General features: G+C 57.9%; 100 protein-coding genes (1 of these 100 running past the window's edge). 45 read left to right on the forward strand and 55 right to left on the reverse strand.

The features are described 5' to 3' along the window. The first annotated feature begins 536 nt into the window (after positions 1 to 536). The 3 genes from ACNKU7_RS14540 (at position 537) to ACNKU7_RS14550 (ending at position 1,928) form a co-directional block, all read left to right on the forward strand. Entirely contained in the window at positions 537 to 998 is a 462-nt protein-coding gene (locus ACNKU7_RS14540) for a hypothetical protein (protein ID WP_418297721.1), read from the forward strand. Positions 999 to 1,036: 38 nt separating this feature from the next. Then, a complete protein-coding gene (locus ACNKU7_RS14545; protein ID WP_418297722.1) occupies positions 1,037 to 1,579 on the forward strand; it encodes a DUF2846 domain-containing protein in 543 nt (180 codons plus the stop codon). Positions 1,580 to 1,658: 79 nt separating this feature from the next. Next, a complete protein-coding gene (locus tag ACNKU7_RS14550; RefSeq protein ID WP_418297723.1) occupies positions 1,659 to 1,928 on the forward strand; it encodes a hypothetical protein in 270 nt (89 codons plus the stop codon). A 157-nt stretch (positions 1,929 to 2,085) separates the two neighbouring features. Here the strand turns inward: ACNKU7_RS14550 and ACNKU7_RS14555 are convergent, their stop codons facing one another. From ACNKU7_RS14555 to ACNKU7_RS14565, 3 genes are read right to left on the reverse strand one after another with little or no spacing between them, the layout of a single operon-like run. Next, positions 2,086 to 2,529, reverse strand: coding sequence for a hypothetical protein (locus ACNKU7_RS14555; protein ID WP_418297724.1), 444 nt, complete (start codon positions 2,527 to 2,529; stop codon positions 2,086 to 2,088). Continuing rightward, on the reverse strand, positions 2,526 to 2,906 hold the full coding sequence (locus tag ACNKU7_RS14560; protein WP_418297725.1) for a T6SS effector amidase Tae4 family protein: 381 nt from the start codon (positions 2,904 to 2,906) through the stop codon (positions 2,526 to 2,528). Before ACNKU7_RS14560 ends, ACNKU7_RS14555 begins: the two co-directional genes overlap by 4 nt. Continuing rightward, entirely contained in the window at positions 2,818 to 3,501 is a 684-nt protein-coding gene (locus tag ACNKU7_RS14565) for a winged helix-turn-helix transcriptional regulator (RefSeq protein WP_418297726.1), read from the reverse strand. Before ACNKU7_RS14565 ends, ACNKU7_RS14560 begins: the two co-directional genes overlap by 89 nt. A 182-nt stretch (positions 3,502 to 3,683) precedes the next feature. Between ACNKU7_RS14565 and ACNKU7_RS14570 the strand changes: the two genes are divergently transcribed. The 7 genes from ACNKU7_RS14570 (at position 3,684) to trxC (ending at position 8,752) form a co-directional block, all read left to right on the forward strand. Further along, positions 3,684 to 3,908 (forward strand): tautomerase family protein, encoded by a 225-nt coding sequence (locus ACNKU7_RS14570; RefSeq protein ID WP_226661170.1) that lies wholly within the window; start codon positions 3,684 to 3,686, stop codon positions 3,906 to 3,908. A gap of 284 nt (positions 3,909 to 4,192) precedes the next feature. After that, the gene (locus ACNKU7_RS14575) at positions 4,193 to 6,235 is read left to right on the forward strand and encodes an extracellular catalytic domain type 1 short-chain-length polyhydroxyalkanoate depolymerase (RefSeq protein ID WP_418297727.1); all 2,043 of its coding nucleotides are present in this window, start codon (positions 4,193 to 4,195) and stop codon (positions 6,233 to 6,235) included. A gap of 164 nt (positions 6,236 to 6,399) precedes the next feature. Continuing rightward, positions 6,400 to 6,600, forward strand: coding sequence for a hypothetical protein (locus ACNKU7_RS14580; protein WP_418297728.1), 201 nt, complete (start codon positions 6,400 to 6,402; stop codon positions 6,598 to 6,600). Positions 6,601 to 6,684: 84 nt separating this feature from the next. Continuing rightward, positions 6,685 to 7,269, forward strand: a complete 585-nt coding sequence (locus tag ACNKU7_RS14585; protein ID WP_418297729.1) for a DJ-1/PfpI family protein — start codon at positions 6,685 to 6,687, stop codon at positions 7,267 to 7,269. A gap of 130 nt (positions 7,270 to 7,399) precedes the next feature. Next, complete coding sequence (locus ACNKU7_RS14590; protein ID WP_418297730.1) at positions 7,400 to 7,735, forward strand: hypothetical protein; 336 nt, start codon at positions 7,400 to 7,402, stop codon at positions 7,733 to 7,735. Between the two features lie 171 nt (positions 7,736 to 7,906). After that, the gene (locus tag ACNKU7_RS14595) at positions 7,907 to 8,254 is read left to right on the forward strand and encodes a GFA family protein (RefSeq protein ID WP_418297731.1); all 348 of its coding nucleotides are present in this window, start codon (positions 7,907 to 7,909) and stop codon (positions 8,252 to 8,254) included. A gap of 42 nt (positions 8,255 to 8,296) precedes the next feature. Continuing rightward, on the forward strand, positions 8,297 to 8,752 hold the full coding sequence (gene trxC, locus ACNKU7_RS14600; RefSeq protein ID WP_418297732.1) for a thioredoxin TrxC: 456 nt from the start codon (positions 8,297 to 8,299) through the stop codon (positions 8,750 to 8,752). A 286-nt stretch (positions 8,753 to 9,038) separates the two neighbouring features. Here the strand turns inward: trxC and ACNKU7_RS14605 are convergent, their stop codons facing one another. The 3 genes from ACNKU7_RS14605 to ACNKU7_RS14615 are packed head-to-tail and all read right to left on the reverse strand — an operon-like array spanning position 9,039 to position 11,235. Then, positions 9,039 to 9,548 carry a nuclear transport factor 2 family protein gene (locus tag ACNKU7_RS14605; RefSeq protein ID WP_418297733.1) on the reverse strand — a complete coding sequence of 170 codons (510 nt, stop codon included), beginning with the start codon at positions 9,546 to 9,548 and terminating at the stop codon, positions 9,039 to 9,041. Positions 9,549 to 9,603: 55 nt separating this feature from the next. Beyond that, complete coding sequence (gene tmpT / locus ACNKU7_RS14610) at positions 9,604 to 10,260, reverse strand: thiopurine S-methyltransferase (protein WP_418297734.1); 657 nt, start codon at positions 10,258 to 10,260, stop codon at positions 9,604 to 9,606. A 21-nt stretch (positions 10,261 to 10,281) separates the two neighbouring features. Beyond that, positions 10,282 to 11,235: a hypothetical protein gene (locus tag ACNKU7_RS14615; protein WP_418297735.1), complete on the reverse strand. Its 954-nt coding sequence runs from the start codon at positions 11,233 to 11,235 to the stop codon at positions 10,282 to 10,284. A 94-nt stretch (positions 11,236 to 11,329) separates the two neighbouring features. Between ACNKU7_RS14615 and hrpB the strand changes: the two genes are divergently transcribed. Both hrpB and ACNKU7_RS14625 read left to right on the forward strand, forming a co-directional pair. Beyond that, positions 11,330 to 13,867, forward strand: a complete 2,538-nt coding sequence (hrpB, locus tag ACNKU7_RS14620) for an ATP-dependent helicase HrpB (RefSeq protein ID WP_418297736.1) — start codon at positions 11,330 to 11,332, stop codon at positions 13,865 to 13,867. A gap of 307 nt (positions 13,868 to 14,174) precedes the next feature. After that, positions 14,175 to 15,695 carry a family 16 glycosylhydrolase gene (locus ACNKU7_RS14625; RefSeq protein ID WP_418297737.1) on the forward strand — a complete coding sequence of 507 codons (1,521 nt, stop codon included), beginning with the start codon at positions 14,175 to 14,177 and terminating at the stop codon, positions 15,693 to 15,695. A gap of 95 nt (positions 15,696 to 15,790) precedes the next feature. Here ACNKU7_RS14625 and ACNKU7_RS14630 read toward each other — a convergent pair whose 3' ends face one another. Then, positions 15,791 to 16,279, reverse strand: coding sequence for a TIGR00645 family protein (locus ACNKU7_RS14630; RefSeq protein ID WP_418297738.1), 489 nt, complete (start codon positions 16,277 to 16,279; stop codon positions 15,791 to 15,793). 314 nt (positions 16,280 to 16,593) lie between these two features. Continuing rightward, a complete protein-coding gene (nfuA, locus tag ACNKU7_RS14635) occupies positions 16,594 to 17,196 on the reverse strand; it encodes a Fe-S biogenesis protein NfuA (protein ID WP_418297739.1) in 603 nt (200 codons plus the stop codon). 301 nt (positions 17,197 to 17,497) lie between these two features. Here nfuA and metH point away from each other — a divergent pair, with 301 nt between their 5' ends. Together metH and ACNKU7_RS14645 are read left to right on the forward strand one after the other, a co-directional pair. Further along, positions 17,498 to 21,205: a methionine synthase gene (gene metH / locus ACNKU7_RS14640; protein ID WP_418297740.1), complete on the forward strand. Its 3,708-nt coding sequence runs from the start codon at positions 17,498 to 17,500 to the stop codon at positions 21,203 to 21,205. A gap of 45 nt (positions 21,206 to 21,250) precedes the next feature. After that, complete coding sequence (locus ACNKU7_RS14645; protein ID WP_418297741.1) at positions 21,251 to 21,460, forward strand: DUF2970 domain-containing protein; 210 nt, start codon at positions 21,251 to 21,253, stop codon at positions 21,458 to 21,460. Between the two features lie 88 nt (positions 21,461 to 21,548). Here the strand turns inward: ACNKU7_RS14645 and ACNKU7_RS14650 are convergent, their stop codons facing one another. After that, a complete protein-coding gene (locus tag ACNKU7_RS14650) occupies positions 21,549 to 21,680 on the reverse strand; it encodes a hypothetical protein (RefSeq protein WP_418297742.1) in 132 nt (43 codons plus the stop codon). Positions 21,681 to 21,972: 292 nt separating this feature from the next. Here ACNKU7_RS14650 and ACNKU7_RS14655 point away from each other — a divergent pair, with 292 nt between their 5' ends. Further along, positions 21,973 to 23,637, forward strand: a complete 1,665-nt coding sequence (locus ACNKU7_RS14655; protein WP_418297743.1) for a nitrite/sulfite reductase — start codon at positions 21,973 to 21,975, stop codon at positions 23,635 to 23,637. Next, on the forward strand, positions 23,621 to 24,175 hold the full coding sequence (locus ACNKU7_RS14660; RefSeq protein WP_418297744.1) for a DUF934 domain-containing protein: 555 nt from the start codon (positions 23,621 to 23,623) through the stop codon (positions 24,173 to 24,175). The genes ACNKU7_RS14655 and ACNKU7_RS14660 overlap by 17 nt, the downstream gene beginning before the upstream one ends. 40 nt (positions 24,176 to 24,215) lie before the next feature. Here ACNKU7_RS14660 and ACNKU7_RS14665 read toward each other — a convergent pair whose 3' ends face one another. The 5 genes from ACNKU7_RS14665 to ACNKU7_RS14685 all read right to left on the reverse strand — a co-directional run bounded on the left by ACNKU7_RS14665 (position 24,216) and on the right by ACNKU7_RS14685 (position 29,258). Further along, positions 24,216 to 25,256: an ArsA family ATPase gene (locus tag ACNKU7_RS14665; protein WP_418297745.1), complete on the reverse strand. Its 1,041-nt coding sequence runs from the start codon at positions 25,254 to 25,256 to the stop codon at positions 24,216 to 24,218. Positions 25,257 to 25,267: 11 nt separating this feature from the next. Then, positions 25,268 to 25,561, reverse strand: a complete 294-nt coding sequence (locus ACNKU7_RS14670) for a cory-CC-star protein (RefSeq protein ID WP_418297746.1) — start codon at positions 25,559 to 25,561, stop codon at positions 25,268 to 25,270. Further along, positions 25,561 to 27,237 (reverse strand): carbon starvation CstA family protein, encoded by a 1,677-nt coding sequence (locus ACNKU7_RS14675; RefSeq protein ID WP_418297747.1) that lies wholly within the window; start codon positions 27,235 to 27,237, stop codon positions 25,561 to 25,563. Before ACNKU7_RS14675 ends, ACNKU7_RS14670 begins: the two co-directional genes overlap by 1 nt. 73 nt (positions 27,238 to 27,310) lie before the next feature. Continuing rightward, the gene (locus ACNKU7_RS14680; protein WP_418297748.1) at positions 27,311 to 27,997 is read right to left on the reverse strand and encodes an MliC family protein; all 687 of its coding nucleotides are present in this window, start codon (positions 27,995 to 27,997) and stop codon (positions 27,311 to 27,313) included. Positions 27,998 to 28,034: 37 nt separating this feature from the next. Further along, a complete protein-coding gene (locus ACNKU7_RS14685) occupies positions 28,035 to 29,258 on the reverse strand; it encodes a CaiB/BaiF CoA transferase family protein (RefSeq protein WP_418297749.1) in 1,224 nt (407 codons plus the stop codon). A gap of 136 nt (positions 29,259 to 29,394) precedes the next feature. On the opposite strand from ACNKU7_RS14685, the gene ACNKU7_RS14690 reads away from it, so the two are divergent. Continuing rightward, positions 29,395 to 29,727: an Mpo1-like protein gene (locus ACNKU7_RS14690; RefSeq protein WP_418297750.1), complete on the forward strand. Its 333-nt coding sequence runs from the start codon at positions 29,395 to 29,397 to the stop codon at positions 29,725 to 29,727. Positions 29,728 to 29,762: 35 nt separating this feature from the next. Here the strand turns inward: ACNKU7_RS14690 and ACNKU7_RS14695 are convergent, their stop codons facing one another. Next, on the reverse strand, positions 29,763 to 31,136 hold the full coding sequence (locus ACNKU7_RS14695; protein ID WP_418297751.1) for a TyrR/PhhR family helix-turn-helix DNA-binding protein: 1,374 nt from the start codon (positions 31,134 to 31,136) through the stop codon (positions 29,763 to 29,765). A gap of 196 nt (positions 31,137 to 31,332) precedes the next feature. Here ACNKU7_RS14695 and phhA point away from each other — a divergent pair, with 196 nt between their 5' ends. From phhA to ACNKU7_RS14715, 4 genes are all read left to right on the forward strand, one after another. Continuing rightward, the gene (phhA, locus tag ACNKU7_RS14700; RefSeq protein WP_418297752.1) at positions 31,333 to 32,187 is read left to right on the forward strand and encodes a phenylalanine 4-monooxygenase; all 855 of its coding nucleotides are present in this window, start codon (positions 31,333 to 31,335) and stop codon (positions 32,185 to 32,187) included. 388 nt (positions 32,188 to 32,575) lie between these two features. Continuing rightward, positions 32,576 to 33,046, forward strand: a complete 471-nt coding sequence (locus tag ACNKU7_RS14705) for an Lrp/AsnC family transcriptional regulator (RefSeq protein WP_418297753.1) — start codon at positions 32,576 to 32,578, stop codon at positions 33,044 to 33,046. Between the two features lie 78 nt (positions 33,047 to 33,124). Continuing rightward, positions 33,125 to 34,801 carry an aminotransferase class V-fold PLP-dependent enzyme gene (locus ACNKU7_RS14710; protein ID WP_418297754.1) on the forward strand — a complete coding sequence of 559 codons (1,677 nt, stop codon included), beginning with the start codon at positions 33,125 to 33,127 and terminating at the stop codon, positions 34,799 to 34,801. A gap of 103 nt (positions 34,802 to 34,904) precedes the next feature. Continuing rightward, a complete protein-coding gene (locus ACNKU7_RS14715) occupies positions 34,905 to 36,074 on the forward strand; it encodes a cation:proton antiporter domain-containing protein (protein WP_418297755.1) in 1,170 nt (389 codons plus the stop codon). Positions 36,075 to 36,292: 218 nt separating this feature from the next. Here ACNKU7_RS14715 and ACNKU7_RS14720 read toward each other — a convergent pair whose 3' ends face one another. The 3 genes from ACNKU7_RS14720 to ACNKU7_RS14730 are packed head-to-tail and all read right to left on the reverse strand — an operon-like array spanning position 36,293 to position 42,304. Continuing rightward, positions 36,293 to 39,448 (reverse strand): efflux RND transporter permease subunit, encoded by a 3,156-nt coding sequence (locus ACNKU7_RS14720; RefSeq protein ID WP_418297756.1) that lies wholly within the window; start codon positions 39,446 to 39,448, stop codon positions 36,293 to 36,295. Beyond that, positions 39,445 to 40,794, reverse strand: a complete 1,350-nt coding sequence (locus ACNKU7_RS14725) for an efflux RND transporter periplasmic adaptor subunit (RefSeq protein WP_418297757.1) — start codon at positions 40,792 to 40,794, stop codon at positions 39,445 to 39,447. The genes ACNKU7_RS14720 and ACNKU7_RS14725 overlap by 4 nt, the downstream gene beginning before the upstream one ends. Further along, positions 40,787 to 42,304 carry an efflux transporter outer membrane subunit gene (locus tag ACNKU7_RS14730; RefSeq protein WP_418297758.1) on the reverse strand — a complete coding sequence of 506 codons (1,518 nt, stop codon included), beginning with the start codon at positions 42,302 to 42,304 and terminating at the stop codon, positions 40,787 to 40,789. The genes ACNKU7_RS14725 and ACNKU7_RS14730 overlap by 8 nt, the downstream gene beginning before the upstream one ends. A 356-nt stretch (positions 42,305 to 42,660) precedes the next feature. Here ACNKU7_RS14730 and ACNKU7_RS14735 point away from each other — a divergent pair, with 356 nt between their 5' ends. From ACNKU7_RS14735 to ACNKU7_RS14750, 4 genes are all read left to right on the forward strand, one after another. After that, positions 42,661 to 43,845 (forward strand): acyl-CoA dehydrogenase, encoded by a 1,185-nt coding sequence (locus tag ACNKU7_RS14735; RefSeq protein WP_418297759.1) that lies wholly within the window; start codon positions 42,661 to 42,663, stop codon positions 43,843 to 43,845. Positions 43,846 to 44,093: 248 nt separating this feature from the next. Next, complete coding sequence (locus ACNKU7_RS14740) at positions 44,094 to 44,711, forward strand: trimeric intracellular cation channel family protein (RefSeq protein ID WP_418297760.1); 618 nt, start codon at positions 44,094 to 44,096, stop codon at positions 44,709 to 44,711. Positions 44,712 to 44,779: 68 nt separating this feature from the next. Then, on the forward strand, positions 44,780 to 46,459 hold the full coding sequence (locus ACNKU7_RS14745) for an alpha/beta fold hydrolase (RefSeq protein WP_418297761.1): 1,680 nt from the start codon (positions 44,780 to 44,782) through the stop codon (positions 46,457 to 46,459). 154 nt (positions 46,460 to 46,613) lie between these two features. Beyond that, a complete protein-coding gene (locus ACNKU7_RS14750; RefSeq protein ID WP_418297762.1) occupies positions 46,614 to 47,459 on the forward strand; it encodes a sulfurtransferase in 846 nt (281 codons plus the stop codon). 26 nt (positions 47,460 to 47,485) lie between these two features. Here ACNKU7_RS14750 and msrA read toward each other — a convergent pair whose 3' ends face one another. Then, the gene (gene msrA, locus ACNKU7_RS14755; RefSeq protein WP_418297763.1) at positions 47,486 to 48,115 is read right to left on the reverse strand and encodes a peptide-methionine (S)-S-oxide reductase MsrA; all 630 of its coding nucleotides are present in this window, start codon (positions 48,113 to 48,115) and stop codon (positions 47,486 to 47,488) included. Positions 48,116 to 48,153: 38 nt separating this feature from the next. Then, positions 48,154 to 48,744, reverse strand: coding sequence for a class I SAM-dependent methyltransferase (locus ACNKU7_RS14760; protein ID WP_418297764.1), 591 nt, complete (start codon positions 48,742 to 48,744; stop codon positions 48,154 to 48,156). 226 nt (positions 48,745 to 48,970) lie between these two features. Between ACNKU7_RS14760 and ACNKU7_RS14765 the strand changes: the two genes are divergently transcribed. After that, entirely contained in the window at positions 48,971 to 50,236 is a 1,266-nt protein-coding gene (locus tag ACNKU7_RS14765; protein WP_418297765.1) for a porin, read from the forward strand. 42 nt (positions 50,237 to 50,278) lie between these two features. After that, positions 50,279 to 50,806: a J domain-containing protein gene (locus ACNKU7_RS14770; protein WP_418297766.1), complete on the forward strand. Its 528-nt coding sequence runs from the start codon at positions 50,279 to 50,281 to the stop codon at positions 50,804 to 50,806. 10 nt (positions 50,807 to 50,816) lie between these two features. Here ACNKU7_RS14770 and ACNKU7_RS14775 read toward each other — a convergent pair whose 3' ends face one another. Genes ACNKU7_RS14775 through ACNKU7_RS14785 form a run of 3 tightly spaced genes read right to left on the reverse strand, consistent with a single transcriptional unit; the run spans position 50,817 to position 52,591 of the window. Continuing rightward, complete coding sequence (locus tag ACNKU7_RS14775) at positions 50,817 to 51,590, reverse strand: methyltransferase (protein WP_418297767.1); 774 nt, start codon at positions 51,588 to 51,590, stop codon at positions 50,817 to 50,819. After that, the gene (locus ACNKU7_RS14780; protein WP_418297768.1) at positions 51,587 to 51,886 is read right to left on the reverse strand and encodes a nucleotide pyrophosphohydrolase; all 300 of its coding nucleotides are present in this window, start codon (positions 51,884 to 51,886) and stop codon (positions 51,587 to 51,589) included. Before ACNKU7_RS14780 ends, ACNKU7_RS14775 begins: the two co-directional genes overlap by 4 nt. Next, positions 51,887 to 52,591 (reverse strand): DUF599 domain-containing protein, encoded by a 705-nt coding sequence (locus tag ACNKU7_RS14785; RefSeq protein ID WP_418297844.1) that lies wholly within the window; start codon positions 52,589 to 52,591, stop codon positions 51,887 to 51,889. A gap of 288 nt (positions 52,592 to 52,879) precedes the next feature. Here ACNKU7_RS14785 and ACNKU7_RS14790 point away from each other — a divergent pair, with 288 nt between their 5' ends. The 4 genes from ACNKU7_RS14790 (at position 52,880) to ACNKU7_RS14805 (ending at position 59,207) form a co-directional block, all read left to right on the forward strand. Further along, positions 52,880 to 55,801 (forward strand): insulinase family protein, encoded by a 2,922-nt coding sequence (locus ACNKU7_RS14790; protein ID WP_418297769.1) that lies wholly within the window; start codon positions 52,880 to 52,882, stop codon positions 55,799 to 55,801. 9 nt (positions 55,802 to 55,810) lie between these two features. After that, positions 55,811 to 56,551, forward strand: coding sequence for a carboxy-S-adenosyl-L-methionine synthase CmoA (gene cmoA, locus ACNKU7_RS14795; protein WP_418297770.1), 741 nt, complete (start codon positions 55,811 to 55,813; stop codon positions 56,549 to 56,551). Between the two features lie 14 nt (positions 56,552 to 56,565). Continuing rightward, positions 56,566 to 57,543, forward strand: coding sequence for a tRNA 5-methoxyuridine(34)/uridine 5-oxyacetic acid(34) synthase CmoB (cmoB, locus tag ACNKU7_RS14800; protein ID WP_418297771.1), 978 nt, complete (start codon positions 56,566 to 56,568; stop codon positions 57,541 to 57,543). 278 nt (positions 57,544 to 57,821) lie between these two features. Further along, positions 57,822 to 59,207, forward strand: coding sequence for an L-serine ammonia-lyase (locus tag ACNKU7_RS14805; RefSeq protein WP_418297772.1), 1,386 nt, complete (start codon positions 57,822 to 57,824; stop codon positions 59,205 to 59,207). 17 nt (positions 59,208 to 59,224) lie between these two features. Here ACNKU7_RS14805 and ACNKU7_RS14810 read toward each other — a convergent pair whose 3' ends face one another. The 8 genes from ACNKU7_RS14810 to ACNKU7_RS14845 all read right to left on the reverse strand — a co-directional run bounded on the left by ACNKU7_RS14810 (position 59,225) and on the right by ACNKU7_RS14845 (position 65,662). Next, a complete protein-coding gene (locus ACNKU7_RS14810) occupies positions 59,225 to 60,022 on the reverse strand; it encodes a class I SAM-dependent methyltransferase (RefSeq protein ID WP_418297773.1) in 798 nt (265 codons plus the stop codon). Between the two features lie 29 nt (positions 60,023 to 60,051). Then, on the reverse strand, positions 60,052 to 60,420 hold the full coding sequence (locus tag ACNKU7_RS14815) for a SpoIIAA family protein (protein ID WP_418297774.1): 369 nt from the start codon (positions 60,418 to 60,420) through the stop codon (positions 60,052 to 60,054). Positions 60,421 to 60,518: 98 nt separating this feature from the next. Then, a complete protein-coding gene (locus ACNKU7_RS14820; RefSeq protein WP_418297775.1) occupies positions 60,519 to 60,932 on the reverse strand; it encodes a hypothetical protein in 414 nt (137 codons plus the stop codon). A gap of 334 nt (positions 60,933 to 61,266) precedes the next feature. Next, positions 61,267 to 61,782 (reverse strand): hypothetical protein, encoded by a 516-nt coding sequence (locus ACNKU7_RS14825; protein ID WP_418297776.1) that lies wholly within the window; start codon positions 61,780 to 61,782, stop codon positions 61,267 to 61,269. 118 nt (positions 61,783 to 61,900) lie between these two features. After that, a complete protein-coding gene (locus ACNKU7_RS14830; RefSeq protein WP_418297777.1) occupies positions 61,901 to 62,551 on the reverse strand; it encodes a YiaD family glycine zipper/OmpA-like lipoprotein in 651 nt (216 codons plus the stop codon). Between the two features lie 799 nt (positions 62,552 to 63,350). Then, on the reverse strand, positions 63,351 to 63,578 hold the full coding sequence (locus ACNKU7_RS14835; protein ID WP_418297778.1) for a SlyX family protein: 228 nt from the start codon (positions 63,576 to 63,578) through the stop codon (positions 63,351 to 63,353). Positions 63,579 to 63,594: 16 nt separating this feature from the next. After that, the gene (locus tag ACNKU7_RS14840; protein ID WP_418297779.1) at positions 63,595 to 64,740 is read right to left on the reverse strand and encodes a serine hydrolase domain-containing protein; all 1,146 of its coding nucleotides are present in this window, start codon (positions 64,738 to 64,740) and stop codon (positions 63,595 to 63,597) included. Between the two features lie 88 nt (positions 64,741 to 64,828). Further along, positions 64,829 to 65,662 carry an ion transporter gene (locus tag ACNKU7_RS14845; RefSeq protein WP_418297780.1) on the reverse strand — a complete coding sequence of 278 codons (834 nt, stop codon included), beginning with the start codon at positions 65,660 to 65,662 and terminating at the stop codon, positions 64,829 to 64,831. A 229-nt stretch (positions 65,663 to 65,891) separates the two neighbouring features. Between ACNKU7_RS14845 and yciH the strand changes: the two genes are divergently transcribed. Beyond that, complete coding sequence (yciH, locus tag ACNKU7_RS14850) at positions 65,892 to 66,215, forward strand: stress response translation initiation inhibitor YciH (RefSeq protein WP_418297781.1); 324 nt, start codon at positions 65,892 to 65,894, stop codon at positions 66,213 to 66,215. 32 nt (positions 66,216 to 66,247) lie between these two features. Here yciH and ACNKU7_RS14855 read toward each other — a convergent pair whose 3' ends face one another. Then, positions 66,248 to 68,848, reverse strand: coding sequence for a hypothetical protein (locus ACNKU7_RS14855; protein ID WP_418297782.1), 2,601 nt, complete (start codon positions 68,846 to 68,848; stop codon positions 66,248 to 66,250). 188 nt (positions 68,849 to 69,036) lie between these two features. Beyond that, positions 69,037 to 69,651, reverse strand: coding sequence for a TetR/AcrR family transcriptional regulator (locus ACNKU7_RS14860; protein WP_418297783.1), 615 nt, complete (start codon positions 69,649 to 69,651; stop codon positions 69,037 to 69,039). A 385-nt stretch (positions 69,652 to 70,036) separates the two neighbouring features. On the opposite strand from ACNKU7_RS14860, the gene ACNKU7_RS14865 reads away from it, so the two are divergent. Genes ACNKU7_RS14865 through ACNKU7_RS14875 form a run of 3 tightly spaced genes read left to right on the forward strand, consistent with a single transcriptional unit; the run spans position 70,037 to position 74,976 of the window. Beyond that, the gene (locus ACNKU7_RS14865) at positions 70,037 to 71,656 is read left to right on the forward strand and encodes an acyl-CoA carboxylase subunit beta (RefSeq protein WP_418297784.1); all 1,620 of its coding nucleotides are present in this window, start codon (positions 70,037 to 70,039) and stop codon (positions 71,654 to 71,656) included. 33 nt (positions 71,657 to 71,689) lie between these two features. Next, positions 71,690 to 72,850: an acyl-CoA dehydrogenase family protein gene (locus tag ACNKU7_RS14870; protein ID WP_418297785.1), complete on the forward strand. Its 1,161-nt coding sequence runs from the start codon at positions 71,690 to 71,692 to the stop codon at positions 72,848 to 72,850. A gap of 47 nt (positions 72,851 to 72,897) precedes the next feature. Next, complete coding sequence (locus tag ACNKU7_RS14875; RefSeq protein ID WP_418297786.1) at positions 72,898 to 74,976, forward strand: ATP-binding protein; 2,079 nt, start codon at positions 72,898 to 72,900, stop codon at positions 74,974 to 74,976. 5 nt (positions 74,977 to 74,981) lie between these two features. Here ACNKU7_RS14875 and ACNKU7_RS14880 read toward each other — a convergent pair whose 3' ends face one another. Together ACNKU7_RS14880 and ACNKU7_RS14885 are read right to left on the reverse strand one after the other, a co-directional pair. Next, complete coding sequence (locus ACNKU7_RS14880; RefSeq protein ID WP_418297787.1) at positions 74,982 to 76,505, reverse strand: alanine/glycine:cation symporter family protein; 1,524 nt, start codon at positions 76,503 to 76,505, stop codon at positions 74,982 to 74,984. Positions 76,506 to 76,658: 153 nt separating this feature from the next. Next, positions 76,659 to 77,537: a beta-keto acid cleavage family enzyme gene (locus tag ACNKU7_RS14885; protein WP_418297788.1), complete on the reverse strand. Its 879-nt coding sequence runs from the start codon at positions 77,535 to 77,537 to the stop codon at positions 76,659 to 76,661. Between the two features lie 236 nt (positions 77,538 to 77,773). On the opposite strand from ACNKU7_RS14885, the gene ACNKU7_RS14890 reads away from it, so the two are divergent. After that, on the forward strand, positions 77,774 to 79,738 hold the full coding sequence (locus tag ACNKU7_RS14890) for a S9 family peptidase (RefSeq protein ID WP_418297789.1): 1,965 nt from the start codon (positions 77,774 to 77,776) through the stop codon (positions 79,736 to 79,738). After that, complete coding sequence (gene greB / locus ACNKU7_RS14895; protein ID WP_418297790.1) at positions 79,738 to 80,250, forward strand: transcription elongation factor GreB; 513 nt, start codon at positions 79,738 to 79,740, stop codon at positions 80,248 to 80,250. The genes ACNKU7_RS14890 and greB overlap by 1 nt, the downstream gene beginning before the upstream one ends. A 21-nt stretch (positions 80,251 to 80,271) precedes the next feature. Here greB and ACNKU7_RS14900 read toward each other — a convergent pair whose 3' ends face one another. The 3 genes from ACNKU7_RS14900 to ACNKU7_RS14910 all read right to left on the reverse strand — a co-directional run bounded on the left by ACNKU7_RS14900 (position 80,272) and on the right by ACNKU7_RS14910 (position 82,974). After that, positions 80,272 to 81,429: an acyl-CoA dehydrogenase family protein gene (locus tag ACNKU7_RS14900; protein ID WP_418297791.1), complete on the reverse strand. Its 1,158-nt coding sequence runs from the start codon at positions 81,427 to 81,429 to the stop codon at positions 80,272 to 80,274. Between the two features lie 47 nt (positions 81,430 to 81,476). Then, on the reverse strand, positions 81,477 to 82,394 hold the full coding sequence (locus ACNKU7_RS14905; protein WP_418297792.1) for a DMT family transporter: 918 nt from the start codon (positions 82,392 to 82,394) through the stop codon (positions 81,477 to 81,479). Between the two features lie 76 nt (positions 82,395 to 82,470). Continuing rightward, positions 82,471 to 82,974, reverse strand: coding sequence for an Lrp/AsnC ligand binding domain-containing protein (locus ACNKU7_RS14910; RefSeq protein WP_418297793.1), 504 nt, complete (start codon positions 82,972 to 82,974; stop codon positions 82,471 to 82,473). Between the two features lie 148 nt (positions 82,975 to 83,122). Between ACNKU7_RS14910 and putA the strand changes: the two genes are divergently transcribed. Beyond that, the gene (gene putA / locus ACNKU7_RS14915; RefSeq protein WP_418297794.1) at positions 83,123 to 86,269 is read left to right on the forward strand and encodes a bifunctional proline dehydrogenase/L-glutamate gamma-semialdehyde dehydrogenase PutA; all 3,147 of its coding nucleotides are present in this window, start codon (positions 83,123 to 83,125) and stop codon (positions 86,267 to 86,269) included. A gap of 141 nt (positions 86,270 to 86,410) precedes the next feature. Here putA and ACNKU7_RS14920 read toward each other — a convergent pair whose 3' ends face one another. Further along, complete coding sequence (locus ACNKU7_RS14920) at positions 86,411 to 87,289, reverse strand: hypothetical protein (protein WP_418297795.1); 879 nt, start codon at positions 87,287 to 87,289, stop codon at positions 86,411 to 86,413. Positions 87,290 to 88,557: 1,268 nt separating this feature from the next. On the opposite strand from ACNKU7_RS14920, the gene ACNKU7_RS14925 reads away from it, so the two are divergent. Beyond that, on the forward strand, positions 88,558 to 91,395 hold the full coding sequence (locus tag ACNKU7_RS14925; RefSeq protein WP_418297796.1) for a cytochrome c peroxidase: 2,838 nt from the start codon (positions 88,558 to 88,560) through the stop codon (positions 91,393 to 91,395). A 146-nt stretch (positions 91,396 to 91,541) separates the two neighbouring features. Here the strand turns inward: ACNKU7_RS14925 and ACNKU7_RS14930 are convergent, their stop codons facing one another. From ACNKU7_RS14930 to ACNKU7_RS14965, 8 genes are all read right to left on the reverse strand, one after another. Further along, on the reverse strand, positions 91,542 to 91,937 hold the full coding sequence (locus tag ACNKU7_RS14930; protein WP_418297797.1) for a glycine zipper family protein: 396 nt from the start codon (positions 91,935 to 91,937) through the stop codon (positions 91,542 to 91,544). 202 nt (positions 91,938 to 92,139) lie between these two features. Further along, positions 92,140 to 92,820, reverse strand: a complete 681-nt coding sequence (locus ACNKU7_RS14935; protein ID WP_418297798.1) for a hypothetical protein — start codon at positions 92,818 to 92,820, stop codon at positions 92,140 to 92,142. Positions 92,821 to 92,834: 14 nt separating this feature from the next. Beyond that, positions 92,835 to 93,344 carry a DUF2878 domain-containing protein gene (locus tag ACNKU7_RS14940; RefSeq protein WP_418297799.1) on the reverse strand — a complete coding sequence of 170 codons (510 nt, stop codon included), beginning with the start codon at positions 93,342 to 93,344 and terminating at the stop codon, positions 92,835 to 92,837. 12 nt (positions 93,345 to 93,356) lie between these two features. Further along, on the reverse strand, positions 93,357 to 94,622 hold the full coding sequence (locus ACNKU7_RS14945) for a class I SAM-dependent methyltransferase (protein WP_418297800.1): 1,266 nt from the start codon (positions 94,620 to 94,622) through the stop codon (positions 93,357 to 93,359). After that, positions 94,619 to 95,452 (reverse strand): DUF1365 domain-containing protein, encoded by an 834-nt coding sequence (locus ACNKU7_RS14950; RefSeq protein ID WP_418297801.1) that lies wholly within the window; start codon positions 95,450 to 95,452, stop codon positions 94,619 to 94,621. Before ACNKU7_RS14950 ends, ACNKU7_RS14945 begins: the two co-directional genes overlap by 4 nt. Further along, positions 95,404 to 96,714 carry an NAD(P)/FAD-dependent oxidoreductase gene (locus tag ACNKU7_RS14955; protein ID WP_418297802.1) on the reverse strand — a complete coding sequence of 437 codons (1,311 nt, stop codon included), beginning with the start codon at positions 96,712 to 96,714 and terminating at the stop codon, positions 95,404 to 95,406. The genes ACNKU7_RS14950 and ACNKU7_RS14955 overlap by 49 nt, the downstream gene beginning before the upstream one ends. Further along, complete coding sequence (locus tag ACNKU7_RS14960) at positions 96,714 to 97,502, reverse strand: SDR family NAD(P)-dependent oxidoreductase (RefSeq protein WP_418297803.1); 789 nt, start codon at positions 97,500 to 97,502, stop codon at positions 96,714 to 96,716. Before ACNKU7_RS14960 ends, ACNKU7_RS14955 begins: the two co-directional genes overlap by 1 nt. A gap of 3 nt (positions 97,503 to 97,505) precedes the next feature. Continuing rightward, positions 97,506 to 97,940, reverse strand: coding sequence for a nuclear transport factor 2 family protein (locus ACNKU7_RS14965; RefSeq protein ID WP_418297804.1), 435 nt, complete (start codon positions 97,938 to 97,940; stop codon positions 97,506 to 97,508). Between the two features lie 231 nt (positions 97,941 to 98,171). Here ACNKU7_RS14965 and ACNKU7_RS14970 point away from each other — a divergent pair, with 231 nt between their 5' ends. Both ACNKU7_RS14970 and ACNKU7_RS14975 read left to right on the forward strand, forming a co-directional pair. After that, on the forward strand, positions 98,172 to 98,753 hold the full coding sequence (locus tag ACNKU7_RS14970; protein ID WP_418297805.1) for a sigma-70 family RNA polymerase sigma factor: 582 nt from the start codon (positions 98,172 to 98,174) through the stop codon (positions 98,751 to 98,753). An 11-nt stretch (positions 98,754 to 98,764) separates the two neighbouring features. Further along, positions 98,765 to 99,466 carry a ChrR family anti-sigma-E factor gene (locus tag ACNKU7_RS14975; protein ID WP_418297806.1) on the forward strand — a complete coding sequence of 234 codons (702 nt, stop codon included), beginning with the start codon at positions 98,765 to 98,767 and terminating at the stop codon, positions 99,464 to 99,466. 89 nt (positions 99,467 to 99,555) lie between these two features. Here the strand turns inward: ACNKU7_RS14975 and ACNKU7_RS14980 are convergent, their stop codons facing one another. Next, positions 99,556 to 103,065: an indolepyruvate ferredoxin oxidoreductase family protein gene (locus ACNKU7_RS14980; protein WP_418297807.1), complete on the reverse strand. Its 3,510-nt coding sequence runs from the start codon at positions 103,063 to 103,065 to the stop codon at positions 99,556 to 99,558. 462 nt (positions 103,066 to 103,527) lie between these two features. Here ACNKU7_RS14980 and ACNKU7_RS14985 point away from each other — a divergent pair, with 462 nt between their 5' ends. Next, a complete protein-coding gene (locus ACNKU7_RS14985) occupies positions 103,528 to 104,010 on the forward strand; it encodes an Lrp/AsnC family transcriptional regulator (RefSeq protein ID WP_010130896.1) in 483 nt (160 codons plus the stop codon). Between the two features lies 1 nt (position 104,011). Here ACNKU7_RS14985 and ACNKU7_RS14990 read toward each other — a convergent pair whose 3' ends face one another. After that, positions 104,012 to 104,218, reverse strand: coding sequence for a DUF2905 domain-containing protein (locus ACNKU7_RS14990; RefSeq protein ID WP_418297808.1), 207 nt, complete (start codon positions 104,216 to 104,218; stop codon positions 104,012 to 104,014). Between the two features lie 172 nt (positions 104,219 to 104,390). Here ACNKU7_RS14990 and ACNKU7_RS14995 point away from each other — a divergent pair, with 172 nt between their 5' ends. Beyond that, positions 104,391 to 106,043: an amidohydrolase gene (locus ACNKU7_RS14995; protein ID WP_418297809.1), complete on the forward strand. Its 1,653-nt coding sequence runs from the start codon at positions 104,391 to 104,393 to the stop codon at positions 106,041 to 106,043. 111 nt (positions 106,044 to 106,154) lie between these two features. On the opposite strand, the gene ACNKU7_RS15000 is transcribed toward ACNKU7_RS14995, so the two are convergent. The 5 genes from ACNKU7_RS15000 to ACNKU7_RS15020 form a co-directional block, all read right to left on the reverse strand. Next, positions 106,155 to 108,383, reverse strand: a complete 2,229-nt coding sequence (locus ACNKU7_RS15000; RefSeq protein ID WP_418297810.1) for a M3 family metallopeptidase — start codon at positions 108,381 to 108,383, stop codon at positions 106,155 to 106,157. 367 nt (positions 108,384 to 108,750) lie between these two features. Further along, the gene (locus ACNKU7_RS15005) at positions 108,751 to 109,452 is read right to left on the reverse strand and encodes a glutathione S-transferase family protein (protein ID WP_418297811.1); all 702 of its coding nucleotides are present in this window, start codon (positions 109,450 to 109,452) and stop codon (positions 108,751 to 108,753) included. 144 nt (positions 109,453 to 109,596) lie between these two features. After that, positions 109,597 to 111,000 carry a class II 3-deoxy-7-phosphoheptulonate synthase gene (locus ACNKU7_RS15010; protein ID WP_418297812.1) on the reverse strand — a complete coding sequence of 468 codons (1,404 nt, stop codon included), beginning with the start codon at positions 110,998 to 111,000 and terminating at the stop codon, positions 109,597 to 109,599. A 164-nt stretch (positions 111,001 to 111,164) separates the two neighbouring features. Beyond that, positions 111,165 to 112,358 (reverse strand): amino acid aminotransferase, encoded by a 1,194-nt coding sequence (locus ACNKU7_RS15015; protein WP_418297813.1) that lies wholly within the window; start codon positions 112,356 to 112,358, stop codon positions 111,165 to 111,167. A gap of 79 nt (positions 112,359 to 112,437) precedes the next feature. Then, positions 112,438 to 112,962 (reverse strand): MarR family winged helix-turn-helix transcriptional regulator, encoded by a 525-nt coding sequence (locus tag ACNKU7_RS15020; RefSeq protein WP_418297814.1) that lies wholly within the window; start codon positions 112,960 to 112,962, stop codon positions 112,438 to 112,440. 394 nt (positions 112,963 to 113,356) lie between these two features. On the opposite strand from ACNKU7_RS15020, the gene maiA reads away from it, so the two are divergent. Both maiA and ACNKU7_RS15030 read left to right on the forward strand, forming a co-directional pair. Then, entirely contained in the window at positions 113,357 to 113,995 is a 639-nt protein-coding gene (maiA, locus tag ACNKU7_RS15025) for a maleylacetoacetate isomerase (RefSeq protein WP_418297815.1), read from the forward strand. A gap of 66 nt (positions 113,996 to 114,061) precedes the next feature. Then, positions 114,062 to 115,165 carry an NADH:flavin oxidoreductase/NADH oxidase gene (locus ACNKU7_RS15030; RefSeq protein ID WP_418297816.1) on the forward strand — a complete coding sequence of 368 codons (1,104 nt, stop codon included), beginning with the start codon at positions 114,062 to 114,064 and terminating at the stop codon, positions 115,163 to 115,165. A gap of 3 nt (positions 115,166 to 115,168) precedes the next feature. Here the strand turns inward: ACNKU7_RS15030 and ACNKU7_RS15035 are convergent, their stop codons facing one another. Continuing rightward, positions 115,169 to 115,343, reverse strand: the end of a protein-coding gene (locus tag ACNKU7_RS15035; protein WP_418297817.1) for a mechanosensitive ion channel family protein. 830 nt of this gene lie beyond the right edge of the window; the window shows 175 of its 1,005 coding nt (coding positions 831–1,005); its start codon lies beyond the right edge, outside the window; its stop codon occupies positions 115,169 to 115,171.

Genomic DNA, 115,343 nt, shown 5'->3' on the forward strand with positions numbered 1-115,343 from the left:
CTGGGTTACACAAGTCCAGCAGAGTATGAGCGCAAATGCGCATAGTTATAGTGTCTACTTTTTGTGGGTAAGACCAGAGTCTCAATAGGCAAAAGTGCATTGATAAAGAAAATAATATGTATGCTCTTGCTCGGAGTGCAGATGTTGGCCTGTTCATCTCCCCCAAAAGAGCATTGGCTGTCTGCTAAAGAATTTAGAGCATCATTCGAGCGAGATTGCTTAATCATTAATGGTATAGAGGAATTGCACGGTTCTACATGGTATACCGTTAATGGAGTTCAAGAGGGCAAGCACACCAATGAGTCATTTTCATTAGAGGAAATGTCAGAATGGTTGAGGTCATGTGGTAGAGATCCAGCGGGTGTATCCAAAATCCGGGAGTAAAACTCATAACAAAGCCGAGCAGGTTGCTCCGGGTCTTCGGCCCTCCGCGGGACAGCTTACCTTGTGCACATTTGCGCAGGTCGCTGCGCGCCCATTTTTGCGCAAAACGCGCACAAGGTAAGCTGCCCCTGCCGGCGGCGTTATGTGAATCTATGAATATCGAGAGTACCGTCAAGGCAACACTGATTGCGCCATGGGCATCATTGCTCGTGGTTGTGTTTGCTTTTGGCAGTTACCTGCTAGAAATGGAGCCTGACCATTTCCAACAAATGTTATCGCAAATTCCCGGGCTACTATTCGTTCTTGCAATGTTTGTCTTTGGCTTTGTGGGTACTTCGTATTTATTAGTGTTGGTTTGCGGCGTTCCAGTTCATCTAGTCCTGAGAAAACTCAATATCACACATTGGTCAGTTTACATTTTGCTCGGTGTAAGTATCGGCTTGCTGTACCAATACATTCAATTAATAGGTAGCTCTATGCCAAGCCAGCTCCGAGAAACAGGCTATTTCTCGTATGCTATATCCTCGTTACTCGTGGCAACGGTATTTTGGTATATCGCAGTAAAATCACATAACAAGCAAAGGCAGCATCGCCCTGCGGGCTGGACGCGCTAGCGCGCGCCGCTGCTTTGGGCGTTAGATTTGGAGAAGCCATGAGAACAATAATATTATTTGTGTGTTTAATCTTGGTATCCTGCGCAAGCCCTACTGTAATAAAGGGTGCGATGTATTCTGGGCAAGAAGAGGTTCCCAGAGAAAAAGCTATTGTTTACCTGTTTAGGCCAGCTGCATTTGTAGGTAGTGCCCGAGAATACAATATGTTCATAGATGGAGAGGTAGCAGCTGTTCTAGCCAATGGTACTTACACCACGGTTGAGCTCTCTCCAGGAGAGCATTCTTTTGGTGTTCAAATTGTTAAGAATTGGATGGGCGGAGGTCCGTATTTGGAGACAACTTATAATATCGAACCCGGAAAAGAGTATTTTCTCGGCTATTTCAAATCACTTCCTCTTGGTGGTTCGAAGCAATCAGACTATTTTCTCCATAAAAAGCAGAGTGAGGTATTTAGCGGTCTCCATGAAGGTGGATTATTAGATGCGGATCATTTAATTGGTTTCGTGCATAAACAGCATGCACTCATGGAGCTTCAAAAGTTGCGTTTGGCTGTTGGTTTTCAACTCACGAAAAAAATCTAACAAGCAGCGGCAGAGCGACAGCCAACGCTGGGCGTTAAGTGTCCGAGCTACCTAAAGAATTCAAGAGGGAACTAGAAGTATGCCGAAAAAGACAGTAATTGGAGAGTTGGAAGGCGAGCGCCTAATCGTAGAAAATACGTGGTTTAGCGGTATTCGATTGTTTCACGGGGAAAAAATGATTGGTGTAAATAACCAAATATTCTCTGTGAGCAAAGACAGTCCGTTAATACGGAAAGAAATTGTTGTTGGTGGTGTCAGCCGGCTAGTAGAGGTATTCGCTGTTGCTTTGCTCACGGTCAAGATTCAGCTGAAAGTTGACGGCCAGCACCTCGCGGGGCATCGGCTATAAAACACTTAACAATCATGGGCAGTGAAGCTCCGGCCCTTCGGACCTCCGCGGGACGTCTTAGCATATGCGCGTTTTGCTCGGTCGCTTCGCGCACAATGCAAACTGATCCTTGCAAGTGCTGCTACTCGCAAGCCCATCGAGCGTTCTCAGAGGACATTTAATCGTACTCCCCAGCGGGCATAGATTTTAATATCTCCAATCCGCCGGGGATATAGTGAAACACATCTCGATAGGCGATTTCATCGCCACCGCTAGTAGCGCATACTTCAACATCACGTATATGGTCTGGTACAACCATTTCATCCCCGAGCACAAACCACTGAGACTGGTAAGAGCATTCCGACGTAGAGCCTTCGGGTTTCCCCATAATTATGAAAACCGTGGCCCTCGCCTGGTGGTATGTATGTGATCGGATTTTTCCATTCTTGTCCTTGACAAAAATGCACGGTGGCTCCAGGTTTGTCGATACCCTTTCATCCGCATACTGTACGACGCATACGTTGCTCGAATTATCGATGCTTAAATCGTCATCGGTAGTTGTACCGCAGGCCGCAAAAGGTAACGCTGCGGCCAGTGAAATCAGCGTCAGAACCTTATTCATTTCGCCTCCCAAAACCACAATTGGTTGCCCCTATCTAGGTAACTGACGGAGCCTGCCTTTAACCTTTTGCCATCCCACAGATCTATATGATCAGTCGATCCCCAGCCGTTGTTTATGTAAACCACACCTTTCTTACCTTTGATCACATATCTTTCGGCAATATCACTGTTTTGAAAAATATTCGGATGCCCAAAAATCGCTTTGTTCGCCTTCATCCAGGTTGCTAATTCGTGGGCTGCGGGAATAGCGAGATATTTTGTCGGTATACTGGTCAGTAATGCTTCGAATCTAAATCTGCCTCGCCGAAGGAATCCCCGCAAAAATACTATCCGAAATCCAGCTCTGGATATTGCGCGTAAGCGCTGACGGCCCCACAAGTTTCATGCGGTTATCCGCTATGGCATCACGATAGCTTTCATCACCCATCCAGCAGTTCACCATGGTGCGCAGGTCTGTGGTGATGTATACATCGACGTCCTGCCCGGGGTCTTCGAGGCAGATATCCACGTTGCAGCCTTTGACCATCAGCCACCAGCTGTGCAGCTTGTCCAGATCGGTGAAGCGGAACTGGATGACGGACTGATCGCCCGGCAGCATATCGGTTTTGAGGCTGCGCTGGAGGTAGAGCATCAGCAGTTCCACATCGAGGTCGCTGTCGCGGATGTCACCACGGGCCCAGCGCATGCCCCACTCACCCACCAACTGCAGCACCGGCAGTGTTTCCTTGCCGGCCTGAGTGAGGAAGTATTCATTGCCCCGCTGCCCGGGAATCTTCTTGCGCAGGATCAGCTCGGCGTCGTACAGCTCTTTGAGACGTTTGGTGAGGATGGTGGGAGAGATGAGAGGCAGGCCGCGCTGCAATTCGCTGAACCGCGTGCCGCCCATATGCAGCTCGCGCAGGATCAGCATTGTCCAGCGCTCGCCGAGCAGATCCATTGCTTTGGCTATGGGGCAGAATTGACCGTATTCCATGGTGTGCTCCGCTATTTGACGCCTTCCTGGCTGTAGTTTTTGATTTGTAGTTGGTTACTACAGAAAACGTAGTGAATTGCTACATTCCGCGAAGCATCCTAATCAAGCCGGCCTCAGTAATCTACTCCCATCAGAGCACAGTGTTCTGGTTACTTATCAAACACGGACTTAGGAGAATTATCATGCCATTGATTACTGTAAACCTGATCGAAAACGTATTCAGCCAGGAAGAGAAAGCCGAGATCATCACCCGCCTCACCGATACCATGGTCGCCATTGAAGGTGAACACATGCGCTCGGTCACCTGGGTAAAAATCGAAGAGGTACCGGAAGGCCAGTGGGGAATCGGCGGCACCGCACTGACGGCCCCCATGGTGCACAAGCTGCAACGGGAGGGCGCGCTGTAACCCACTCCCGACAGAGGAAGGCCGGTACCCGCCGGCTTTCCTGACTTTGTTCCAACCTCACCCCACCTGCTCGCTCGTGCCCCGATCCATCGCGAGATAAGCCAAACGCCAAACTGCGAACCATCCGGCACTTTAGGCGTCACTCTACAACCTTGGTCTAGTGGCCTCCGCCCTGCCCGCCAATAAGCTTGAAAGGCAAACGTCGTCGGCGCAGCTTGCTTAAGCCCCCGCGCTTATATCGTTTGTGCAGTGCAAACATAATTCAAATAATGAAGGTACTAGCGATGAACGATATCAGAACACCCAGCAAGGGTGTCGTTACCCTGTTTCTGTATTTTCTATCCGGGCTCTTTGCCACAGCTGCCAGCGCGGGCAGCTGGCAGCAGAGCCAGTCCATCGGCGGGTTCAGTGCGGTGCATGTGTATACGCCGGATTCGGTATCACCCATCGGCAACGGCAAGGCGCTGCTGATCGTGCTGCACGGGTGCTCGCAGCCAATCAACAATTACCTCACGGCAAACCTGGAAGATGCCGCCGAGCAGTACGGCATGGTGGTGGCGGTGCCGGATGCCATGAACAAGGCCGGGTTCAGCTGCTGGTCTTACTGGCAAGGCACCAAGTCGCGCACGGCAGGCGACTACAAAAACCTGATCACGCTGGCCAATACCATGAGCGGTGATACCAGCCGCAATATCGACCCGGACCAGGTGTATATCGCCGGCCTGTCTTCCGGTGCCGCCTTTGCCAACACCACCGCCTGCCTCGCACCGGACGTGTTTGCGGGCATGGGCGTGGCCGCCGGCCCGAGTATCGGCACCAGCTCCAACGGTGCCCTCGGCCCCTGTGAAGCGGCGGACGTGACCACACGCTGCAATACCTATGCGGGCAGCTACTCAAGCAGCTTCGCCACCCAGATCGCATCCATCGCCCAGGGCGATGCCGATACCACGGTGAACCAGTGCTACAACCAGCAGAACGCCGATGGCATGGCCGGGGTGTACGGCGTGGCCAAACTGAGCGGCACCAACACCATCAGCGAAGGCAGCGCCCGCACTGCGGAGGAAACTCTGTGGGACGACGGCCGGGTTTCCATGCTAAGGCTGAACGATGTCGGCCATGCCTGGTCCGGTGGTGAAGGCGCCTCCGGCGGTTACATCTCCGCCGCCAGCATCAATTATGCCTCCTACCTCGGCCAGTACTTCGCGGCCAACAACAAGCGCGTCGACCGCAATGTCGGGCCGGAGATCAGCAACCTTGCCGCCAGCGAAAGCAGCAGTCTGCTGACGATCAGTGGCAACACAGTGGATGCTGAAGGCAGCGTGGCGAACGTCACCCTCACCATCAGCAATATTGATGGCGGCACGCCGGTGGTGACGGAAACCCTGAGTGTGCAGTCAGTGGATGCCGCCGGATTCTTCAGCGTGACCAGCTCGACCCTGGCCGATGGCCTGTACGAAATCACTGCAGTTGCCACTGATAATGAAGGCGCAGAAGGCGATGCCGCCAGCATCACCACCCGCGTCGGCCCGGAGCCGCCGGCAACAGCACCGGTGCTGAGTGATACCGCGGCCAACGTCAGCGGCCAGTGCGCGACGGTTACCGGCACTGTGGTGGATGCCAACCAGAACCTGGATTCTGTGATAGTGGCGTTTGCCAGCGGCAATGTGACCGCGAGCGTTAACGGCAGCAACTATTCCGCGCAGGGCTGCAACCTGCCGGGTGGCGAAAACACGGCAACGGTTACCGCCACCGACACCACCTCACTCTCCAGCCAGACCAGTGTCACCTTCACCATCGATGCAGGCCAGACCGGCGACTACAACTTCCATATCAGCGCCGGCCATATCACCTGGGGCGTGGGCTATTCGGCCTGTTACCTGGCTTTCGGCACCAGCCCGTTCACCATGCGTGAGTATCCGTCCGGCAGCGACTGCCAGTGGGTTGCCGACGGCAACAGCAGCTGCGCCGGCCCGGTACAGGCCTGCGCCTCTGGCAGCGGCAGTGGCGGCGAGCCGATTACCGACACCGATGGCGACGGTATTGATGACGCACTGGACAACTGCCCGAACACCGCCAATGCCAGCCAGGCAGACAACGATGGCGATGGCATTGGCAACGCCTGTGACAGCACGCCTGATGGCGACCTGACCTGCACCGAGTACACAGCCAATAACTATAACCACGTGCAGGCCGGCCGTGCGACCACCAACGGCAGCTACACCTATGCGGTCGGCTCCGGTGACAACCTCGGTTTGTACAATGTGTTTGTGACCACCACATTGGCCGAAACAGCCGCTGGTTACTATGTGAAGGGAAGCTGTCCCTGAACCGACTCCAGCTGTCTTTTGTTAAGAGTGCAGTAAATCCGAATCGGTCGTAGACTGTCCGCCACCCTGCCCTCGCTCACGCGAGGGTACGGGCGGCAAACACCAGGTGCGAAACGCCTCCACGGCTAATTTCGCACCATCACTGTTTCGGACAAGGACACTCGATGCTCAAATTCCTTCTCTGGCTAATACTGTTCGTCCTGTGCTGGCCACTTGCGCTGCTGGCACTTCTGCTGTGGCCATTCATCTGGCTCCTGTCGCTGCCGTTTCGCCTGATCGGCATCACCTTCGAGGCTCTGTTTGCATTCCTGCGAGCGGTGCTCATGTTGCCGGCACGTGTGCTGGGTCACAAACCAACAGCCTGAATCCGCCAGCATGGCGTTTCTGACCCAACCGGCCGGCACGTGGCCCGTTGAGCCAAGTAGCGCGGAAATCTGAGGACTAGCAGAATGAATGTAGGTATTTATATATATGAAAATGCCGAGGTGCTGGATTTTTCTGGCCCTTTTGAGGTGTTTTCAACCGCTAACCGCCTTGCCAGTGCGGAAGAGCAATTCGATGTGTTCCTTGTGGCCGAACATAGTACGCCGGTCGCTGCCAGAGGCGGCTTTAGTGTTAACCCCCACTACGATTTCAGTAGTCACCCAAAAATCGACGTATTGATTGTGGTGGGTGGCGTCCACACCGGCGAGCTCGCTAAACCCGAAGTAATCGATTGGGTGGCCGCCACATCGGAAAAGGCCGACATGGTAGCGTCCGTGTGCACCGGCGCATTCATTCTGGCCAAAGCGGGGCTGCTATCGGGCCTCAAGGTAACCACCCACTGGGAAGACATCCCTGATCTCGCACGTGCCCACCCGGATCTTACAGTCATGGAATCCGTGCGCTGGGTGGATGAAGGAAAACTCATAACGTCGGGCGGTATTTCCGCCGGCATTGATATGAGCCTGCATTTAGTTTCCAGGTTAGCCGGGTCAGAACTGGCCAATAAAACAGCCCGGCAAATGGAATTTGCCTGGCGAAAAAATTCGTAGCAGCCCCAGACAATCTGGTGCTTCAACCAGTAGATCTCGGCTCTTTGTCGAGCATAAACTAACTTGCTCGAAAATGGCTGGACATGGGATCAGCCAGCAAAACCCGTGGCACGCATTAATGAGGGAATAGATGAAACCAAAACTTGGACTAGCCTTGCTGGTATCCACACTACTATCCGCCTGCAGCGAGCCACTGCCACCGGAGAAGCTGCATTACTCTGGCATGTGGCGTGGCGGGCAGATGGAACTGTACATCTCGCTTGAAGGCAGTGTGAATTACAGTATCAGCAAAGGTAATAGCTCCCGATCCATTAATGGCCCGATCAAGGAATTTCAGGGCGATGACTTTATCGTCGGTATTGGCCCAATAAGCTCTACCTTCGACGTGAGCGAACCGCCACAACAGATTGACGGTGAATGGCAGATGGTGGTGGATAACGTGCGTCTCACCCGGATTTCAGACTGAAACCATTTGGCATGCGGCCGGTACAAAAGCCAAGTAGCGGTACAGAGAAGTTATGGTATCGAAGAAGAAATGACAGATTTTTTACGCGAAATTTTCCACGGGCGAACTCTGTTATTTACATGGCCCATGCGGTGGGCACCTATGCAATCCTTCAACCCAAATGACGCACAAATGAAAACTTTCGGCCGTTGCCACTGCGGTAACATCAGCATTGAAGTAGCAGAGTTGCCGACTGAGGTGACCAGCTGCAATTGCTCCCTGTGCCGGAGGTATGCCGGGCTTTGGGCCTATTACGCTCCCGGCGAGGTCAACATTCACTATAAGGATACGGAAAAGAGCGTTTACATCTGGGGCGACCGGGATATAGAGCACCATCGCTGCCATCACTGCGGCTGCGTGACCCACTACATCACCACGGAGAAGTGTCCGGTTAAGCGTGTTGCCGTCAATGCCCGGATGGCGGATCCCGAATTACTGGCAACGTTAAAAGTCCGACAGGTGGATGGTGCTTCGTTCTAGGCTGGTACACAATCTTACCCTGCCCGCTTTAGGAGACTCCCGATGGCTGATGCACAACTGACCCAGATCCTGTGCCCATCCTGCACCACGCCAAACCGCGTGCCGCGGCAGAGGCTGGGCGATGGCCCCCTTTGCGGCAAGTGCCGCGTGCCGTTGATCAGCGGCCAGCCGATCAACGCTACCGACGCCAATTTCCGCCGCTTTATCGACAAGAGCGACCTGCCCGTGGTGGTGGACTTCTGGGCCAGCTGGTGCGGGCCCTGCCAGCAGTTTGCCCCGGTGTTCAGCCAGGTGGCTGGTGAGATACCCACCCAGGCCGTTTTCCTCAAACTGGATACAGAGGCAAACCAGCAAACCGCGGCGGCCTTCCAGATACGCTCCATTCCCACGTTGATGGTATTTCACCGTGGCCGCGAGGTAGCGCGCTTGTCTGGCGCCCTGCCCAAGCCGCAGTTTGTGCAATGGGTAAACCAGCAGCTGGCCAGCATTCCACACTAGGCAGCAACACCAGTCCGGGGAGGACTGGTGCTCCGGCCGCCTACCAGTTCTCGGACAAGACAGAAGATAGCGGTAATGGGGAATACCAGCATATCCACCTGGATTCCGATTTCCCGGTGGAGCTGTCGGTATATCCTTGGCGGGAACTGCGCGTCGTCGGGCGTTCAAGTACCGATTTGAAGCCCATTCGGCGCCTGTCGGCCAACAAAGTACGCCAGTTGATCACCGAGGAACACTGGTCACTGTTCATAAAGTCAGGTGAAAGTCGGCCCGCAAATCCCTGGCCTTATTCGGCCCGGGAATCCTTGATCATTTTGGTAATCGACCTGGCCAACGCATTCGGCACCGGGAAATGCAGGTTGTACTGGGCGATCTTCCACTGCCCGCCTTCCCTGACCAGCACGCCGGTGCCACGGCATTCGCCATACGCTTCGTTATCCAGCAGCTCATCGAACCAGGCGACATCACCGTGCACCACGATCGTTCGATTCCGGGGCACATAGGTCCAGCCTTTGCCCTGGCTGAAATAAGGCCTGGTGAACGCCTTGAACGCATCGACGTCCCAGCGCTCTGTCGCATCGGTACCGAGAAAAACGCCATCTTTACTGAAGCGCTTAAAGTAATCCTCAAAATCGGCATTGGCGGCAGCCTGGTGAAACCCATCCAGTTGCGCGGCAATCGCCGACTGTTGCTTTTGCTCACCGGCATCGGCTGCAGCCAATGCCGGACCAGTCAGCAGCAAACCTGCCATGAACAGAACAAGCCCCATTACCCGGGATTTTGCATCGCCTTTCATAGATTCCCCTTTTGATGTGCAACAGTTGTGAAACTCGCCGAGCTACGGATCTTGTTCAGCCGTTACCCTCGCCGGTGCCCGGCTGCAGATGCCAGACTTTTTCCAGCGCCGCGACCTTGCCTTTCAGCCCCCCTGCCACATCGACCGCATCCACCAGTTGCAATACGTAACCGGCGCCATACAGCCGCTGCACTTCCTCGTCATCGACACAGAACGGCGGCCCCGGCAGCTGGCTCTGGTCGTAGTCGAAGGAGATGAGCAACTGCGGCGTAGTGCCTGTCAGCTCCTGCAAATGCACGGCATACTGCTGCCGCATGGGCTGCGGCAGGGCGACGAGTGCGGCGCGATCATAAATAGCGTCAACAGGACCCAGTGTCTCGTGGCGCAACTGGAAGATATCGCCAACGAAGATATCCAGCCCCTCGCTACGGTAATGCTTCAGGGCCCCCTCTTCGGTAACTTCTGGTGTGAGCGCCAATTCTTCGAAAAGCTGCTGCACCGCCATTTCGCTTAATTCGGCTCCGGCAACACGGTAGCCCTGGGCCAGCAACCAGTGAATGTCCAGGGTTTTGCCACACAGTGGCAGAAACAGACGCGCACCCGGCGGCAGTTCCAGCAGCGGGAAATGCTCAACCAACAGCGGATGCGCCTCCGGGTTGTGAAAGCCGATTTCGTTTTTCTGCCACTTTTGCAGCCAGAAGGATTTTTCCATGGGTGTTCAATTCCTACTCATTTAAATCTGCACATGCCCCGTGGCAACTTCCCGCGACGAACCCGACACTTCGCGATTGCCAGCCTGGGAATCCGGAAGCGTTACCGACCAGAGTCTTGGCGGAAGACTGCGCCGGGGCGACCTCGGTCTGCTGGGATCCGCAGTCACCAGCAAAGCGCCATCCCGCCATTCCACGTCGACAATGGTTCCTGCCTTAAGCGACAGGCGAAGCAGGTTTATGCCGTCAGGGTTGCGGGGTGTATAGGCCCGCAGCACCGAGTATCTCGGTGCGCTGCTCAGACCGCCAAATCCGTAACTGAGATGATCGACATATATGGCCACCAGAACGCCATCAAATCCAGCTGGCGTGAAGGTTTTTGGCGGCCTGTCGTGGGTAAAGTACAGATTTTTTTCCAGCAGCGTGTAGCGGTAGTCTCTGTGCGACACCTGCCATAGTGCGGTGTTGCCGTAAGGTCGCTCGACGCGGTCACCGGCAATCAGAAACCACTCCGAGTTTATCCCGCCCACATGACGGAACCCGGTAAAGGGGCCGCTGGAAAAATCGGCAAGCTCCTGCCCGGGCTTGTAACCATCGCGTACGAATATCCGGCCATCGTACAGGATCTTGTCCACCTCGGCGCCAGCCCCTGCCAGAACCTGCACCGGGCGGCGGGGATCATGATCAAACACCCGCTCACCCTGCTGCAGCTGCCCCTCAGGGGTGAGCAGCCATTCCTCAGCGTCGGGGACACTCCCCGCGCCCGGGTTGTGCTCCCGCTCAAGGGGCGGCCGTTGATGGGGTATCTCAGTGACCGCCACGCCGGGCAGTAGCGGGCGCATGGCTTTGTCCCTCAGCGCCGTCAGCTCGGTAATCTGCGGGTCAAAAATCATCCGCAGAAAAACAAACACAAAAAATAGAAACATGGCCGCGCCACAGATACCGAAGCCGATACCAATCCATTTCAATATTTCCATAAACATCCTTTTACCTTGACGACGCAGCGCACTATCGGGGTACTGCGGTGACGCCATCCTACCCCAGGAAGTCGATATCGCTATAATCGCCGCCATGTCAGAGTTACCCATATACGAAGTGCTGCCAGCCCTGCTGGACACCCTCAACACTCACAGCAACGCGGTTCTGCAGGCCCCTCCCGGCGCCGGCAAGACCACGGCTGTGCCTCTCGCCCTGCTCAACGCGCCCTGGCTGGACGGCCGCAAGATCATCATGCTGGAGCCAAGGCGCCTGGCGGCCCGCTCTGCAGCGGCGCGCATGGCCGATTTGCTCGGGGAGCCAGTCGGCAAAACCGTGGGCTATCAGATCCGCGCGGAACGCAAATCCAGTGGCGACACCCGCATTCTGGTCGTAACTGAAGGCATCCTGACCCGGCTGCTACAGTCGGATCCAGAGCTTACCGACACTGCGCTGGTGATTTTTGACGAGTTCCACGAGCGCAATTTGCAGGGTGACCTTGCGCTGGCGCTGTGCCTGCAGTCACAGGAAATTTTGCGGGACGACCTGAAGCTACTGGTCATGTCGGCAACACTGGATGCCGAGGCCGTTGCCAACCTGCTCGATGATGCGCCGGTAATTACCAGCGAGGGCCGCGCCTATCCGGTGCATGTGGAATACCTGCCCCACCAGCAGGTACCCGACGATACCCGCCAGCTGCCCGCCCTGATGAGCCGCAAAATCTGCGAGCTGATCGATCAGCAGGATGGCAGCCTGCTGGCGTTTCTCCCCGGCGTGGGCGAAATCCGCCAGGTGGAGAGTGACCTGCGCGAATCCCTGGGTGGCCGCGCAGATATCCTGATCGCCCCACTCTACGGCGACCTGAAGAAAGAACAGCAGGATGCGGCCATTGCCCCCTGCCCCCAGGGCCGGAGAAAAATCGTCCTCGCCACCAATGTGGCAGAAACCTCCCTCACCATTGAGGGCATTCGCCTGGTGGTGGATTCCGGGTTGATGCGGGAATCCCGCTTTGATCCCAACACCGGCATGAACCGGCTGGTGACGACACAGATTTCCCAGGCGTCCGCCACCCAGCGTGCCGGCCGCGCCGGCCGCTTGAGCGCCGGTCACTGCCTGCGGTTATGGAGTGAATCCACCCAGCGCGGCATGGCGAAGAAAAACACCGCAGAAATTCTGCTGAGCGACCTGGCGCCGGTGATGCTGGAACTGGCGCAGTGGGGCGTCAGCGATGTGCGCGAGTTGCGCTGGCTGGATCTGCCACCCCCGGGGCCAACGGCGCAGGCCCAAGAGTTACTGATCGAATTGGGCGCGCTTGACCGGCAACTCCGGATTACCGGGCACGGCGCGCGGATGCTCAGCCTCGGCACGCATCCACGCCTGGCGCACATGATGCTGAAGAGCGTCGAGTTCGGCCTGCAAGAACCGGCAGCCCTGCTCGCCGCGCTGTTGTCCGAGCGCGATATCTTCCGCGGAGAACAGCGCTGGGATCGTGACATACACAAGCGCATGGAAGTGTTACAGGGTACAGCCAGGAACAGCCGCGCTGACCACGGTGCGATCCAGCGGGTTCGCCAGCAGGCAAAGATCTGGCGCGCACAGCTGACCGGCAGCCGGGACAATTCCATCGAGGCACCGGATCAGTTCGACAGCACCGGGGTATTACTCGGGCTCGCCTATCCAGACCGAATCGCCCAGAGCCGCCGCGACCGCGAGCGCCGCTTCCTGTTGTCGAACGGGCGCGGCGCCCACTTTTCGCACGACGATGAGCTGGCTCTGCAGGACTACATCGTGATTGCCGACCTCGACGGACAGGGCCGCGATGCCCGCATCCAGCTCGGGGCCCGTATCAGCCGCGATGCGGTGTGCCGCTATTTTGACGACCTTATCGAAACGTCGGAGTCCGTGCGCTGGGACAGCAACGCCGGGCGCGCAGTGGCCAGCGTGCAAACGACCCTTGGAAAACTGGTGCTGGAAGAAAAGCCGGCTAAGGATATATCCCCCGAGCTGATCAGCCGTGCCCTGCTGGACGCCATCCGCCAACTGGGACTGCGCTCCCTGCCCTGGACCCGGGAGGCCGGAAGCCTGCTCGAGCGCGTGCAGTTTTTAAACAGCCAGCAAGAAGCCCACCCTGATTTGCTGGAAACCCTGGCGCTGCCAGACTGGAGCGAGCATACGCTGCTGTCGTCACTGGACGCATGGCTGCTGCCGCACCTGGGTGGTTTCAGCAAACTGGATCAGCTCAAGCAACTGGACCTGAATACGATCCTTCTATCTCAGCTGGAGTGGCCCACCCAGCAGCGATTGGATGAGCTCGCACCCAGCCATATCCAGGTACCGAGCGGCTCTCGCATAGCCATCCAATACGCAGAAACCCCGCCGGTACTAGCGGTGCGCCTGCAGGAAATGTTCGGACTGGCGGAAACCCCGTCCATCCTGAATGGCCGCTACCCGCTGATGATCCACCTCCTCTCCCCGGCCCAGCGTCCGGTGCAGGTCACGCGGGATCTCGCCAGTTTCTGGAAAAACACCTATCAGGAAGTAAAAAAAGAATTGCGCATCAAATACCAGAAGCATTTCTGGCCGGACGATCCAACCACCGCACAGGCGACAAGTAAAACCAAGAAGCGCATGTAACCGGATCAAAAAATGGTACGAAGAAACCAAATTGCTCTGATAACAAACAAACTGGTTTCTTGGTACCAGATTCACATTTCTCGCTGATAAATCCCTGTATCGAACCCCCTTTGCTGTGCGCACGACAGCGATGTCATCAATCTAATTAATAGCGCGCCAATCTTGCCTTTTTCCCCGTGCCACTTTGATTTCTGCCCAGATCTGGGACGCCGACTCACCCTTTTCTCTGGATATTCCGGGAACCGGATTGCGTTCACTGAGAAACAGCACCGGATCGCCCTCACAATAAATAAAATGAGAATTCGGCATGAAAAAACGAAATTGGATACGACAACACCAATGGATCTACCCGCTAGTGACGGGTCTTTGCGCGATTGCACTGTGTGGATCAGCCTGGGCCACCGTATTTCAGGCAGAGGACTACAACGCTTTTTACGACTCAACACCCGGCAATACCGGCGGCGCCTACCGTGCGGACGACGTAGACATTGAGGCCACCAGTGACAGCGGCGGCGGTCACAATGTGGGCTGGGTAGTCGCCGGCGAATGGCTGGCGTACAACAACCTTGTCATCCCATCCAGTGGTCAGTATATGGTGCGCTTCCGCGTTGCCAGTGCCACCGGAGGCACGCTTTCCAATGACCTGAACGGCGGTTCGATCGTGCTTGGCAGCCTGAATGTGCCGAATACTGGCGGCTGGCAAAACTGGCAGACCATTTCCCATCAGGTTCATATCGATGCCGGAACCTACAGCCTTGGGGTGTATGCAACAACCGGGGACTGGAATTTGAACTGGATCGAAGTCGTTCCGGTCAATTCAGGCGGAGGGGTTGCCACCATCTATCAACACTGCAACTTTGGCGGCTGGGCCACAGGCCTCGAGGTCGGCAGCTACAACCTTGCCAGCCTCCAGGCCCGCGGCTTTGTCAATGATGATGCCTCCTCCATCCGCGTATCTCCCGGCTATCAGGCCACGCTCTACCAGAATGACAGTTTCTCCGGTGCTTCGGTAACGGTAACCGCCGATGATGGCTGCCTGAACAACGAAGGCTTCAATGACAATATCAGCTCAATACAAGTCAGCGCTGCCGCGAACAACGGTTTAGTGTGGAGCGACGAATTCGACACGATCAATACCGCTAACTGGACTTTCGAAACCGGTGGCGGCGGCTGGGGTAATAGCGAGCTGCAGTACTATACCGCCGGCAACAATGCCTCTATTCAGTACGATGGCCAGGCGGGCAGCAATGTGCTGGTGATCGAGGCGCGCAGAGAAGGCGGCTACAACTGCTGGTACGGCGCCTGCCAGTACACCTCAACCCGGATGATCAGTGCCGGCAAAAGGGAATTTCAATACGGAAAGATTGAAGCCCGAATCAAGCTGCCCCAGACCCAGGGCATCTGGCCTGCCTTCTGGATGCTGGGCGGCAATATCCGCACGGGAACGCCCTGGCCCAACTCCGGTGAAATCGACATCATGGAACACGTCGGGTTTGAACCGACACTCACACATGGTGCACTGCACGGACCCGGCTACTCGGGAAATACCCCGATCATGGGCACTTATAATGTTGGACAGAGTGTCGATGCCGGCTATCACGTGTACAGCGTGGAATGGAACAGTGCCGGGATCAGCTGGTATGTAGATGGCAATAATTTTTACAACGCATCGCGTGCACAGGTAGAACAGTACGGCTCTTGGGCATTTGATCACCCATTTTTTATTCTGCTGAATGTGGCAGTAGGCGGAAGCTGGCCAGGTAGTCCGGATGGCAGCAGTACCTTTCCGCAGCGCATGTACGTTGACTATGTGCGCGTCTACCAATAATCCCAGGGAGCAAAAAAAATCGCGGCCATGCCGCGATTTTTTTTAAACACCCCTGTGGCTCTTCATCGCCACAGGGTATCGGGGTTTAACTGGGCTCAGTGTTTGGTGAGCTTATCCAGATAGCCCATCAGGAATGCTGACAGCACGAAAGTCAAATGGATGACCACGTACCACAAGAGCTTGGACTCATCCGTTTTTTCCACCGCCATAAAGACCTTCAGCAGGTGGATAGAGGAAATGGCGACGATGCTGGCAGCAATTTTTGCTTTCAGCGACGAGGAGTCCATTTTACCCAACCAGTTCAGCTTCTCGTCGTCATCATCGATGTCCAACTGGGACACAAAATTTTCATACCCGCTCATCATTACCATGACCAACAGCCCGCCCACCATGGCGATGTCAATCAGGCTCAGCACCACCAACACCATATCGGCTTCTTTGATGGTAAAAATGTGCGCAAGCAGGTGAAAGGTTTCCTTAAAAAACATTATGCCCAGTGCCACCACAGCCAGGCTCAGCCCAAGATAAATGGGGGCCAGCAACCAGCGTGAGCGGTACATGGTTTGTTCAATCAGCTTTTCCAAGATTACCTCATAGATGTTTTGACATTCGCGTCAATCAACGCGCAAGCACTACCCAGCCAATATGCCGGCTGAATTCCATTACCCAACGCATATCGGCCACCCATGCCGATGGCACGGCAATGGCAAGATGACCGCAATGGGGCCGTCAGTTTATCCGAAGCAGTGAATTACTACACTTCCTCGTGACTTCCTCGTGAGGATCAACTGCACTGCCGGCCTGAGCTGCGTTGACAGCAATCACCTGTAGACAGTGGGATCGCACAGCAACGAAATCAGCAGCAAAAAAAATCGCGGCTGGGCCGCGATTTTGTGACTCAGTAATACGCCTGAGATTTGTCCGTATGGTCGGTGATGTCTTTCACCCCGGCCAGCTCAGGTACTTTTTCCTTCAGGGTTTTCTCGACGCCCTCTTTCAGGGTCATATCCACCATGCCGCAGCCCTGGCAACCGCCGCCGAACTTCAATACCGCGTACATGTCTTCGGTCACTTCCACCAGGCTGACCTGGCCACCGTGGGCAGCGAGGCCCGGGTTTACATCGCTGTAGAGCACGTAGTTGATGCGGTCTTCGATGGGGCTGTCGTCGGTGACCTTGGGCATGCGCGAGTTGGGGGCACGGATAGTGAGCTGCCCACCCATCTTGTCTGCGGAGTAATCCACCCGCGCCTCATCCAGGTAGGGCACGCTGCGGCCTTCGAAGTAGGCCTTGAGGTCACCCAGCTGCATTTCGAGGTCGCCCTCTTTCTCTTCGCCGGGGCGGCAATAGGCGATGCAGGTTTCCGCATTGGGAGTACCCGGGTTGGATACGAACATGCGGATGGCAATGCCTTCACAGTCCTGCTTGGCCAGCAGGTCGCGCAGGTACTCCTGGGCGGACTCTGTGATCGTGACATTCAATTCTGACGGTTGGTCTGACATAGATCTTCTCAAATAACCGAGTTACTTGGTCGGGTATTTTACGCTGAGTTCCCCGTAAATTAAACCGACCCTCGCCCCACCCGCCCGCTATCGACCACAAATAGCCCCCCGCAGCCGCCGCCAGACGCAGATATGACTGGGCATTCAGCCAATTGTGCACCGGTGCTAGAACCACAGGTTAGGAGCTTATAGACAGATGGTCTGACCCTCCGCACCACCGCCTGCTCCTGAACCCGGCCACAGGCGCGAATTGTGCTAAGATTGCCGCCGTTTTTATCCCCCCGGTTTAAGGAATATGACCATGTCGGAATCCCGGTCCCAGCAGTCCCGTGACCAGCGCCTGAAACAGCTCTACGCCGCCCTCGGCGAGCGCATCCTGATTCTCGACGGCGCCATGGGAACCATGATCCAGCGCGAAAAGCTGCAGGAAGCCGATTACCGGGGCCAGCGTTTTGCCGACTATCCGTCCGACATCAAGGGCAACAACGACCTGCTGGTACTCACGCAGCCGGACCTGATCGAGCGTATTCACAAGGATTACCTCGAGGCCGGCGCCGACATCATTGAGACCAACACCTTCAATGCCACCCGCCTGTCCCAGTCGGACTACGACATGGAAGAGCTGGTGCCGGAACTGAACCTGGTTGCCGCGCAGGTGGCCCGCCGCGCTGCGGATGCCCTTTCCACCCCGGAAAAGCCCCGCTTCGTTGCCGGGGTACTGGGCCCGACCTCCCGTACCGCGAGTATTTCACCAGACGTGAACGACCCCGGCGCGCGCAATGTGACCTTCGAGCAGCTGGTGGAAAACTACATCGAATCCACCCATGCGCTGATCGAGGGCGGCTCCGATATCATCCTGATCGAGACCATCTTCGACACCCTGAATGCCAAGGCAGCCATTTACGCCGTGCAGGAAGTGTTCGAACAGCTTGGTTTTGAGCTGCCGATCATGATTTCCGGCACCATCACCGACGCGTCTGGCCGCACCCTGTCTGGCCAGACCACCGAGGCATTCTATTACTCTGTTGCCCACGCCAAACCGCTGTCTGTTGGCCTGAACTGTGCCCTTGGGGCCACTGAACTGCGCCCCTATGTCGAGGCGCTGTCCGGCGTGTGCGCCGAACATGTATCCGCACACCCCAATGCGGGCCTGCCGAACGAGTTCGGCGAATACGACGAGACGCCGGAAGAAACCGCGGCCATCGTGGCGGAATTTGCCCAGAGTGGCTTTATCAATATTCTCGGTGGCTGCTGCGGTACCACCCCGGAACATATCCGTGCGATTGCCGATGCGGTAGCCGACATCCCACCGCGCAAGCGGCCGGCAATCAAGCCTGCCCTGCGCCTGTCCGGTCTCGAGCCCTACATCGCCGACGAGAACGCCCTGTTTGTGAACGTGGGCGAGCGCTGCAACGTTACCGGCTCCGCGCGCTTCAAGCGCCTGGTCATGGACGAGGATTACGATACCGCCCTGCAGGTCGCCGCCGCCCAGGTGGAAGACGGGGCCCAGGTGATCGACTTCAATATGGACGAGGCCATGCTGGATTCCGTCGCCGCCATGCGCCGCTTCCTCAACCTCTGCGCCACTGAGCCCGACATCGCCAAGGTGCCGTTTATGGTGGACTCCTCCAAGTGGGAGGTCATCGAGGCGGGCCTGCAGTGCATTCAGGGCAAGCCCATCGTCAACTCCATCAGCCTGAAGGAAGGCGAGGAAGAGTTTGTCGAGAAAGCCCGCCTGTGCCTGCGCTACGGCGCCGCCGTGGTAGTAATGGCCTTTGACGAAACCGGCCAGGCGGATACCTTCGAGCGCAAGATCGAAATCTGTAAGCGCAGTTACGACATCCTCGTGGACAAGGTGGGTTTCAACCCTTCCGATATCATTTTCGACCCGAACATTTTCGCGGTGGCCACTGGTATCGAGGAGCACAACAACTACGCGGTGGACTTTATCGAAGCCACCCGCTGGATCCGCCAGAACCTGCCGGGGGCGAATGTTTCCGGTGGTGTTTCCAACGTGTCTTTCTCCTTCCGTGGCAACAATCCGGTGCGCGAGGCGATCCACTCTGTGTTCCTGTACCACGCCATCAAGGCGGGCATGAACATGGGCATCGTCAATGCCGGCATGCTGGAGGTTTACGACGAGCTGCCCGCAGAGCTGCGGGAGAAAGTCGAAGACGTGATCCTGAACCGCAATGACAACGCCACCGAGGCGCTGCTCGACATCGCGGAAAAATACCGCGGCGACGGTGCCACGGCCGAACGCAAGGAAGATCTCGCGTGGCGCCAGTGGCCGGTGAAAAAACGCCTGGAGCACGCACTGGTCAAAGGCATCAACAATTTTATTGAAGAAGATACCGAAGAGGCGCGAGCCGCTTCCAAACGCCCCCTAGACGTCATCGAAGGCCCGCTGATGGACGGCATGAACGTCGTCGGTGACCTGTTTGGCGAAGGCAAGATGTTCCTGCCGCAGGTGGTGAAATCCGCCCGTGTAATGAAACAGGCCGTGGCCTATCTGCAGCCCTACATCGAAGCGGAAAAGACCGCTGACAGCAAACCCAACGGCCGCATCCTGATGGCAACGGTCAAAGGCGACGTGCACGATATCGGCAAGAATATCGTGGGCGTGGTACTGGCGTGTAACAACTTTGAGGTGATCGACCTCGGCGTAATGGTGCCGGCGGAAACCATCCTGCAGACCGCGAAAGAAAAGAACTGCGACATCATCGGCCTGTCCGGCCTTATCACCCCATCCCTGGATGAAATGGTGCACGTGGCCGCGGAGATGGAGCGCCAGGGCTTTGATATTCCACTGCTGATTGGTGGTGCCACCACCTCCAAGGCGCACACCGCAGTGAAAATCGACCCGCAGTACCAACGCAACCAGGTGGTCTACGTCGCCGATGCATCCCGTGCAGTGGGCGTGGCCAGCAACCTGCTGTCCGATGAGCTGCGCCCCGGCTTCGTCAAAGGCGTTCAGGAAGAGTACATAAAAGTGCGCGAGCGCACCGCAAACCGCAAGCGCAACGACACCCGCCTCAGCTATGCGGACGCCCTCAAGGCCGGTCCGCAGTTCGACTGGAGCGCTTTTGAACCGAAGGTACCGAACAATCCGGGCGTCACAGTCCTCGATGATTTCCCGCTGGAAAAACTGGTAGATACCATCGACTGGACGCCCTTCTTCATTTCCTGGGATCTCGCCGGCAAGTACCCGGCCATTCTCAATGATGAGGTGGTGGGCGAAGCGGCCACGGATCTGTTCAAGAATGCCCAGCAGATGCTCGCAGACCTGATCGATAACAAGCGCCTGAAGGCCAGCGCGGTGTTTGGCCTGTGGCCGGCAAACTCCGATGGCGACGATGTCATTGTCTACAGTGACGAAAGCCGCACCAAGGAAGTGGCGCGCCTGCACCAGATGCGCCAGCAGATCCAGAAGCGCGGCGGCGATGGATACTGCCGCTCGCTGGCCGACTTCGTCGCGCCGGCAGGCTCCGGCGTAGCGGATTACGTGGGCGGCTTTGCGGTAACCACCGGTATCGGCGCCGACCAGCTGGCCGCTGAATACGAGGCCAAACACGACGACTACAACTCGATCATGGTGAAAGCCTTGGCAGATCGCCTGGCGGAATCCTTTGCCGAATACCTGCACCGGGAAGTGCGCAGGCAGTACTGGGGCTACCAGCCGGAAGAGACCCTGAGCAACGACGAGCTGATCAGGGAGGCCTACTCAGGCATCCGCCCTGCTCCCGGTTACCCGGCCTGCCCCGACCACACGGAAAAGGCCACCCTGTTCAAACTGCTGAACGCGGAACAGAATACAGGGATCAAACTGACCGAAAGCTTCGCCATGATGCCGGCAGCCTCCGTCAGTGGCTGGTACTTTGCGCACCCGGAATCCAAGTATTTCAATGTGGGCAAGATTGGCCGCGACCAGCTGCAAAGCCTGGCCGAGCGCAAAGGCACCACCGAGCAGGAACTGGAGCGCTGGCTGCGTCCGAACCTGGAGGATTAACCTTCACGGTGCTGCCGGCGAAGTTTTCAAAACAGAGGCGCGTTCATGGACGATAAAAAGCAGAAGCCATCCTTCGGCCAGGTAGTGCTCAGCACCCTGGCCGCTGCCATCGGTGTGCAGTCGGATAAAAATCGCGAGAGGGATTTCAAGAGTGGCAGCATCAAGACCTACATTGCTGCCGGCCTGCTGTTTACGGCGCTGTTCGTCCTGACACTGGTGATCGTGGTCAAAACCGTGTTGAGCAATATGGGCTGAACAGATCCGTCAGCCAGACACAGCGATGCACCCGAAGCCCTGGCCTCGGGTGCCTTTACTTCCGCAGGCTGTATAAACGACCGCGGCGTTACTGGGAGGCCACCCAGAACACACAGGTCGCCACGAAAATAGCCACCAGTGCCACTGCCGCGAGGGCATCCACGGCGTTGTCGCTATCGTCTGATACAACTACTACATCTTTTGCAACTCGATCGCTCATCGCAATACTCCGTTACTGAAAACTCATTATTGTTATTAAGGTAGCAGTGCCGCCTCACGGCGCTCGCTCAAGTAGAGCAAATCCCTGCCGGGGGCGCAATAGCGCACTTATTAACCGGCACCATCGCGCCACCATCGCTTATAACCACTAGTTACTAAGATAGCGAAAAAAATTGTTATTTTTCGTATAAGGCGACTGGTATGTTATGCGCCAACTTAGGGTACTGGCATGCTCCAGAATTCCCTCTGGGCGTTGTGAGAGCAGCGCGAAAAAGCAATGGAATCAAGCTCTTATGTATCGATACGACGAACAGGACCACAAGCTGATCCGGGAACGGGTGGCCCAGTTTCGCGGCCAGACCGAGCGCTATCTCGCCGGTGAGCTGAGCGAAGAAGAATTTTTGCCGCTGCGACTGCAGAACGGCCTGTATGTGCAGCGTTTGGCACCCATGCTGCGTATCGCCGTACCCTACGGCCTGATGAACAGCACCCAGGTTCGACGGCTTGCGGAGATCACCCGCAAGTACGACAAGGGATATGCGCATTTCACCACACGCCAGAATGTGCAGCTGAACTGGCCGAACCTGGAAGATGTGCCGGACATCCTCGCCGAGCTGGCCGAAGTGGAAATGCACGCGGTTCAGACCAGCGGTAACTGTATCCGCAATACCACCACGGATCAGTTTGCCGGCGTGGCCGGAGATGAACTCGTCGACCCGCGTCCATATTGCGAGCTGATCCGCCAGTGGTCCACGTTCCACCCGGAATTCGCATTCCTGCCGCGCAAGTTCAAGATTGCCGTTTGCGGTACAGAAACCGATCGAGCCGCGATTCGCGCTCACGATATCGGCGTGCAGATTGTTAAAAGCGACCAGGGCGAAGTTGGCTTCCAGATCTTTGTCGGCGGCGGTCTGGGCCGTACCCCGATCATCGGTGTCGCCATCCGCGACTTCCTGCCGGAGACTCACCTGCTCTCCTACCTGGAGGCGATCGTTCGCGTGTATAACCAGCTTGGCCGCCGCGACAACAAGTTCAAGGCGCGCATCAAGATCCTGGTAAAGGCACTCGGCCCGGAAGAGTTCGCACGGCGCGTGGAAGCCGAATGGGAACAAATCAAGGACGGCGCCGAACAGCTGACCCCGGAAGCCATTGCCTGGGCCAAGCGCTTCTTCCCTGAGCCCGCATACAAAACATTCAATGCCGGCCACACAGAAGCCGTACTGCGCGATCAGGCCGGCACCGAGAAAGCCTTCGCACGCTGGCTGGAACGAAACACTTTCCCGCATCGTGTGCCCGGCTATCAGGCGGTAACCCTGAGTACCAAACCGACCGGTATCCCGCCTGGCGATGTCACCGACCGCCAGCTGGAAGCCATTGCCGATCTGGCCGACAAATACAGCTTTGGCGAAGTGCGGGTTACCCACGAGCAGAACGTGGTGCTGGCCGATGTTGAACAGGAGAAGCTGTTCGATCTCTGGCAGGAAGCACGCAAGTCCGGGTTTGCCACACCCAACATCGGCACCCTGACCGATATGATCTGCTGCCCCGGTGGTGACTACTGCTCTCTGGCCAATGCCAAATCCATCCCGGTGGCAGAGGCGATCCAGCGCAAGTTCGACGATCTGGATTACCTGTACGATCTCGGCGACCTCGACCTCAATATTTCCGGTTGCATGAATGCCTGTGGCCACCACCATATCGGCCATATCGGCATTCTCGGCGTGGACAAGAAAGGCGAAGAGTTTTACCAGATCCAGCTGGGTGGCAGCTCCAACCAGAATGCCAGCCTCGGCAAGGTGCTGGGCCCGAGCTTCTCGCGGGAAGAAATGCCGGCGACCATTGGCAAGATCCTCGATGTGTTTGTAGAAAACCGCCAGCCGGACGAACTGTTTATCGACACCTACAACCGTATCGGGCTAGAGCCATTCAAGGAGCGTGTGTATGCCAAAGCCAGCTAAGAAGCCTGTAGGTGCCCAGCCTGAGAATCCCGCGCGGCTGATCATTGACGGGACTGTTACCGCTAACGACTGGCGCCTCCTGCCCCTTGGTGGCGAAGAGGAGATCACGGCCGAAAGCCTCGCTCCGGGAAAGGTGATTTTGCCGCTGAGCCTGTGGCTTGAGCTGCGCGACCAGCTTCAGGGACGCAAAGACGAAATCGGTGTTTGGCTCGACAGTGACGAAACTGCCGAGCTGATCGGCGAACGTGCCGCGGAACTGCCACTGATCGCCGCGCACTTCCCTGCGTTCACAGATGGCCGGGCATTCACCGCCGGCCGCCTGTTGCGCCAGCGCTACGGCTTTACTGGAGAGCTGCGCGCGGTGGGCAATTTCATGCGCGACCAGCTGACGTACCTCACCCGCTGCGGCTTCAATGCCTTTGCCTACCAGGGTGCGCAGCCACTGGAGAGCCTGCTGGAAAGCCTTCAGGATTTCAGTGACAGCTATCAGGCCGCAGTCGACCAGCCACTGCCCATTTTCCGTCGCCGCGCGCTGTAGCCATCACCGCTGAGTGCCTGTTTCAAAAGCGGCTTCGCTGCTAATGCCCCACCGGCAGTTCCGCTGCCGGTGGGGCGGCCGCTAACCTGTCTGCGATACGCTCCAGCCCTTCAAGCCCCTCCATCCCCTCCCCCAGCAACGGCAAATGCCGCTGCGGAAGGCCGGAAAAAAGATCGGCTATTTTCTCCATGCACTGTTTTTGCTGCCGGTAGATACCACGCAGGAACGTAATGTCTGCTGCTTCTGGCGGCATCAGGCGGTTTACCACCAGCCCGCTGACAGGCACACGCTCGCTTTGCAGCTGTTTTACTGCCCGGGCCGTTTCCAGCAGTGGTAGCGATTCCGCGGTCATCACAAACAAAAAACCACTGTGCGTTTTATCCAGCAGAAGTTCTGCTGCCTTGCGATACCGCTGCTCGCGCTCCTTGAGTGGCGCCAATAACTGCTGCTCGCGCTCGCTGCCCCCTCCCGTGGTAACGCCCGGATCTTCACTCTTAATGGGGTTCGAGCCAGAATTTTTGCCCAGGTGGGCAAACAGGCTTCGCAGCCGCCCGCCTTTTTCCCGACGCGCCAGCAGCCCGCGACTCCAGGCCGCCATGGTCTGCGGCAGGTGCAACAATCGCAGGGTATGCCCGGTGGGCGCGGTATCGAAGACGACCAGGTCGTACGCCTGCTCATTTACGATGATCTTGGTGATGCGTTCAAGCAGCGCCGCCTCTTCCGCGCCGGGCGAGTGGCGAACCAGTTTGAGCTGCCGCTCAAGCGCCGGCCGCTGGTTCAGCGGCGCAAATGAGAGCATCTGCTGCCGCACGGACTCCAGGTACTGATCCAGTTCGCATTCAGGATCCACTTCCAGTGCCGAGAGGCAGTCGGTTAGCGGCGTAACCCTGTCGCCGATCGGACGCCGGAAAATATCACTGAGGTTGTGTGCGGGATCGGTGGAAACCAGCAGCGTGCGCCGGCCATTGCGCGCGGCCAGCAGGGCCAGAGCCGCACTGACCGTGGTTTTGCCCACGCCGCCCTTGCCTCCCACCATCAACAGCGGTCGCTGGATCAGCGCCTGGGTGTTCAGCAATTGCATGGAAGACGCCTTCAGCAACAGGGGAAATCATCGAGAGGCGACCGCTCCATCCCCATCCGTTTATGCCAGGCGTGAAAACGTTCCAGCATCAGGGGCTGCAACTCCAGGGTGTAAAAGCTCGCCGGGTTTGGAATTCCGAGGCTCTCCCCAAACACCAGCAGCATGAAAAAATCCTCTTCATCCCGCACGCTGCGGCCAACGGCACGGAGATAAGGCCCCTGATAATAGCCTTCCAGTTGCCGCCCAATACGCTGAAACACCAGTTTCAGGTTTCGCGGCAACGAAGGTTTTTCCTCCGGCTCCATTACGCATCCTCCTTAGCGCGCTCCCGCTCCGACGCACGCAGAGCGGAAACACATTCCAGGGTGACCAGAATCGCGGCAACCAGTACCACCACATCCAACCCCAGCAGGAACCAGTCCTTTTTCTGGAAGAAACTGTTGAGCTGAATCAGCAGCGCTGCCAGGGTCATAAGCAGCAGAAAAACCAGCGGCAAAAGCGTGACCCACACCGGTCGCTCCAGGCGTACCAACATCACGGTAACGATCAGCAGCGTCAGCCCGGCCAGTAATTGATTGGTGGTGCCAAACAAAGGCCAGATCAACAGCCCGCCCGAGCCGTCCGCACCGCCGGCGCCAAATGCCAGCAATATGCAGCAGCCAACCGCCATCAGCGTCGCCGGCAGCGGCCGGCCCAGCCAGCGAATGCGATAGATCTCGCCAAATTCCTGAAAGATATAGCGCTGCAGGCGCAAGCCGGTATCCATGGTGGTGCCGGCAAACAGCGCAGCCATTACCGTAAGCATGGTGCCGGCGACGGCGGGGTTGATACCGATACCGTCACTCAGGATTACCGCTCCACCATCGACAAAAGCCTGCACCCCGCCACTCCCGAACCCGCTGTACACCGCCCGCCATTCACTCAGAGATGCAAAACCCGCCGTCGCGGCAATGATTGCCGCCAGCGCCAGCAGACCCTCCCCGGTTGCCCCAAAGTAACCCACAAAGCGCGCATCGGTTTCACGATTCAGCTGCTTTGACGTGGTTCCGGAAGCAACGAGCCCGTGGAAGCCGGAGATGGCACCGCAGGCAATTGTGACAAATAGCAGCGGGATCAGTGGCGGCGCTCCCTCTGGCACCTGGTGATTGATCATTGGCGCCACGATTTTCGGACTGCCCAGCAAAACTGCGCCGTATAACAGAATCAAACCGACGAATAGCTGCAGGCCATTGATGTAGTCCCGCGGTTGCAGCAGTACCCATACCGGTAACAGGGAAGCAATTGCAGCATAGGCAAACAGGATCAGGATCCAGGCGGCATTGGCCGGCAGGCCGGCGACCGTCTCCGGCAACGCAATGGGCACTGCCGGGCCGATATAGATCAGCAGATACAGCGCAATGACACCCAACAGGGATACCAGCGCGAGGTTGAGCTTAAATCGGTAAATCATCTGCCCGATGACCAGCGCGACCGCAATCGCACCCCAGATGGGCACGACGGATCCCGGATTGTTGATCAACAGCCGTGCGATAACCACGCCGAACACGGCGTTGACCATGAGCAGCACCAGGAAAATCACGATCATGAAAATACTGCGTGCGCGCTTGCCAACTACATAACCGGTCAGTGAACCGACCGATAGCGCCCGGTTGCGCACACTGGCCCAGATCGCGCCGCTGTCGTGAACGCCGGCAAAAAAGATGGTGCCCAGCACGACCCACAGAAAAGCTGGCAGCCAACCCCATATCACCGCTATTGCGGGACCTACGATCGGTGCGGCCCCGGCAACGGAAGTGAAATGATGCCCCCAGAGAACGAATTTGTTCGTTGGCACATAGTCAATGCCATCTTCAAATTCATGGGCGGGAGTGACGAAGTCGGGATCAAAGCGGAAGATCCGCTCGGCAATATAGCGGGAATAAAAGAAGTAGCCGGCCGCCATCCCCCCCAGGCCGAGCAACATCAGCAGTATCGCACTCATGTCAACGATCCGTGTCGAGAGTTTTTTATGGATACTAGTTTAAATACGCGCAATTGCACGGATTACAGGGGAACTACTCCAATTTACAGCGCATTTCTGGCGCGTCGTGCCCCCATATAATGGCGACTTCCCCATGATGCTCCCACAGGCTCTCGTTCCGCCCCTGGTAGCGCGCGCCGCTGCCACTGGGCTCGAGATACATCAGGGACTCCTCGCCATCAAAGCGCACCAGCGCGGTTCTCGGTTCCGTATCGTAAAAAACGGCGAGTACCTCGCCTTCGGTACAGCGGTACACCACCGGCCCCTTACTCGCGACCAATTCATACCGCGCCTGTAGCTCCGCCATACGCCGCCGGTAAAGGTCGCTGACGCAAGCGCTTCTGTCATCGGACTTCCAGCAATCGTTGCGCCCTTTGATCCACCCCACCTGGCTCGCCTTGAGCAACTTGTCCTGCTGCCCTTTCGACGATTTCTGTGCGGCTGCGTAAACCTCAGCCATTTGGCGATCCAGTGCGGCGAGATCGCTGCTCTGGCAGATCAATTCTTCAATCGAGCTGTCTGCGCGCGAGCAGTCAAATGCCGGCGTAGCGGCCGCCGGGCCTTCAACCTTGCCCGCAACCTGGTTCCCGGACACTGTACCACTGCCAGTTGCAGGTTCCGGCACGGGAGCCTGAGCGCGTTCACCCGCATTGCCATTGGCCCCGCCACAACTGGCAAGGAACGAACCGCCCATGAGCAAAGCGATCAGATGTCGGTGCATGGAAACCTCACCATAGAAGCATGTTGGAGAAGGAGCGTTACACGATACCGTCCAGCTTGAGCGCACCAACTTCTTCTGCGGACTTGCCAAGCCAATCCGTGAGGACCGACTCAGTATGCTGGCCCAGCACTGGTGGTGCCTGGGTGTATTCCAGCGGCGTCCCGGAAAAGCAGGCCGGGTTGCGCACTGTGCGAACAAGGCCTGCACTGGGGTGAGCCTGCTCCACGACCATTCCGCGCGCCTGTACCTGGGGATCGGCAAACACCTGGGCCAGGTCGTTGATCGGGCCACAGGGCACATGCGCCTCACTGAGCTGCTCCAACCACCAGGCCGCGGGTCTTTGGCGGGTAGCCTGCTCGACCAGCGGCACCAGCTGCTGCCGGGCCTGGACCCGACCGGTATTGGTTGCGTAGGCCGGGTTACTGGCGACTTCCGTCAGCCCGGCAATTGCGCAGAACTTCTGGAACTGGGCATCGTTCCCCACCGCCAGCATAAAGTAGCCATCCGCCGCGGGAACGGCCTGGTAAGGAACAATATTCGGGTGCGCAGTGCCCTGGCGCTGCGGCACATTGCCAGACGTAAGGTAATTCTGGGCCTGGTTTGCCAACCACGCCACCTGGGTGTCCAGTAACGCCAGGTCAATGTGCTGGCCTTCACCGGTGCGGTCGCGATGGATTACCGCGGCAAGCATGGCAGATACGGCATACATCCCCGTCATCAGGTCGGCGACCGCAACCCCGACCTTCTGCGGACCTGCACCCGGCTCGCCTTCGGGCACGCCGGTCAGGCTCATGAGACCTCCCATTCCCTGAATCATCGCATCGTAGCCCGCGCGGTTTGCGTAGGGCCCGCTCTGGCCAAAACCGGTAATGGAGCAATAAATCAGCTTGGGGTTCACCTGCTTGAGCGACGGATAATCCAGCCCGTATTTTTTCAGGCCACCGACTTTATAGTTTTCCAGTACCACATCGCACTTGGCCGCCAGCTCGCGGATCAACTGTTGGCCTTCGGGGCGGGTAATATCGACGGTGATGGATTTTTTGCCGCGATTGGCGCAGAGGTAATACGCCGCATCCCGGGTATCTTCACCCTGCGCATCTTTCAGATAGGGAGGCCCCCAGTGCCGGGTATCGTCCCCTTTTCCCGGGCGCTCTACCTTGATGACTTCCGCACCGAAGTCCGCAAATACCTGCCCCGCCCAGGGGCCGGCGAGAATTCGACTGAGATCGAGTACTTTGAGATGGGTCAGTGGACCGGCCATGAATCCTGCCTGAAATTATCTGTTAAATCGTTGTGCGGCAGAGTATCAGAAGACCGACTTCTTGGTCTAAACATAGAACGCACGTACACTCTGAAGCCCGCTCGACGCATACAATAATCAACACAGGATAGCGATGATGGACAACCAAAGCCCGGCGTCACAACCCCAACCGAAATTTCAGTCGTTCGCCGAGTTTTATCCTTACTACCTGCAGGAGCACAGCAACCTCACCTGCCGCAGGCTGCATTTTGTGGGCACCGCACTGGTGATAACGCTGCTGATTACCGCCCTGATTTCCGGAAATCTGATGCTCTTGTGGACGCTTCCGGTGGCTGGTTATGGCTTTGCCTGGGTGGGCCATTTTTTCTTTGAACACAATCGCCCCGCCACATTCAAAAATCCTTTCTACTCGCTGTGGGGTGATTTCGTGATGTTCAAGGACATCCTGACGGGTAATATCGCGCGCTGAGCACCAGCTCATCCCGATCCCGGGTCACAACCCACTCAGGGCGTGTCGTCACCGCCGAGCCCGTGTTTGCGTAACTTGTTGGCCACAGCGGTATGGGACAGCCCCAACCTGCGCGCCAGTACCCGCGTTGAAGGGTTGTCCCGGGAAAACTCGAGCAGTAGCGCCCGCTCCGCTTTATCCATCATCTGCCGGTAGTCCAGTCCCCGTCCCCAATCGGCCCAGGGAATCATTTCCACGGGCTTGAGCAGTGGCAGGTGCTCGAGATCAATAACCCCAGCACCACAGGCTTCCGCCCGCGCCCAAGAGGCCGCGAGCACATCCACCAGCCCCTGCAGATTCGACGGCCAGTCCATGCCTGTTAACGCCGTCACTGCAGCATCACTCAATGCCAGCCCGTGCCCCTTTTCCGCGCCGATCGCCGCGCAAAACTGTGGCAGCGCCGGTCGCATCGTTCGCAACGGCGGCAACTGAATGGCCTGCAGCGAGAAATACTGCCGCAATCCGGGCAGCACCTGCTCCATGCCATTGGCGGTGGCGATTACCCGTTGACGGAGCGCGCCACTGAGCAGGCTCGACATCAGCCGGCGCTGCTCGGCATCGCTCAACAAATGCAGATCATCGATCACCAGAACGCCCGGAATATCCGCTGCCGGCAGGCCATCAGGGCCGCCGGACACACCGCCCTGCCACCAGGTAATGCAGCCGCTGTCGGCGAGGGGGGACAGGTAATAGGCCGCCGCGGCAAAGGTGCTCTTGCCGCTGCCGCGCTCCCCCACAATCAGCAAAGGCTCGCTGTGCGGTGCCAGCCGCTGCAGATCCAGGCAGGCACTTCTGCGACGGTCGAAATCCCACAGCACTTGGGGATCGGGCAAATCCGGCGTAGTGCTTTCCCGGGCAACCCGCTGCAGGGTAAGCACGGCCCCCGCCAGGGATTCGACGCTGCCCGGCATTTCCGCCAGGGACATCGGCGACCAGTCGAGCCGGTAATCCCGGCCACGCACCGTCACCGGCAAGCCGAATCGGGGCACGGTAAAACCGCGCAATAACTCCGCCAGCTGCAACCGCGGCAGGAAGCGCTGCAATTGCATTCCGGACACCTGCTCGAGACTGACCCCGAAAGCCTTCGCCGCAGCCCGGTTGGCCGCAATAATCCGGCCCTCGGTGTCCACGGAAAGCACCGGATCCGCAATATGCGCCAACAGGGTATTGAGTTCGAACTGGCGGCGCTCGGAGGGTATCAATTCGATACGGCGAACCTTATCCACCCCCGGTACCTTGTACAGAGCCTTCTCGATCCCCTGAAACTGGCCCACCAGTAACGCCGGCGCTACCAGAAAGACCTTATCGCCGCTGTCACCGCCCAGCTCCCCGGATGTCACGTTAATTCGATATTCACCGAATATTGCCATTATTTCCTGAAGGATACCGACTCGGTTGCGGCAAGTTATCTCTATCCGCATCGCCCACCTGTAAACTTTTATTTACAAAAAGTGTAGCCGGAGGCCGGCACTGCGCTCAAGAGGTGAACAACCGGGACTGCCAATCGAGGCGGAGGCTGTCTAAGAATAGAGAGAAGATAACAACAACAAACCGGCCCGCTGCCCCATGAGCAAAACATGCATCCTGTGGCGGCCGTGGCCTGACAGCGAGGTAACCATGAAAGACGGTGGCAAGAAACCCAGCAAGTACGTGGCCCGGGAGCCCGATGCCAGTGGTTTTATCGAATATTCGGCGCTGGAACACCAGACGTGGCAGCGGCTTATCGAGCGCCAGCTGCAGGTGATCCCCGGACGCGCCTGCGACGAATACCTGCACGGCCTGGCATTACTCGACCTCCCCCGCGACCGCATCCCGCAACTGGAAGAAATCAGCAGCGTGCTGCGCCGCGAAACCGGTTGGGAAGTGGCACGGGTACCCGCGCTGATCGGCTTTGAAACCTTCTTCCGCCTGCTGTCCGAGCGCAAATTCCCGGTGGCGACGTTTATTCGCACTCCGGAGGAGTTCGACTATCTGCAGGAACCGGATATTTTCCACGAAATTTTCGGCCATTGTGCAATGCTGACCAATCCAGCGTTCGCAAACTTTACCCAGAAATACGGTGAACTCGGCCTCAACGCCTCACCTAAAGAGCGCGCTTACCTGGCGCGGCTTTACTGGTTCACCGTGGAGTTTGGCCTCCTCAACACCGCAGACGGCCTGCGGATCTATGGCGGCGGCATTCTGTCCTCCCCGAAAGAAACCCTGTACGCATTGAGCAACGAACCGGTACGCGCACCCTTCGACGTACTCGATACACTGCGCACGCCATACCGGATCGACATTGTGCAGCCGATTTACTACGTGCTGAATGATCTGCAGGAACTCCAGCAACTGACGGAAATCGACCTGATGGCTCGCGTGCGCGATGCCATGGAAGCTGGACTGTTCGAACCCCTTTTCCCCCCCAAGGAAGCCGCCTGATCTTAACCCCGGGTATCCCGCGGCAGCACCAGCTTGCCGCGGGCCGGGACTCCCCTTTCCACACAACAAAGGCCCTACCGCAGTATTTCAGCCCGCCACTTCGCCTTACCTCTCATTTATCCCTCAGCAGCAAACGTCCGGCCAACAGGCAATTTGCCCCTTTCTCCTGCCGGAGAAAATTCCACTACTGAGCACGGCGAACGGAGATTATCGTTACAACCATGAGAAGGCAGGCAGCCAAAGGGTTCTGACACTCAACGGCAATCCCGACGCCAATGTCGGATCTGCCAGCCGGCGGAAAAATCGCAGGGGTATTTTGTTGCCATTGGAGGCTTCCCAGGCACAACTCAGGGTACAAAACCTGACATTTTGGGAGATCTGTAGAACTATGTCCTCACTCGACGCAATTGATCGACAACTTCTTGCCATCCTCCAATCCGATGTTAGTCTCTCCATCGAAGAGCTGGCCGAGCGGGTGGGACTGACAAAGACTCCCTGCTGGCGCCGGATTCAGAAATTGGAGAAAAGCGGCATCATCCGTCGCAAGGTCGCACTGCTGGATGCGGAAGTACTTGGCTTGCCAGTTTCGGTGTTTGTCCAGGTAAAAACCAACCAGCACAGCGCGGAATGGGCAGACTCCTTTTCCGCGGCCATGGCCGGCCTGCCTGAGGTAGTCGACTGCTACCGCATGGCTGGCGACTACGACTACATACTGCGGGTAGTGGTCAGTGATGTGGCGGCCTATGACCAGTTCTACAAGAAGCTGATCCTCCACGCGGGGATTTCGGATGTCGCTTCCAATTTCGCGATGGAGCAGATCAAAAGCACCACGGAACTGCCCATACCGCCGGGAGATTAGTCCCCGCCAGCTCAATTACTGATACCAGCGACTCTCCGGGTGAAGCCCGGAGAGCCAGCGCCAGTACTTGAGGACACTATGACAACAACAGCACAACAACCTCTATCCACCGCGCCGGCCGCCGACTGCGAAAAAACAGAAGCACTTCTCGCCCGCATCCGCCAAAACGTGATCGGCGAGCGCATGCCACTGGACACACCGTTTGGCGTTCGCCCCCTGGTTTACGCAGACTACACAGCATCCGGGCGCGGCCTCACCTTCATCGAAGATGCCATCCGCAACCAGGTGCTTCCCTGGTATGCAAATACCCATACGGAAACCTCCGCCACCGGCCGCCAGACTACGGCGTTTCGCGAGCAGGCGCGGGCCGCCATTCGCCGCTCGGTCAATGCCGGCGATGAGCACGCGGTAATTTTTTGTGGTGCCGGTGCCACGGCAGCGATCAATCGCCTCCTCGACAGCCTGGGGCTGCGCACTGACTGCTATAACCGCTTCGGCGCTGAAGCGTCGAAAATCCCCGAAGCTCAGCGCCCGGTGGTTTTCATCGGCCCGTTTGAGCACCACTCCAACGACCTCCCCTGGCGGGAGTCGATCGCCGATGTAATCACCATCCCCCAGGATGGCGAGGGCGGGGTCAATCTGGATGCCCTGCAGGAAGCGCTCAATGAATACCGGGATCGCCCGCTGAAAATCGGCAGCTTTTCTGCGGCATCCAACGTCACCGGCATTCGAACCGATGTCGACGCGGTCACCCGTCTGCTGCACAAGAATGGTGCCCTCTCTTTCTGGGATTACGCGGCGGCTGCACCCTACGTGGATATCAATGTTCAGGGCAGCGAACCCGATGCCGCCAAAGATGCGGTATTTATTTCACCGCATAAATTTGTCGGCGGTCCGGGCACACCTGGGCTGCTGATTGTGCGCAAGTCGCTGCTGCCCCGCGAGCAGCCCGCGGTACCCGGTGGCGGCACGGTTTCCTGGGTAGGCCCGGAGCGCCACACTTACTTGCCGGCCGGCGAGCGCCGCGAGGAAGCCGGCACTCCGGCAATCGTGGAGTCTGTGCGTGCGGGCATGGTATTTGCCTTGAAAGATGCTGTTGGTGCAGAGGAGATCGAAGCGCGCGAAGATGCCTGGCTGGCACGCGCCTTTTCCCGCTGGGCCAACAACCCGAATATCGACATCCTGGGCGGCACCGAACCGCACCGCGTCAGCATTGTCTCGCTGCATATCCTGCACCAGGGCAAACCGCTGCATTACGGCTTTGTGGTTGCGCTGCTCAATGATTTGTTCGGTATTCAGGTGCGCGGCGGCTGCTCCTGCGCCGGGCCCTATGGCCACAAACTGCTGCACCTCACCGACGAGCAGAGTACTGCACTGGAAAACCTGGTCAGTGCAGGTGAAAGCATCCTTAAGCCGGGCTGGGTGCGACTGAATTTCAACTACTTCCTCGACGAGGAAACCGTTGATTACCTGATTGGCGCCATCGAGCTTATCGCTGAGGCGGGCCACCGGATTCTGCCCTACTACCAGTACGACCCGGATCACGGCGTCTGGCGCTTCCAGGGGCAAGCAGGCGAACCGGTTTTGAGTCTCGACCTTGAAGTGGAAACCGCGACAGCGCCGGAAAAACTGGATGTGCCACTTGCGGAATTCCTGAACCAGGCCCGGGCACTGCTGCAAGATCCGCCCGGGAAAAAATGTTCCCAGCCCATCCTCTCCCCGGAAGGCGAAAACTTGCGCTGGTTTAACCTGTAAACCGCACAAAGGCACTGCGCGGGGGTGGCAAACAACGGTGAACTGAGTCAATAATGGCTCACGAACACACCGGTAATGATTTCCCTGCTAACAAGGATGTGCAGTGCCTGAAGCTTCCCTGTTCCAGTCGTTTTTTCTTATCTTCAGCGGCGCGGCGATCGTTGCATCGCTGGCCCTCTGGGGCCGCCAGCCATTGCTGGTCGCCTATATCGCCCTCGGCATTCTCCTTGGCCCGTCGGGCTTTGCGATCATCGACAATGTGCAACTGATGGCGGAGATGTCGAATATCGGCATCATTTTCCTGCTGTTTCTCCTCGGCCTCGACATGCAGCCAAAGGCGCTCATTTCCGTCATGCGCAAGGCGACCTTTGTCGGGCTTATCAGCTGTGGGCTTTTCCTTGGGCTGGGCTACGCCATCGGCTACCTGTTTGGGTTTACCAGCACCGAGTGCTGGGTCATCGGCATGGCGATGATGTTTTCCAGCACCATCATCGGTATCAAGCTGCTGCCGACCACGGTACTGCATCACAAGCACCTCGGCGAAATGATGGTGGGCCTGCTGCTGTTCCAGGACTTCGTGGCCATTACCTGCCTGATGATTCTATTGAGTGGCAGCACCGGCAGTGTGGATTTTGCGCGGCTCGGTATTTCCTTTGCCGCACTGCCGTTTCTGATCGGCATCGCGTGGGGGGCAGTCAAATATGTGCTGCAACCACTGCTCGCGAAATTTGATCGCTTCCATGAATACGTTTTTCTGCTGGCCCTGGGCTGGTGCATGGGGCTGGCCGAACTGGCGGAAATCATGGGGCTGTCGCGGGAGATCGGCGCCTTCATCGCCGGCATCACGCTGGCCACCAGTCCGATATCCCAATACATCGCAATCAGCCTGAAGCCACTGCGGGATTTCTTCCTGATCCTGTTTTTCTTCAGCCTGGGAGCGCAGTTCCACCTGGATATGCTGCCGCAAATTGCCCTGCCCGCCGTAGTGGCCGCCATTGCGGTACTGGTCTTCAAGCCGGTGGTGTTCCGCTATCTGCTAGGGCAACAGAGTGAGCGCACGATCCTGGCCTGGGATATCGGCTTTCGCCTCGGGCAAATCAGTGAATTCTCGCTGTTGATTGCCTATCTGGCGGTAAGCCAGCAACTGATCGGCAGCGCCGCCTCACACCTGATTCAGGCCACGGCGATCCTGACCTTCCTGGTGTCGTCGTACATCGTGGTACTCAACTTCCCCAACCCGATTGCGATCAAGGATCATTTGCGGCGGGATTGATACTTTGCGCCGAGCCACGGGGTAATTGGATCTCCCCCTTAGGATTTTGGCAGCAAGGCACGGGACATCGAATCGAAGAGGAATCGCTGCGGCAGGCATTTCGGACCTGTCGGAAACAGGGAAGTTTCCGACAGAGCGTACAGGGATGTATTCACAGCGATTCCGAAATGCCTGCCGCAGAGCTTCATCGCCAACCAGCCTGATTACAGTTCGAGGTCTCAGACTTTCACCTCCCCAGTGGTTTTCCTTTTCAGCAAGCCAAACAGTTCGGGAATATCCCGCGAAAACATCAAATACAGGCAAGGTACCAGCAGCAGCGAAATGGTAGTCGCCGCCAGAATTCCATAACCGAGGGAAACCGCCATCGGGATCATGAATTTGGCCTGCACCGAGGTTTCGAAAATCATCGGCATAAGACCACAAAATGTCGTCACTGTGGTCAGGATGATCGGCCGGAAACGCCGCGCCGCCGCGCGTTTGATCGCTTCGGTAATCGGCACGCCATCCGCGCGCAGGCGGTTGCCATATTCGATCATGACCAGGGTATCGTTGATCACCACACCCGCTAGCGCCACCATTCCCAACAGACTGACCATGCTCAGCCCGTAGCCCATAATCAGGTGGCCAAGTATGGCCCCGATCACGCCAAACGGAATCGCCACCATCACCGTGAGCGGCTGGATATAACTTTTCAGGGGAATGGCCAACAGAAGATAGAGTGCCGCCAGGGTCAGTGAGAAAGTAAGCCCCAGTGATGACAGGCCCTCGCGCTCCTCCGCCTGCCGTCCCTCATAGGAAATCGACAAACCCGGGTACTGCGCACGCAGCTGCGGCATAACACTCTGGTCCAGTTCATTGATTACGAGCGTCGCCTGATCCGCTGGCTCTACATTGGCCGTTACGGTCATCACCCGCCGCCCCTCGCGGCGATTGATCGTTGCATAGGCACGGCCCTGCTCCACCTCAACCAAATCCGGGAGTGGCAGCCACAATCCGTTGCCGGCGCGAATCATGATGCTGTTTACATCCTCCAGCGTCACCCGCTCTTCTTCCGGCAGCCGCACCATCACTTTGACCTGGTCGCGGCCGCGTTGCTGGCGCATGGCCTCCGCGCCGTACAGTGATGCGCGCAGCTGCCGCCCGATATCTTCCGCGCTGAGCCCCAGGCTTTTCGCGGTATCGGTCAGGGTCAGATCCAGCTGTCGCTTGCCGAGGGAAACCCCGGCATCGATATCGCCCACCGCAGGGAATGCCTCGAGCGCCGTGGCCAGCTGCAGGGCGGCCTCTTCCAGCAAATCCGTATCCGTGTGCCGCAACTCGACTGTCAGAGCCGGCCCCGCCCCGGGGCCGCCGCGGTCACTGGCAAAGCTGGAACTGAGCGCGCCCGGCACTGGCCCCACGGCCTGGCGCCAGCGCCGCACGAATTCGCCGGTAGTCACTTCGCGCTGATTTCCCGGTGTCAGGTACACATCAACCTGTACATGATCGTCGCGAATCAAACCGCGCATCCCCATAAAGACGCCGTCGCGGCCAGTCTCTTCCAGGATCCGGTCCGCCGCCCCCATGATCTGGCTGCGCGCGCGATCCAGCTGCTCCTCGGACGTGCCCGGCGGAAATGTAACCTGAACCCGACCGGAGTCGCGCTCCACCTTTGGCATCAGGGTAAACCCCATGCGCCCGCTACCGGCGTAACCGACCATGACAATGAGAATGGCCAGAGAAACCGCGATGGTGATATAGCGGTGGCGCACGCAACTATCCAGCATTGGCTTGAATCGTTTTTCGACAAAACGATCAAGGCCGCGTGCAATCATTTTCTGCCGTGCGGCAAAACGGCGGGCGCTGCGGCTTTTGTAACCCCGCTTTGAATACGCCAGGTGCGCCGGCAGAATAAACAGCGCCTCCACCCAGGAGATAGCGAATACGGCACCGACCACGAAAGGAATCACACCGAAGATTTTGCCCATAAATCCGGGCAATTCCGTAAGCGGAATAAAAGCCACAATGTTCGTCAGTATCGCGAACGTCAGCGGCACAGCCACCTGGCGGGCACCGGCAACCGCGGCTTCGAAGTTGCTGTAGCCCTGCTGGCGCCATTCGTGAATATTTTCGCCGGCAATAATTGCATCATCCACCACGATACCCAGCGCAATGATGAACGCGAACATACTCACCATGTTGATGGAAACATCTATCCCCGGCAGGAACAGCAGTGCACCGAGGAAACTGGTTGGAATACCCAGTGTTACCCAGAAGGCCAGGCGCAATTCCAGGAAGGCCCCGAGCACCACGAAAACCAGCAACAAGCCGAGGAATCCGTTTTTCAGCAGGAGCGCGAGGCGCTCCTTGAATATCTCGGAGTCGTCATCCCGCACACTCACGCGAATTCCCGGCGGTAGCGTATCGCGCACTTCTGCCAGTACTTCGTGGGTCGCATCGCTCACACTCATCGGCGTCTGATCACCGATCCGGAATACATCGATGCCCGCGGCCGGCTCGCCGTTGTAAACCATGTTGCGCGGCTCATCCACCAGCGCGTCGGTGATCGTGGCGATATCCTTGAGCCGCACTGTCCCGCCACCGGGGCTCTGCACAACCGCGATATCGCCAAACTGCCGCGCCCAATCGCGACGCTCGGTCACCCGCACCAGAATTTCACCGGCCCTGGACTTCACCCCGCCCGCCGGCACATCGACCGCCGCGTTACGCACCAGCTGGGCAACTTCGGGCAAGGTCAGGTTGTATCGGCGCAAGTCCTCACGCCGCAACTCTATCGCCACTTCAAAGTCGCGCACACCATATGCTTCGAGCTGGGTGATATCCGGGTGCGATTCAAGCTTGTCATACACATACATGACATACGCCCGCAGCGTGCGGTCATCCACGTTGCCGTGCACGACCAGATCCAGCACGTCACGCTTGTGCTCGGCCAGGCTAACCCGGGGACGTTCAATGTCCGACGGAAAGGTGGTTACACGATCGATCGCCGCCTGCACGTTCTGGTAAACCTGGTTCGGATCAGCATCTTCCTCCAGTTCCAGAGTCAGGCTTGCATTGCCCTCGCCTGCGCTACCACGCAGTTCTTTGATGCCTGCCAGTCCCTGCACCGCCTGCTCGGCGGCCACCAGCACCCCGCGTTCCACTTCCTCCGGGCTTGCACCCGGGTAGGAAATATTCACGGTTACCATATCCAGGCTGAACTCGGGAAAAACCTCTTTTTTGATGCTGAGGGCAAACACCAGGCCGCCGAAAATAAACACCAGCATCAACAGGTTGGCGGTTACATGGTTGTGGGCCATCCAAGCGATGGCGCCGTGGCTCGTATCTACCGGACGACGCTTGCGACTCTTGTCGTGATGTTCCGAGGCACTCATCCGCGCTCTCCATCCATCTGTGGCGGATCCGGAAGCTCGGGCGGCTCCTCGCCTTTCGGCTTGCCGCGTTTTTTCCCTGGCATTTCCGGAGCGCCCGCGTCCTGACTGCCCTCGCCCTGCGGTCGCGCTTGCAGGGCTTCCGTTCCTGTGGGTTTTCCGCGACTCGGCGTTTCCCCTGCAAGGCCACGCTCACGGTGCGTCGCCTGCGCCTGTGCTGCAGTACGCACCGCCATGCCTTCAGTAACATTGGCCAAGCGTGTGACAACAAGCGATTCCCCGCCCCGCAGCCCGCGGTCGAGTACCGCATGGGACTCGGTCAGGTGCGCCACCTTGACTGGCTGAATATGGATTTTGCCGTCCTGCACGACCCACACCACGTCGCCATCCTGCAGTGCGGCCAGCGGTATGCGCACTTGCTCGCCGGCGGCGCGGCCGGTGATTTCCACACGCGCCAGATCATTGAGCAACAATTTGGGTTGCGCCGGGTTTGCAACCCCGAGCGGATCATCCAGTTCAACCAGTACCCGCGCCAGGCGACCCTGCTCCTCGAGTACCGGAATGACGCGGACAAAACGTCCCTGCCGGTATTGATTATCCGGCCACTGACTGCCGTGGATACGCACCTCGGCATTCGGGGAGTCCAGCTGCATCAGCTGGGCCGCGGGCACCTCCACTTCCACCTGGAAGCGATCGGCACCCGCGAGGGTATACAAAACGGTGCCCGGCCCGACGCGGTCGCCCACATCGACGCTGCGACTAACCATCAGGGCATTAAAGGGCGCTGCCAGCCTGGTCAGGCGCAAATCCCGCTGTGCCAGGTTGACCTGCGCCTCGGCCGCGTCCATCCGCGCTTTTGCCGCAGCCAACTGCGGTTCACGCAGCACCAATGCGCGGTCGGCCTCCGGTATCGACGCCCCCAGCAGTGCAAACTCTTCTTTGGCGACCTGGCGTTGCCCCTGCTCCTGCTGCAACTCCGCGCGACGCTCGGCAAGCGTGCTGCGGGCGGTTTGCAGCGCCAGCTGGTAGGGCTCCTGCTCAATTTTCAGCAGTGGTTCGCCTTTCTTGAGCGTGGAACCTGGCCCGAGGTCATAGTCCAGCCACTCCACGCGTCCCTCAACCTGAGGCTGCAGTTCGACCAGCTCCCGCGCCGTCACCTTGCCGAGTGCCTTGACCGTAAGCGGGAAGCGGCCGTACTCCGCCTCTCCCACCTCAACCGTCACCGCTGGCGCCCTGCGCTCACCGCGGCTCATGGTCGGTTTCTCCCGCAGCAGCCAATTCGACAGCAGCAGCGCCAGCACAATCAGCACTACCGGAATGACAATGCTCCAGTTGAGCTTGTTAAACATCAGGATCCTCCGACCGGTACACGTCCAGCTCTTCCGCCGGCGGCTGTGGCAGATCTCCTGCCTGTAACCCGCCAGATAGCGCGCGATAGAGCGTTACCCGGTTTTCCAGTAATTCGCGGCGCGCGGTCAGCAGCTGCCGCTCAAGCGATTGTTGATTGTTGGTTGCAGAAAGCACGTTGAGAAAGTCCACCGCACCAAGGCTATAGGCGCGCCGCTGGCGAACCGTAATCAGGTCGGCGAGCTGTACCCGCTCCTCCAGATGCGATATCCGCACTGCAATCGCATCCTCATTGACCAGCGCCTGCTCAACCTCAGACAGCGCACGGGTTACCGTATTGCGAAACGCAGCCCAGCGCTCCTGTTCTACGGCCTGTTGCTGCCGTTTGGCGGCCGAGAGTGCGCCGCCATCAAAAATCACACCCTCGAGCGCGGCACTCAAGTTCAGCAGCCAGTCTTCGGCGATGTCGGAGATCGATTTGCCCCCGCCACTGAAGAACAGGCTCAGGGAAAGACTCGGCAGGCGCTCCGCCCAGGCCTGACGGGCGAGATAGTGACCCTGCAAGAGGTCGCGCTCGGCCCGTTTGACATCCGGACGGCGCAACAGGAGCTTCGCGGGAATACCCGTCTCGGGAAGGGCCGGCAACGCCGGCAGCCGGTCGTACTGCAGAGCCGCCGCCGGCAGGTTTTGCGGTGCGACACCGAGCAAGGCAGCGAGCTGAACGCGCAACACTTCGAGGTTGGCGCGACTCTGATCCAGCTCCTGTATCGACTGTTGAACAAGCTGGCGCTGCTGCAACACGTCCGCCGCGGCACTTACCCCGCTGCCAAAACGCAGCTCCAGTGCCCGCAGGGTTTTGCGGTTGTTTTCCAGCTGCTGCTCCAGCAGGCGAATTTGCCCCCACTGCTCCTCGAGCTGCATCCAGGTCGCGGATACCTCTGCGGCCAGGGTCAGCGCCGCCGTATTCAGGTTTTCCTCCTGTGCCAGGCGAGCGGCCTCCGCGGCCCTGGCACCACTGCGCACCCGCCCCCAGAGGTCAACTTCGTAGGCTGCCGCCAGCGTGCCACTCCAGCTGTTGCCCTCGTTCTCCCCACCGGAAAAATCGAAACCATTGCTGGAAGCCCTGCGCTGCTCGGTATTTTCAAGACTGCCACTCAGCCGCGGCCAGAAGCCGCTACGCGCCTGGTCAGCGGCCGCCGCTGCCTGCTGCAGCCGCCAGTAGGTTGCCTGCAGATCCGGGCTCGAATGCAACGCCAGCTCAACCAGTTCGGCGAGCTGCGGATCCCCAAAGCTGCGCCACCAGCGCTGGCTAACCGGCGCAGATCCACTGCTACTGAACGACGCGGGCAACCCGAGGGCCTGCTCGGGCAATTTGGGGGGTAAAGGCTGGACGGCGCAGGCGGTGAGAAGCAGGAAACAGGCGGCGGACGTCGCCCGGCGCAACGCACAGCCAGTCACCGCGCGCACCGGAGTGCACGCGGCATTGTCAGGAATTGGTTGCGAAAAACCCATATCTCGCCAGCTGTTATGCAATGTTTCTTCATTATCGGAAGATAAAAATGACCAGCAAGACGTTTTACGTTTGTTTACCCGCCGCTTCACCTGCAGTTCCACTCATCGCCCGGGGCGCTCAACTCGCCGCACTCCTTCACCCCGTGAAATAGCACACAATAAAAAGTGATCACAAACGTGCCCCTGGCGGAATTGTTCGCTATGATGGCTGACCTGGTGACGCAGCCGAACATGCCGCAGTCACCCGTCGGCACCTCGCCGCCGCGACCAACCGTGGAGCGGTAAAGCTAACCTGTTGAGGTGCCCGGCCGCATGGCCTGCATTCATTACCTTGAGACACTGCACGGACCTGAATCATGAGTAAAAACCAGCCTTTGGCACACTGGGACGACATTCTGCTGCTAGACCGGCAACTGACCGATGAAGAGCGCATGATCCGCGATACAGCGCAGGAGTATTGCCAATCCAAATTGATGCCGCGGGTACTCGAGGCCAATCGCCATGAAATTTTCGATCGCGAAATCATGCGCGAAATGGGTGAGCTGGGCTTGCTCGGCTCCACCATCGACGGCTACGGCTGCGCAGGCCTGAATTATGTGTCCTACGGCCTGGTGGCGCGGGAAGTGGAGCGCGTGGACTCCGGCTACCGCTCTGCCATGAGCGTTCAGTCAAGCCTGGTGATGCACCCGATTTACGCCTACGGCAGTGAAGCACAGAAAGAAAAGTACCTGCCCAAACTCGCCACCGGCGAATGGGTGGGCTGCTTCGGCCTCACCGAACCCGACGCGGGTTCCGACCCGGGCGGCATGAAAACCCGCGCGAAAAAAGTGGACGGCGGCTACCGCATCAGCGGCGCCAAGATGTGGATTACCAACAGCCCGATTGCTGATGTTTTTGTCGTCTGGGCCAAGGACGACGAAGGCGACATTCGCGGTTTCGTGCTTGAGAAAGGCATGGAAGGACTCAGCGCGCCCAAGATCGAGGGCAAGTTCTCCCTGCGCGCGTCCATCACCGGCGAAATTGTCATGGACAATGTCTTTGTGCCGGAAGAAAACCGCTTCCCCGATATCAAGGGCCTGCGCGGTCCCTTCGGCTGCCTGAACCGTGCCCGCTATGGCATTTCCTGGGGCGCCATTGGCGCGGCGGAATTCTGCTGGCACGCGGCGCGCCAGTATGGCCTCGACCGCAAGCAGTTCGATCGCCCGCTGGCGCAGACTCAGCTGTTCCAGAAGAAGCTCGCGGATATGCAGACCGAAATCAGCCTCGGGCTGCAGGGCTCCCTGCGCGTTGGCCGTCTGATGGATGAGAACAAGGACTTTGACCCGACCATGATCTCCCTGGTCAAGCGCAACAACTGCGGCAAAGCCCTCGACATCGCCCGCGTCGCCCGCGACATGCACGGCGGTAACGGTATTGCCGACGAGTTCCACGTAATTCGACATGTAATGAACCTGGAAGCGGTGAACACCTACGAGGGCACGCACGACGTTCACGCGCTGATCCTCGGCCGTGCCCAGACCGGCCTGCAGGCGTTTTTCTAAACAGATCTGCTACCCCGCTACCTTGCTCGGTAGCGCACCCAGCAACCCGGTAGTGGCGCCGCCGCTACCGGGTATGCTCTCGCGAGCCGTGGGCTGGACTGCCCAGAGTTACATCAAGTGAACTCTCCACCACCGCGCGCACCCACCAGCTAGTTCAAGCGAAACCTGTTCGTGACCGGCTGGGACTGTACCCTGACCGGGTGCAGCCTCATAATTCCCCCTTTCCATTTCAAAGCGCGCCCTCGACCATGGAACAACTGCTGTACTGGTGTGACCTCATCGGCATCGTCGTATTTGCCTTCACCGGTGTGCTCGCTGCCGGACACAAGCAGATGGATCTGTTTGGCGCTGTCGTGCTCGCCTGCGTTACCGCCACCGGAGGCGGCACCACCCGCGACATGATCCTCAATATCCCGGTATTCTGGCTGGCTGAAAGCCACTACCTGTGGATTGCTGCCGCCACCGGGGTAATCAGCTTTTACCTGATCCGCTACCTGCAGGTACCCATGCGCCTGCTGATGATTGCCGATGCCGCCGGACTGGCCGTGTTTGTTGTCATCGGCACGCAAAAAGTGCTCGATCTGGGCCATAGCCCGGCCATTGCCATCGTCATGGGGGTGATGACCGGTACATTCGGCGGTCTCATTCGCGACATCCTGTGCGGCGATATTCCCCTGCTGCTGCGGCGGGAGATTTATGCCACTGCAGCCTTGAGTGGCGCCGCCGCTCTGGTGATACTGGACGACATCGAAGCGCTGCCCGGCGAAGCTGTGGTGGCCATTGCGGTGCTGATCACCCTCGGGATACGTCTTGCCGCGCTGCGCTGGAACCTCTCCGCACCCATAGCCCGCATGCGCCCCAACTGAATGTACCCAGTGAAGCTGTGCCGAATTCAAATACACCAAGACCGAACCCACCGAACCAAGGACACTAAGTGCGCCCCATCCGCCCTGCCCTGCAAATACTCTCTCTCGGCCTGATCAGCGCAGCGCTGATCCTCGCCAGCGGCTGCCAGAAAAGCGACGACACCGCCGCCGCTGCCAGCCCCAGCCAGCTGATCTCGAAACCCTGCTGGTTTGACGTTGGCCGTGACTGGCCCACCACCCAGTGCTACATGATGGAAGTGCCGGAGAATCACGCCAAGCCGGAGGGTCGCAAAATCCAGTTCCCGGTCGTGCGTTTTTTTGCCAACGTAACCGATCCGGACAAGGAGCCGCTGCTGCATCTGGGCGCCGGTGGCCCCGGTGCCAGCATGGGGCTGGAAGCAGAAAATGCGAGCGACTGGCTCTGGGTAAACTACGCCGGAATGACCGTTGAAGACGGGCGGGATCTGATTGTCATCGACCCCCGCGGTACCGGCATGGCGAAGCCGAAGCTCTCCTGCACCGAATTCATCAAGGATGCAGACCTCGCCTTCACACGCAACCTGAGCAGCGATGAAGAGTCCCGGGTATTCACCTACAGCATGGAACGCTGCTATAGCCGCCTGAGCCGCACGGCGGATCTCGCCTTTTACAACAGCGCCACAGTTGCCAAAGACATTGAGGCCCTCAGGGTGGCACTGGGGATTCCGCAGCTCAACCTGTACGGTGTGTCGTACGCCAGCCGCTATGCGCTCACCGTCGCGCGCGACTTCCCCGACTCGGTGCGGGCCATGGTGCTCAACAGCGCCGTTTTCCCGAACATTATTTACGCCCAGCAACTGCCGCAGGACGTGATCGCCGCCTACAAACGCGGGCTTGATTACTGCGACGGTGATACGGAGTGCCAGAAGCAATTTCCCAACTTGCACCAGCGCCTGGAAGCACTGGTGCAAACACTGGACGAGACCCCCCTTACCGTGGATACCGGCAACATCCACCCAGGTGAGCAATACCCCTTTGTTCTGAGTGGACAGCGCCTGCTGCGCGTACTGTTCCAGGCCCTTTACAACGAAAATTTCTATCGCGAGCTGCCACCCATCATCGAGCAGCTCGAGTCTGGCGACGCGACCCTGCTCAAGCCCGCGATTGTCAGTTTTATGGGACTGGTATTGGACCCGAATTTTGGCGATGCCGCGGGGATCAGTCACTTCTGCTACGAAGAAGCACCCTTCGTTGACTTCGCAAAAGCCCGCGAGGCTGCAGCCAATAGCGGTATCCTCGGTGGCCCTGTCCGCTCCGATGTCGACCTGATGCAGATCCAGTGCCGTATCTGGGCGATCCCTTCCGCACCAACGCTGGAGTCCCGCGCCATCCAGACTCCGGTGCCTGCGCTTGTCATGCACGGCGGGCTCGACCCGGTGCTCTCGGCAAAAGATGCAGACAGGGCCCGCCGCAAGCTGCCGAACCACCAATGGCTGCTGTTCCCGAAACTCGCCCATGATGTTATTTCAGCCAGTGATTGTGCGGAGCAGGCCGCTGCCAGTTTTCTTGACCAGCCGCAACAACCGGTAGTGGAAAGTGCTGAGGCCTGTCGCCAGCAAGAGCTTGCACAGCAGCGCGAGCTGGAACAGAAAATTGCCGAGCTGGAAGAAAAACAGTCCGCGGACACAGAGCCGCAGGACGAACCGCAATCCGAAGATCACCGCCTGCGCGAAGCGCCGCCAGCCAGCCGTTATTCGGAAGCCCGCTGAGCACTTAAAAGGCGGTTTTCGGTGACAAATTAACCGGGTTGCCGATGAATTCTGCAACCCGAATTGCGGGTAAAAAGTTTCACAGAGAGAGGCTGGACAAAACCATTTTCGCGGCTTAACGTGCTCTTAATAACGACTATAAAAAGAAGTTGCTATGAACTATCAGAGCATCATAGAAGCCTCCGAGCTCGCGGAGCACATAGATAATCCGGCACTGGTAATTATTGATTGCCGGTACGACCTCACTGACCCAGCGGCTGGCGAACAGGCGTTCGCGGCAAATCATATTCCGGGCGCACATTACGCCAGCCTTGATCGAGACCTGTCCGGCACCTGCGAGCGCTTTGGCGGCCGCCACCCTCTCCCCTCGGCGACACAGTTTTCCGAATATGCACGCTCAATCGGCATAAACGCCGACAGCCAGGTGGTGGTGTACGACGATCAGCGCTTCGCCTTTGCGGCGCGAGCCTGGTGGCTGTTGCGTCACTTCGGGCTCGAGCGGGTAGCGATATTGAACGGTGGCTTTAGCGCCTGGAAAGAAGCCGGACTGGCGGAAGAAAGCGGGGCCGCCAAAGAAGTGCCCCAGGGCAATTTCAAGGCCTGCGCCAAGGCTGACGAGCTCCTGCATCACGACGACATCTACCCGCACCTGGACAACCCGCCGTGGCAGCTGGTAGACGCGAGGGATCCAAAACGGTTCCTCGGATATGAAGAACCCCTGGATCCCATTGCCGGCCATATCCCCACTGCCATCAATATGCCGTGGCAGGCGATAACCGATGAGCGTGGCTACCTGCGCTCTGCGGCAGAATTGCGGGCCCACTGGCAGGATATCCCCGCGGATGACGACATCGTTTGTTACTGCGGCTCCGGGGTCACCGCCTGCGTAAACCTGTTCTCACTGGAACAAGTGGGTCGCAAAGCACGCCTCTATCCCGGCAGCTGGAGCGACTGGTGCGCGCGGATACTCCACCCGCACAAGACGTCCGAGCAGGCCTGAGCATCAGGCCTGCACAGCTGGCTTGATCAGCGCAGCAGACACGCCCCGGTGCCCGCAAGACCGCAGTAACCGCCGGGATTCTTGGCCAGATACTGCTGGTGATCCTCTTCTGCGTAATAGAAGGTCGGTGCGGGCATGATTTCCGTGGTAATTGCACCCAGTCCCTTCTCCTCCAGCGCCTGCTGAAAGCTCGCCTCCGTTGCCTTGGCCTCGGCGAGCTGCTCATCACCGTAACAGTAAATACAGGAGCGGTATTGGGTTCCGAGGTCGTTACCCTGGCGCATGCCCTGGGTTGGGTCGTGTTCTTCCCAGAAGCGCTGCAGCAGCTCGCGATAACTGACTTTGGCCGGGTCAAACGCTACCAGCACAACTTCGGCATGCCCGGTGCCACCGGTGCAGACTTCGCGATAGTTTGGGTTTGGCGTGATGCCGCCGGCATACCCCACAGCGGTGCTGTATACGCCATCAATCTCCCAGAACAGACGCTCAGCGCCCCAGAAACAGCCCATACCGAACATGGCCAGCTCCATCCCCTCAGGGAAAGGCGCCACCATGGTGTGGCCACTGACAAAATGCCGGCCGCTAACCGGCATCGGCTCGGGCCGCCCCGGCAAGGCCTGATCTGCAGTTGGGAGCTGGGATTTATCAAATTGCATAGGGAAAAACCTCAATACAGCCCGACGGCTGCCAATGATTACGACGGTTCGGCCTGCATGATGCAGCCGCTTGCCTTCATAGGGCGCAGAGTCTGCCACTCGCGATAATCGGCGTCGAGTTTTTCCTGCGCCCGCTCCGCCAGCCGGCGAAACGGTGAGCGGCCGGGATCCACAAGTAGCACGCGCCCCACCCCGGCCCGCAGTGCCCGGCGGGTCAGATTGTAGAGCGGGCCCTCTAGCTTGTCCCAGAAGCAGATATCGGTGCCGATTACCGCGTCAAAACCCGTCAGATCCTGCTCCGTCACCCGTTCGTAGCGACAGCGCCAGGTATCGATCTCAACACCATTGAGTTCCGCATGGTATTCCGCAAAGGGAAATACGCTGGGATCTGCATCGAGCGAGGTTACTTTGGCATCAAACTGCTTTGCGCAAAATATGCCCCCCAGCCCCCAACCACACCCCAGATCCAATACCCGCGCCCCGGGTGCCAAGGGATGTTTTTTCAGGTAGTCCATGGTGAGACAGGAGCTCTTCCAGAACTTGTTCCCGTGCAGGCTGGGATCCCCGGCTTCGCGCCGGAGCTTGCGCATATCCGGATGCGCATTTTTGCGAATGGTTAAACCAAACATTTTACGACTGAGTGAACCGGCATCCGCCAAAGCTGAGACCTCCATTCAGTAAATTCAAGAACATCAATCATTGCAGAGCATTCGTCAAAAACGGCGAAAACACTGCCAATCGTTTTCAGTGTACCTTTTCTCCAAAATGTCTTCAGCCAACTGAACTACTTTTGCTCTTGAAGTGCACGCTCGTCGTGCACGAGCTATACCGCACTACCGGTTGAGATGAGTGGCAATGAATTCGAAAATTTTAAAGCACTTACTACCCCTGCCCTGTTTGGCAGCGAGCGCCGTTCAGGCTGTCCCCATCTACCAGTCCAATGAAGTGACCCTGTATATGGAGGGCTACTTCACCGCGCACATGGTCAATACCCGGGGTGACACGCAAATGCAGAATGGCGCCTCTCGAATCCGCATCGGCCTCAATGTGCCCGCATACGATAAATGGGATACCGGATTCAATGTCGAATGGGGTATCAATGCCATATCGTCGGCGCAAAACCTCATTATTCAGGGTGACCAGCAGGCGGCGCCGGGCGACCGCGGCGAATCGCTGTATTTGCGCCAGGGGCATGCGTTTGCCAAACACCCAAAATGGGGCGACTTTACAATTGGAAAGCAGTGGAGCGTTTACTACGAGGTCACCTATATCACCGACTGGTACAACGTGTCCGGCGGACTTGCGAGCGGCACCTATGCCCTTGGCACTGACGGAGGCGTTTCTGGAACCGGGCGCGCCGACAGTGCCATCACCTGGCGCAAGGCCTGGGAATTTGAAGCCGGCGAATTCAAGATCGGCCTCCAGTACGCCAACCATGTCGCCGACCTGGATATCGCGGTGGACGATGTCGCCGGCCCCGACACCCTGCTGGTCTGCCCCCCGGGAGACTGTGAATACGGCCAAAACCAGGGTATTTCCGCAGTGTACCGGGCCAACATCGGCAAAGGCCTGTTCCTCGGCCTTGCCTACAACCGCGTGCAGATGGATATCGCCAGCGACAACGGGCTTATCTTCGACACATCGCGTAGCGGAGATCCCATCCTCATCTCCGACGACTTTGTGTTTGACGCCGACAGCAACGACTGGACTGCCGCATTTGGCGTCTACTACGGGGTAAGCGCGTACGAGAAAGGCTGGTACGCCGCCCTGGTGCTCGATCGATCGCAAAACAATGAATTGGCCCCGGCGGGATCCGTCGAGGGAATAACCAACTTCTTCGATGCCAAAGGTTCCGAGTCATTTATCAGCTACACCTGGGGCGCGAATAACTGCTACTCCATTTATGGCGGCCATAACCTGCTGAGATCCGACGATAACGAATTCGACCGCGCGCTGGTGGTGGAGAATGAGTTCCGCCTCAAGCAGATCTACCTCGGTTTCCAGTACCGGTGGAATGACCGGGTGAAACTCTACTTCGAGAATGCTTTCGACAGCAGTAACGACGTCGCCGCACCGGTGGTTGGAGACTTCAGCGCCGTCGGCTTTCGGGTCGACATCTGATACGCTTGCGACCTGAAATTCTCCCATTGAGAGGAAGCACATTTGGGTCGCCTTATCCTGCTGGTCGCGGTCGGTATCTTCGCCTGGCTTGCACTGCAAAAATTTAAAGCCACGCCGCCGCCCCAGCGCCGCAAGCTGATTCTGCAATGGACACTGATCGCACTGGCACTGGCGGCGGTGGTTCTGGCCATCAGCGGACGCTTGCACTGGGTCGGTGCCGCCATTGCCGTGGTGCTGCCACTCGCCAACCGGGCCTGGCGATTATTCGGCCGCCACCTTCCCTGGATAGCCCCGCTGATTGCCAAGCGGGCCCAGGCAAAGCAACAGAAACAACAAACGGAACAACAGGAGCGCGGTGAACAAGGCAGGCAACCGCCGCGCCAACCACCGCTCACCGTGGAGGAAGCGCGGCAGATCCTGAGCGTATCAGCCAACGCCAGCCGCGAAGATATCATCGGTGCACACCGCAGACTGATCCAGAAATTCCACCCGGATCGCGGAGGTAACGATTACCTCGCCTCGCGCATCAATGCCGCCAAGGAATTGCTGCTGAAGCAGTTTTCCGATTAGGGCGCCGCGCTCATTTCCGCACCAGCAGGTGCACATAGCGCGCCAGCTGCCGATAGGGATCGATGCGGGAATACTCCAGCTCTTTTTCGACGATCGCCGCAGCTGGCAGTTTGTCGCGCATCTCCGGCGTCATGAAATCGTGAAAGCAGCGGATACCGCTGTGGGCAATGATGGAAAGCCCCGCCTGGGCCACCCAGTCCATCACGTCTTCGGGCAGTAAAGGGTTGCTGGGTGTCAGGCTTCCCGGGTGTCCACCCCAGTACCCGGATGTCCTGTTGCGATCCAGCTGGCGCAGGCTGCCACGCTGCAACAGCCGGAACTCCAGGGCGCGCCGATTGTAAAACGTCAGTGACAGGTAGCCACCAGGGCGTAAACTCTCGGCGAGGTGCTGGATCGCCGCTGCGGGCTGTTCCAGCCACTCCAGTACGGCATGGCAGAGCAGCAGGTCTGCCGGGGGAATCGACTCGTCACCGGCCAGTGATTGCAGGGAACGCTGCAACAGCGTCACCTGCGACTCCAGCTGACGAGCCACCACCTGTTCTCGTGCCAGTTCGAGCATGGAGGCAGAAATGTCAGCCAGCCATACCCGATGCCCGGCCGCGGCAAGATCGAGCGCAAACTGCCCCTGGCCGCCGCCGGCATCAACCACCGCCAGCGCCTGATCGGTTTGCAGCAGCGGAGCCAGATCCCGGTTCAGAACCGCGAGGCGAATATCCCCTTTCAGGCCACCATAGATCCGCTTCCGGAACCGGTGCGCCAGATCGTCAAAGTTTCGATCACTCATCGGCGGCTGTTTTCCGCTATCTTGGCGTGCACAGCCTGCTCCAGATCCACACCCAGGGTCGCCGCCAGCTTGATCAGGTACATCTGCACATCCGCCAGCTCGGCCGCGACCTCATCTCCCTGTTCGGAGTCCATCAGCGCGCAAATTTCCTCATCGCTGCGCCACTGCAAATGCCGGTGCAACTCTGCCACCTCAACCCCAAGAGCCATCGCCAGGTTCTTCGGCGTGTGCAACGCCTGCCAGCCTTTCTGTTCAGCCCGCGTATCGAAGGCGCGCTGGATTTCCCGGATATCCAATTATTTGTCCCGCTGCTGATCCAGTGAGCGCCCCTCCGCCGCAAGAATCACCTGCAGCGTACGGGAACGGAATTCGCGCATATAGAGTACCCAGATCACCAGCAGGTAACCCAGGGTGAACAGCGCCGGATGGAGGAACCACCCCATTACCGCCATCGCAAAGTAAAACGAGCGCAGTCCATAGTTGTAGCTGTGCCCGGCCTGGTCGATCACTTTGGCAGCACTGATCGCATAGCGGCGGCGATCCTCCCGGCTGACCTCCTCTTCATCGACCGCCGGCGCAGCCCCAAGGAGCACATTCGCAAACGAGTACTGGCGAAGGGACCAGGTGAAGTTAAAAAAGGCAAAGATGAAGATCAGGATCAGGACCATCACTTTCATCTCAAACTGGGCAACGGTGGTGGTCTGGGCAAACGGCAGGCTGCTCAGCACCTCAACCGCCGCCGTGTTGGACGAAAGCGCAGTGACCAGACCCGCGAGAATCAGGATGCTGGTAGAGGCAAAGAAGCCGATGACCCGCTCGAGGTTGCCGAGGATGGCAGCGTCCGGCATGCGCATATCGCGCTCCAGCATACGCAGCATCCACTCAACCCGGTACCACTGCATGGATGAGGCAAGGCACCAGGCGGTTTTTGCCTTGCGGCGGGCAAATACCGTGTAGCCCGCCCAGGTGAGGCAAAAGCCAACAAAACTAGCAATATCCATCCAGGTCAACGCGGTTCCCCCGTTCGTCTACATTTAAAGCGGAAATTCTTTGGCGATTCTGTGGCCGCGACAACTTTGAATAAGGCGGTGGCACAAGATTTACCCGGCGCGGGCGCGACAAGTGTCGCACCGGTGGCGCAAGTGTCAACACTCTCCTGTCAACCCTGTCTTTTCGTTGCCGCGGAGCGCTAAAATGGCCGCCGAATTTGCCCGGCTGCCGTGCACCGCGAAATGCAACTGGCGTCCACAGCGCCGCGGCGACCGCAACCAATTGATTGGAGCTGTCTTTTGAGCAACGTACATCCCGCGTTCGAACCCATCACCAGTGCTGAAATCGAGTCACTCGGCGTCCGGGTAGAAGAATACCGCCACCGCCGTACCGGCGCACAACACCTGCACATTGCCGCCGACAACCCCGAAAATGTCTTTCTGGTTGCCCTGCGTACCGTGCCCGAGGACTCCACCGGTGTCGCGCACATACTTGAGCATACCGCGCTTTGCGGCAGCGACAAGTACCCGGTACGCGACCCTTTCTTTATGATGATCCGGCGCTCCCTGAACACGTTCATGAACGCCTTCACCAGCTCGGACTGGACCGCGTACCCGTTCGCCAGCCAGAACCGCAAGGATTTCGACAACCTGCTGGACGTCTACCTCGACGCGGTATTTTTCGCCCGCCTGGATCCGCTGGATTTTGCCCAGGAAGGCCATCGCCTCGAATTTGCCGAGCCCGACAACCCCGACAGCGAGCTGGTATTCAAGGGCGTGGTCTTCAATGAAATGAAGGGCGCCATGAGCTCCGTCACCTCGCGCCTGTGGCAAACACTGAGCAAGTACCTGTTCCCCACCACCACCTATCACTACAACTCCGGTGGCGAACCCGCGGACATCCCGGATCTCACCTATGAGCAACTGGTGAATTTTTACCGCAGCCATTACCACCCCAGTAATGCCATCTTCATGACCTTCGGCGATATCGATGCCGCCGAACACCAGGCGGTATTCGAGGAAAAGGCGCTGCACAAGTTTGACCAGCTGCACAAGACCATCGCTGTCGGGCGGGAAAAGACCTACCTGTCTCCGGTGCGGGTGGAAGAAAAGTACCCGCTGCCGGCGGAAGAACCGCAGGACGAAAAGACCCACATCGTACTCGGCTGGCTGCTGGGCGACGTCACCGACCTGGAGCAGGCCCTGACTGCGCACCTCCTGTCCGGTGTGCTGCTCGACAACAGTGCATCGCCACTGATGCGCCTGCTGGAAACCACCGATCTCGGCCAGTCTCCGTCGCCACTGTGCGGACTGGACGACTCGCAGCGGGAACTGGTCTTCGTGTGTGGCATTGAAGGCAGCGAGCGCGAGCGCGCCGACGAACTGGAGCAAGCGGTTCTGAAGGTGCTTGAGGACGTGGCGGAAAATGGCGTGCCCTATGAACAGGTGTCTGCCGCACTGCACCAACTGGAACTCCAGCAGCGGGAAATCGGTGGCGATGGCTACCCCTATGGCCTGCAGCTGATCCTCACCGCCCTGACCGGTGCCACCCATCGCGGCGATGCCATCGGCCTGCTGAATATCGACAGCGCCCTGGAAAAGCTGCGTGAACAGATCAAGGATCCGAAGTTCATCGCCAATGCCGCACGCACGCTGCTGCTGGACAACCAGCACCGGGTGCGTCTGGTGATGACCCCGGATACCGAACTGTCTGCCCGCAGTGAACAGGCCGAGAAAGCGCGCCTCGCCCAGATTAAGGCGTCGCTTACTGACGGCGAGAAGCAGCAGATCGTGCAGACCGCGAAAGCGCTCGCCGAGCGCCAGCAGCGCAAAGACGACGAGTCGATTTTGCCGAAAGTCGGCGTCGAGGATATCCCACCGGAACTGCCAAAAGTGGAAGGTGAGGAAGTCAGTATCGGTGGCGACCACACACAGAAGGTTTCCCGCTACAGCGCCGGCACCAACGGCCTGGTATACCAGCAGCTGGTTGCCACCCTCCCGGAGTTTACCGATGAAGAGCGCCTGCTAGTCCCCTACTACTGCCAGTCCCTGTGCGAACTGGGCCTGGGCGACAAAGACTACCTGCAAGTGCAGCAGTGGCAGGCAGCCGTCGCCGGCTCCATTCACGGCTTCACCAGCCACCGCACCGAGCTCAGCAATCTGGACAGCCAGTCCGGCCATTTCATCCTGTCCGGCAAGGCCCTGTCCGCCAATCAGGCCGCGCTCACCGAGCTGATGCAGGCCACCATGGAGCAGGTTCGCTTTGACGAACTCCCCCGCATCAAGGAGCTGCTGTTGCAGACCCTGGCGCGCCGCGAGCAGTCGGTTGTTGGAAGTGGCCACGCGCTGGCCATGGCCGCCGCCAGTGCCGGCTTCAACCGCGCCGCCGCCGATGGCCATGAATCCGGCGGCTTGCAGGGACTGCGGCAGCTGAAGGCACTGGTGCGCTCCCTCGACAGCAATGAAGGCCTCGAGGCACTCGCCGGAAAATTTGCCGCGATCCACCAGAAGATTGCCAACGCAGAACGCCAGTTCCTGCTGGTGGGCGAGGACGACAAGCTGGACGGCTTTACCTCGGCGCTGCAGCCACTGGTGAATACCGGCACTGTGGCGGCGGCTGGCGCCGAAGCGCCATTCAATGCGCACAAAGTGATGGAAATGTGGGTCGCCAACAGCCAGGTAAATTTCTGCGCCAAGGCCTACCCCACCGTGCCCATGAGTCACGCAGACGCACCGGCGCTGGCGGTGCTGGGCGGCTTCCTGCGCAATGGCTACCTGCACCGGACCATTCGCGAACAGGGTGGTGCCTACGGCGGCGGTGCGAGCCACGATGTGAACATCGGCGCGTTCCGCTTCTACTCCTACCGCGATCCGCGCATGGCGGAAACCCTGAAGGACTTCGACGACTCCATCGACTGGCTGCTGAGTAACAAGCACGAGGAATCCCAGGTCGAGGAAGCCATCCTCGGCGTCGTCGGCGGAATGGATAAACCGGGCTCCCCCGCGGGTGAAGCCAAGAAAGCGTTCCACTCGGCGCTGTATGGCCGCACCCACGAAGTGCGCCAGGCATTCCGGCGCAAAGTTACGGAAGTGACCCTGGAAGACCTGCAACGGGTTGGCAAAACCTACCTGCAGGCCGACAAGGCGAGCACCGCCGTGGTCACTGGCAGCCAGGGCCGGGAAGCTGGCCTGGCCCTCGACCTGCACGAAGAGAAGCTCTGAGAAATTCCTGTGAGCAAGAAAGACGATATTTACGCAAATCCATTGGGTGAAGTCGCTGGATTCACGTTCGACCAGTCTGTGGTCGACGTGTTTCCAGACATGATCCAGCGCTCGGTACCCGGTTACACCACCATCGTGGCTATGATCGGCACCCTGGCCGAGCGTTTTGCCCAGGCGGGCAGCCGCTGTTACGACCTCGGCTGTTCACTGGGCGCAGCAACCCTTGCCATGCGGCACCGCATCCCGGCGGCGGATTGCGAGATCATCGCCGTGGACAACTCCCAGGCGATGATCGACCGCGCCCGCACCGTGCTCGCTGCAGACAGCGGGCAACTGCCGGTGCAGCTGGTGTGTGACAACCTGCAAAACGTCCCGGTCGAAGACGCCTCCGTGGTGGTGCTGAATTTCACCCTTCAGTTCATTGCCACCGAGGAACGCCAGCAGATCCTGCAGAAAATTTACGACGGCCTGCGCCCCGGCGGCGTTCTGATCCTGTCGGAAAAAGTCGCCTTTTCCGACACCGACCATCAGGAACTGATGATCGACCTGCACCACGCGTTCAAGGCCGCCAATGGCTACAGCGCGCTGGAAATCGCACAGAAGCGCAGCGCACTGGAGAATGTCCTGATCCCGGAAACCCTGTTTGACCACCGCGAACGGCTCAAGTCCGTAGGCTTCAACAGTGTGGATGTATGGTTCCAGTGCTTTAACTTTGCCTCCATTATCGCCATCAAACAGCGCGACAGCTGAGCAGTATTTCGCCAATGATCGACTACACCCAGCTCTATGCCGGCCTGCAGCATATCCCTGCACTGCGCCCCTGGCTGACCTCCCTGCCCCAACAGATTGCCGAAGGACTCGCCCCCCAGCGCTGGGGCGACTTGCCGGACTGGCAGGCTGCCCTCGATGGCCTGCCGGATATCACGCCATCATCGGTGAACTACCGCGACGAGGTTCGCGCCGGCAGCGCTGATGACGCAACGCCCGAACAGCTCGCGCAGCTGGAAACCCAACTGCGCAAGCTGCACCCCTGGCGCAAGGGCCCATGGACGGTGTTCGATATTTTTATCGACACCGAGTGGCGCTCGGACTGGAAGTGGGATCGGGTTGCCCCGCACTTGGAATCACTGCAGAACAGGCTGGTACTGGATGTCGGCTGCGGCAGCGGCTATCACTGCTGGCGACAGTTTGGTGCGGGCGCCCGGCGCGTAATCGGTATTGATCCATCAGCAAAATTTGTCGCGCAGTTTTACGCGATGAAAAAATACCTCGGCATGGATCTGCCCGTTGATGTTTTGCCGGTTGGAATTGAGGCGCTCCCCCCGAGACTCCAGGCATTCGATACAACCCTTTCGATGGGCGTGCTCTACCACCGCCGTTCCCCGCTCGATCACTTGCGGGAGCTGCGCGACACCCTGCGTCCAGGCGGACAACTTGTTCTGGAAACCCTGGTCATCGAGGGCGGTCCCGGCGAATGCCTGGTGCCGGAAGACCGCTATGCGAAAATGCGCAATGTATGGTTTTTCCCAACGACCGCGACACTGGAAAGCTGGCTGCGAAAATCGGGCTTTGCGGATGTGCGCACGGTGGACGTGGATAAAACCTCACTGCAGGAACAGCGCCGCACTGACTGGATGACGTTTGAGTCCCTGGTGGATTTTCTGGATCCCAACGATCACAGCAAAACTGTAGAGGGCCACCCCGCCCCGCTGCGCGCCACGCTGGTGGCCACAGCGAGCTGACTCAAACTCGCATAATATTCGCAATATTCTCTCTGTACGCCGGGCAACGTGTAGTCGTTTGTTACACCAGGCTCGGCTACTACCAAATAATATCTCGAATTATCTCCCGCGGCTTGCATGGTCTTCCCGCATCAGCGAAGTTGTCGCCCGCGCGCGTCATGCCCCACAACAATGCCTCTGACGCCCGCAACCACTACAGAAAACTACACTTAGTGCAGCGGGCGCACTTCTCGTGCCGCCCACACAAGCTGCCATTGGCGGGAAAACACAGCGATTCTATGAGTATCAGCATTTTCGAGCTGTTCAAGATTGGTATCGGACCATCCAGCTCTCACACCGTAGGCCCGATGGTCGCGGCCAATCAATTTGTCACCGACCTGGGAGCACGCGGGGAGCTTGCGCAGACCAGCCGCGTGGAAGTGCACCTCTACGGCTCCCTGGCATTGACCGGGGTGGGCCACGGTACCGATATGGCTGTTCTGATGGGACTGGAAGGCCAGGCCCCCGACACGATCGCGGTAGACAGCATTGACCAGCGCCTGGCAACCATCGAACGCGAGCAATCCCTGTGCCTGGCGGGTGACCACAACATCCACTTCGAGCGCGAGCAGGATCTGCTGTTCCATATGGAAGAATTCCTGCCGCAACACTCGAATGGCATGACCTGCCGTGCCTTTGCCGGCGATACCCTGCTGTTTGAGCGCAGTTACTTCTCAATAGGTGGCGGCTTTGTGCTTTCCGAAGAGGACTTCAAGCACAAGGAAGAAATCGCCACCATATTGCCCTATGACTTCGGCTCCGCCCAGGAAATGATGGATATCTGTGAACGTGAGGGCTGGACCATTGCCGAGCTGGCAATGACCAATGAGAAAGCCCTGCGCAGCGAGCAGGAAGTCAAAGACGGCCTCTGGAAAATCTGGGAGGTCATGGAGGCCTCCATCGAGCGCGGCTGCCACCAGAAAGGCGTACTGCCCGGCGGGCTTGGCGTGCGCCGGCGCGCGGAAGAGCACTACCGGGAACTGAGCAAGCAGACCGATGAAGAGCGCCGCCAGGGCCTCGCCATCCTCGACTGGGTCAGCCTGTTTGCGCTGGCCGTCAACGAAGAGAATGCCGCCCGCGGTCGCATTGTTACTGCCCCCACCAATGGCGCTGCCGGCGTAATTCCGGCCACCATCGCGTATTACGTGCGGTTCGTGCACGACCCGGAAGTTCACGGCGACCTGAAAGACCAGGTGGTGAAATTCATGCTTACGGCGGGCGCGGTAGGCATGCTGTTCAAGAAGAATGCCTCCATTTCCGCCGCGGAAGTGGGCTGCCAGGGTGAAATTGGTGTTGCCTGCTCCATGGCGTCGGCGGGACTCGCCGCGGTTCAGGGCGGTTCAAACCAGCAGATCGAAAACGCCGCGGAGATCGGCATGGAGCACAACCTGGGGTTGACCTGCGATCCGATCGGGGGCCTGGTGCAGGTACCGTGCATTGAGCGCAACACCATGGGCGCGGTAAAGGCCATCAATGCGGCCCGGCTGGCACTGCGCGGCACCGGTGCGCATATTGTGCCCCTGGACAGCGTGATCGAAACCATGCGCCAGACCGGCATCGACATGCAGAGCAAATACAAAGAGACGTCACTGGGCGGCCTGGCGGTAAACGCCGTCAACTGCTGATATACGTCTTCTGAAGGTCATCCCGGCACCCCGTGCCGGGTATAGATATCGAAGCGACCGGACTTGCCCTCCAGCGACAGGTTCGGTTTTTCCTCTGCCAAAAATGGCGCCAGACGCGGCCGTTTGACTACCGTGCGGTAATAACAGGCAGCGCGCGCAGGCGCCAAAAGTCCATTTGCATCCTCATCGCTTCCCACCAACTGGTGAAAGGCCGCCATTTCTTTTTTCACTTTGGCGCTCTTTTCCCGGCTTGGGAACATGGGATCCAGAAACACCACCGGCAGGGATTCCTGTGGCTGCGCCGCCAACCAGGCCTGCGCACTGTCCACCCGGTCTTCCAGAATCATCCGGCTGGCAATCAAGGCCAACTCCGGATCCGTTGCTGCCGCTTCCTGCAGCCGTTTCACGCCGTCGGCCAGCAATGCGTACACCACCGGATTACGCTCCAGCAGGCGCACCTCACAGCCAACCGATGCCAGCACAAACGCATCCCGGCCGAGGCCTGCCGTTGCATCCAGAACCTGCGGGTAAAAGCCACCGCGCACACCAACGGCCTTGGCGATCTGCTGCCCCTTGCCCCCGCCATACTTGCGCCGGTGGGCCGCTGCACCGGTAACAAAATCCACCAGCACCGGGCCCGGTGCTTTACGTCCGGTCTCGCGCAATTGCAGCGCTGGCCCAAACTCCAGCACAAATGAAAAATCTTCAACAAACTTTGCAGGCTGGTTGCCCAGGAATGGCAATTGAAGTTCCGATGCCAGCGCCTCAGCGCCCGCACAAAAACCATCTTCCGCTGCAATGACGGCGAGTTCCATTTGGGGTCATCCGCTAAAAAGCGCTGAATTTAACCGGGATGGGTAAGCCAATCCAGTGCCTGGGTCATTTCATTGCCGCGAAATGGGCGCACTTCTGCGGCCACAAAGTGGTTTAGCAGCTGTGGCATCAGGGTAAGCAGGGTGTTATCGGAAAGGATGGCAATCTTGTGCAGGTGCCGATGCTCATTGCGGGCAAACACGCAGTGAGACACCAGTGAGACAAAGCTCCGTAACCCTGCATTGTGCCGGGCGTCGATCAGCAGTCCCGACAAGCCGCCCTGCTGACTGATTACCGGATCGACCTGCGCAGCCAGCGCGCGGAACTCAGCCGGTTTCAGATCAGCAACCGGGCGAATCTCCAGGATGTCGTGATTGTGATGCCAACAGTGTTCAATCATGGCTTACGGAACGCTTTACCCCCCTTCAATAAGCTTAGAAAAGAAACTGTAAACAAAAAGGCCGCGAACGAGTCGCGGCCTTTTTACGTCATGGGAATTTACTGAGGTTCGTCTTCGGTGGCGGGCTCATCACCCTTGAGCTTGTCGAGGGCATCCTCCGCGGCATCTTTGGTGGCCTCACCGGCATCCTCTATGGCATCACCGGCTTTTTTCGCCGCATCTTCGACCGCATCACCTGCAGCCTCTGCAGCTTCCTTGGATTCGTCGATTATGCGTTCGGTAGTAGTCGGTGGCTCATCGGTAATAACTGGCGCGGTATCGTCATCCGGCATAGAGGAGTCAGACCCCGTATCCGGTGGTGTGGTCGTGTCTGGCGTGGTGCTGTCCATGCTCTCGCTCTTCGGTTGCTCGAGCTTGTCGTAATCGTCGTCGACCGTGCGATCTGCCTTCTGCGACATGAAGTAACCGATGATGAGCAGCAAAATAATCAGTGGCAACAGTAATTTTTTCATATGCCCTAGGACCCCTGGTGGTTGAGAGTGTACGTTTGGAGCAGATCACCCGCGTACGCTGTTCACGTACGAGATGCCTGTGGCAAGCCGGGCGCCGCCGGCTTGAAGCCGCATCGCTCCGACCTCCCGGCAGGAGCCACAGCGTTCTTCTCGACAAGGGATTATGCGGAAGAAGTCTGCGCCATTACTGATAAGAATAATCTCCAATTGCCACACTTCAAGGAACTATATTCCGGATATTCAGTGTTTTTGGTTGTATCAGAACCTTATTATATTTTTTTTAGTTCTATCGAAGCGATGGAGGCTTGCAACGGGCCGGAAAGCTGCACTGGCGCTAAAGCTTTTCGCGTTCAGCCGACACGCCTTCCCCATGGAAATATACGAGCAGCGAAGCGGCCTCAGTGCCAGATAAAATGCTGTCGCAGCTGTCGACCAGCAAGCGACCTTCGGTATCGGTTGTGGCAAAAATCAGATACCGACTGCCCTTTTCCAGCTTGTCCTGACAGGCATCGAGCGTTACCCGAAACGCCAGCAGCTTTCCGGCCTCACCCTTGTAGATCGCCTGAGTTTTGGCGGAGTACACATAGCCGAGAATCGCCGTCATTCCCGGCTCGGATAACGCGTTGTCAATAACGCGATGGATGGTGGTGACCAGCACCTGCGCAACCACATCTGCCTGCTCAAATTGCCGCGCAAGCGCACCGTCGTCGATGCGGTACCCGGCACGCGGCGAATTTTCTGACGCCCCGACAATGCGTGCGGCCCCGGAAACCGGCACCGCCGCCGACTCAGGGATTTCGGACGTATAGGCTAGTGGCGCTCGCAACATGACTCCAATCAGCAATGTCACCAACACTGATCGAGCGGTGATCGATACTCCCGGACTTCCTGCTGGTCGCAAACTAAGCATCGTCTTCCCCTGACGTTTTCACCAATAAAAAAGGGCGCCGAGGCGCCCTTCTATATTGCTACTGCAGCGGCAGCAGTTCCAGTTCTACCCGGCGATTTGCCTGGCGACCGGCGTCATTGTCATTGGAAGCGATCGGATAACGCTCACCGTAACCAACCGCCTGAACGCGACCGGCAGCAACGCCGCGGGTAGCAAAGAAGTCAGCAACAGATTGTGCGCGGCGCTCGGACAGTGTCTGGTTGGTAACGTCAGAACCAGTGCTGTCGGTGTGGCCGCTCACGCGAATCGCGGTTTTATCGAATTCCTTGAGTACCAGTACCACGGAATCCAGTGTGTCATAGAAGTCGGTACGGATTTCGTAACGGCTGGTCGCAAAGGTGATGTTGCCCGGCATGATCAGGCGAATATTGTCACCCTCACGCTGAACGCGAACCCCGGTTCCTTCCAGGCGCTGGCGCAGAGCCATCTCCTGGCGATCCATGTAGTAACCGATGCCACCACCGATGGCTGCGCCACCGAGAGCACCAGTAATAGCACCTTTCTTGCGATCGCTCTTACTCGCGGTTGCCGCACCGATAATGGCGCCAGCAACAGCACCAGCACCTGCACCCTTGGCGGCATTGCTGGTTTTGCTTTCCTGGGTGTATGGATCCAGTGTGGTACAACCCACCAGTGAACCCAGTGCAAGAATGGCTACCCATTTTTTCATTGAAGCTTCTCCTAACGCTTTTACTAATGTTGGGTGAGAATTCGGCCCGCCCCATTTGATCCATTGGAAGCACCAAACGGGGTCGATGTATGCAGTATTGCTACCGGTTCCTGACTGGTAGCTGAACCACATCCGCCATGGTCGGGAAGACTATGCGGAAAGCGGGATCAGGTCTACCGCCTAATCCGCAAATTTGGCACTGCAGTAAAAACTAAGTGAGCGGGCGTGTAAAAACAGGCTATCAATTCCGGTATGGGGGTTTTGCACCACATAACAACACACTGCCTGTCCCAGAAGACACCAAGGTAAAAAGTGCACTAAAAGGGGCTGTGCCCGTGTGTAATGGGTTCGTCCACAAGTTCTGTGGATAACTTTGTGCATGAAGTGAGAAAAGTCTGCGCCGAAGCCCGATTTCATTGCCCCCCAGCAAATTGATTAAATTTTGATCGCATCATTTTTTTCTTTTAAAATCAAAGGGTTATAGGATTTCTTTCTCGCCGCGTACCAATTTTATTTCCCGCATCGAGCGAAAAAAAATACGCCGCTTAAATGTGGAAAAAAACTTGTCAAGGCTTGACTTGAAGTGCAGAAAAAAAAATTTACCCGGACATCGGACAGATAAATCCACCTCTCAGGGTAAATGGGGGCAACGTGATTGGTGTTGGTGGTCAGGAAACATGTGCGGAAGGAAACTTGCGCCGACTTATCCCCAACTCCGCTTGCGACGGATACGGGCTCTGGCGGCGCACCAGGCACTATTTTGGCGCGGCGCCCCCAGTTAATCGGGGCGCCTGGAGATTCAATAATGCGGCGGTTTCTCGTCCGCCGGCTTCAGCCCTTTCTGCATTTCGTAAGACAAATCCTGATACCTGGTCGTCATTTCCCGCAGGCGGGAGACCAGCAGGCGGATCTGCGCGTCCTGGGCGGCAATCTGGTCATTCAATTGCGCCAGGGTATCCTCCTGAAATGCCACGCGGCTCTCCAGCTCATCCACCCGCGCAACCAGTACGTGATCAATCTCAGACACAATTCCTACCTCTTGTTCAAATAAGGCGGTAGAGACATTCCACCAACCCAATGGCCCGCTGATCCATAAACAGGCTCTGCCCCATACGGGAAGTGACATAGCCGAAGCCAATACCACTATCCGGATCGCCAAAGCCGATACTGCCACCGGCACCGGGGTGGCCAAACCCAGCCGCGCTGCCAAAATGCAAATCTCTTGCCGCGCCCGAAAGGATAAAGCCGCAACCAAATGCCACTTCCGCCTGAAGTATCCTGTCCTGTGCCCTGCTTTGCTCGGTCGTAGCTTCACGCAGCACTTCCCGGGGCAACAATGCAGGAGCCTCGGCGGCGAGATCCCCATAAACAGTCGCGAGATCCCGCGCACTGAAGTGCCCGTTAGCCGCCGGGATCAGGGCACCGCGCCACTCCTCACCATTCGTGCCCATCATCAGGGTCACCGGATTGGTAAATGCCGTGGCTACCGGCCCTTTGCGATCCTCTTTGATCGAGCGGCCGATGGCGTTATCGCGCAATTCCGGCAATGGCTTTTTCAGCGGCCCCACGTCCGCTATGGCACGGGATCGATGCCCGACCGCGCCAAAACCGCCGTCCAGCTGCAGCGGCTCAGCCAACATACGGCGATAGAGAGTCATCAAGGGGACACCGCTCGCTTTCTCGATCAAGCCGCCCAGTGTCCAACCGTACAAAAATGGCGCGTAGCCCTGCTCGGTGCCGGGCTGCCACCAGGGTTCGGTCGCCGCAACCTTGTCCAATGCAGCAGGCCAGTCGTAGATCAAGCTGTCGGGCACGCGCTCGCGAAATGCAATCGTGCCTGCGCGGTGGCACAGCAGCTGGCGCCCGGTGATTTCCTGCTTCCCCGCCGCGCCAAATTCGGGCCAGTAGTACGCGACCGGTTTATCCAAATCCAGGCTACCCGCCGCCACCTGTTGCAGGGCCAGAAGCGCCAGCACGCCTTTCGAAGACGAGAATACGTTGACCAGTGTCTCTTCAGCGAACGCCCGCTCTCCCGCGCGATCTTCCGCGCCAGCCCACAGGGAAGCGACCACCTCTCCATGCTGGACTGCGCAGAAAGCGGCACCGACATCCCCGTGATCGCGAAAGTTGGTGGCGAACACGTCAAATAGCGCCTCGAACCCGGGCGCGCAGTATCCGTTAATGTCCATGGAATATGACTACCTGTAGCTGGACTGGGTTAGCAATGGGCGGCAAGGGTAATGACTTCACTGCACCAGCGCAAACCCTTCACCAGGCTCACTCGGGCGGGGTCGGCTCAAAGTCTTCGAGCTTGTAGCCACAGTACTTGCAGTATTCGGAATCGGCATCGTGCCCGGCGCGGCCGCAGTTGTGGCAGCGCGCAAGAGTCTTCTCTCGCCCGAGTTCATGGGCGAGCTCTGCGGTTACGATGCCGGTAGGCACCGCGATGATGGAATAGCCGATCAACATCGTCATCGAGGCAATCGTCTGGCCGAGCGGCGTATGAGGCGTTATATCCCCAAAACCGACGGTGGTAATCGTGACGATGGTCCAATAGATGCTCTTTGGGATACTGGTAAACCCGTGCTTTGGCCCTTCCACCAGGAACATGATGGATCCGAAAATGATGCAGACCACCAGTACACTGGAGTAAAACACCAGTATCTTGCGCCGCGCCTGCCACAAAGACCGCATCAGCAGGTTTGCGTCACTCAGATAGCGCACCAGCTTCAGCACCCGGAAAATACGCAACACACGCAACAGGCGGATGACCATCAGATAGCTGGCACCGGTAAAGATCAGCGCGAGGTAGCTGGGAAGAATGGCCAGCAGGTCAACGATGCCATAAAAGCTGAAAATGTAAGATCTTCGTTCCCGCGCACAGTAGATCCGCGTCAGATACTCGACAGTGAACAGAAACGTAAAGAACCATTCCAGCGCGAAGAATGCCTCGCCATAGCGAACCGACAGGTTCTCAATCGACGCCAGCATTACCAGAACGACGCTCAGCAAAATCGTCCAGATCAAAAAAACGTCGAAGTTTCGCCCCGCCGGGGTATCGGTGCCGAAGATGATCTCGTTCAGTCGCTTTCTGGTGCCCGTCAATGCCATGCAGCCGTTCCCTGATTTGGTTGCGCCTCAGCCCGCGGTTGGTCGCCGGCCGCGTAAAAGCGGCATCATATACCGCCGAGGGGCAAATGGTGACATTCTAGCTGACCGCCGCCTTTTCCAGCACACCCGGGTTACAGCCCATACTGGGCTGGGCGATTCGTTAACAGCCGGCACAGATTCCGCTATCCTTGCGCCCCGCCGTAAACACAATCGATGTTCAGGACTCAGTATGAGCGACAAAAACCGCCTTGTTTATTCCACCGACCGCGGACGTATCAAGGATGAGCCCAAAACGGAAACCCGCCACAAGGGCGATGGCATTGTGCGGATTCAGCGTGAAACCAAGGGACGCAAGGGCAAGGGTGTAACCTGTGTTCGGGGTCTCGAAGGCACCGATGGCGAACTGAAACTGATTCTCGCCGAGCTCAAGAAACGCTGCGGTTGCGGGGGCACCCTGAAAGACGGGGTCATTGAGATCCAGGGCGATAAGCGCGACGAAATCAAGGCCGCACTGGAAGCGAAAAACCTGAAGGTGAAGCTGGCTGGCGGCTGACCCCAGGCCGCCATGCCCGAATGGAGTGCGGGTTACAGCGCCCCCACCAGCCTGAGCGGCCGAACGTTTCTCCGCCCTTCTTCCGCCAGACATTCCTGTAGCAGGGCTGCAAGGGCCTGCTGGTAACTATCGCCAACCTGTGCGAGCACATTCTTGCAGTGCAGTTCCAGCGCCTGCATACGTGTCAGTGCGTCCCGGTTGGACTTGCCACTCTCATTACCGGCCAGCAGCGCCCGTGCATCCTCGAGACCGGCCAGCCGAGCAGCGAGATCATCACCCAATATATGGGCCTGCTGCTCCACCACCGCCACGAGCTTTTCACACTGCTGCAAGGCAACGGTTACATATTTTTGCATCAGGGATTCCGGGATCTCCGTACTGGGTATCCGGTCAACCAAAAGACTCGCCAGATCCCCGTAGCGCTCCAGGGCAATGAGCGATTCCCGCATGGGTTCATACCCTCTCAGTCGATCCAGTGCCGCGAGACATGACTTGCGCGCGGCCGCGTCCATGCCATCAATTGTCTTCTCGATCCGCTGATAAAACATCGACAGGATCTGGCTTCGCTGCTGCAGGCATTCATCGATTCGCACCCGGTTATCATTCACCGATTCATCCGCGGCAGCGGGGGTGGCGCCACACAGCTGGTATTCCTGCGCATTCACCTTCACATTGCTGCGAATCAGACCTGCCCCCAACTGTATCTGCGCACCGCGAAGCTGGAGCTTGCTGTAGCGGTCTTCCAGCTCCTGCAACTCAATCAGCCGGCTGCGCAACCAATCCACCGATTGCTGTAAATCCAGCTCCTGCAGTTCCTCATTCGCCGGCAGCTGGAGCGGCAGCAGATCGCAGGGCACGATGCGGTTGAAGTATTCGGCCAGCACCCTCTGGGCGTGCTCGGTTTCCTTGCTGGCTGCCATCAGCGATTGATTGTCGACGGCTCTACAGCGGTCTTCGATACCGATAGAACTGACGCGAGCGCTCAAATCACGGATATCGGCAAACAGTTTTGCAAGGGTGAAATCCGTGCGTACCAGCACCGGCGAAAACTCGCGATCCTCAACCGCAAACAACCGCGTGGTACCGAGCGGCTCACTCAGATTCCACAGGTCGGAATCATCGTCCATGGCGAGCTCCAGGTTATTGCGGGTCTCTTCATCGATGTTGCCAAAGAGCCAGCGAACCGCCGCCGGGTAATCCGCAAGGCGCTTGCCGACTAACTGGGCCTCCCGGTTAATCTCCCCGGTCACCAGGTCGGCATGATTGAGCTGGTGCCAGCGCGCCACAAATTCAGAGAAGCCCTTACTGCCGAGAATACAGGCAGCCGTCGCATCGGCGCGGGCTGTGAGAGCTCGCCCGAGCGGCCGGCTGGCGCCGCGATGCAGCGACTGCAGGCGATCCACCAGTGGGATCAGAGCCAAACCAGACGCCGCAAGAAGTTTGTGCGGTAATCGGGCGATCCCGCCCCCACTGCCGCCAACAGACAACACGGTACGCTCATTTTCCAGTGCATCCTGCATCCCCTGCAGACGTCGCATCGGAATCACCAGCAGCCAGGTCGCGAGGCACCCCAGGCGCCCCTGGTAATAGCTCAGGGCTCGGCTGATCAATGCCACATTGTCGCCGCCATTTACTGTGGTCACCGCGGACAGGCCGAGTGACAGGGTAATTTCCCCACGCAGTAGCGGCAGCAATCCCCCAGCGGATCCCTCAATTTCTGCGCCGGGGGTTACCCGCACGCTAGCGGGTACCGGCAATCCGGTTTTGGCGCCCAACACCTCCAGCAGCATGTGCACACCTGGCGCATCCGCTTTTGCAAGGGAGATCCCGGCGCGCTCTGAGGCAGTGGTTCCACGATGGTAAGGCAGTAAAAACAGGGCTGAAAAAAACAGCAGCAGCAACAAGGTCAGGCCGCTACCCACAAGTGTGCCGGCACCGAAAGAGCCATCGAGTATCGCAGCCGGTATATTCCAGACCGCCACCCCCGCCTGATAAACGACAATGAGCGCCAGTGCCGCAAACAGCAGAGGCACCAGCGCCGCACCGGCTATCCCGGGGATGAAACGCCATCGCCCGCCGGCAACTACCTTCCGGATGCCACTCAGCACCTCGTCCTGTTCGCTGAACAGTGCCGCCAGTTGCGCACGCGCCGAGCGCTCGCCCGCGGTTTTTGGCTCGGCAGACACCTGCTGGACAGGTGCAGTATCTCGATCGCGGACGGCGCCGGGGGTCAAGCCATTAGGGGCAACCTCAGCGGCCGAATTGCCCGCCCCTTCCGCAGGCTTGAGTGGCCTGGCCGGCGGGGAGACGGTATCCGGGGCGCTTGCACCGGCGGCCTTTCTCGCCTGCCGTTTGCGCGCAAACTGGATGCGAGCCAGCAGTGCCCGATTGTCAAACTTGCCCGCCGGATGTACTTCAATTTTCAGGCCGATTTGCTGGAGCTGGGTGCGATACTGCACCACCTGCCCCGGCGACAATTGATCCTTGATCACCCACCCCTTGAGGAAGAGCTGGCGCGCCTGCTTTGCCGAAATTGAAAACGCACTGGCCATCTCCGCCAGCACTTCACCCGGATTTTTGGCCCGCAGTACCTTGCCCGAAGAGACGATTTGAAATTTTTGCTGGCCCGACATGTGTTGCTCCCGAGAGCCGCCCCCTATAACCCCAATAACTCAACACAGCGAAACTGCGCTGTCTGTTTTGGCCAGAGAGTAAAAGATTCAGCTGCGCGTGATTGCGCACTGGTTCTCAGGGAATCTGGGAAAAAGCACTATCGTGCAGGATTGCCAACAGGGTTCACAATGGAAGAACGAACGCCATCTCATTTTGTCGTCGGCGAGGATTGTGGCCACACAGTCAGCAAGGCTTCTGCGGCGAGACGATCCAGAGACAGACCGCGGCCACGGGGCTTGAACCAATTGTGGGTATGGGAGAGTGCCCCCAGCAGTAGCTTCCGGGCCAAATGGGGATCAGAAACGCCAGTATTTTCTGGCCGCTCCGCCAATACCTCAAGCCAGATAGCCTCGTATTGTTCCCGCTCCGCCAGCACCCGTTTCTGGTTTGCGGCGGACAGGCTGCGCCATTCGCTGACCAAAATCGGAAAACCGGGAACCGCGAACCCGTGTATCGCCTCGAGTTCACACTGGATACAGGCCCGCAGACGATCCCTTGCACCCTGCTGTTCGGCGACGGCCGCAGCCATTCGAGTGCGAGCGACCCGGGTTACTTCAAGCATGGCTTCACACAGCAGATCTTCCTTGCTTTTCACATGGTGAAAAATACTCCCGGACAGAATGCCCACTTCGCCGGCAATATCCCGTACGGTGGTCCGGGCAAAGCCCTGCTGCTGAAACAGGCGCGCGGCGGCATTGAGCAAGCGCCCCCTGGGGCCCTCGGGGTCACTGATTTCGCCCGCGGCCACCATGGCCTGGATCAATTTTCCCCCTGCGCTTGTTCCCGAAAGCGTGCCGCGGATCCTGCGTTGGCTCCCCTGCTGCTTGCGGGCCTTCGGCTGGTCACTCTGTCTTTCAGTTTCGCTCAAAGTATTCACGCCTCTTGTTTTACTGCTCTGTTGACCTGCTGTTCTGTTGTCTGCGCGCAATCATCCGTATAACCAATCTGCCGGAGTCACAAGGCGCCAGGCCTATTGATAACCAAGCGCTTGCTTGGTAGCGTAGAGCCATTGTCGGGGTAAAGCAGAAACAGCACAAGCGCCCCCGTCGAGGTAAGCCGCGCGGTATTTCGGCGAGTTTCACTGTTTTCAGGCAACCAGCGCACACATTTACCCGGGCGTGCAGTTGCAAATGCAGAGGCGACATTCCGTGCAACCCATTCCCTCCGAAATCGATCCTCAAAGCGATACATACGCACTTAACTGTGAAGCCATGCACCAGGCATTGTCGGCCTACCGGCAGGCCGAGCAACGCATCGTCGATACGGAAAACGCAAATGCCGAGCGCTACCACCAGCGCCAGTGGCTGCTGCCGCGAGAGCGCCTCAATCACCTGCTGGATCCGGGCGCTCCGTTTATAGAGCTTTGTGCCCTCGCCGGTTTCAAGCTGTACGACGATCGCGATGGTAGCGGTGCGGGAGGTGGCGCAGTCTGCGGTATTGGCACTGTCAGTGGCGTGCGCTGCCTGGTGCGTGTCGACAACTATGCGGTAAAGGGCGGCACTATTTCCCCGGCAGGTATGGACAAGGCGCTGCGCATGCAACAGATCGCGCTTGAAAACCGGCTCCCCATGGTCACCCTCGCGCAAAGTGGTGGCGCCAATCTGATGTACGCGAATGAAACCTTCGCCCCTGGCGGCCGCGGCTTTGCCAACCAGGCAAGGCTTTCTGCAGCCGGCATTCCCCAGGTGACGGTGGTTCATGGCAACGCCACAGCCGGTGGCGCTTACCAGCCCGGGCTGTCCGATTATGTCGTCATGGTACGCGGGCAATCCGGCATGTTCCTCGCAGGCCCGCCGCTGTTAAAAGCGGCAACGGGCGAGGTAGCCACTGAAGAGGAACTCGGCGGCGCGGAGATGCATTGCGCCGTGGCGGGAACCGGCGACTATATCGCGGAAAATGATCGCGATGGCATCCGTCTCGCCCGCGAGATCGTCGCCACCCTGCCCCGTCCCGCGCCGCACGCTTCCCATCCCCCGCCACAAGCAGGCTGGCGCGAGCCGAGATTTCCGGCGCAAGAACTGCTCGGTGTCGTGCCGGCCGATAGCCGCAAGCCGTACCCTGTTGAGGAAATTCTTGCTCGCATCGCCGACGACTCCGCCGCACTGACATTCAAGCCAACCTTCGACACACAAACCTACTGTGGCCACATCCGGATACAGGGGCATTTACTCGGGGTGATCGGCAATAATGGCCCCATCACTCCACAGGGAGCCAACAAGGCCGCACAATTTATTCAGCTGTGCGAACAGAGCGGAACGCCGCTGCTGTTTCTGCACAACACCACCGGATTTATGGTCGGCACTGACGTGGAACACCGGGGCATCATCAAGCATGGTGCCAAAATGATTCAGGCCGTCGCCAACGCCCAGGTGCCCAAGCTCAGTATCGTGGTGGGCGGTTCCTATGGTGCCGGTAACTACGCCATGTGTGGGCGCGGCTTCGACCCGCGCTTTATCTTCGCGTGGCCCAACGCCCGCACTGCGGTAATGGGCGCACCTCAGGCCGGTAAGGTGATGCGAATTGTCAGCGAACAGAAAATGCAAAGGACGGGCGCAGTCGACGAATTCGCGCTGGATCAGCTCGAACGGGATACGGCTCGATTTGTGGAAGCCGGCTCCGACGCCCTCTCGTGTACTGCGCGCCTGTGGGACGATGGCATCATCGACCCGAGGGATACCCGACCGCTGCTGGGGCTCCTTCTGGATATCTGCCGGGACGCCGAATTGACGCCAACACGCCGTAACTCATTCGGTGTGGCTAGATTCTAACCACAATAACAATAACGCTTCGGGACTACCGCCATGATCATGACCGAGCAACACCTGGAATTGCAGCGCACAGTTCGCAATTTTGTAGAGCAGGAACTCAATCCGCATATCGACGAATGGGAGGCCGCGGGCAGTTTCCCGATAAAAGCAATCTTCAGTCGCCTCGGCGAGCTCGGATTGCTCGGTATCAGTAAACCGGAAAGCCTCGGTGGCATGGGTCTCGACTTCAGTTACGAGGCGGTTTTCCTCGAAACTCTGGGTGCCGCACGCTGCGGTGGAATTCCGCTCTCCATCTCGGTACAGACTGCGATGGCAACCCCCGCACTGGCGCACTTCGCGCACGAGGAACTGCAGCAGGAATTTCTCACCGCCGCGATACGCGGCGACGCCATTGCCGCCATCGCGGTTTCAGAGCCGGGTGCCGGTTCCGATGTCTCAGCCATAGCGACCACCGCGACCAGTGACGGCGATGACTATGTGGTAAACGGCAGCAAAATGTGGATTACCAATGCCACCCAGGCTGATTTTTTTTGCACGCTGGTCAATACCGGGGGCGACAAGTCCCACAGCAACAAATCGCTGCTCATCATCCCGGCGAAATTGCCCGGCGTTCGAGTCGGAAACAAACTACAAAAAATGGGTATGCGCTCGTCGGAAACTGCACCGGTGTTTTTCGACCAGGTACGGGTGCCCAAACGCTATCGAATAGGCGATGAAGGCGCGGGGTTTCTGCTGCAGATGCTGCAGTTTCAGGAGGAGCGGCTCGCCGGTGCCGCCCTTTCGCTGATGGGGCTGGAAAACTGCGTGCGCTCCACCATCGATTATGTACAGCAGCGCCAGGCTTTCGGCGCGCCAATACTGAGCAACCAGAGCGTACATTTTGCGCTGGCAGAAATGCAGACAGAGGTGGAGTGCCTGCGGGCATTGACCTATCGCGCGGTCGCGGCGTATTGCCGCGGTGAAGATGTAACCACCCTGGCATCGATGGCAAAACTCAAGTCCGGCCGCCTCAGTCGCAGCATCCCGGATCAGTGCCTGCAGTACTGGGGAGGCATGGGTTATATGGAAGAAACAACCATCAATCGTGCCTACCGCGACCTGCGCCTGACCGCTATCGGTGGCGGTGCGGATGAAGTCATGCTCGGCATCATCTGCAAACTGATGGGCATACTGCCTTCACGGAAAAAATCGTAACCGCCATTTCCACCCGGGGAGCCGCCCTTCCCGCCAGAGGAGCCGCCATGCCAACGCTGCTTATCGCCAACCGTGGGGAAATAGCCCTGCGTATTATCCATACAGCCAGGCTGGAAGGTTATCGAACCGTCGCCGTATTCAGTGATGCGGACCGCCACGCCCTCCATGTCACCGCAGCTGATACCGCCATTGCGATAGGCGGCAATACCCCGCAAGAGTCTTACCTGGATATCGATAAACTGATCCAGGCCGCACACGCCGGTGGTGCAGACTGTATCCATCCCGGTTACGGTTTTGTTTCCGAAAATGCGGCTTTTGCCCGCGCTTGCGCCGAAGGCGGTTTGACACTGATTGGCCCCAGTGCGGACGTCATCGAACTAATGGGTAACAAGCGTCGCGCCAAAGCGTTTGCCCACGCCGCCGGGATACCCTGCATTCCCGGCTACCAGGGCAGCCAGGAACTCTCTGAACTTCGCCACCACGCCCGCGCACTCGGTTACCCGATCATGCTCAAAGCCGCTGCGGGGGGTGGCGGGCGCGGTATGCGTATCATCAGCGACGACCGGGAATTTGAGGCCCACTACGCCTCCGCCCGCGCCGAGGCGCAATCGGCCTTTGGTTCCGATGAGCTGATCCTGGAAAAAGCCATTGCAGACTCGCGGCATATCGAAATCCAGGTATTTGCAGACCAGCATGGAAACTGCATCCACCTGGGTGAACGGGATTGCTCCATTCAGCGCCGGCACCAGAAAATCATCGAAGAGGCACCGTCACCGGCAGTATCTGCAGCCCTGCGCGCGAACTTGGGACAAGCCGCCACCAAACTCGCCCGTGCCTGCCACTATGTCGGAGCGGGTACCGTGGAATTTCTGTTGGATGCGGAGGGCAATTTCTATTTCCTGGAGATGAACACGCGGCTGCAGGTTGAACACGGGATCACCGAAATGATCAGCGGCACTGATCTGGTCGCCTGGCAACTGGCCGTGGCCCGCGGTGAGCCACTGCCCATCGCCCAGGACGATGTGCGTTTACGCGGGCACGCGATAGAGGTTCGCCTGTATGCGGAAGATCCCGCACGGGATTTTCTGCCCCAGAGCGGTACCATTTTTCACTGGCAACCTTCTGGCGCCATGGGGCCCACGAACGGGCGGTCGCCCCATTCCCAGGTCAACACGCCTATTCGCCTTGATCACGCCCTCGCCAGCGGTCTGGAAATTTCCCCGTTTTATGACCCGATGCTCGGCAAACTGATGGCCTGGGGCAAGAATCGGGAACAGGCGCGCCGGCGACTCTGCCAAGCTCTGGAAAACCTGCAGTTGGCAGGGCCCCGCAACAACCAGTTTTTTCTCAGGGAAATACTGCAGGATGCGACCTTCACTGCCGGCAACGCACACACCGGTTTCCTTGCCCGCCAGTTTTCGCCACCGCCACGCAACCCCGACACCACCCTGCGGGCACGTGCACTGGGTTGTGCCCTGCTGCACCATGTGTCCGTGGCCCGCAGCCTATCACTGCGGGATCAGCAGACCGCGCGGGTAAACTGGCACTCGGGGGTAACCACTACGGGGCGGCACTACCGCTTTCGTGACGGCGATGCAGAGTTCTCTGTAATGCTGCACGCCAGCACGCCCCGTCACTATTCCGCGCACCCTCTTTCCGCGGCCGCAGTCTCCATCGAATTTCCTGAAAATCCGTCGGGCCAGGCTTGCCTCCAGCACATGGATGTCACTGTCGACGGAGTCCGGCAGCGAATCCTGTGGCACTTGCAACAAAACCGGCTGCTGCTGGTTTTCGACCGCGATCAATGGGTATTCGAAGACGTGACTTATGCCCCTGCGGCCAGGCATCAAGCGTCAGGGAACGGCCGTATCGAGGCGCCCATGGACGGATGCATTACCGGTATTTTCATCAAGCACGGTAATTCGGTTGCGCGCGGGGATGCCCTCATCACCATGGAGGCGATGAAAATGGAGCACACGATCAAGGCGGACTGCGCGGGCTTGGTCACGGCCATCGGCATTGCCACCGGCGACCAGGTACGCAATGGACAGCTACTGATACAGATCGAGCCCAACGAGGTTGAATACGATACCCGCGAGGTCGAGGCTAGCCGGGCCACCCCCTGACGCGATCACTTACCTGGCTTGCCGTGACGCTCCCCGGCATGCTCCCCTGGAATATGCGGGCCGCCGCCCCAGACATCGGGCTCGATACCCGGAATATAATGTTGACGGGCGTCAAATACCGGCTCTTTTATCCCCTGCTTAAGCTGTTTTTCGTAATCCGCAAATACTCTGATCGCAACACCGGACAACAGCAAAATCGCCAGCAGATTCGCCGAGGCCATGAATCCCATCGACATGTCCGCAAGGTTCCACAGCAGGTGGAAGTTGTCTTCCCGACCACTCCATGCCACCCAGGCACCAAACAGAATGAAGCCGATGTATAACACCCGGTAGCAGAAAATTGATGTCCGGGTATGCCACAGGTAAAAAATATTGGTTTCGGCGTAGTAGTAGTTGGCAATGATGGAAGTGAATGCAAAAAATATCAGCGCAATGGCAATAAAGCTGTTTCCCCAGCTCCCGATTTCACTGGCGAGGGCAGACTGCGTAAGGGTCACCCCTTCGACCACCCCACTCAGCTCTACGTTGCTGAGCAGGATAATCGATGCCGTAGCACTGCAGATCAGCATGGTATCGAGAAAAACCGACGCCATCTGCACATAGCCCTGTACCACCGGGTGCTTTACATCCGCTGCCGCGCCAACGTTGGGCGAAGACCCCATTCCGGCCTCGTTGGAAAACAGGCCGCGCTTTATTCCGTTCGCTACCACGGCGCCAAATGCACCGGCACCCGCCTCCTGCACACCAAATGCATTACTGAAAATCAGCGCAAAAACTTCCGGGATGCGGGGAATATTGGTCAGTATCACAAACAGCGCAATGGCGAGGTAGCACAGCGCCATGACAGGCACAACGATTCCCGCGAAACGGCCGATTGACTTAATGCCGCCAAACACAATCAGCGCTGCAAGCACGGAAACCAATACACCCATTAACAGTGGATTGACACCCCAGGCGGCATGTATGGCCTCCGCCATGGCGTTGGACTGTACCGCATTGAAAAAGAAGCCGAAGCAAATCACGAGAAAGATGGAAAATACCACCGACAGCCATTTCCAGCGTTTGCCCAGGCCCTTGTCTATGTAATAGGCCGGCCCCCCGCGGAAGGTGCCCGCAACTTCCCCCTGCTCTTTGAAGGTTTGCGCGAGGATATTTTCGATCAGGCTGGTCGCCATGCCGAGCATGGCCACGACCCACATCCAGAAAACCGCCCCCGGCCCACCGGCAGTAATCGCCACGGCCACCCCCGCGATATTTCCGGTGCCGACACGGGCCGCAGCACTTGTGGCAAACGCCTGGAAGGAGGATACGGAGTCGTCATGCTCTTTGCGGAAGCTGTGCCCCATTACCCGCAGCATCTGGCCGAAGCCGCGAAACTGGACAAAGCCAGTGCGCCAGGTGAAATAGAGCCCGGCCGGCAAGAGGGCTGCAATCAGGATTCCGAGCCACCAGATACCGCCTATTCCACCCCAGGTCAGGCTATTGCCCCAGCCCACCAGGGCCGTCAGGCCATCGAGGAACTCCTGCATACGCTACTCCGCGAGCACATACCAGTAGAGGGCCTGCCCGAGTTGGCAGCCCTAACTGGAAACGCAATAGTTTGGCGTCGAATGACGCGTACAAACTAAGCCTAGCACTCCCCGGATTCCCTGCTGCGAGACCGCAGCGGCGCGTACAGCCCGTTACAGAAAAATTTCACGCGCCCTTTGCGCCGAAACCACTTTCCGCCCGGCCTCTTCGGCGATTCCCACGAGCGCCTCGACCAATGCGCCATTGCCGCTCGCCCGCTCGCCACCCGGCAGATAGAAGGTGTCTTCCATACCCGTACGCAGGTGCCCGCCCAGTTCCGCGGTTTTGCGGTGTACCGGCCAGATTTCATCGCGCCCGATCAGCGTGGTCTGCCACAGTGCCCGTGGTTTCATGTAACGCGGCAAGAGCGCCAGAAGATCGGCATCCGCTGGCATGCCGGAAGCGACACCCATGACCAGGTTGTAATTGGGGGCGGTAACCAGACCGACATCCGCAAACATACCCACGGAGCGGAGAATACCCACATCGAAGCATTCAAACTCGGGACGGATACCCTCTTCCCGGCAAACCGCCAGCAGCTCTTCTATCTTTTCCAAGGGGTTTTCGAACAGCATCGGGGGCCAGGCCCACTGTCCGCTGGCGCGCACCTTCAGGTAGTTAAGGCTGCCGGCATTGCACGCGGCAATTTCGGGCCTTCCTGTGCGCAGACATGCCAACGCGCCCTGTTGGTCGCGCCCGATAGTGCCGGTGGTGAAGTTCAGCAACACCCCAGGGCAAGCCGCGCGAATCGCTTCAGCAATCTCCAGGGCTACGGCGGGATCCCAACTGGGCAGGTGCCCCCTGCCGGCTTGCTGCGCTCGGAAATGCACGTGCATCACGGACGCGCCCGCGTCGTAAGCTTCTCTTGCGGACACGGCCATTTGCTCCGGTGTTACCGGTACCGGGTGCTGGGCGGGGTTGGTCAGTACCCCCGTCAGGGCACAGGTAATCACAACTTCGGCAGGATCCGCAGCCGCTGGGTAAACTGACATGACAATCTCCTGGCGATCGTTTTTTTGTTATCGCTACTGGTATCCCGCGGCAAATGCACAAGCCGCAGTGCCTGCGTGGGGGCCACCCACCAAGCAACCGCTTGGTTCCAGGCATAGCCCGGAGCCTAGCACAAGCCCGCACTGTGAAACAGGGCCCTTGTGTGGCCCCGACACCAACGTAAAATGCGCAGCAATCAATACAGTGAATAACGCAGTTCAGGAGCACAACCAGTCCTATGTCTGATGCAAAAACGCCAAAGGAATCCAGCGCACAAACCATCGCCCCTTTTGGCAGCTGGAATTCGCAAATCAGCGCAGACCTGTTGACCTCCGGCAATGTGCGACTCAGTGAGTCGCGCCTGTACCATGGCCGCGCCTACTGGCTCGAATCACGCCCCGCAGAAAAAGGCCGCTCTGCACTGGTCGAATACAGTAGCGAGCACGGCAAGCGCGACCTTTTGCCCGCGCCACTCAGCGTTCGCTCGAAAGCACACGAGTACGGTGGCGCAAGCTATGTGGTCGGCGATGGCTGGGTTTACTTTGTCCTCGCGGCCGATCAGCGTATCTACCGCATGCCCCTGGATGGCAACGCCCCGGAACCCCTCACGCCCGAAGGGCCTTACCGCTATGCAGACCTGGTACTGGATCACGCGCGCCAGCGCTTGATTTGCGTTCAGGAAGATGAAGGCCGGAGCGACCGCGAAGCTATTGCGCGCATTATTGCCATCGACCTGAACAACGGTGGCGCGACGCAAGTATTGGCAGAAGGTGCCGACTTTTACTCCAATCCCGCACTGAACCCTGCCGGGAACCGCATGAGCTTCCTGCAGTGGCATCACCCCAGCATGCCCTGGGATGCCACCGAACTAATGCTGGCGGAACTCGACAGTAATGGCCTGCCAACCATTACCAGTAAAATTGCAGGCACCGGCAACGAATCCATTTTCCAGCCGCAGTGGTCAGAACGCGGCGAACTGTTTTACGTTTCGGATCGCAACAACTGGTGGAACCTGTACCGTCATGGCGACAGCCAGCCAGTCTGGAACAAGGCCGCGGAGTTCGCCACGCCGCAGTGGGTATTCGGAATGTCAACTTACGGCTTTTTGAACCCGGATCGGATTTTCTGCACCTTTACCGAAAACGGACGCTGGCAACTGGCCATTGTGGATCTGGCGGATAACACCCAGCGCACCCTGGAGCATTCGGGGTGCGATTTTGAAAGCATCAGCTGCGACGACGGCAACGCAGTATTTATCACCAGCGGTGCCACAGACTTCCCTTGTGTTCAGCTGTACAGCGGCGCGGCCGCTGAATTCAAAACGCTCGCCAGCAGCAGCTCGATCGCGCTCGCCGATAACCTGGTATCCCGTGCGCAGGCGATCGATTTTTCCGCGGGGGAGCGCACAGTGCACGCGTTCTATTACCCTCCGTGCAACCCCGCGTTCAAGGCCCCGACTGGGGAGCGACCACCACTTATCGTATTCAGCCATGGCGGCCCCACTGGGGCGACGTCTGCCGGTCTCAACCTGAAAGTTCAGTACTGGACCAGCCGCGGCTTTGCGATTCTGGATGTGAACTATTCCGGAAGTACCGGATACGGGCGGGAATACCGTGATCGCCTGCAAGACAACTGGGGAATACTGGACGTTGAGGACGTGTGCGCAGGGGCCAATTATCTGGTCGATGGGGGGCTTGCGGATCCCGAGCGACTGCTGATAAAGGGCGGCAGCGCCGGTGGCTACACGGTGCTCGCGGCACTGGCATTTCACGATACCTTTTCCGCCGGTGCCAGCCACTACGGTATTGGTGACCTCACCACCCTCGCACGGGATACCCACAAGTTTGAATCGCGCTATCTCGACAAACTGGTTGGCCCCTGGCCCGAGGCAGAAGCCATTTATCGGCAGCGCTCGCCAATCGAGCATATCGAGCAGCTGAACTGCCCTGTGATTTTCTTCCAGGGACTGGAGGACAAGGTCGTGCCGCCCAACCAGGCCGAAGCCATGGTGAGCGCATTGAAAGAACGCGGACTTCCTGTGGCTTACATCACCTTTGCGGATGAAGGTCACGGCTTCCGCAGCGCCAGCAGCATCAAGATGGCACTCGAGGGCGAACTGGAATTTTACAGCCGGGTTTTCGGATTCCCGCTGCCACAGCCGGGGCCCGGCATCGAAATCGCCAATCTCGAGGGCAACACCTGATGGGCCGCTGGAGACCACCGCGCCCACGCGGCTCAAGATACATTACCCCGGAAGGCGCCCGGCGCATGCGCGCTGAAGTAAAACACCTGTGGGAAGTTGAACGTCCGCGTGTGACCCAGGCCGTCAGCGATGCCGCAAAGCTGGGGGATCGTTCGGAAAATGCCGATTATATCTACGGCAAAAAACGCTTGCGGGAAATCGACAGCCGGGTGCGCTTTCTTACCAAGCGCCTGGAGGAAGTGACCGTCGTTGATCGCATTCCGGATAATCGCGAAAAAATCTTTTTCGGCGCCTGGGTAACGCTCGAAGATGAAGACGGCAACAGCCTGCGCTACCGCATCGTGGGCCCGGATGAATTCAATGTGAAAGAGGGACTTATTTCCATGGATTCCCCGGTCGCGCGCGCGCTACTGGGAAAAAGCCTGGACGACGAAGTGGAAATCCAGCAGATGGAACAGTGGATCACCTACTACATTTGCGAGATCCACTATCCGGAAATCTCCGCTGACTAATCAGCGGAGATTTCCGTAGACCTACCTGACGCCTTCCAGCAGATGGCGGGCAATGATCAAACGCTGAATTTCGCTGGTGCCTTCATAGATTGTGGTGATCCGCACATCCCGTGACATCCGCTCCAGCGGAAACTCGCGGGTGTACCCCACGCCGCCGTGCATCTGCAGCGCGACATAACAGGCCTCATTGGCCTTCTCCGAAGCATACAGCTTGGCCATGGACGCTGCCGGGCCAAAAAACTGCCCGGCATCTTTCTGCCACGCCGCCTGCATCAACAACAGTCGCGCAGCTTCCATTTCCGTGTATTTGTCCGCGAGCTGCCACTGCAATCCCTGAAACTGTGCCAGAGGTTTGCCGAACTGCTCACGCTCCTGCAGGTAAGCCCGCGCGCAATCCAGGGCCTCGAGACCGATCCCCAGCGCCAGCGAACCGATTCCGATACGGCCACCGGCCAGCTCGCCCGCCGCAATACGGAAACCGCGATTTTCCTCACCCAACATATTGGCTGCCGGAATACGGCAGTTTTCAAACGCCACCTCATTGGTTACGGAGGCCTTCTGGCCCATCTTCTCTTCCGCCTTGCCAATGATCAGGCCCGGGGTGCCCGCCTCGACCAGGAAGCAGGAAATGCCCTTGCCTTTTGGCGCTGACGCATCGGTTACCGCCCAAACGACAAACACCCCCGCGAACTCAGCACTGCTGATAAACAGCTTGCTGCCGTTGAGCACGTATTCATCCCCATCCCGCACTGCGCGGGTTCGCATGGCTGCGGCGTCCGAGCCTGAAGCAGGCTCGGTCAGGCAGAAGGAACCGGCCGCATATTCGCCACTGCAGATTTTGGGCAGGAAGTGGTTTTTCTGAGCTTCGGAGCCTTTCGCCTGGATCACTTCCGCCACCATATTGGTCACGGAAGTGGTGGTGGCCGTTGACGCGCAACCGCGTGCCAGCTCGGTGATCGCGAGGCTAAATGCAATGGTGCCAGCGCCGGTGCCACCGTAGCCCGGATCAATATTGATCCCCATGAAGCCAAGTTCAGCCAGTTGCTTCAGCTTCTCCAGAAACAGGGGCCGGTTGCCGGTTTTATCCAGCTCCGCCGCCACGGGTTTGAGCTCGCTTTCGGCAAACTGCCGCGCGGCTTCCTGAATCATCTGTTGCTCGTCAGTCAATTCAAAATTCATCGCACATGCTCACTATTTATATCGTTATTTTCGTATCTAAGGCGTATTCAGACCGCCGGACGCCGCAATAGCCAACGCCGCAGCAGGCCCTGTTGAATGGCGACACCCAGCAGTATCAGCGCCAGGCCGCCTATGGTCGCCATATGAATTGTTTCGCCCACCAGCAGCGCGATCAGCAAAAGTGACAGCGGCGGGGACAGGTAAATGAAATTACTGATGCGGGCGGTATTGTCACAGCTCAGCATCGCCGCCTGCCACAGCAGGAATGCTATCCCCATTTCAAACAGGCCCACGTAGACTGCGCCGATCCAGCCTTGCACCGGTGGCCACTGCCAACCGCCCTGCCACCACAGCGCACCCACCAGCCAGGGCAGACCGCAGAGGAAAGTCAACAGCAGGTTGACCGCGGCATTGCCACCTATGCGCGTATTGAGCAACCAGTAGCAGGACCAGATCAGAGTGCTGAACAGTGCCAGCGCAATCCCCACCGGCTGCTGGAAGTCCAGCTCGAGAAGCCGTCCCTGGGTCGCTATGACCAGCACACCGGAGTAACACACAAGCCCGGCCAACAGATCCTGCCGGCGCAGTTTCTGCTTGAGAACCGGAACAGAGAGCAGCGCCAAAACCACACCCCAGGTGTAATTCAGAGGCTGCGCCTGCTGCGCCGGCAGTAACTCATATGCGTGAAACAACACAAGGTAATAAAGGAAAGGATTGCAGAAACCGAGGGCAATATACCAGCCCCGATTGTGACTCCAGCTTTGCGAGAGATCGGACCAACGGCCCTGCCAGGTAACGACCAACGCCATAAATACCGAAGACACCACCGACGCGATGGTAACCAGCTGCAAGGGAGAGAGATACTGCAACGACAGCTTGAATGCACTGGCAACAGTGGACCAACAGAGCACCGCTGCCAGCGCATACATCGTTGCGCGATTGTTTGCCGTTTTTTCGCCAGCCAATGGAAAGACTTCCTATACACCTGAACCTTAACGGAAATCAGGGCTAACTTACGGGAGCGTCAGCGTTACGCAAAGTTCAGCGCTTGCCGGACTTGGGTTCCGGATCCGGCACCGCCACCGAGGTATCGGTTTTCACTTCCTGAATGACGACGTACGTGTGGGTTTCCCGCACACCAGGAACCGACGCGAGCTTTTCGCCGAGGAATTGGCGGTAACCCAGCATATCCTTGATACGGATTTTGACCAGGTAATCGAAGCCGCCGGCCACCATGTGGCATTCCTGCACCTCTTCGAGACCGGAAACATGACGGTTGAATGCCTCGAGGGCCTCGGTAGCCGTATCAGACAGGGAAACCTGGATGTAGACCACAAGGCCTGCATGCACCTTCAACGGGTCAAGCAAGGCCACATAGTCACGAATGAACCCCTCGCGTTCAAGGCGCTTGACGCGCTCGAGGCAGGGGGTGGGGCTGAGGTTTACCCGCCGAGCCAACTCGACATTCGGCAGGCGACCGGAACGTTGCAAAATCCGCAGGATCTGGCGATCAATGCGATCAAGATCTTCCAATTTCCGAGACATAGCAAAATACCCTACTGGTGATTGACCGGATAAGCCCTATATTTAACCACACTATTCGCCAATATGGCGATTAATTCTGCAAGGTTTACCACATAATCCGGGTTTTTATCCTGCCCTAAAATCAGTCTGGGAGCTTTGAGGAAAAAGTATGCCTACACATTTCGCCGGAGACCTGCAAAACGCCCGTCAAAAGGCTCGAGAGTATCTGCACGCCGACGAAAACCAGTGCGTCAGTGAACTGCTGGCCGCACCCCGTCCGGGCGAGGCCCTGAGACAGAAGATCCTGGATACTGCCAGCCAGCTGGTGGTGAAATCCCGCGAGCAGCGCAGCAAGCGCGGCACCCTCGACGCATTCCTGCAACAGTTTGGCCTTTCCAATAAGGAAGGCGTTGCACTGATGTGTCTGGCGGAGTCCCTCCTCCGCGTGCCGGACGCCGATACCGCCGACAAACTGATCGCCGAGAAAGTGCACTCTGGCAACTGGTCCAGCCACCGCGGCCAGTCTGATTCCCTGTTCGTCAATGCCTCCACCTGGGGCCTGATGCTGACAGGCAACATCGTCGAGCTGGATCCGGACATCACCGAAAAGCCATCCAGCTGGATGAAGCGCATGGTCAGCCGCATGGGCGAGCCCATGGTGCGCACTTCCATGATGCAGGCCATGAAAATCATGGGCGGCCAGTACGTTCTCGGCCGCACCATCAAGGAAGCCCTCAAACGCGGCCCTGCCGAGAACAAGCCCGGCACACGCTTCTCTTTCGACATGCTGGGTGAAGGCGCCCGCACCATGGCTGATGCCCAACGCTACTTCGACGCTTACATGATGGCGATCGAAGCCATCGGCGCCGACAACAGCAAGCGTGACGTGGTCGAAGCCAACGGTATTTCCATCAAGCTCTCCGCACTGCATCCGCGCTACACCGAACTCCAGCGCGAGCGCGTTATGGGTGAACTGCTGCCGAAAGTCAAACAGCTGTGCCTGGCTGCAGCCAAGTACGACATGGGACTGAATATCGACGCGGAAGAAGCCGACCGTCTGGATATCTCCCTGGACATTTTTGAAGCCCTCGCCCGCGACCCGGAACTGAAAAGCTGGCAGGGACTGGGTTTTGTACTGCAGGCCTATCAGAAGCGCGCACCGCACGTAGCCGACTGGCTGATCGCGCTGGGCCGTGACAGCGGCCGCAAGTTGATGGTTCGCCTGGTTAAAGGTGCCTACTGGGACAGCGAAATCAAGCACGCCCAACAGATGGGCCTGAGCGACTATCCGGTTTACACACGTAAGTGCCACACCGACCTTTCTTACCAGGTGTGTGCGAAAAAACTGCTGGATGCGCGCGATGCAATCTACCCGCAGTTCGCCACGCACAATGCCTACACCGTTGGCCTGATCCTGGAAATGGCCGGCAACACCGACGATTTCGAATTCCAGCGCCTGCACGGCATGGGCCACCTGCTCTACGATCAAATCGAAGCCGTTCACGGCCGCCGCGTGCCTGTGCGCGTTTATGCCCCGGTAGGCGCACACAAAGACCTGCTTCCCTACCTGGTTCGCCGCTTGCTCGAGAACGGTGCCAACAGCTCCTTCGTCAACCGTTTTATGGATGAGAAAACACCGGTCAGTGAACTGGTGCAGGACACCCTGAAACTCAGCGAAGCCTGCGACCCCTACCGTCACCCGCAGATTCCGGTGCCGTCCGATATTTATCTCGGCCACGAAGCCCTGCCGCGCAAAAACTCCCACGGAGTCGAGCTCACCGACCCAATTGCACTGAAGCCGCTGATGGCAGCTGTGGAGCAATCCGCGGGCAAGACCTTCAACGGTGCCCCGATTGTGGACGGCGTTGCGATCAAGGCAGAGCAGCCGGTTTACAATCCGGCCACGGGCGAAGTAGCCGGCTATACCGCGGATACTGACCCGGCGCTGATTGAGAAAGCCTTTGCATCTGCTGCGGAACACCAGCGCGGCTGGAACAAGCTCGGCGGCGAAATGCGGGCAAATGTGCTCGACAAAATCGCTGACCTGTACGAACAGCACATGAATGAGCTCGTGGCGATTATCTGCCGCGAGGCCGGCCGCACCCTGAACGATGGTATTTCCGAAGTGCGTGAAGCGGTGGATTTCTGCCGTTACTACGCCAATGGTGCACGCCAGCATTTCAGCGAACCCACCGTGCTGCCGGGCCCGACTGGCGAGAGCAACGAACTGAGCCTGCATGGCCGCGGCGTTTTTGTGTGTATCAGCCCGTGGAACTTCCCGCTGGCGATCTTCACCGGCCAGGTAGTTGCCGCCCTCGCAGCAGGTAACGCCGTACTGGCCAAACCCGCCGAGCAGACACCGGCCATTGCCCACCGTGCGGTACAGCTGATGCACGAAGCGGGCGTTCCGCAGAAAGTCCTGCACCTGATTACCGGCACCGGTGCCGCAATCGGCAAGCCTCTGCTGGACAACCCGCATGTGGCCGGCGTCGCCTTCACCGGTTCAACCGAGACCGCCAAGCACATCAACATGCAGCTTGCGGCAAAAGACGGCCCCATCGTGCCGCTGATCGCGGAAACCGGTGGCCAGAACGTGATGATCGTGGACTCCACTGCCCTGCCAGAACAGGTCGTGGACGACGTGATTCAATCCGCCTTCCTCAGTGCCGGCCAGCGCTGTTCCGCCCTGCGTATCCTGTGTGTACAGGACGTCATTGCGGACAACCTGCTCAGCATGCTGAAGGGCGCCTGCGAAGAACTCACCCTTGGTGACCCGTCCAAGCTGGAAACCGACATCGGCCCGGTCATCGACGAAAAAGCCCTCGGCATTCTTGAAAAGCACCGCGAGCGCATGCTGAAGGAAGCCAAGCCGGTGTTCGCCTTCGACGAGAGCGCGCGTCCGCAAAAAGGCACTTTCTTTGGCCCGCAAGTGGTTGAGATCGAAGATATCAACCTGCTCAAGCGCGAAGTGTTTGGCCCCTTCCTGCATGTGATTCGCTTCAAGGCAGAGGAGCTGGAAAGTGTGATTCAGCGTATTAACGCCACCGGTTACGGCCTCACTTTCGGCCTGCACTCCCGCATCGAGGGTCGCGCCAATGCGATCTTCAAGCGTGTGGATGCCGGTAACTGCTACGTGAACCGCGACATGGTTGGTGCCGTTGTTGGTGTAAACCCCTTCGGAGGCATGGGCCTGTCCGGTACCGGACCAAAAGCCGGTGGCCCGCACTACCTGTTCCGCTTCGCCAACGAGAAGACCAAAACCGTCAATATCGTAGCGACCGGCGGCAACACCCAGCTGTTCACCCTCGGCGAGTAACCTGGGACAGTGCTGCGTTCTGACTCTCAAGAGCGCAGCGCATAATCATGAAAAAAGGGCGAACCATTTCTGGTTCGCCCTGCTTCGCCCCCGCCACTGCACAACTGCGTCAGACCACAGGCGGGAATCGAATACCCTATCCTACTGGTTGATTACACCAATATTGTATACGCCTACCTGCGTCGCATAGGCGTTGTCATACACGCCGAGCTGGGTAGTGTAGTGATGGTTCAGTATCCCGAACTGGCCAGTGTAGGATCTATTGCCATACCATTCCTGCAAGGTATTCGCCTTGTTACCCAGGCCAATTTGCAGCGTGAACTGGCTCAGGTCTTCCCCAAACTGCTCCACATTTGCCCGGTTATAAATACCGCCCTGAATAATCAGGGAGTCATTGTAATAACCGTACTGAGCCACATTCGCTTTGTTGGCAATGCCAAACTGTTTGGTATAGGAAACCAACCCCTCGCCATATTGATCCGTAGTGGCCTTGTTCTCGTGACCGTATTGATCGACCACGCCAACGGACCACTCAGTGAAATACTGGTTTACCTGGCCTTTGTTGCCCTTGCCGTGCTGGCTTACGGCACCATAGTTGAATTCAGCAAAGCTCTGGTAGACCTCACCTTTGTTGAAATAACCGGACTGATCCACTTTGGCAATGTTGCCGACAGACCAGAGCTGATAGGTATTTGCCCTGTTTTTGGCGCCAGACTGGTGGATATAGGCGTGGTTAAACAAACCGCCATCCTGCAGGGAGTACGCCTTGTTCAGCGCACCGTGCTGGTATTGCTTGATGGAACTGAAAAACTCGGTGCCATCCTGCACGGCATCCGCTTTGTTCGCAAAGCCAAATTGTACCTGCTCAATGTAGTTGTAGCGTGCAAATAAACTGGCCTGGTCGGCATTCGCGTGGTTGGCGAATCCACCCTGCAATTGAACAGCAGTGTTGTTATCGGCTAACGCAGCCGCACTTACAGCGAACATCAGTGTCGCGGCAACGGGTGAAAACTTCTTCATGACTAACTCCTTTAGATCGGATGCCAGCAGCCAGATACCTCTGGACTGAACCTGCCAACACCGCTCCGTGCTTCCGGGCACATCAAACTGTGAAAACGCTACGCCACTACAAATCGACGCAAACAGGATCCTGGCAATAGGCTCTCGCCCCAGCGGCCAAAGATCAGAGGCCAAGTTCGGTTGCAGACGTAGAACTACTTGATTGCGAGACTTGCCGATTACGGAGTCCAACTGCGAATGTCGCAGAAAGCAACATTCTGGAATTTCCTTCTCGTCACGCCTTACTGCGATTGAAGCTATTTCGTACAGCAAGATCGAATAACGAACAATCGAGTTAAATTCTGGTCGACTGACAGCATTCATCCATGGGAGGGAAGTTTGGAAAAGCTAGGAAAAAAGTGCACTTATTGATCAAACCGCTCTTAAAAAAGGCAGAGCGGAAACAATTAAGCGCCGCCTTAAAGGTTTTCATGCCAGCGAGTTGATACACGTCACATTCAATGGCGCAATTATTTATCTGGCCGCAAAACAGGAACAAAAGAACACGGCACAGTATTTCAGCAGGCTCAAAAATATTTTCCTCCGCCGAAGGTTTGCGCTTCCCTGATATTGTGTTTCTTCATCGCCGTGCCCCCCCTTGCCTTGATCGCAGGAACACATATTCCAATCGGGCCTTCCTATATAAGTAAAATTGCAAACTCACAAAACCAGGATCTGGCTGCACAATTTCAGTCGCCACTTACACCGACAAATGGTGGTCAACAGCCCGCAGAAATTATTCAGGGTCAATTCCGAATTCTCATACCTCGATCAAAGGCTGCCAATAAAATTCCACTTTGAATCCATAAGCGGCACCCGCTCAGCCAGTAAAGCTGCATTCGCGCTCAGCATCAAATTAAGAAAAACATCTTATTTCAAGGGAAAAATGGGAAGCACTTCCCAAGAAAAATTTAGTCACGGATAAATTTTCCAGACTTTATAACCGAGAAGGCCTGTTTGTGGTTGTCATATTCAAAACGGAAACCTACCTTTTAAATGTTGCCTAGAAATTAACCAACCCTCCATAAAGGTGGAAATTACGCCACGAGCGTTCCTCTCCTTTGGAGGGTGGTTTTTTAGGTGGCGCTCATGTTGTATTCCGTACCAGCGAGAGGGACCTAGCCATGCCACGCAGTAATGGCGATCTCCGACGGCAGTCACATGCCACAGGTATCGCACCTAACCCCGTATCTCCCAAACCACCAGGTTTTCGACAGAAGTTCTTGCGAATGTTCTTGCAACGCGGCGGTGCCTGGGGACTTTCGCTATCGATGATGGCGGGCCCGGCACTCGCGGCCGCGCCGCCCTCACTGAACAAAATCAAAGTGCCCGATGTAAACATGCTCGGGCTGCTGGACGGCGACGGCCCCGGGTTCGACCCGGCCGAATGGGAGCAGATCACCAAGCCTGGCAACCGCATCAAGTTGCAGAAACTGGGAAAGGCATTTTTCCATGAGATGCAGGCGGGCAGTGATGGTATCCAGGCATGTGCCAGTTGCCACTACAACTCCGGTGCGGATATCCGCAAAGTCAATTCGGTAAGCCCGGGGCTCCCCCGCGGCGACTTCAGCCATCAGCTACTGGGCGTAAATAAAACCCTGAAAGTTTCGCACTATGGCGGCCTAAATTCGCCTCGGGGTTTGCCGGTAAGCGAAAGCGCGGTTATCGGCGCAGGGGGAACCCCTGATCAGGCTGATGGTACGCCCGGTAACCTGGTGCCCCTGCTCAATCTCAACGGCATCAAGGGTTCCGACGTCAACGACATCGTCGGTTCTCAGGGCATGCGCGCTGTGACCTTCCAGGGCCTCAAGCAAAACGAGGTTCGCGAAAAAGGCACCCTGTGGGAGATCGACGACGGGTTCGACGACAACGATGACCTGTTCGGCGGCTTCGGCAATCTTCTGGAAGGGATCCTTCAGGTCTACACCGTACGCCGGGTAGAACCCCGCAACACACCCACCACCTATAACGCGATCTTTAACCAGAGCAGCTTCTGGGACGGCCGCGCGGACATGTTCTTCAATGGCGTGAACACCCTGGGCTTCCGCGATCCGGATGCCAAGGTGACGGTGTATACCGGCGGCAGCTATGCCGGCGAGCTGGGCGTGCTGATTCCATTTTCCTCACTCGCCTCACAGGCGGTCGGCCCCATTGGCAGCCGGCTGGAGATGGAGTTCGAAGGGCGTGGCGGTAGCGGCTTACCCAGTTACAACCTGGGGCATAAACTGCTCAACGCGGTTCCACTATGGGGCCAGAAAGTGAGCTGTACGGATTCCTTGCTGAGCGATATGACCGACTGTGGTCCCGGTGCTACGGAAGGTACAGGACTCAATGTCATGTACAGCGACCTCATCAAGGAAATTTTCTTGGAGAAATTCTGGGGGGACGGGAGTTACAACGACGTCTGCCTGGAGTGGCCCGAGTTCAAGAAAAAGCTGCCACTGAGCTCCTGCACCAGCGACTGGAACACGAAGAACCGCACGCTGATGGAAGTCAACTTCGGCCTCTTCTGGGGACTCGCGGTACAGGCCTATGAGGCAACCCTCACCACCGGCAACACTATCGTTGACCTGATGGCGGGCGGTCTAATTGATCCCGACCCGGATGGCGACCACGGCCCGAGCACCATTGTGGAGAACACCAATGGTCGGGTCATGACCCGCCTCGATATCGGCAAGGCCAAGCCCGCAGCAGGTTCACCACCACAGCAGTTCACCCGTGTGAACGGCAGAATGGTGCTGCTGATGGACTGGACCGGTATGCAGCCTGACGGCGATCTGCCGCTGGAAGATTGCGCAGCCATGTCTGCGCTGGACAAGACCGACGCCGGCCAATTGGGCGGATACAAAGCCTGCGCCATGAAAATGGCGGAGTTCATCCATCCGAAAGCCGAAACCGGTACTGAAGCGCCCAAAGCGCCGAATCAGCCAGAGAGTGGCCCTCTCGCGGCGGGTGAACCAATTGGAGGCTGCACGCCCCCCTACACTTCCCGGGTCTGTGAGGCGGCATTCGCCACCATCCAGAATATCGATGAAGGTATGGGACGCTTCCAGGCCGGTGCGACCGACTGCGCAGCTTGTCACACCTCCGCCGAGTTCACTGGTGCAACAATCAGCGGCACCATCGGCTTCGGCGCGGAAGACATTCCCGCAGATCCGGAGGAAATTCCGGCGATTCTGGAACGCATGGCGACCTTCGACAACGAAGGGGTCTACGACTCCGGGTTCTACAACCTGGCGATTCGACCTACCGGCGAGGATCTCAGCATCGGCGGCAGTATTGCCACTTCTACAGGCGGGATCATTCCCCTGTCGAAGGCCAGGCTCGCCCAGCTGATCGGTATGCTGCCTGGCGAACTGCCTGCCCCGTACAGTAAGGAAGTGATCCAGAAGATCGCGGACAATCTGAACGCGGGTATTGGCAAGGGTGGTGTCCAGGTGCCCTATCGCCCGGATGACCTCTCAGCCCGCGCTTTCGCGATGAAACTGGGTTGCGATCCGGCGGCAAACCCGGTCTGCGACCCCAACGTTGCGCCCACCGAGATCGCATTGCGAAATGCTTTCTTCAAGACACCCTCAATTCGGATGACCAAGTTTACCGGCCCGTATGGACACAACGGCTCGCGGATGAACCTGCGTCAGATGCTGGAGTTCTACAAGCGCGTGGTGGATTTCGATCTGCCAGACAACCAGCGCTTCAGCTTCAGTAACCTGAACAAGGCCAATCTGGATGCGGGGTTGCGGGTCTTCGACGTGGGCGCCGACCGTGAAGCAGCCATGATCGAAATGATGGAAACCGGCTTGACAGACTGGGGCGCTGCCTATCAGCAGGGCAAATTTGACCATCCGCAGATCTGTGTGCCCAACGGCCACGACAACAGTGGTCGTACCAAGCTGGCAAATATTCCGGCAGTGGGTATGGAAGGTAGTGCAAATCGCATCATTACCTTCCAGGAAATGCTGCAGGGCGTTACCGGGCTAGCCCACGACATGACGCAACCCTGCGACATGCCGCACATATCCAACGCAAACGGAAAGTCCGTGGTGGACATTCCGCTCGCTCCCTAAACAAGGTCACTAACATCCAAGCCCGCCACCCGGCGGGCTTTTTTTATTCCTGCCTTTTACTGACGAAAATTTCAGGCAAAAAAATGGCCGGATCAATGTCCGGCCGAAGAGCAAAGTCCTGTGAGTTGCCGAATACAAAACCTGCTTTAATTCAAAACCCGATAACCGCGCCCGCGCAGGCAGTTGCGCACGATGTAATTCTGTTCCGCATTGGCACTGCCAACGCCACTTACGCCACCTAACAGAGCGCCGGCTCCGGCGCCCGCTGCCGCAGCACTGCTGGTATCGCCGATAATCGCGCCCAGTGCCCCGCCGAGCAATGCACCACCGGCTGCGCGCACCACGCCACGCCGCCCAGCATCATTTCTCGCAGCCATGGATAACCCTTTGCAGTCGGCAAGATCCAGCTGATACTGGCGCATGTTCACGCCGTAAGTATCAATCACCACATTTCCTGCACCAGGTACCTGCTCCGGTTGATAGGCACACCCGAATAAGGTTGCTGCGCTCAAGCCCACAGCGGCCAAAATATGCAATTTCACTTGGCGCTCCTCACTACGTCTGTCGCCTGCATCCTCTTTAGGTTTAGACGTCAGTTGAAGTACACGCCAGCGGAAGCTGCAAAAATAGATGACCTGAGGGTCGGAGAAACTATACGGAAAGGGAGGCCGGCAGCGGGAAACCCTGCCGGGATAGTAAGAAGCACACTGGATCAGGCGAGCTCAGCGAGCGCGAAGTTTCGCTCTAATTCGATTCCGGATAGGTATATCCAATCCGAACTTTTTGACTTTTACCACGCGCGTCGACAAGGTTGCTGACGCCTTCAAAAACCTGAAGCCTGCGACTGTCCTCGTCATACTGTAAGTACAGGCTGCCTGCGAACAGCCTCAGCAATGGCTGGGCAACATCCACCGAAATACAAATACTGTTTTTCGAGGAATCCTTACACTCGGTGCGCTGCGCGCGCAGACCGATTTTCCGCCCGTGTACCGGTGAGGCAAAATTGAAGGTCAGTATTTCACCACGCGACAGCGACGCCCAGTGCTGCCTGACGAACACGTCAAAACCAGCATCAATTACATCAAAATCTTCAGCGGGCAGATCGACATAATTGCCATCCACACCGCGCTTCTCCTGATAGCCCAGTGTCCAGCCCGCCGACGTCTTCTGCACCTGGCGCTGCTCACCGTGGCGAAGATCCAACTGGAATACTTCGGTCAGGGGTGAGTTCACCCTTTTGAGATACTTTTTCGCAATCAGGTTACCTTCCGGGTTGTAATACAGCACCTGCCGGCTGTCATTTTCCGCAGGCAGGTGATACTCGCAATACGCCAGTCTACCGTCTGACAAATCACGCGCGATACCGGTAGCAAATACCTCGCCTTCATAACCACAAGCAGAGGCAGTCACCGCCAGCGCAAGCATCCATTCCGACACCATCAGCCAACCCCCTCCACTACACCAGGCCGGGAAAGCCCTGCCAGTAAAGGCAGGAATAGCGCCCAGATCAATGCAAACACTAGCAATGTGACGACGATGGGTTGCATCAACCACACGCCCCCATTCAGCTGGGCGCCAATGTAGTAGCTGGACGGCCCAGCCCAAGCGCCTAGTGCGGCGGCAATCCAAAGATTCTTTCGCAAAAAACCAAATGCATAACGCAATGCCAAGGCAAAATTGGCCCACAGGCATATAAGCCAAACCGGCGGCATCAAGCTGCCATCCCGATTGATCAGCAGGCCACCGGCGAACAACACCCAATCAAGAAGCACGCCAGCCGCCCAAATGCCGAACAACCAGAGTGGCTCCCGGGGCAAGTTCGCCACAAACCGCAAATGAACCCAGATATTGCCGGCCGTAAAGAGCGCGACGATAAAGGGATTTGCTACCAGCACACACACAAGCCAGGCGAGCTGGAACTGGATACCGCTAGTTATTGTGCGCCACACAATGCACTCCCGTCAGAAACTGGATTTCAGGCAACGGGGCTTCGCGAACACAAACTGTGCGGTGCTGATTACCCGCTCCAGGAATCCACCCTCGCAATAGCAGAGATAAAAATCCCACATATTGATAAAGCGGTCGTCGAAGTTTTGTTGCCGCACTGCCTCCAGATTCTGGAAAAAGGCCTCGCGCCAGGCGCGCAGGGTTCGTGCGTAGTGGTGTGTAATATCTTCCAATGCCACAATCTGCATATCGGTGTCGCGGGCGATATGATCCGCCACGACCTGATTCGACGGCAGACAGCCGCCGGGGAAGATATAGCGCTGGATAAAATCCACTTGCTTGCGGTAGCTGTGGAATCTTTGATCCTGGATGGTAATGGCCTGCATTACCATCAGGCCATCCTCTTTAAGTAACCGGCTGCAGCGGCTGAAATACTCCCGGTAGTACTGGTAACCCACGGCCTCCACCATCTCAATGGAGACAATTTTGTCGAACTGCCCTTTCAGCTCACGGTAATCCTGCATTAGCAGGGTAACGCGATCCTGCAGCCCCTCGCGCTCCACCCAGGCTTTCGCGTAGGCATGTTGCTCACGGGAAATCGTCGTGGTGGTAACACGACACCCATAATTTCTGGCCGCATGTACAGCGAGGCCACCCCAGCCGGTACCGATTTCCAGCAGGTGATCATCTGGTGTCAGTTGCAGTTTGCTGCAGATTTTCTCCAGTTTATTCACCGAAGCTTCATGCAGGCTTGCGGTTTCGGAGGGAAACACCGCGGACGAATACAACATGGTGGGATCGAGGAACAATCGGAAAAAATCATTGCCGAGGTCGTAGTGTGCGGCAATGTTTTTGCGCGAGCCGCTTTGGCTGTTGCTGTTCATGCGATGCAACACGCGTAAGAACGCCCGGTGCATGAATGTCCAGCGGGAATCCATGTCATCCAGCAGTGACATGTTTGCCACCATCACCCTTACCACGGCTACCAGATCCGGCGTGCGCCAGGATCCCTGCATATACGCTTCACCCGCACCAATGGAGCCGTTGAGCAACACCTGCACGTAGGTGTTTTCATCCTTGACGGAAATACGTGCACAGATGCGCGCGCCTGCTTCCGACTCGCCAAACTCATGCCGAGTACCATCCGGCTCCTCGATGATGAGCCGCCCTTCCTCCAGCGACTTCAGTTTGGCCAGCACCAGCCGTCTGGCCAACCCCGTCAACCAGTGCCTTGGCTCTGTTCTCTTGTCGCTATAGATAGTCTGTTCGATTGTTTTCATCCGCGCTTTCCTCCTGCTTCAGCCCCGGCGGCGCGCTGCGGATGAGTAAATACCGGCACGCGCTTTAGCCACAACTTCATTGCCTGCCAATATATGGCAGCCACTACTTTTACGGTCATGAAAGGGTATTGGATCAGGATACGGAGCATGGTTTTGCGGCTGAGTTCTTCCCGGTGCAATACCAGCGTCGCATCCAAAACCTTGTCTCCCTGTTCGAGATTCTGCAAGTACACTGACAGGTGCTCCCTCGGCGTCGTGCTGCGCCACTGATACTGTTGCGCCATCGGCATAAAGGGCGAAACGTGCATTTCCTTGGCGAATTCGGCCTTTTGTACACTGCTGCCTTGCCGGCAATCCAGGACGTATCCATGCCGTTCGTTCCAGGGCGTATTGTGGACATCCAGCAACAGCCATTGCACCCGTTCCCCCTCGGGATCGAAGCAGTAGTAGACCGATATCGGGTTCATATTAACCCCGAAATAACGCCAGTTGGCCAGCATCCTGATTGAACCGGTGGGCCGTTCGCCCGTTTCCTGTTCAATGCGCTGGCGCACCGCTTCATCGAGGCTTATTTCCGGATCGCCGAAGAAGTCCTCGCGACGGAACCGAACCGGTGCGCCCACCCGCGTGCTCCACAGCGGCGATAACGCCAGCACTCTGTCGAGCTCTGCCAGATCCAGATACAGCATAAACACACGGTAGCGAAAACTGTTGTGCCGCGGGGAAAATCGACGGTGCTGCACCCAGCCGCGATAGATTGCGCTCCGCAAGGGGGTATCCACTAGGCAGGCTCCCCCATCACGCCTGCTTGCGGCTCCGCCGCAACACACGGCTCACAGTCATCAAGTGTTACCCCAAATGCCTCAGCCACACGCAGCGCACTGTTCACGCCATCTTCGTGGAACCCGTTTGCCCAATATGCGCCGCAGAACCAGGTTCGATTGACGCCATTGATCTTTTCCCACTGTTGCTGAGCCAGCATCCCCTCAACGGAAAATTGTGGGTGGGCATATTCAAAGCGCCCGATTACCTGATCTGGATCTATGGCTTCGTCTGCATTCAGTGTTACACAATAAGTCTTGCTGCTGTCCAGCCCCTGCAGGATATTCATGTTGTAGGTCAAAACCGGCAGCTGATCCTCGGCCGTCTGCAACCGATAGTTCCAGCTCGCCCAACTGCGTCGCCGCTTGGGTAAAAGCCCTTTGTCGGTATGCAGAACCACGGAATTTTTTGCGTACGGTATTGCCCCGAGAATCGCGCGCTCGTCCTCACTGGCATCACCAAGGCTGGATAACGCCTGATCCGAGTGGCAGGCAAAAACTACCGCATCAAAGCGCTCCGCAGTGCCGTCCCCAGTAACCACTTCCGTAAAGTCTTCGCGGCGCAGTACGGCGGTTACCGGGGTGTTCAAGCGTATACGATCTGCAAACGACTTAACCATGGGCTCAATATAGCTACGCGAGCCTCCCCGAATTACCCGCCACTGGGGCCGGTTGAAGATATTGAGCAAACCGTGGTTGATGAAGAAACGTATAAAAAAGCCCACTGAAAATTCGCGCATTTGCGCCAGGCTGGCGGACCAGATTGCGGAGCCCATCGGCACCAGGTAACGCTCGCTAAATTCCCGGGAATAGCCATTGTCGCTGAGGTACTGCCCGAGCGTGGTCACTTCACTCACGGCACCACGCTCCCAGTCCCGCACGGCCTCCCGGTTAAAGCGCAAAATATCCCTGAGCATACGCCAGTGGCCAGCCTGAAGCAGCGTACTGCGCTTTGCGAACAGACTATTCAGGTTATTGCCCGCATACTCGAAATCCGCCACCGGATCACAGACGCTGAAGCCCATTTCCGTCGGCTGGGATTCCACACCCAACTGCTTCAGCAAACGGATGAAATTGGGATAGGTCCAATCGTTGTAAACAATGAAACCGGTATCTATCGCCAGGCTGCGACCATCTTCATCGACATCCACTGTAGCGGTATGCCCTCCCAGGCGGTTGTCCGCTTCAAACAGCGTAACTTCATGCTTTCGGCTCAGTAAATAGGTAGCAGTAAGACCTGAAATGCCGCTACCGATTATGGCAATACGCATCAGTGGAACCTCAGTTTGTAAATTCGAGTTATTTTGGGAGCACAGAATCGAAACCAAAGGGTGCGGAAGAAGCCGAGAAATCGCAGCGGCAAGCTCAGGCGTCGGGGGAAATCTATCTGTTTATGCCCCGCTTCCAGACCACTCAAAATACGCTCAGCCGCACTTTCCGGCGACATCAGAAAAGGCATGGAAAAGTCATTGGTGGAAGTCAGGGGCGTATCCACAAAACCCGGCCGGATGTGCACGATGCTCAGTGCCACGCGCGATGTGTCGGCGCGCACAGCATCAAGAAAATAGCCCAAAGCCGCCTTGGAGGCACCGTATGCTTCCGCGCGAGGGAAGCCGACCACCGAGGAAAGACTGCCGACAGCCGCAAACACCGGTTTTTGTGCCGGTGACATGGCGCGAGCCAGATGCGGCAGTGCCAGGCGCAAGGTGTTGACCACCCCGAAAAAATTCGCGTCAAATACCCGTCGATAGCTCGCGATGTCCAGCTGCAGACCATCGTCATACTCACAGGTACCAGCGCAGGCAATCACAAGGTCCAACTGATCCGTAAGCTCAGACAAGGCGCGCTGCGCACGCACCATGTCTTCGTCATTGCCCACGTCACAGTCCAGCACGCGTATACGCGTGGGCGCCAGCATCTGCAGTTCGAGCAACTTGGTCCGTGAACGGCTGCTGACAATGATGAAATTGTTGCGTTTCACCAGTAACTTGACGAGGGCTTGCCCGACGCCAGAACTGGCGCCGGTAATCCAGATGTTCTTGTCGCGAATCTCCCACATTCCTTAGCCCTCCCCTGCTCGGGCAATGCGTGACTTGATCGCCCGCACCACGCTTCCGACCACGGGCACCCGCTCATAGACCATAGCGCCCATGTCGTAGAAGTCTTCATGAAAGTAGATCTTGTCCTCAAACTGAACGAGGCTGCAGCCTCGCAGGGTGAGGTTCTTACCCCCCTGAAGAGCGCGATGGGAAAAGTGCATATGCCAGGGCAGGCATGCGCCATTGGCGGACACTACCGGGCTGTCGAACTCGAATACACACTTGTTGAGTCCTTCGCGGGTGCCCTCAAAGTAACGGCGCACAGCGGTCAGGCCGGCAACTTCATGCACCGGATCCCGGAATACTACATCGGGCCTATAGAAAAGCCCGAGCTGCTCGGGGTCAGCCGTTAAAAAGTTTCGGTAGTAAGCCTGAAGTTCGGCCAGCAGGTTTGGCATGGCAGTTTCCATCACTGTTCAGTTACCGGTACTTACGCCACCACAGGCAATCTGGATCAGCGCGCAGGAGGATTTTCACGAACCGTGACCCTACGGTACGGGTTTTAGCCATCTGCCGCCAGATAATTGCAACCTGGAGTGATCCAGCCGTGTGTTTGCACCGTAGAAACCGTCGACAAACCAGAGCAGACCGCTATGATGACGCAGGAGCAACCCATCCACGGATATCAGGTGAAGATAGAGCAAACTCGCGACGATGACTGGAGCAACCTTCTGGTTCTGGTAGGCAATAAGCGTGACCGGCAGGCTTTCGAACGCCTGTTCCATCACTTTGCCCCACTGATCAAAGGTTTTCATCACAGCCGCAGCAACCAGGTAATGAGCCACGAAGCTGCAGACGAGCTGGTTCAGGAGGTCATGTTCCGGGTTTGGCGCAAGGCACCCAGTTTCGATCCGCGCAAGGCATCTGCGAACACCTGGGTCTATACGATCATGCGCAATTGTCGAATTGACTTTATCCGCCGCAATAGCCGTCACGTGACGGATGGCGAGATCGAAGTAGACGACATCTGGGATGAATCTCCCGACAGTCAGCCATTTGCCGTGCTCCAGAAATCACGCAATGAGCGTGATATCGCAGAAGGCTTGAGCAGTTTGCCGGCAGAACAGGGCCACGTTATCGAGAAAGCCTACATCGAGGGCAAGTCTCACAGTGAAATCGCTGAGGAACTTGGTCTGCCTTTGGGTACCGTTAAATCCCGGGTTCGACTCGCGCTGAAGAAATTGCACAGCGCGATGAAGCGTGCCGAGTGAACGAGGTCAGTATGAGTCGACACTATCCAGAATATCACCCTGAAGCGGACATGCTGCTTGAGTACAGCGCTGGCAACCTGGCGTGGGCACAAAGTCTCGCGGTATCCACACACATACAGCTGTGCCCGCACTGCCGGCAACAGCACCAGCAACTCAACCGCGTGGGCGGCAACCTGCTCGATCAGTGCGCGCCCCAACCGGTCGCGAACAGCGCCCTGCAGCGCCTGATGGATCGCATTGAGACCAGTGAGGATCCCGACCAGAGCGAAGAACCGGCCAAGCCCGTGCAGCCAGCGCGCCGCATCGGCAATGACCCCGCGCTGGCGGACCTGCCTCAGGTCATCCACAAGGTGGTCAAGCGCAACCTGCCACTAAAATGGCGGCGCGTGTCCCCGGCATTGACCATGACCCGGTTAAAAACCGCGCAAGACAAATACGAAGTGGCCTTCCACCGCATCTGTCGCGGCGGGCGCATAGCGGAGCACGACCACCGGGGTGAAGAAATCATCGTCGTGTTACACGGCAGCTTTTCCGACGCAGACGGCGTCTACAAGCAGGGAGACTTCCTTGTGCGCCGTCCGGGAGAAGTGCACAGGCCAATCGCCACGGAAGATCAGGAGTGCCTGTGCCTTTCGGTAGTAGAGGCACCAGTTGCGGTAACCGGTGTACTCGGCTGGCTGGTAAATCCGTTCCTTTCCTTCCGAGCCAGTTAACCACTCGGCATCTCGACTGAGATCGCCCGGCTGCCACAGGCAATCATTTGCCTGTGGCAGCCGGGCAGCAGACTCAGGGTAACCCTCTTCTATACCGCGACAGCGCCTGACACAGCATTCCCGCTGTGAAAACCGCCCAACAACCGCTGCCAGTCGTCCCGCACTTTCGCGTAGCTTGCCGCGCGCACATGCCCGTAACCCCGCACCTGCTGTGGCAATGACAGCAACGCCATAGCCTGGTCGCGATTACTGTCGTTCAAGCCTGAGGCTACGAGCAACACGGCATTGCGGACTTCCCGCGCCCAACGGCGCTCTTCCCTGCGCTCGGCGGTGTAGCCGAAGATATCAAGCAAAGTCCCGCGAATGACCTTTCCTTTTGCCAGCACCGGCAACAACTTGGCCAGCCAGGGGCCCAGGGTGATTTTACGCACCTTGCCGGAGGCATCGGGACGCGCCAGAAGCGGCGGCGCCATCAGGAAGTTCAACCGGTAATCGCCGCTGAAAGTTTCCCGCAACTGGCGCTGGAAAGATTCGCCGCTATACAGGCGCGCCACTTCATATTCATCTTTATAGGCCATCGCCTTGAACAGGCTGGCAGCGGCCGCGCGGGTCAAACTGCCATCGCTGCCAGCAAGCTGCTTTTCAGATGCATGGAGGGTAGTGATGGCGCGATGAAACACCTTCGCATAGGCGCCGCTCTGGTAGGCCTTAAGCTCTCCGGCGAGGCGCTCTACCAATGCATCCACTGTTTCCACCTGATCGACGATTTTCACCGGCTGTTCCGGCGCCAACAGCTGATTGATCGCATTCGGATTTTCGGCCAGCAACCGACCGGCGCGGAAGGCTCGCAGGTTGCTCTCGACCGCGACACCGTTCAGCTCCACCGCCCGCTCCAGCGCTTTCTGGGTAACCGGGAGCAGTCCGCGCTGGCAGGCATAGCCGAGCATCATCAGGTTGGCTGCCACTGAGTCGCCAAACAGCGCCTCGGCGTAGCGGTTGGCATCGAATGCAAAATACTCCCCTGCAACAGCTTCAATACTGCCGCTGGTTGCATCAGCCGGGAAGGCGATGTCGTTGTTGCGCACAAACGCCGCAACGGGGACTTCAGCCGTGTTGACCAGCGCCCGAATCTGCCCGGTGGCAAATTTGTTGCGCTGGGCTGCTGCAGTCACCATGTCACACCCGACCAACAGATGTGCCGCACCATCGCGAATACGCGCGGTGGTAATATCTTCCGGCCGCTCGGCGACTTTCACATGAGCCACCACTGCGCCATTTTTTTGTGAGAGGCCGGTGAAATACAGGGTGGTACTGCCCTTCTCTTCCAGGTGCGCCGCCATTCCCAACAGCGCCGCCACGGTCAACACCCCGCTACCGCCAATCCCCGCCACCAGAATATTCAGCGGTTCAGTCAGTTGTGGTTGCGGCGCGGCGGGCAGCGAACTGCACGCACTGTCGATCGCCTGTGCGAGCACATTGACTTCCGGCTTCTTGAGCGTACCGCCCTCAACGGAAACGAAACTGGGACAGAAACCATCGGCACAGCGCATATCCTTATTACAGCTCGACTGGTTCACCTGGCGCTTGCGGCCGTATTCTGTTTCCAAAGGCTCTACCGCAATGCAGCTCGACTGCACACTGCAATCACCGCAGCCTTCACAAACCCGATGGTTAATCAAAAGGCGTTTCGCCGGATCCGGCATCTGGCCTTTTTTACGTCGACGACGCTTTTCCGCCGCACACACCTGCTCATAGATAATGGCGGTAACGCCGGAAGTATCGCGCAACTCTCGCTGTACAGAATCCAGTTCGCTGCGATCGTATATTTGCAGCGCAGCTGGCAGCTGCCCGCGCTGGTTACGCCAGAAACCCGGGTTTTCACTCACCAGACAAACCCTGCCGACACCTTCGGCCAGCAACTGCCGGGACAGCGTGGGCACAGTGACTTCGCCATCGGCGGGCTGCCCGCCCGTCATCGCGACGGCGTCATTTAACAGGATTTTGTAGGTGATATTGACCTTGCTGGCGACAGCCTGGCGGATCGCCAGCAAACCGGAGTGGTTGTAAGTTCCGTCACCCATATTCTGGAAAATATGCTTGTCGCTGGAGAAGCGATGCAACCCCACCCAGTGTGCGCCTTCCCCCCCCATATGCGAATAGGTATCGGTGCGCAGCCCCTTGCCCAGCGCCATGATATGACAGCCGATACCCGCGCTACCGGTACTACCCTCGGGCAACTTGGTCGATGAATTGTGCGGACAGCCGGCACAGAAAATCGGCTCACGCGCCAGCAGCCCTTCGGCTTTCGGCACAACATTGGTGCCGAGCCTCTCCGCGCACCGCACCAGCCGCTCGGCCAGCTCAGTATCACCCAGCCAGCGGGCAATTGCCCTGGCCACCTGATCCGGACCAAATCCCCAGATTGCCGGCAGCAGATCATTGCCATTCAGGTCTTTCTTACCGCTTACCCGAGGCCGATCCGCGTCGCTCCAACCGTAGAAAAGATTTTTCATCTGGTCCTCGACCAGCGGGCGCTTCTCCTCCACCACAAGAATACGGTCCATGCCACGGGCAAACTCGCTCATGCCACGGGGCTCAAGCGGCCAGGTCATAGCAACCTTGTGAATGGAGATTCCCGCCCGGTGCAGATCCGACTCGCTCAACTCGAGCAGCTTCAGCGCCTCCATCAGGTCACCGTGCGCCTTGCCGACAGTGACGATGCCGAAGCGCTTCACCGGCGCTGCAACGACGGTCTTATCGAGTCCGTTGGCATAGGCGAAGGCCTGTGCTGCAGGCAGCCGTTCCTCCAGCATGCGCCGCTCATACTCCATGCGTTCGGCGGGCCAGTTAAGGTTGGGATCGTAATTGAGCCCATGGGGTGGGATTGGGAACTCTCCGGGCAGCACAAATTCCGGCAGCGAAGGCACGAGAATAGAAGATCCGGACTCTACTGTTTCGGTAATGGTCTTGAAACCCACCCAGAGCCCGGAAAACCGTGACAGTGCTATGCCGGCCAAACCGAGGGTAAGGTATTCCTCAATATCTGCCGGAAATAACAGGGGCATCATTACCGATTCAAAAATCTGATCGGTATTGTGGGAGAACATCGAGGATTCCGCCGTGTGGTCGTCGCCACACAGGGCGAGCACGCCGCCGAGTTTCGAGGTGCCCTGGATATTCGCCTGGCGAAACACATCAGCGCTGCGATCAACGCCGTGGCCCTTGCCATACCAGATCGAAAATACCCCGTCGCGAGTTGCCTGACGGCGGTAATGATCGAGCAACTGCGTGCCCCAGATATTGGTAGCACCGAGGTCTTCGTTGATCCCGGGCTCAAAGTGAATATCCCGTTCAGCCAGCAGCTTCTTGTGCCGCCAAAGGGTCTGGTCAAATCCACCAAGGGGGGAGCCACGATAGCCGGAGATAAACCCGGCCGTATTCAGCCCTGCCCGCTCATCCAGCTGCTTTTGCATCAGCGGCAGACGCACCAGGGCATCAATCCCGGTAAGAAAAACGCGGCCGCTTTCACGGGTAAAGGCTGTCTTCAGGGAGTATTCGCCGTCGAATCCAAATTCCTGATCGCTTTCGACCATCGCCATCGCAATTACCTACATCTGTTGGCGGCGCATCACCTGCCGGGGCTTCCGTTGTTGTTGCAACGAGCACATACCGATCAGGCTGGGGACAGCGCCTTGTTTATTGTGTTTTGCCGTAAACTATCACTGGCTGGACGGGCAAGTCATACCAAAATGACCAACCTGAGACACCATCACACACAATAATCGCCACAATTTTGGGTTTTTCTGCAATAATTGGAAACTCAGAGGGCAAAGATGAGAAACACTGTCATTTCCGCCATATCGGCACTTTCCGGTACCGTGGAAGTGGGCCTGAGCCGGGACTGCCGTCGGGTTTGCCAGGCTTTCGGATCCATGGCTATATTCGTCTTCTGAATAAATAAACGTTTTTGGTCACAAGTCTGGATCAGCCAAATCCCGGGCCTGCCAACTTGCCGAAACCAAAACCTTAAAATGAGCGATTCATTGAGAGCTGGTTAATTTATGGCTTACTTACTTGATGCCATCGACAAACACATTCTGGAAATACTCCAGGAAGACGCGACCATCCCCAATATCGAGCTGGCGGAAAAGGTTTGCCTCTCGCCCTCTCCCTGCTCCCGTCGGGTCAAGAATTTGCACGAGCAGGGATTCATCAAGCGGGCGGTAACGCTGCTCGAACCCGACAAGGTGGGATTACCGGTTAGCGTATTTATTCAGGTGACCCTGAACCACCAGGTAAAGAAAGAGTTACAGCATTTCGAGTCCACCATTGGCCAATGGCCTGAAGTGATGGAGTGCTATTTGATGACCGGTGATTTTGACTATTTGTTGCGCGTTGTCGTGCCCAACCTGCATGCCTATCAGGAGTTTCTCGACAAGAAACTCACGGAGCTCCCCGGTATCGACCATATCAAGAGTAGCTTCTCGCTCAAGCAGGTACGCTACCGCACGGAGCTGCCACTGGATCAGCTGCTGGAAAAATAATTCAGCGGCGGAAAAAACTTATGATAAGACTCAGCAGGACACTGACGACAATCATGGTAGTGATCGGGAAATAGACTCGGCTGCGCTCGGTTTCGATATGGATATCCCCGGGCAAGCGTCCAAACCAGTTGACCAACCAGGGCGCATACTGCAACGCCACCCCGATCAACACCATCAGGCAACCCGCCACAATCAACCATCGACTCACATTCACCTTCCTCTCGCCACTCAGGTAAACCGTAAATACGTCGCACCTCCACTCCAGTATAAGCCTGCCGCCGGAATGCGCGAATGCAGCACGTGGGTACCATTTGGCAGCAACTTTATCCGCTGATACCATCGAGGAGACTCACCCAGACGCTCTAATAAGGCTAAAAATCATGCGCCTCTCTCATACCCTAGCCGGCTTGTGTGCCCTGCTCACCTCCTGGAACCTGCACGCAACAACACTGGTGCACAACTTCTCCGGCTACCAAACCAGTGAAGACAGCCTGGAAAAATTCAACACGCTCGTATTCGACCAGGGCAAAGTCCTGGCCACCGGTGACTACGCGGCACTCAGCCAACAGTACCCGACGGCAAAAACCATCGATGCCGGTGGCAAGGTAATGCTGCCGGGGCTGATCGACGCCCACGGCCACGTGCTGGGGCTGGGCAGGCTGCAGCAACAGCTGGATCTACGAGATCTCGACCTGCCGCAGACACTCACTGCGATTGAACAGTTTTCACACAAACTGCAATCAGACGAGTGGCTGATTGGCCGCGGCTGGAACCAGGTGCTCTGGCGCGGCAAGCAATTCCCGACCCGACAGCAGCTCGACGCACTGGATATCGACCAGCCAATTTGGCTGCGCCGCGTCGACGGGCATGCGGGGTGGGCCAATAGCGCCGCGCTGAAGCGCGCGGGTATCACCCGCGAATCACGTGCGCCGGCGGGAGGAGAAATCATTCGCGATGAACATGGCGAGCCGAGCGGCGTACTCGTTGACAACGCAATGGCAATGCTGGAACGCGTAATCCCACAGCCAAGCCTGCAGGAAGAAAAAGCGGCGCTCAGCACTGCTTTTAACCTCGCCCTGTCTCTCGGCCTGACCGGCGTTCACGACGCCGGCATCGAGAAACAGACCCTGGAGGCCTACCGCCAACTGGCCGCGGAAAAGGCGATCCCCCTGCGCGCCTATCCGATGCTTTCGGCCGACGACAAACACCTGCCAGAACTACTCGGTGCCGGTTATGTCGGCGCAGCCGACGAAAAACTGTATGTGCGCAGCGTCAAGGTCTATGCGGATGGCGCACTAGGCAGTCGCGGCGCCGCCCTGCTCCAGCCCTACCATGATCGCCCGGGCGAAAAAGGCCTGCTGATTCATCAGAAAAGCGAACTGTTGAGCCAAATCAAACTGGCCGCCGACAGCAAGTTCCAGGTCAACGTGCACGCCATTGGCGATCGCGCCAACCAGATCGTACTGGACATGTTCCACGCGCTTAACAAGGAGCATGACCAGAAGCCGTTCCGCCACCGTATCGAACACGCCCAGGTGCTGACACTGGACGATATCGAGCAGTTTCCATCCCTGAACCTGATCGCTTCCATGCAGCCGGTACACGCAACCAGCGACAAGAATATGGCTGGCGACCGCCTGGGCGAGAAGCGCCTAGAAGGTGCCTACGCATGGCGGAAGTTCCTCGAGCAGGGCACCAGGATTGCTTCCGGTTCTGACTTCCCTGTAGAGCCGGTCAATCCGCTTTTCGGCCTGCATGCCGCGGTCACGCGTCGGGACCGGCAAGGGCAACCAGATAAAGGCTGGCATATGGAAGAAGCGATGACGATGGAAGAAGCGCTGCGCTCCTTCACCCTGGACGCTGCCTATGCCAGCCACCAGGAACAGTTCATCGGCAACCTGGAGCCCGGCAAGTTTGCTGACTTTATCCTGCTTGACCGGGATATCTTCACCATTGATCCGCAAGAGATCTGGAAAGTACAGGTACTGGAAACCTGGGTGGAAGGCGAGAAAGTGTACGCGCGCAATATGTAAGCGTTTGACGTACACTCCCAGCTGTTTCTCAGCGTCGGGAACCGCCCATAAAAAAGCCGCGGCACATCAGGTGCCGCGGCTTTTTACTTTACACAGGTCACGTGAGTAAACTTAGTTCGAGGCAGTCGCCACCGACTTGGTTTTCTCACCCGGTACCGGAAAACCCCGATCGCGCATCAACGGCTCGATACCCGCATCGCGCCCACGGAACAGTCGGTACGCTTCCGCCGGATCCATAGCATTACGCGGCGCGAACAGGTACTTCACCAGTTTGCCCGCCACTTCTTTATCGTAGAAACCACCCTCCGCTTCGGCAAAAGCTTCGGACGCATCAGACGTCAGGACATCGGCCCACATGTACCCGTAGTATCCTGCAGAGTAGCCTTCACCAGAGAAGATATGGCCGAAGTGCGGCGTGCGGTGACGCATCACCAGCTCCGAAGGCATACCCAGGGCCTGCAGGGTTTCACGCTCGAATTTATCCGGGTCAATACCTTCCGGATCCGTGGTGTGCAGTTTCATATCAACCAGCGCAGAAGCCAGGTATTCAGTGGTTGCGAAGCCCTGGTTGAAGTCGGCGGCTTTCTTGATCTTGGCCACAAGTTCCGCAGGGATCGGCTCACCAGTCTTATAGTGCACCAGGTAATTGTCGATGATCGGATCAGTGCTCAACCAACGCTCCAGTAACTGGGACTGGAACTCGGTGTAATCACGCACACCACTGTTCAGGGTCGGATACGCTACATTGGACGCGAGAAAGTGCAGTGCGTGGCCGAATTCATGGAAGAAAGTTTCGGCATCGTCCCAACTCACCAACACCGGTTCACCAGGCGCACCCTTTATGAAATTGGAGTTGTTTGAGGCGAGTACCGTCTGCTTGCCATCGAAGGTCGTGTGATCGCGGTACATACTCGCCCAGGCTCCAGACCGTTTACCGGCGCGAGCGAATGGATCCAGGTACCACAAGCCGATGTGCGCTCCGGTCGTCTTGTCTGTTACTTCCCATACCTTCACGTCTTCATGGAAGACCGGTACGGAACCCTCTTTAACCGGAGTAAAAGCGAAATTGAACAGTTCACCGGCCACGTAAAACATACCTTCACGCAGCTTGTCGAGCTGCAGGTATTGCTTAACTTCATCGGAGTTCAGGTCGTACTTGGCTTTGCGAACCTTCTCCGCATAGTAGCGATAATCCCACGGCTCGATCTTGATACCTGCCTTCTCAGCATCGGCCACCGCCTGCATGTCTGCCACCTCTTCATGCACACGAGCCACCGCAGCAGGCCATACCGCCTCCATCAGCTCGATTGCATTGGCCGGGTTTTTCGCCATGCGATTTTGCAGGCGCCACTGGGCATAATTTTCAAAGCCAAGCAGGCCCACACGCTCATCGCGCAGCTTCAGGATCTCGGCGATGATCGCATTGTTATCGTGCTCACCGCCGTTGTCACCGCGACTGTAATAGTTATTCCAGACCTTCTCGCGCAGCTCGCGGTTATCGGAGTACGTCAGGAAAGGATCCATGGAGGAGCGGGTATTGGTGATTGCGTATTTGCCCTTCTCACCTTTTTCTTCCGCGAGCGCTGCGGCTGCAGCGACGAATGATTCCGGCAGGCCGGCAAGCTGGTCGCTGGTCAGGAAGAGATCGTACCCCTCCTCATCGGCCAGCACATTGTTGGCAAAACGGGTGTGGAGTTCCGCGAGGCGATTATTGATCTCGGCATAACGCGCTTTGGCTTCGCCTGTCAGTGTCGCACCGTTGGTTGCGAACTGATCGTATACCAGCTCGACCACTCGCAACTGTTCTGCATTCAGGTTGGCGGTTTTGCGCGCGTCGTACACAGCCTTTACGCGCTGAAACAACTTGTCGTTTTGAACAATTTTACTGTTGAAGGCGGCCAGCTTTGGGGCCATTTCCGCTTGTACAGCGCGGAATTCCGGAGACGACATATTGCCGCTCCAGATACCCCAATAGGTGAACACACGATTCAGTGCCTTGCCACTGCGCTCCATTGCCTCAATGGTGTTGGCAAATGTCGCCGGCTCAGGGCTGTTGGCAATCGCATCAACTTCGGCCAGCCTCTCCGCCATACCAAATTCAAGCGCCGGCTTGAGGTCAGCAACCTTCATCTTGTCAAACGCCGGCACGCCCCCGTATGGGCCTTTCCACTCGACAAGCAGAGGGTTACTCAGCGTCGCTGTCACCTGCCCGGACTCGGCAATTGCCACCGCCGCAGATTCCGGAACAACCGCAGTTTCCAGATTTTGGGATTCTTTGCTGCACCCAGCCATAGTCGCCAGCGCGGCGGCAATGGACATAGCGATCAGGGTTTGACGCATCGGCATGGTCCTCTTAGTTATTGGTATTGGGTAATTGTTCAGGCGCCATTTGTACGCCATTAGTATCGAGTGTTACTAAATAGTTGGCCGAGTGTACCCCGCCATCCGGCATATCTCCACGCCCATGCCCTATATGACTAACCTGCCGCGATGAAACGATGAATTAGCGCGACTGCTCCCCCACCGCTGATTAACTTTTCGGAGGTTGCTACTTGCTATGTTAAAAACGTCATTTGATAACGGCTTATTAAGTGCATTGTTTTTCACTGATATATCAACGGCGTCGCCAGTTCCTGGCTTGCCGTTGATTGCATGGTGAAGGTGCGCTTCCGGGGGATCGGAAGCACTTTAACTATCTGCGCAAAGATTACGCGCCCGGAATGGAGTGCGGTTGCCGACGATCTTCCACGATGGCTCCCTGGCGAATGAGCTCCTGTTCATGATCCTCCTCGCGCCAGGGCTCACTTAGCGCGGCCTCTACCCAAGCCTGCATGCCCGAAAGGGCCCGCAAACGCGCAGCGTATTCCGTGCTGGCGCTACTGAGCGAAAGGCCATACCCCGCCAAGCGCATTGCCACCGGCGCAAAAAATGCGTCCACCGCCGTAAACGTCCCACCGGCCAGAAATGGCCCCCCGAATCGATCAAGTCCCTGCTGCCAGAGCTCATCAATCCGATCCAGGTCTTTTTGCAGCGCATCATCAATCCGCTCAAGGCGCACCGTGACCCCGCAGTTCATGCTGCACTGATTGCGCAGCGCAGAAAAACCTGAGTGCATTTCTGCCGCTGCACAGCGCGCCCACGCACGAGCACCCACCTCCTCCGGCCAGACGCTACGATGGCTTTCGTAGAGATACTCCGTAATTGCGAGAGAATCCCAGACCGTGATCTCACCGTCGACAAGACACGGAACCAGCCCAGTGGGAGAAAAGCGACGAAACTTCGACCAGCTACCGCCCTCATCGAAAGGCACCAACTCTTCACCGAAAGAAATCCCGAGCTCAGTCATCAATAGCCAGGGGCGCAGTGACCAAGAGGAATAATTTTTATTACCGATATAAAGCTGATACATCACATGGCTCCCTTGTGAAACTCCTGAATCCAGACGGTAAAAAAACAACTAACGGCTGTCCGCGCCGGCAGTGGAACTGTGGGCACACGCCTGTCATTCCACTGCCATCTACTTAAATAACGATGCCCGAGCGAGAACGCGCGCTCAACCGCGTCCTTCGCGTAACAATTCAGATATGCAGAAAGCCAGCTCCAGCACCTGATCGGCATTCAAGCGTGGATCACACTGGGTTCGGTAACAACTGGCGAGATCCGCATCGGAAATTTTCCAGGCGCCACCGGTACACTCGGTGACATGCTGCCCGGTCATTTCAAGGTGGATGCCGCCGGGATGGCTGCCCTCTGCACGATGTACCGCAAAGAAGTCGCGGATTTCGCGCAGGATATTGTCAAAATTCCGGGTCTTGAAACCGCTGCTGGCTTTTTCCGTATTGCCGTGCATCGGGTCGGTACTCCACACTACTGAACGCCCTTCCCTTTGCACGGCGCGCACCAGGTTCGGCAGTTTTTCACCCAGCGTATCTGCCCCCATGCGGGTGATCAGCGTCAACCGGCCCGGCTCATTATTTGGGTTCAGGCGATCAATCAGGCGAATCAGTTCGTCGGTGGCCATTCCCGGCCCGACTTTCACCCCGATTGGGTTCCAGACGCCCGCAAGGAACTCCACGTGCGCGGCGTCCAGCTGCCGCGTGCGCTCGCCAATCCACAGCATATGCGCCGAGCAGTCGTACCACTTGCCGGTAAGACTGTCCGTGCGTGTCAGGGCCTGCTCGTAATTGAGCAATAACGCCTCGTGGGACGTAAACAGCGTGGTCTCTCTTATCGCCGGGGTATTTGCCGAATTCACGCCGCAGACGGCCATAAACTCCAGCGCATCCTGAAGTCGCTCGGCTAATTGCGAATACCGGTCTCTCAGAGGGTTGTTTTCGAGGAAGCTCAGGTTCCACGCATGTACCTGGTGCAGATCCGCAAGCCCGCCCTGCGCGAATGCACGCAGGAGATTCAGCGTAGCCGCAGACTGGTTATAGGCCGTCAGCATACGCTGGGGATCCGGCACTCTTGACTCGGCGGTGAAATCAATCCCGTTGATGATATCGCCGCGGTAGCTGGGCAGCTCCACACCATCCACCGTCTCCGTATCGGCTGAACGTGGCTTGGCATATTGCCCGGCCATACGGGCCACTTTCACAACCGGCAGGTTCCCGGCAAAGGTGAGCACCACCGCCATCTGCAGCAGAACCTTGAAGGTGTCGCGAATACGATTTGCATTGAAGTCCGCGAACGACTCCGCACAGTCGCCCCCCTGCAACAAAAAGGCTTTGCCCTCCGCAACCTGTGCCAACTGCCGGCGCAGTTCACGAGCCTCTTCGGCAAAGACCAGTGGCGGGAAGCCCGACAACTGGCGCTCCACGTCGGCGACGGCATCCTGAGAATTGTATTTGGGCTGCTGGTGGGCAGTAAGCTTGCGCCAGCTGGCGGGATCCCAGGGTTTTACGACGGATTCAGGCTCGGGGGTTACAGACACGGTATCAACTACCTCAACTTCCATTTTTAGGTCCTGCTTTCAAATCAAACTACTCATTGCGCAAGCGGGGACGCAATCGCAACAATTCGGCTGCCGCCGATAATACAAGGGCAGACACGTCGAATTGACCGTGCCTGCCCTGTCGAGAAACGAGGGTGGCGCCATCAATGCACCACCCATGCTCGGCCTTATGCCAATACTTTGGCCACAGACTCGCAGAAGTAATTCATATTACTCTGGCTAAGCCCCGCGATGCTAATGCGGCTGGAATCTACCATATAAATCGAGTAGTCCTGCTGCAGCTTGTGCACCTGCTCCGGGGTAATACCCAAAAATGAGAACATGCCCTTCTGGCGCTGAATAAAGCTGAAATTACCAGCGGCGCCTGCAGCATCCAGGCTCTCAACCAATCCGCTGCGCAAACTGTTGATACGCTCGCGCATCTCGGTCAGCTCCGCCTCCCAGTTGGCCCGCAAGCCGGCATCAGTCAGGATCGCTTCGACAATCGCCCCACCATGGTTCGGCGGCATGGAATAATTCCCACGCACAACGTTCAGCAACTGGCTCTGACCGCGATCAGCGGCCGCAGCATCGCGATAAACAACCATGGCCATGCCGACACGCTCACGATACAAGCCAAAGTTCTTTGAGCAGGAGGCCGCAACCAGCATCTCCGGTACCGACTCCGCCATCAGACGCAGACCATAGGCGTCATCGTCCAGGCTGTCGCCGAAGCCCTGATAAGCCATATCGATGAATGGCGTAAAGCCCTGTTTTTGAGCCATTTCCGCCAATACATGCCACTGCTCGCGGGTCAGGTCCGCGCCACAGGGGTTGTGGCAGCAGGCGTGCAACAGCACCAGGTCACCTTCCCCAACGTTCTTCAGCGTCTCCACCATGGCATCGAACTTCAGGCTGCTGGTCTCGCGATCATAGTAGGGGTAACTCTTGATATGCAGGCCGGCATTGCCGAGCAATGGAACGTGGTTTGCCCAAGTCGGATCACTTACCCAAATAGTAGCGCCGGCCTTGGCGCGGTTGGCGAACTCGGCCAGCACACGCAAAGCGCCACAACCGCCGGGGGTCTGTGCGGAACGCACGCGGTCGGCGATCAATGCGGGATGGCCGGCGCCCAATACCAGTTCCTGCATCGCGGTGTTGAATCCCGGAGTACCAGCAGGCCCGATGTACGCCTTGGTTTCTTCGCTCTGCAACAGGCGCGTTTCCGCCTCTTTTACCGCCTGCAGCACTGGCGTATGCCCTGCTTCGTCCTTATAAACGCCGACACCCAAATCAATCTTGTTGGGGTTTTCATCGGCGCGGTAAGTGGCAAGCAGCCCCAGGATGGGGTCGGCCGGAAGACTATTCAGATGGTCAAACATAGGTAACTCCTGTCAGGGAACGGCAGCCGGTGCAAAAATCTTGAAATGCGCTCTGTGCTGCCAACACATTCAATTCAATTTAGCGGTCAAGCAGGCCACGGTTGGCCCAGTCCTGGGCGCGGCTCATCAATTTTTCAATGATGCTATCCAGTTGACGGCGCTCTTCGTCGGAGAGCGAGCCCATCAAATCATTCTCGTACTGCTGTGCCAGCGGCACGATGCGCTCATAGACATCACGTCCAAGCTCCGACAAATTGAGCACTTGCCGGCGACGATCCGAGAGATCCTCACTGCGGGTGATGTAATCATTGCGAAGTAAAATGGACACCGCGCGACTGATTGCCACTTTATCCATGGCAGTCTGCTCAACCAGGTCTGCGGCGGAAAGATTGGGGAAACGCCCCAGGATCGCCATCACGCGCCACGCAGGAATGGTGAGGTCGAAGCGCTCGCCGTAAGCCTGCGCTATAGCGTTACTCACACGGTTTGAGAGCACGGACAGGCGATAGGGTAAAAACTTTTCCAGCCGCAGGTCATCTGGGCGAACGGCGTCCAGAGAATGCTCAAGATCCCGGTCGCCCTTTGTCATGTTATTAGTGGTCATCGCGGTTAATTTACCTGCTGAGAGTCGGGGTTGTACGAGGTTTCAAATGTAACTAAGATTGGTTTCAATTGTAACCACTGCCGTAGGAATTTTTGGGCAGTCTTGGACTCCCGGCGAGATGTGTCACCCCCATCTCCGCAGCCATTGGAGTCTGGGCAATACTTCCAGTAAGCACGGTCGTGCTATACGAAACGAGAACGGCCGCGCATTATACGGACTATTGCGCCATTTTTGCTGTCAAAAAACAGTCTCGGCGCGAAATTTTTGCGCAGAAGTTACCGTTTCCGACGCAATCCACCAACAGCGTCACCCCGACCTGGTTTTAACGCAGCCCGTATACACCTGCAACCCATCAACGCAGGGTCAAACCCGATAAAGAAAAGGATCGCACTTAATGGATCTCCACGGATACTTCCGCTCGTCAGCCAGCTACCGCGTTCGCATCGCGCTAAATCTGAAAGGCCTTGATTACCAGTACCAACCGGTAAACCTGCTGAAGAACGAACAGCTGGGAGAGGCATACCGCGCACTCAATCCCCAGGGGTTGGTGCCGGCACTGGTAGACAACGGCAATATTCTCACTCAGTCACTGGCGATCATTGAGTGGCTGGAAGAGACACACCCCCAGCCTGCACTGCTACCCGCCAACGCCCTGGAGCGCGCCCGAGTCCGCGCGCTCGCCTACAATGTCGCCTGCGACATCCAGCCAATCCAGAACCTGCGAATCTTGAAATACCTGCAATCCGAACTGGGTGTCAGTGATGAGCAGAAACTTGGTTGGATCCGCCACTGGATTAACTCCGGGTTCACGGCACTGGAAACACAACTGGAAATATCCGCCGACAGTCCTTTTGCCGGCGGGCAAACCCCCGGTCTTTTCGAATGCTGCCTGATTCCCCAGATCTACAATGCCGAGCGCTTTGGTGTGGATATCGGGCAGTACCCCGCGATCAAACAGATCAGCGAAGCCTGTGCCGTCCTGCCGGCGTTCATCGATGCGCGCCCGGAAAATCAATCCGACAGTACGCTGTAACGGCAGCTCCGCCGCTGGCCGTACAAGCACAACGATCCCGCTTCCCGGTAGAGTCAGGAAAGATCCATGAGCACTCCAAAGCTGTTCGAACCTTTAACCCTTGGTTCACTCACACTGCCAAACCGAATCGTGATCGCCCCGATGTGCCAGTATTCGGCCGTTGACGGCTGCATGACTGACTGGCACCTGATGCACCTGGGGCAGCTGGCGGTCTCCGGAGCTGGCCTGCTGACGATCGAGGCTACCGCTGTATTGCCGGAGGGCCGCATCAGTTACGCCGATGTCGGCCTTTGGGACGACCAGAACGAAGCGGCGATGGCGCGTACCCTGGATGCGATCCGCCAGTGGTCCGATATGCCGATCGCTATCCAGCTGGCGCATGCCGGCCGCAAGGCATCTACGGATCTCCCCTGGCTCGGCGGCAAGCAAATTGCGTTGACGCAGCGCAACGGCTGGCAAACCGTCGGCCCCTCCTCAATCGCCTACCAGCCGGGAGAACAGCCACCTGAGGCCATGGATCAGACGGCCATGCAGGCAGTGCGAGAGGCGTTTGCAGAGTCAGCTCGACGCGCGGTGCGAATCGGTATCGATGCGATCCAGATCCACGCAGCCCATGGCTACCTGCTTCACCAGTTCCTCTCTCCCCTGTCGAACCAGCGACAGGACGAATACGGCGGGACACTGGAAAACCGGATGCGCTTTCCCCTGGAAGTATTCGAAGCCGTGCGCGATGCCGTTCCAGCCCACTACCCGGTCTCCATCCGGGTCTCGGCCACAGACTGGGTAACCCATGGCTGGGATTTGGAGCAGACAGTTACCTTTGCCAAAACGCTTGAGCGGCGGGGCTGCGGCGCCATCCATGTATCAAGCGGCGGCCTGCACCCGGCGCAACAAATCCCGGTGGGGCCCGGCTATCAGGTTCCCCTAGCCCGCGAGGTCAAACAGGCAGTATCCGTGCCCGTTGTCGCGGTGGGTTTGATCACAGACTTCGATCATGCGGAGGCTATCGTGGGAACCGGCGACGCGGATCTGGTTGCCCTGGGCCGAGGCTTGCTCTACAACCCCCGTTGGCCATGGCATGCAGCCGCACACCTAGGCGCGACCATAAAGGCGCCCAAGCAGTACCTGCGCTCCCAGCCACGGCAGTTCCCCGACCTTTTTGATGACTGAAGCCTAATCCTCAGGCGCACCATCAAGCTTGAGCGCGTCCCTGAACACCAGGGTGCGGTACGGAAATGGAATCTCGATACCGGCATCGTCCAATGCCTGCTTCACCGCGGTAACGACTTCACCACGGGAGCGGCGCTCTTCCAGCGGCGTCGAGCCCGCCCACCAGGTGACTTCGATG

This window comes from Microbulbifer weihaiensis (genome assembly GCF_048323715.1).
Lineage (GTDB): Bacteria > Pseudomonadota > Gammaproteobacteria > Pseudomonadales > Cellvibrionaceae > Microbulbifer.

Coding starts and splice junctions, on each gene's coding strand:
- ACNKU7_RS14585 (WP_418297729.1), top strand. CDS start 6,685: ATGAATGTAGGTATTTATATATATGAAAATGCCGAGGTGCTGGATTTT.
- ACNKU7_RS14760 (WP_418297764.1), bottom strand. CDS start 48,744: ATGTTTGGTTTAACCATTCGCAAAAATGCGCATCCGGATATGCGCAAG.
- ACNKU7_RS14870 (WP_418297785.1), top strand. CDS start 71,690: ATGATCATGACCGAGCAACACCTGGAATTGCAGCGCACAGTTCGCAAT.
- ACNKU7_RS14655 (WP_418297743.1), top strand. CDS start 21,973: ATGTATCGATACGACGAACAGGACCACAAGCTGATCCGGGAACGGGTG.
- ACNKU7_RS14540 (WP_418297721.1), top strand. CDS start 537: ATGAATATCGAGAGTACCGTCAAGGCAACACTGATTGCGCCATGGGCA.
- ACNKU7_RS14995 (WP_418297809.1), top strand. CDS start 104,391: ATGCGCCTCTCTCATACCCTAGCCGGCTTGTGTGCCCTGCTCACCTCC.
- ACNKU7_RS15030 (WP_418297816.1), top strand. CDS start 114,062: ATGAGCACTCCAAAGCTGTTCGAACCTTTAACCCTTGGTTCACTCACA.
- ACNKU7_RS14590 (WP_418297730.1), top strand. CDS start 7,400: ATGAAACCAAAACTTGGACTAGCCTTGCTGGTATCCACACTACTATCC.
- ACNKU7_RS15015 (WP_418297813.1), bottom strand. CDS start 112,358: ATGTTTGACCATCTGAATAGTCTTCCGGCCGACCCCATCCTGGGGCTG.
- ACNKU7_RS14705 (WP_418297753.1), top strand. CDS start 32,576: ATGTCCTCACTCGACGCAATTGATCGACAACTTCTTGCCATCCTCCAA.
- ACNKU7_RS14935 (WP_418297798.1), bottom strand. CDS start 92,820: ATGCTTGCGCTGGCGGTGACTGCCTCTGCTTGTGGTTATGAAGGCGAG.
- ACNKU7_RS14570 (WP_226661170.1), top strand. CDS start 3,684: ATGCCATTGATTACTGTAAACCTGATCGAAAACGTATTCAGCCAGGAA.
- ACNKU7_RS14595 (WP_418297731.1), top strand. CDS start 7,907: ATGAAAACTTTCGGCCGTTGCCACTGCGGTAACATCAGCATTGAAGTA.
- ACNKU7_RS14550 (WP_418297723.1), top strand. CDS start 1,659: ATGCCGAAAAAGACAGTAATTGGAGAGTTGGAAGGCGAGCGCCTAATC.
- ACNKU7_RS15005 (WP_418297811.1), bottom strand. CDS start 109,452: ATGTATCAGCTTTATATCGGTAATAAAAATTATTCCTCTTGGTCACTG.
- ACNKU7_RS14975 (WP_418297806.1), top strand. CDS start 98,765: ATGAGTCGACACTATCCAGAATATCACCCTGAAGCGGACATGCTGCTT.
- ACNKU7_RS15010 (WP_418297812.1), bottom strand. CDS start 111,000: ATGGAAGTTGAGGTAGTTGATACCGTGTCTGTAACCCCCGAGCCTGAA.
- yciH (WP_418297781.1), top strand. CDS start 65,892: ATGAGCGACAAAAACCGCCTTGTTTATTCCACCGACCGCGGACGTATC.
- ACNKU7_RS14885 (WP_418297788.1), bottom strand. CDS start 77,537: ATGTCAGTTTACCCAGCGGCTGCGGATCCTGCCGAAGTTGTGATTACC.
- ACNKU7_RS14720 (WP_418297756.1), bottom strand. CDS start 39,448: ATGAGTGCCTCGGAACATCACGACAAGAGTCGCAAGCGTCGTCCGGTA.
- hrpB (WP_418297736.1), top strand. CDS start 11,330: ATGTCAGAGTTACCCATATACGAAGTGCTGCCAGCCCTGCTGGACACC.
- ACNKU7_RS14645 (WP_418297741.1), top strand. CDS start 21,251: ATGGACGATAAAAAGCAGAAGCCATCCTTCGGCCAGGTAGTGCTCAGC.
- ACNKU7_RS14965 (WP_418297804.1), bottom strand. CDS start 97,940: ATGCCAAACCTGCTGGCCGAACTTCAGGCTTACTACCGAAACTTTTTA.
- ACNKU7_RS14690 (WP_418297750.1), top strand. CDS start 29,395: ATGGACAACCAAAGCCCGGCGTCACAACCCCAACCGAAATTTCAGTCG.
- ACNKU7_RS14955 (WP_418297802.1), bottom strand. CDS start 96,714: ATGCGTATTGCCATAATCGGTAGCGGCATTTCAGGTCTTACTGCTACC.
- ACNKU7_RS14925 (WP_418297796.1), top strand. CDS start 88,558: ATGTTCTTGCAACGCGGCGGTGCCTGGGGACTTTCGCTATCGATGATG.
- trxC (WP_418297732.1), top strand. CDS start 8,297: ATGGCTGATGCACAACTGACCCAGATCCTGTGCCCATCCTGCACCACG.
- ACNKU7_RS14845 (WP_418297780.1), bottom strand. CDS start 65,662: ATGGCATTGACGGGCACCAGAAAGCGACTGAACGAGATCATCTTCGGC.
- ACNKU7_RS15020 (WP_418297814.1), bottom strand. CDS start 112,962: ATGACCACTAATAACATGACAAAGGGCGACCGGGATCTTGAGCATTCT.
- ACNKU7_RS14890 (WP_418297789.1), top strand. CDS start 77,774: ATGTCTGATGCAAAAACGCCAAAGGAATCCAGCGCACAAACCATCGCC.
- phhA (WP_418297752.1), top strand. CDS start 31,333: ATGAGCAAAACATGCATCCTGTGGCGGCCGTGGCCTGACAGCGAGGTA.
- ACNKU7_RS14580 (WP_418297728.1), top strand. CDS start 6,400: ATGCTCAAATTCCTTCTCTGGCTAATACTGTTCGTCCTGTGCTGGCCA.
- ACNKU7_RS14775 (WP_418297767.1), bottom strand. CDS start 51,590: ATGAGTGATCGAAACTTTGACGATCTGGCGCACCGGTTCCGGAAGCGG.
- ACNKU7_RS14730 (WP_418297758.1), bottom strand. CDS start 42,304: ATGGGTTTTTCGCAACCAATTCCTGACAATGCCGCGTGCACTCCGGTG.
- ACNKU7_RS15000 (WP_418297810.1), bottom strand. CDS start 108,383: ATGCGTCAAACCCTGATCGCTATGTCCATTGCCGCCGCGCTGGCGACT.
- ACNKU7_RS14980 (WP_418297807.1), bottom strand. CDS start 103,065: ATGGCGATGGTCGAAAGCGATCAGGAATTTGGATTCGACGGCGAATAC.
- ACNKU7_RS14875 (WP_418297786.1), top strand. CDS start 72,898: ATGCCAACGCTGCTTATCGCCAACCGTGGGGAAATAGCCCTGCGTATT.
- ACNKU7_RS14650 (WP_418297742.1), bottom strand. CDS start 21,680: ATGAGCGATCGAGTTGCAAAAGATGTAGTAGTTGTATCAGACGATAGC.
- metH (WP_418297740.1), top strand. CDS start 17,498: ATGTCGGAATCCCGGTCCCAGCAGTCCCGTGACCAGCGCCTGAAACAG.
- ACNKU7_RS14735 (WP_418297759.1), top strand. CDS start 42,661: ATGAGTAAAAACCAGCCTTTGGCACACTGGGACGACATTCTGCTGCTA.
- ACNKU7_RS14985 (WP_010130896.1), top strand. CDS start 103,528: ATGGCTTACTTACTTGATGCCATCGACAAACACATTCTGGAAATACTC.
- ACNKU7_RS14545 (WP_418297722.1), top strand. CDS start 1,037: ATGAGAACAATAATATTATTTGTGTGTTTAATCTTGGTATCCTGCGCA.
- ACNKU7_RS14785 (WP_418297844.1), bottom strand. CDS start 52,591: ATGGATATTGCTAGTTTTGTTGGCTTTTGCCTCACCTGGGCGGGCTAC.
- ACNKU7_RS14910 (WP_418297793.1), bottom strand. CDS start 82,974: ATGTCTCGGAAATTGGAAGATCTTGATCGCATTGATCGCCAGATCCTG.
- ACNKU7_RS14695 (WP_418297751.1), bottom strand. CDS start 31,136: ATGGCAATATTCGGTGAATATCGAATTAACGTGACATCCGGGGAGCTG.
- ACNKU7_RS14815 (WP_418297774.1), bottom strand. CDS start 60,420: ATGATTGAACACTGTTGGCATCACAATCACGACATCCTGGAGATTCGC.
- ACNKU7_RS14900 (WP_418297791.1), bottom strand. CDS start 81,429: ATGAATTTTGAATTGACTGACGAGCAACAGATGATTCAGGAAGCCGCG.
- ACNKU7_RS14750 (WP_418297762.1), top strand. CDS start 46,614: ATGAACTATCAGAGCATCATAGAAGCCTCCGAGCTCGCGGAGCACATA.
- cmoB (WP_418297771.1), top strand. CDS start 56,566: ATGATCGACTACACCCAGCTCTATGCCGGCCTGCAGCATATCCCTGCA.
- ACNKU7_RS14625 (WP_418297737.1), top strand. CDS start 14,175: ATGAAAAAACGAAATTGGATACGACAACACCAATGGATCTACCCGCTA.
- ACNKU7_RS14765 (WP_418297765.1), top strand. CDS start 48,971: ATGAATTCGAAAATTTTAAAGCACTTACTACCCCTGCCCTGTTTGGCA.
- ACNKU7_RS14565 (WP_418297726.1), bottom strand. CDS start 3,501: ATGGAATACGGTCAATTCTGCCCCATAGCCAAAGCAATGGATCTGCTC.
- ACNKU7_RS14960 (WP_418297803.1), bottom strand. CDS start 97,502: ATGTGGGAGATTCGCGACAAGAACATCTGGATTACCGGCGCCAGTTCT.
- ACNKU7_RS14555 (WP_418297724.1), bottom strand. CDS start 2,529: ATGAATAAGGTTCTGACGCTGATTTCACTGGCCGCAGCGTTACCTTTT.
- nfuA (WP_418297739.1), bottom strand. CDS start 17,196: ATGTCAGACCAACCGTCAGAATTGAATGTCACGATCACAGAGTCCGCC.
- ACNKU7_RS14880 (WP_418297787.1), bottom strand. CDS start 76,505: ATGCAGGAGTTCCTCGATGGCCTGACGGCCCTGGTGGGCTGGGGCAAT.
- tmpT (WP_418297734.1), bottom strand. CDS start 10,260: ATGGAAAAATCCTTCTGGCTGCAAAAGTGGCAGAAAAACGAAATCGGC.
- ACNKU7_RS14710 (WP_418297754.1), top strand. CDS start 33,125: ATGACAACAACAGCACAACAACCTCTATCCACCGCGCCGGCCGCCGAC.
- ACNKU7_RS14725 (WP_418297757.1), bottom strand. CDS start 40,794: ATGTTTAACAAGCTCAACTGGAGCATTGTCATTCCGGTAGTGCTGATT.
- ACNKU7_RS14575 (WP_418297727.1), top strand. CDS start 4,193: ATGAACGATATCAGAACACCCAGCAAGGGTGTCGTTACCCTGTTTCTG.
- ACNKU7_RS14675 (WP_418297747.1), bottom strand. CDS start 27,237: ATGAGTGCGATACTGCTGATGTTGCTCGGCCTGGGGGGGATGGCGGCC.
- ACNKU7_RS14830 (WP_418297777.1), bottom strand. CDS start 62,551: ATGAAAAAATGGGTAGCCATTCTTGCACTGGGTTCACTGGTGGGTTGT.
- msrA (WP_418297763.1), bottom strand. CDS start 48,115: ATGCAATTTGATAAATCCCAGCTCCCAACTGCAGATCAGGCCTTGCCG.
- ACNKU7_RS14805 (WP_418297772.1), top strand. CDS start 57,822: ATGAGTATCAGCATTTTCGAGCTGTTCAAGATTGGTATCGGACCATCC.
- ACNKU7_RS14680 (WP_418297748.1), bottom strand. CDS start 27,997: ATGCACCGACATCTGATCGCTTTGCTCATGGGCGGTTCGTTCCTTGCC.
- ACNKU7_RS14920 (WP_418297795.1), bottom strand. CDS start 87,289: ATGAAGAAGTTTTCACCCGTTGCCGCGACACTGATGTTCGCTGTAAGT.
- maiA (WP_418297815.1), top strand. CDS start 113,357: ATGGATCTCCACGGATACTTCCGCTCGTCAGCCAGCTACCGCGTTCGC.
- ACNKU7_RS14855 (WP_418297782.1), bottom strand. CDS start 68,848: ATGTCGGGCCAGCAAAAATTTCAAATCGTCTCTTCGGGCAAGGTACTG.
- ACNKU7_RS14615 (WP_418297735.1), bottom strand. CDS start 11,235: ATGGAAATATTGAAATGGATTGGTATCGGCTTCGGTATCTGTGGCGCG.
- ACNKU7_RS14840 (WP_418297779.1), bottom strand. CDS start 64,740: ATGGACATTAACGGATACTGCGCGCCCGGGTTCGAGGCGCTATTTGAC.
- ACNKU7_RS14660 (WP_418297744.1), top strand. CDS start 23,621: ATGCCAAAGCCAGCTAAGAAGCCTGTAGGTGCCCAGCCTGAGAATCCC.
- ACNKU7_RS14810 (WP_418297773.1), bottom strand. CDS start 60,022: ATGGAACTCGCCGTCATTGCAGCGGAAGATGGTTTTTGTGCGGGCGCT.
- ACNKU7_RS14820 (WP_418297775.1), bottom strand. CDS start 60,932: ATGAAAAAATTACTGTTGCCACTGATTATTTTGCTGCTCATCATCGGT.
- ACNKU7_RS14670 (WP_418297746.1), bottom strand. CDS start 25,561: ATGGAGCCGGAGGAAAAACCTTCGTTGCCGCGAAACCTGAAACTGGTG.
- ACNKU7_RS14605 (WP_418297733.1), bottom strand. CDS start 9,548: ATGAAAGGCGATGCAAAATCCCGGGTAATGGGGCTTGTTCTGTTCATG.
- ACNKU7_RS14665 (WP_418297745.1), bottom strand. CDS start 25,256: ATGCAATTGCTGAACACCCAGGCGCTGATCCAGCGACCGCTGTTGATG.
- ACNKU7_RS14685 (WP_418297749.1), bottom strand. CDS start 29,258: ATGGCCGGTCCACTGACCCATCTCAAAGTACTCGATCTCAGTCGAATT.
- putA (WP_418297794.1), top strand. CDS start 83,123: ATGCCTACACATTTCGCCGGAGACCTGCAAAACGCCCGTCAAAAGGCT.
- ACNKU7_RS14740 (WP_418297760.1), top strand. CDS start 44,094: ATGGAACAACTGCTGTACTGGTGTGACCTCATCGGCATCGTCGTATTT.
- greB (WP_418297790.1), top strand. CDS start 79,738: ATGGGCCGCTGGAGACCACCGCGCCCACGCGGCTCAAGATACATTACC.
- ACNKU7_RS14945 (WP_418297800.1), bottom strand. CDS start 94,622: ATGAAAACAATCGAACAGACTATCTATAGCGACAAGAGAACAGAGCCA.